We start from the raw sequence: 115,343 nt of genomic DNA, 5'->3' as shown, positions 1-115,343 counted from the left end.
CGTGAAATAGGTGTAGGGGATTTCAAAGGCCGCATCATCGGCATAGTTCGAAGATGGAAATTGTTTCAGAACAGACCGCAAGATACTGAGCTTGGTTTCGTTGTCGCCCTGTAACCCAACGAGTATGCCGCGTTGGAATAATGCATAGTCTTGATTAGGCGCTTTGCCGTCTATCAATTTGTCGTAATAGCTGTTGGCTCGACCGTAATCGCGCAGGCACAGATACGAATCGCCTAGACGTGCAATGACGTCATATCGTATATTTTCATCTACTGTATTTCCTCCGGCCTTTAGAAAACGTTCAAAATAATCGGCGGCCAGTGCAAAACGGTTATTTCTATAGGCTGCATAGGCTAGCCCATAATTCGCATAATTATAGACCTCGTTATTTTTGGCCGCAGGCAAGCTCAGGAAACGGGAAAAATTTTCCACCGCTTCTCCGAATTTGCGTACTTCGTACATCGCTTCCGCTTTCCAGTAAGTAGCCAGGGCCGCCATTTCAGAATTGATCGGAAATTTTTCAGACCGCATAAACATAGATATGCTATTTTCGAAAGCGCGCTCGTTGTAAAACTCCAATCCACGGTAATAGGTTACTTTTTGATAGATCGCATCGACTTCCCGACCTCGCTCCCTCAACGACTCCAGCATGCTTACACCGGCATGAAAATTAGTCGTTCCTCGTAGGATTTCAGCTGATAGTGATTCTGGGCTTTCCTTTTTTTTTGTTCCCGGGTCAGCAGGTTTCTCTTCCTGAGCGATATATTTCTCGAGGACCTTTTGTGCGGCTTGGGTGGAGTCCATGGCAAGAAGAACTTTAGCGTAGTTAAATAGGGCATCGGCTTTCACTCGCTGGTCGAGATCCAGTTTCGTCACTTTGACGAAAGCATTTCGCGCCGCCTGCTTATCGCCCGTTTCTAGGGCAATATGGCCCAAGGTCATGATTGCTCCCTGATAAAAGGCATCCGAAGGTTTCATCGATTCCAACATATCGCTCGCTCTTTTGTATTCACCAGCTCCGTAAGCCAAATAGCTAATTCGGTAATTGTCGATATTGCTTTGCGAAGCATCCGGATGACGTTTAATCAACTCATGATAATACGCTTGTTTGTATTTTTGTTGTGCCAAATAAGTTGTAGTGGCGATCTGACGCAACTCCGTCTCAATTGCATCGCGGTTGATAAGCTGCATATTCGGGCTCCGGCGTACCTTAACGGCATCAGCCAGCATCGGCCTATAGTCGCGCACAACCTCTATTGAATCCATAGTTTGAACTGGACCCTCATCCCGTTGACCGTGAAGTTGCTTTTTGTCTTTCTGCTGTTTTTCTACTTCCTGTGCATACCCTGTAACCAGCAAAGCCGAAAGTACCCCAGTAAACAGGTATTTTAGGTAGTTATCGCCGATTCTTTCTTTAAATATCATTGTTCGTCCGTATTTTTGAGTTTTTCCAAACCTTCCTTTGCCGAGGAGACAATAGTTTAATTCTTCACTAATTAGTATAGCCAAAACTAAAGAATTCCAACCAAATTAGGTAAATTGAAAAAAAAATCTATCTCCTTTCTCCAATCCCTTATTCCATTTCTCGCTATCGGCAATTGGATGGATACAATAATGGAGCCAAGAAAACACTTCCCTACCTCCACTTGGTTCGAATCTTATAGTTCCTTAAGAAGGAGCTGGTTCTCGATCTACCTAAAACAAAGAAAGCCGACTTTCGTCGAGCTTTTTTAGTCGGGGTGGCAGGATTGGCTCAGCCACACAACGCCGAAACACGACCGTGAGCCTCCTCCGGATCGAACCTCGCAGCTCCTTAATAGGTTGTAGGTTCTCATCCTGCCTAGAAACAAAAAAAGCCCTAACTTTCGTTAGAGCTTTTTTTAGTCGGGGTGGCAGGATTCGAACCTACGACCTCCACATCCCAAATGTGGCGCGATACCGGGCTACGCTACACCCCGAAAAGGTATCACCTTTGTTTTTGTGTGGCACAAATATCGAATCAATTTTTCAATTTGTCAAGACCTAAACTCATTTTTCGCACTAAATCACTGATTAATTGAGCAATATTTTTATTTATGGGATTTGATCAGTACCACTATCAAGCATAAAAACACATTCTAATGGTCTTACAAAGGAATATTCAAAATAACTTTAGATTATCCGTTTCATTTTCATATCTTTGCATCCGATTTGAATAACAGTCAATAGTTTTTTCAAAAAGTATTTTAGTATTCAAAAAATAAGTCGTAATATTGCATTCCGATTTTTACAGGATATAAATCGTTAATAATTACTCGAAATCATGGATTTAGTAAAATTTGTAGAAGAACAAGCGGTAGTAAAAAATGAAATTCCCGCTTTCAAAGCCGGAGATACCATCAGCGTTCATTATAAAATTCGCGAAGGAAATAAAGAGCGTGTGCAGGTGTACCAAGGTGTAGTAATCCAATTAAACAGCGAAGGTGCTAACGCTACTTTTACCGTTCGTAAAATCTCTAACGGTGTAGGTGTTGAACGTATTTTCCCTGTAAACTCACCAAACATTGAAAAAATTGTAGTAAACAGCTACGGTAAAGTTCGTCGCGCTAAATTATTCTATTTACGTGGCCTTACTGGTAAAGCTGCTCGTATTAAATCAAAAAGAATCTAATTACGACTACCACGGCATAAAAAAAGGCTTTGAATTTCGTCAAAGCCTTTTTTTATTTTCTATCTTCATTAACCACTTTCCTTCCCGAAATAATTACCTCCTGTGACCAACACTTGATAGCGGTACGGAAAACCCTGTAATAAAATTAAGACAATTGAGCCCCATCTCTCAAAAAAAAACTACTTCTTTGTCTAGCTAAAACATTTTACTTACTTTTAACACGAATAACTTTCAGTTGCATAAAGATCAGCGGAGGCTACATTCTTTATATAGCCCGCACAACAAGATACTCTAGAAATTTCTTGGCAGCTAATAGACATACAATACTTTAATGAAAACTGTTTTTTTTATACTTGCTCTTACACTACAAGCGACAACTAATTTTGCACAGCGAAATGTAGGTGATTTTCTTCAATTACAATCTAAGCCCGAGATTTACTATGTCAAAAAAGCACAAAGCCAAATCAAAATTGATGGTAAAGATGACGAAATAGCTTGGTCAAGGGCATCTTGGACAAACGCATTCAAAGATATCGAAGGTGGCAACAAGCCGGATCCAGAGTTAGAAACTCGTGTTAAAATGCTGTGGGATAACGAGAACTTTTACCTCTTTGCTAAATTGGAAGAGCCTCATATTAATGGCTATCTCAAACAGAAAGATACTATTATTTATCATGATAATGATTTTGAGTTATTTTTAAAACCCAACCTGCAATCTGCCGAATATATTGAGATTGAAGTAAATGCGTTAAATACGATTATGGATCTCTTAATGACCAAACCTTATCGTTTCGGAGGAAAGGCCAACCTAAACTGGGACACTAAAGACATTCAAAGTGCTGTTTATCATTCGGGAACCATCAACAATCCAACCGATAAAGATAATTTTTGGACCGTAGAAATGAAAATCCCAGTCAAAAGTTTGAAGTACTTTGGCGAGGGAAATCAAATCAGGGTAAATGAAGTCTGGAAGATAAATTTCTCCCGTGTTCAATGGCACTATGATATTACCGATCAAGGTTACGTTAAAAGGAAAGACACAACAGGTAAACTTCTTGCGGAGGAAAATTGGGTATGGTCTCCTATTGGCCTGATCAATATGCACTACCCAGAAAGATGGGGACACATCAAATTTGTGGAACAAGACAACCAAAAATTCCTGGATGAACAGTTTTTAGCTTTGGAAAAAGCTGCTTGGAATATCTTTTACCTACAACAGCTTTATAGGCACGCGAATAAACGTTACGCGACCTCCCTCTCGGAACTAAGCAAATTATATCCAGAAATCAATGCTTTACGCAAACATTATAGTTTTCTATTTTCAAATGCAAATAACTTCTACCGCCTTGAAATTAAGTCGAAAGCGCTACCAGATTTAAAGACTACTATAGATAATCAGGGCAACATCTATTTTTAATTTAATTATTCAGTCGATCTTCAATTATAATATTGAATAAAAAATTGCTATCTTTGTATCCCGTACATAGAGCAACTATTATTGGTCGTTTTGACCACATAAAATTGAAAATCCTTTAATTGTTATGACTAAATATATTTTTGTTACGGGCGGCGTTACTTCGTCGTTAGGGAAAGGTATTATTGCAGCCTCCCTTGCTAAACTTCTCCAGGCACGTGGCTACAAAGTGACCATTCAGAAATTCGATCCTTACATTAACATTGACCCAGGAACATTGAATCCTTATGAGCATGGCGAGTGTTATGTTACGGAAGATGGCGCGGAAACCGATCTTGATCTGGGCCACTACGAACGTTTCTTGAACGTCCCTACTTCACAAGCAAATAATGTAACAACAGGTCGTATCTACCAACACGTTATCCAACAGGAACGTGAGGGGGCATATTTAGGAAAAACAGTTCAAGTAATTCCCCATATCACCGATGAGATCAAACGCCGCATGCAGCTTTTAGGCGAGTCGAATGAATATGATATTATTATCACCGAACTTGGTGGAACTGTGGGCGATATCGAATCGCTTCCATTCGTCGAGGCTGTAAGACAGTTACGTTGGGAACTAGGAGCAAACAATTCTTTGGTTATCCACCTAACTTTAGTTCCTTATTTGGCTGCAGCCGGTGAGCTTAAAACCAAGCCAACACAACACTCTGTGAAAACATTGCTTGAATATGGTGTGCAACCAGATATACTGGTTTGCCGTACAGAGCACAAATTGTCACAAGAGATCCGTAAAAAATTAGCACAATTTTGTAATGTAAACATCAATGCTGTTGTTGAATCTATTGATGCCTCGACAATCTATGATGTCCCTTTACTTATGTTGAAAGAAAACCTGGATAAAACAGCATTAACGAAACTAAAACTTTCCAGCAAAAACGAACCGGATCTGGAAAACTGGAAAAACTTCCTCGGAAAGCTGAAAAATCCAACAAATGAGGTTAACATTGCTTTGGTTGGGAAATATGTCGAACTACCAGATGCTTATAAATCCATTACCGAAGGTTTTATCCACGCTGGCGCAACAAACGAATGCAAAGTAAAAGTGAGCTATATCGCCGCTGAAAGCGTTACAAAAGAAAATGTTGCCGAAAAACTAAAAGGAATGGATGGTGTTCTCGTTGCCCCTGGATTTGGCGAACGTGGTTTGGACGGCAAATTAAATGCAATCAAATATGTTCGCGAAAACAATATTCCATTCTTTGGTATCTGTTTGGGCATGCAATGTTCAGTCATTGAATTTGGAAGAAATGTATTAGGGTTAAAAGATGCCAATAGTTTTGAGATGGATGCAAACACCAGCAATCCGGTCATCAATCTGATGGAAGAACAAAAAAACATCACCAATATGGGTGGTACCATGCGTTTAGGGGCTTACGACTGTGAAATTAAAAAAGGAACCAAAGCCTTTGCAATTTATGGAAAAACAAAAATTTCCGAGAGACACCGCCACCGTTATGAATTTAACAATGACTATTTAAAACAATATGAAGCAGCAGGAATGATCGCTTCTGGCTTCAATCCAGAGACTGGATTAGTTGAAATTGTTGAGTTGAAAAACCATCCTTTTTTCGTTGCAGGGCAATTTCATCCAGAATTAAAATCAACTGTTGCAAATCCTCACCCACTTTTTGTTAGCTTTGTAGCCGCTGCTTTGGCCAACAAGAAATCAAAGTAGTATGAGAAGGATAGAATTAATTAAGTTTAATTATTAAAAATGGATAGAAATACCCTAATTGGTTTGGTCCTGATGTTTGCCATCATCACGGGTTCATTTTACCTGATGAAGCCATCGGAATCAGAAATCAAACAAGAACAAGCACGACAAGAGGCTAAAGCTCAGGCAGCAAAAGGACTTCCTGCAACAAACGACTCTACCGCAAATGCTAAAACAGCGCAAACAGCAGCGATTGCAGATTCAGCTGAACTGAAAAAACCTTTTGGTGCGTCAAAATTTGGAACTGAAAAAATCATTACCCTCGAAAATGATGCTATCATTGCCAAAATCAGTACAAAAGGTGGTAAAGTAAAATCAGTCGAATTAAAAGGCGAAAAGAATTTCAACGGCAAACCATTAATGCTTTTTGAAGGTGAAGACAATAAGTTTGGCTTCCAGTTCAATGCCGCAGGACAAAACGTCTCAACAAACGATTTATTCTTTACGACAGAATCTTCGGATATCCAGGTTTCCGGTGAAGGCAGACAATCGGTAAAATTCAAATTGAACTACAACGCAGATCAATACATTGAGTATGTCTATTCCATTGCTGGAAAAGGCTACAATGTAGGCCTGGATGTCAATACCAAGGGTATTCAAAACTTAATTCCTCAGAATCAAAAAACATTGACGCTGAACTGGAATACTATTTTGAGACAAAAGGAGCAGAATATTGAATCCGAAAGACAGAAATCTACACTCTACTATCAAGAAGACAATAAAGTAGATCATCTTTCGGAATCGAAAGATGATGATGAAGCATTGGAAAAGAAAGTCCAATGGATCGCATTTAAACAACATTATTTCTCCAGTATCCTACATGCTAAAGATGGATTTGTCAATGCAAAAATTGATGTAAAACATGCAACGGAAAATGATGTTGTGAAATTTTACAACACGAATGCCGAATTGGCTTTCGACAACCATAAAGACAACAATTATTCATTGAATTTCTTTTTTGGTCCAAATCAATACAATGTATTGAAAGCAGAGGGCAATGATTACCAATCCATCATCAACATGGGTTGGGGACCTATGCGTTGGATTAATCAATGGATTACAGTACCGGTATTCAATTTCTTAGATGGTTTCCATATGAGCTACGGTATCGTGATTTTATTGTTGACCCTGATGTTGAAATTGATTCTTTCACCAATGACTTACAAATCTTACGTCTCCATGGCCAAAATGCGGGTATTAAAACCCCAATTGGATGAGATCAAAGCAAAAGTAGGCGAAGACAATCAAATGTTGATGCAACAGGAGCAGATGAAGTTGTATAAACAAGTAGGTGTGAATCCACTCGGCGGCTGTCTGCCTCTTGTATTACAAATGCCATTTACAATTGCTTTCTTCTATTTCTTTCCAAATTTATTTGAATTGAGAGGACAAAGCTTCTTGTTTATGAAGGATATGTCAACTTATGATACCTTATTTACATTTGCACCTATTTTTGGATCCTTCAATCACATCTCTTTGATGTGTATTTTGATGACTCTGACAACATTACTGACTACCTGGTATAACAATGCCACATCAGGTGCAACTGGTCAAATGAAATACATGGGTTATATTATGCCTTTGATTTTCTTCTTTGTCCTAAACAGCTTCCCTGCTGGTTTGAACTATTATTACTTCTTAAGCGCGTTGTTTACATTCTTAACACAGCTGGTAATCCGTTCAATGGTAAATGATGATAAAATCTTAGCTAAATTGGAGGAAAACAAGAAGAATCCAAAGGTTGAGAAAAAATCTAGCTTCCAGGCGAAAATGGAGGAAATGATGCGTGCACAACAACAAGCGCAGCAAAATAAAAATAAATAGTACTATTTATATCATTGATAAATAAGGCTTCCAAATGGGGAGCCTTATTTTGTTAGCAGCCGTTTGTAGCACTTTGCCAAACCAAACGTTAGAAATGGTGTTTTATATAAAAATTTAAAAAATGAGATTTAGAAACATTGTGGTATTGATGATGGCCGCCTTTGCCTTAGTGAGTTGTTCAGCGCTAAAAAAGAATTCAGGTAAGCCGAATTCAGATAATTCCTCCTCTACCATTATTGGAAAAAAATGGCAATTAATTGAAATCAATGGTAAGGCTGTCAATGGACAGGTCAACGGTCGGGTTCCATTTCTCAAACTGGAAGAAAAGAATTACAGTGCCAATGGCGGTTGTAATGGTATCGGTGGCGAATTTACCTTGTCAGCAAATGGAAAAATTAAATTTGAACAGGGAATGTCTACAATGATGGCCTGTCCGGACATGTCCATTGAACAAGCTTTGTCTAAAGCATTGATCACAGCAGACAACTATACACTGAGCAATGGTATCCTTAGTTTGAATAAAGCGAAAATGGCTCCTTTGGCGAAATTCAAGCTGCTGGAGGAAAAGCAAAACTTAAGCGGAACCTGGGAACTAGATTACATCTCTGGGGCACGCATTGCTTTTGAAGGACTATACCCCAATCGTAAACCAACAATGACATTCAACATCGCAGATGGAAAGGTCAATGGAAATAGCAGCTGCAACAATTACAATGCTACTTTTAAGGTGAATGGTAATCAAATCAATTTTGGTCCTATCATGTCTACCAAAATGGCTTGTGAAGGCAATGGTGAAGCAACTTTCTTTTCCACATTGGAAAAAGTAAACAGTTATGATGTCAATGAAAATACGTTAACTCTAATTATGGGTGACATTGCGATTATGCGATTGCAGCGTAAGTAAAAATAAAAAAGCTAATGCTCCGGGATTGCCAGAGCATTAGCTTTTTTTTCGTGCACCGCACATTCCCATTTATTTAAATCGGAAAAAACTGGATTAGACAAATGCACTAAATCCTGTGATACTTCTTCCTACGATCAACGAGTTGATCTCTTTTGTCCCTTCATAAGAATAAATTGCCTCCGCATCGGCGAGAAATCTCGCAACATTATATTCCAATAGAATACCGTTTCCACCCATGACCTCCCTCGCTTTAGATACGATATCTCTTGTTCGTAAAGAACAGAAAACTTTTGCCAATGAAGCATGTTCATCCAATAGCTGTCCCGCATCCTGCAGTTCAGACAGCCGAAAGACCAAAGTTTGCATAGCTGTTAAATTGGAAAGCATTTCAACCAAATGGTTTTGAATCAGCTGAAAAGAGGCAATAGGTTTGCCAAACTGTTTTCGTTTGCGCGTATAATCCAGCGCGTTTTCATAAGCACCCCGTGCACAACCTACAGCCATCCATGCCACTCCTGCCCTAGTCATCTGAAGAACTTTGCCCGTATCTTTGAAAGAATTGGCATTTTGCAAACGGTCTGTTTCCGGAATAAGACAATTATCCAGTGTTATTAATCCATTTTGAACAATCCGCAAAGCCATTTTATCTTTGATCTTTTCGACTGAGAAACCCGGGTTATCTTTGCGTACGATAAACCCCTTTACTTCTCCCCCATCAAGATCTCTTGCCCAAACAATCGTGATATCAGAAAATGTCGAATTACCAATCCACTTTTTTTGACCGTTTAACACCCAACCCTCACCGGTCTTCTTACAGGTCGTAGTCAAGCCACCAGCGGCTCCCGAACCAACTTCGGGTTCAGTCAGACCGAAGGCACCGATCACTTCCATTCTTTGCATTCTCGGCAACCATTCTTTTTTTTGTTCTTCCGATCCGCAAATATAAATCGACCCCATAGCCAAACCACTCTGTACGCCAAAGAAAGTAGCAACGGATGCATCTACGCGAGCAATCTCCGCAGCAATGATACCTTCCATCAATGAACTTCCGCCCATACATCCATACCCTTGATAGGTATATCCGCATATATTTAAAGCAGCCAACTTGGGAATTATTTCGAAAGGAAACTCGTCTCTTAACCAATATTTATTGACAATTGGCTTAACTTCAATTTCCATAAACTCCCGTACTTTCAATTGAAGTTCGCGATCCGATCCGTTTAATTTGCTATCCATATCATAGAAATCGCCATTGATAGCAGGTAATTCCTTTTTCTGTTTTCCTGCGCTTAGCATTTTCATTAAACCATGCAGCTGCTTATCGTCCATTTTAGAAACTGCCTCCATAACAGCTCCCAAATCCACCTTTTTTGAGATTTCCTCCAATTTGCCAAAGTCAATTGATTTCGCCAAATCCATTATATTCTTAACTTTATCAAACATGATCGCAATTTCTTTTTGGTTTGCTCTTAAAATAATAAAAATAATTGAAAATTGTTTGGATAGCGGCTAACACAATATCCTCTCTCTATTCTTTTCCCCTATAATCATCAAAACAGTCTCTTTGATAAATCGTTTGGGCATATTTTTAAACAATTCCTACATTTAACATCTATAGTCCCCTTTTAAAAGCATTAAACAAAATAAAAACACCTGATTAACAATATTTTACATGTATTTAAAAAAAATATATATTTTTTGGGTTACCTTTTTGGGTTCTGTGTATTAAGTGATGAAAAAGAAAATATTTCAATTTAAATTAGAAAATTAGAAAATGAAAAACGCATTAAAATTCGGTTTCTTAGGTTTAGCTTTAACTGTAGCTTTCGCATCTTGTAACAACACTGAGAAAAAAGCTGAAGGTGCTGCTGACTCTGTAACTAACTCTTTGGATTCAGCTGCTAATACATTAGATTCAGCTGCTCAAAAAGTTGATTCTGCTGCTCAAAAAGTTGATTCAGCTGCTACTAAAGTTGATTCAGCTGCTACTAAAAAATAATTTTAGAAACTGAATAACGCATTTAAGGAGGCTTTTCGCAAGAAAGGCCTCTTTTTTTTAAAAATTATTGAGAAATAGGGTTACCTTTTCCTATTACCAGTATTAAGTCTAAAATAACAAGATTTAGAAATTACTTTTAATTTTAATAAAATGAAAAACGCATTCAAATTAGGTTTCTTAGGATTGGCTTTAACTTTAGCCTTCGCTTCATGTGGTGAAACTGGTAAAAAAACTGACGCTGCTACTGATTCAGCTAACACTGCTTTAGATTCTGCTAACACTGCCTTAGATTCTGCTAAAACTGCTGTAGATTCTGCTAAAACTGTTGTAGATTCAGCTAAAACTGCTGTAGATTCAACTAAAGCTGCTCACTAATTCTCTGAAACAGAATTTAAAAAGTATAAAAAGCCTCCCAGTACGGAGGCTTTTTTTATATCTCATCCAATTAAATTGCTAAGCTCCAAGCAATTTTTTACCTTTGCCAAAAATCATTCAATCTATGGCTTTATCATCCTTAACAGCAGTCACGCCCATCGACGGACGCTATTACAATAACACCAATGAACTTGCGGCTTTTTTTTCCGAATTTGCCCTAATAAAATATCGCGTACGTGTGGAAGTCGAATATTTTATCGCATTAAGCGAATCTGGAATCGCTCAATTGCAACATTTTGACAAGACACTAAACGAAAAATTAAGAGATATCTATCGTAATTTTTCAGAAGAAGATGCGATCTGGATCAAAAACACGGAAAAAGTTACCAATCATGATGTTAAAGCTGTTGAATATTTTTTGAAAGATCAATTTGAAAAACTGGGATTACAGGATCATCTTGAATTTATTCACTTTGGTCTGACTTCTCAGGATATCAACAATACAGCCATTCCACTTTCATGGAAAGAGGCAATCAAAGAAAGTTACTCGCCTATTATTGAAGAATTGGTACACGAGCTAAGATCTTTGGCAACCTCCTGGTCAGAAATTCCAATGCTAGCCCGTACACACGGACAACCAGCATCTCCAACACGCTTGGGTAAAGAGCTTTATGTCTTTATCGAACGTATTGAACGTCAGTTACAACTTTTACATAACGTACCTTATTCAGCTAAGTTTGGCGGAGCAACAGGCAATTTCAATGCTCATCACGTGGCTTATCCAGAGACCAATTGGGTTGCCTTCGGCAATAATTTCGTCAATAATATTCTAGGACTGGATCGTTCACAAACCACCACCCAAATTGAACATTATGATAATTTCGCTGCAAGCTGTGATGCATTAAAACGAATCAATAATATAATTATTGATCTATGCCGGGATATATGGACTTATATTTCCATGGAATACTTTAAGCAAAAAATCACTGCTGGCCAAATTGGATCCTCCGCAATGCCACATAAAGTCAATCCCATTGATTTTGAAAACGCAGAGGGAAATTTGGGAATAGCTAATGCAATATTTGAGCATTTAGCCGCTAAACTACCTATTTCACGTCTTCAAAGAGATCTTACAGATTCAACTGTACTACGTAATATTGGCGTTCCATTTGCACACACGCTAATTGCTGTAAAATCTACTTTGCGTGGTTTACGTAAGTTGATCTTAAATGAACAGGCACTTGCGAATGATCTTGAAAATAACTGGGCTGTTGTTGCCGAAGCGTTACAAACGATCTTGCGTAGAGAAGGCTATCCAAAACCTTATGAAGCATTAAAAGATCTAACACGTACCAATACGCATGTGACCAAAGAGACCATTGCGACCTTCGTGGATAATCTCAAGGTATCCGAAGAAGTAAAAGCGGAATTAAAGGCTATCACACCTGCGAACTATACGGGTGTCACTTTGTAAGCTTTGACTTATAGATGACCTTAACAACGCTGCTTTTGATATATCTTTGTTTGGAATAAAATTAAAATTAAATGGCTACTATCAACGTATATACAGAATCTACTCCCAACCCTTCAACTATGAAGTTTTTGGTCAATAAATTATTGATCAATGGTAGTGTAGATTTCCCAAATAAAGAAACGGCCCAAGATTCACCTTTCGCTACGGAATTGTTCAAATTCAATTTTGTAAATGGTGTATTTTTTGCAAGCAATTTTGTTACCATTACCAAAACAGAAGATGCGGAATGGGAAGATATTGAAGCCTTGTTGAAAGACTTTGTCAAAGGTGCTGTAGAATCTGAGCTTGCGGTGAAAGCTGTACATCAGGATACAGAGATAAACTTTGAAGGAACAGAAACAGAAGTGAAAATACAACAGGTATTGCATGATTACGTACGCCCTGCTGTGGAACAAGATGGCGGTGCTATTCATTTCAAATCTTTCGATGAAGGCGTAGTAACCGTTGAACTTAAAGGTTCCTGTAGCGGTTGCCCTTCATCGACAATCACATTAAAAGCTGGTATTGAAGGATTATTAAAACGTATGGTTCCTGAGGTGACGGAAGTTGTTGCTGAAGCGATGTAATTCCGATACAATAAAATTTTCAGAAAAGGATTCAGCATTGAGAGATTTTGCTGAATCCTTTTTTTTGGCTAAGTCTGACATCCCCATAATGGATAAGACTTTTGCGCACACCGTTCTCATTCATTAGTCACATCAAACGAATCTTTCAGTGGTAGATTGGCTGATGAATTCCCAATAAATAATTCAAATTTTCCGGCTTCCACAGTCCATTTATTATGTTGATCCAACAGCTCGAGGTGAGCCGGTAAAATCGAAAACTGAACAGACTTTTTCTCACCAGGGTTCAATTCGATTTTTTCGAAACCGCGTAGATCCATCTCATAAGTTGTTACGGAAGAAACAAGGTCCTTGACATAAAGTTGGACAACCTCTGCTCCTTTTCTTTTTCCAATATTCTGCACATCCACGGTAAGGGTCAATGAGTCCGTTGGGCGGATTCGTTTCTTATTTAGACGCAAATTTGAAAATTGGAAATCAGTATAACTTAAACCATAACCAAAAGGGTAAAGGAAGCCCACAACCCTACTATTTCCCCAGCCATTAGGGCCAACCCCTGGCTGTCCTGCCTGCGCTGCGGGTTTAGTCGGGAAGTTCATTTCAATTTGTCCGACAGATTTTGGAAAAGAAATCGGGAGCTTTCCACTCGGATTATACTCACCAAACAACATCTCTGCGACAACATGTCCAGATTGACCACCAAGAAACCAACTTTCCACAATAGCGGGTAAGTATTTATTTTCCCAATTAATAGAAAGTGGGCGTCCGTTAACGAGTACCAGAACGATTGGTTTCCCTGTCTCTTTTAACTTCATTAGATAATCACGCTGTTTACCCGGTAGGTTCAGATCTGAACGAGACCGGCTTTCTCCAACTTCGCGTTCCGACTCCCCCATGACAGCTATAATCAGATCAGACTCGCTTCCAAGACGAACTCCGGTCCCCATACTTTCTACTTCCTCTTGTGACAGTTCGGTTGGGATAATCTCACTCTCGGGCCAGTTTTTATCGACAACATCAACGCCTTTTGTATAGTCTACTTGGATTGCCTTACCTTTAGCATATTCGATGATACCATCCCTAATTGTTGTGATCGGGTTATTGGACGGGCCATAACGGCTTGTTGTATAATTCGTTGCTTCGGCCATAGGGCCTGTTACCAGAATCCGCTTATACTTACTGACATCTATTGGTAATAACTGCTGCTCATTCTTAAGCAAAACAATGGATTCTCTATTCATTTGGAGGGAAATATCCTCATCTGCCTGTGTATGAATTTCCTTGTCCGCCAATGTTGTATTATCAAGAAGCGGATGATCGAATAATCCTAACTTAAACTTGACCGTCAATACCTCCCTGACACGTTGATTCAATACATTCATATCAAGCCCACCTTCGTTGATAAGCTCCATTAATGGTGTCAGGTATGTACTCGGCGGATCGAAATTCGTCCGGACATTGAGTCCGCCCTCTAGGGCTTGCCGTATTGCATCCTTATAGTCCGCAGCAACATGATGTTTACTGTTTATAAACTCCAGGGCTTCACTATCCGAAACAATATATCCTTCAAATCCATAATCCTTCCGTAGCAAATCTTGCAGAAAATATTTACTTGACGAGACCGGTACACCGTCGTAGTCATTGTAGCTACTCATGATGCCCATTGGTTTGGCCTCTTTTATCACCCGTTTAAATGGGTATAAATGAAGTTCATGCATTTCACGAAAACCAACATGCGGATCTGTCCGTGCATTTCCATCTCGTCCCCCTTTGGGTACAGAATAAACGGCATAGTGTTTCAAGGTAGACGCAACACCATGTTGTTGAATACCCAATACAGCCTGTTTTCCCATTTCTGCAATATGAAAGGGATTTTCGCCATAAGTTTCCACAACACGCCCCCATCTTGGATCTCGGGAGACATCCAGAATCGGAGCATAGACATTCGTATACCCTAAATACTTCGCTTCTCTGCCCACAATTTCACCTGCCGTTCTCACCAATTTGGTATTCCAGGTACTTCCAATATTAATCGGAGCCGGTAGTGGCGTTGCCCGATCATGGTTGAGCCCGTGTATTCCTTCATTCGTAAAATCAACTGGAATACCTAGCCGGGTATGTTCGATAAACCATTTTTGTATATTATTCAATGCAATAGCATGGCGACTGAAGGGAAAAGAAAAAGAACTTTTTGCGGACTTATTGTAAGCCAAGCTGTTTAACATTTCATCAATATTAGCTAACCCATGTTTCCATATCTCATTGTCCCAGGCAGCTGTAGGTTGTTCATCTTTCAATACTCTTCCATAACCATAGAGGGTAACGGTTTGATTGGCCTTCTCCTGAGTCGTCATTTGGCTCATCAGGTCCTCCACTCGACTTGCTATGGATTGTTTACGATCTTCATAAATATCCTTTTTGCCATTTTTATTAAAGTCGATCCAATCTTTATGATAAACGGGGTTATCCTGGGCAAAAGAATGGAATTGTAATGCGGAAAATGCTGCAACGAGCAAAAAACGTCTAGGATGATCGAACATGGTCTTGAAAATTGTGGGTTTTATAATTAATAGCAAGGTACAAAAAAACTCAACATGAAAAGTTCTAAAATTGAAATGCTATTGATTTACGCCTTGGCAAACCATTCACCAACATATCAATCTGCAGCAGCTAATACATCATGCTAAATAAAGAAATTCACTTTTTAACAAGCATCTAGCTTAAAAATAGTTAACTTTACGACCAATTGTGAAACCAACAAAAAAAATGAGTGCAGATATTAACAAACTAGAACAAATTGCATCACAAGTAAGACGTGATATCGTACGGATGGTACACGCATGTCAATCAGGACACCCAGGTGGTTCTTTAGGTTGTACAGATTACTTTGTGGCGCTTTATTTCAATGCAATGAAACGCAATCCTTCATTTGATATGGATGGAAAAGGCGAAGATCTATTCTTCCTGTCAAACGGACACATTTCACCTGTATTTTACAGTACATTGGCACGTGCGGGTTATTTTGAAGTAAGCGAATTGGCAACATTCAGAAAAATCAATTCGAGATTACAAGGTCACCCAACGACACACGAAGGTCTTCCGGGCATCCGTATTGCGTCAGGCTCTTTGGGTCAAGGGTTGTCCGTAGCGATCGGAGCAGCACAGGCAAAAAGATTGAATAAAGACAATAATCTAGTTTATGTATTAATGGGTGATGGTGAATTGCAAGAAGGCCAGGTTTGGGAAGCTGCAATGTATGCACCACACAACAAGATTGACAACTTGATTGCAACTGTAGATTATAATAATGCACAGATCGACGGATCAACTGACCAGGTGCTATCATTAGGCGATCTTCGTGCAAAATGGGAAGCTTTTGGCTGGGATGTGATGGAAGTGATAAAAGGAAATGATATGACTTCAGTAGTTGCGGGCTTGGAAGAGGCGAAATCACGTACTGGAAAAGGTAAACCGGTGGTTATCTTATTGCACACAGAGATGGGAAAAGGTGTTGATTTCATGATGGGTTCTCATAAATGGCACGGTGTTGCTCCAAATGACGAACAATTGGCGTCGGCATTGAATCAACTTACTGAAACTTTAGGAGATTACTAGAAATGAAAAAATATACTTACACAGAGTCAAAAGATACACGTTCAGGTTTTGGAGCTGGCTTATTGGAAGCTGGAAAACAAAATGAAAATGTAGTCGCATTATGTGCCGATTTGATCGGTTCATTAAAAATGAACGATTTTATCAAAGAATTCCCAGAACGCTTTTTCCAAATCGGTATTGCTGAAGCAAACATGATGGGTATCGCAGCTGGACTTACTATTGGCGGTAAAGTTCCTTTCACAGGTACATTTGCCAACTTTTCAACAGGTCGTGTTTATGACCAAATTCGTCAATCTATCGCGTACTCAGGGAAAAATGTGAAGATTGCGGCTTCTCACGCTGGATTAACTCTAGGTGAAGATGGTGCTACTCACCAGATTTTGGAAGACATTGGATTGATGAAGATGTTACCGGGAATGACTGTAATCAACCCTTGTGACTTCAACCAAACAAAAGCGGCTACTATTGCTGCAGCGAAATTTGAAGGTCCGGTTTATTTACGTTTTGGTCGTCCGGTAGTTCCTAATTTTACACCAGCTGATCAAGAATTTGTCATTGGAAAAGCAATCTTATTAAATGAAGGTACAGATGTAACCATCATCGCCACAGGTCACTTGGTATGGGAAGCCATCCAAGCTGGTGAGAAATTGGCTGAATTAGGCATCAATGCTGAAATCATCAATATCCATACCATCAAACCACTAGATGAGGAAGCGATCTTGAAATCTGTTGCAAAAACAAAATGTGTCGTAACTGCTGAAGAGCATAACCGCCTTGGTGGATTGGGCGACAGCGTTGCACAGGTATTAGCCAAAGAATTACCTAGTCCACAAGAATACGTAGCGGTAAATGACAGTTTTGGTGAATCAGGTACTCCGGCGCAGCTCATGGAAAAATACGGTTTGAATGCAGATGCTATCGTCGCTGCTGCTCAAAAAGTAATCAAAAGAAAATAACAAAACTACACAGGTCAATATATGGATGACGCTTTAATTATAGCAAAATTCGCCGAAGAAAGTACGCGAGAAGAAGCTTTCCGTTTATTGTTGAAAAAATATCAACAAAAGATTTATTGGCATGTGCGGAGAATGGTGATCGATCACGATGATGCAGACGATGTCGTTCAGGATATTTTCGTCAAAGTATGGAAGAACCTTGGGAACTTCCGTGAAGACTCACAATTGTATACTTGGCTATATCGCATTGCAACAAACGAATGTATTACATTCTTAAATAAAAAAAAGCAAAAGCAGAACGTGTCGTTGGATGACGACACGACTGCTTACTTAGCAGAAACACTTGCTGATGGCAATTATTTTAATGGCGACAAAGCTCAAATGAAATTGCAACAGGCTTTATTAACATTACCGGAAAAACAGAAATTAGTTTTCAATATGAAATATTTTGAAGATATGAAATATGAAGAGATTTCGGATGTACTCGGTACAAGTGTTGGTGCACTAAAAGCATCTTACCATTTGGCAGTAAAAAAAATAGAGGCTTTTTTTAATAACCACGATTAAACCTTTTAGCGAAATTCGCCTCTAACAAATACTATGAAGGAAAATAGCACATATCATGATGGGCTGGAATCTAATCATCTTCCAGAATCATTGCGTGAAAATCCTTTTGGCGTGCCTGAAAATTATTTCAGTGATTTAGAATCTAAAATAATAGCGCAAGTCAAATGGATAGCATGCGAAGATTATTCTGTATTTGAGGTTCCTGAAGGATACTTTGATTCGCTCCCTGATGTTGTGTTGAGCAAAATAGCAACAGAATCTCTCAAAGCTCATGTCGCTGTAGATGGCTTCGCTATTCCTGAAGAGTATTCGGTTAAATTAACAGAAAATATCTTTCATCGAATTTCGGAAGAAAACTTAAAAGAAAAAGTCCCATCAGATGGCTTTGGCATCCCTGTAGATTACCATACGGGGCTTGAAGAAACTATTTTCGCTCGAATTGCGGAAGCAGAATTGAAGGAACATATCTCAACGGATGGTTTCGACCTCCCCGTAGATTATCATGCCAATCTTCAAGATGCTATTTTTGGTCGTGTTGCAGAAGAAAAATTAAAAGATACGATTCCTGTCACAGGTTTTGACCTGCCACCACATTATTTTGATACGCTTTCAGACAGAATTATCAGGGCTATTCAAGACATAAAAGAAGAAAGAGATTCAACTCCGATCCGTAGCTTAGGAAAGCAAAAAAAATGGTATACCCGATATGCTGTAGCAGCTTCGTTCACAGCTATGTTAGGCCTGGGCGGTTATTGGGGCTATCAATACCAACAGGACAATGCAGTCGCACAAGATAACGTGGCCGAAGAACAGCTCAGCCAACATTTATCTGAAATACCTAAACAGGAAATCATCAATTATCTTTCTGCCTCGGCCTCAGGTGACGACATTATATATATGTCCCAATATACGGATGAAACAAATCTTCCAACGAAAGGATTTGGCAGTAATATATCTAAACAAGAGATAGAAGATTATCTAAACTATACCTTATAATGATGTTTAACAAAAAATACATATGGATAACATTGTTCTTTAGTATATTTTCTATTGCCTTGGGCTTTGCGCAAGACAAAAATCGATTTCAAGCTATTGAAAATGAGAAGATAGCTTATATTACTAAGGAACTAGATTTAACTCCCAGAGAAGCACAGCAATTCTTTCCACTCTATAATGAATATAGCCAAACATTATGGGATATTCGGAAAGAGAAATTAAATGGTGCCCCTAAAAATAGTTTTAGAGGTGGATCAAGGGATGTATTGGAATATGATGCCAAAGAAGTACAGATAAAAAAGGAGTACCGCGCAAAATTTGCCAAGGTGATAGGCAACGCCCGAGCTTCTCAATTCTTTGAGGTAGAACAAGAGTTCAGGGAGCATCTCTACAAATCTTTACAAAATAGGAGGAAATAATCTCAAAAAATAAAAAAGAAGTCTTAAAGACTTCTTTTTTATTTTCGGACATTTGTAAAATCATGCTAAGCAACAGAGAATTATTTTTGATGAACACTGCTCAGACTTCTAGCTCACCTAGATTAGTTGAAGTGGTTAAGGCCGAGGGTGTTTACCTTTATGGGCCAAATGGAGAAGAATATATGGATCTTGTCTCCGGGTTTAATGTGAGTAATATTGGACATCGTCACCCCAAAGTCCTCGAGGCAATAAAGGCTCAACTCGATCAATATTTGCATGTCACCGTTTATGGTGAATTTGTACAAGCACCCCAAGTTCAGTTTGCAACAGAACTATTAGCGGAATTACCTTCGGATTTTCAATCGGTATACCTGACCAACAGTGGCGCAGAAGCTGTCGAGGGATCTATGAAAATAGCAAAAAAATTTACCGGAAGACGACAGATTATTGCAGCCAATAAAGCCTATCATGGAAGTACACAAGGTGCTTTAAGTCTTATCGGAAACGATGAGTATCGTAAAGCTTATGCTCCACTCCTTCCCGAAATAGATTTTATCAGGTTTAACAATCCGCAGGACTTAGCGAAAATTACCAATGAAACTGCTGCTGTAATTCTGGAGGCCATTCAAGGCGAGGCTGGTGTTAGAGTTCCCGATGTGGCTTATATGCAAGCTGTGCGGAAACGCTGTGATGAGACTGGTGCCCTACTAATTTTCGATGAAATCCAGACCGGATTTGGTCGTACTGGTAAATTATTTGCCTTTGAACACTTTGGTATTGTACCTGATATTCTCATGCTAGCCAAAGGCATTGGCGGTGGCATGCCTTTAGGGGCTTTCGTAGCAGCCAAAGAAGTAATGGATGTCATTAAAGACAATCCAATGCTGGGTCATATCACAACTTTTGGAGGACATCCTGTGAGTTGCGCTGCCGCGCGCGCATCGCTGGCTGTCATTAAATCAGAGAACCTGGTTGAGCAAGTAGCCTATAAAGCTAATTTATTTCGAGAAAAACTCAGCCATCCGGCAATCAGAGAAATACGAGGCCAAGGTCTTATGATGTGTTTACAATTGGATAACTTTGAACAAGTTTATAATGTCAGTAAATACTGCGCAGAACACGGTGTTATGATCGACTGGTATTTACACTGTGAAACTGCACTTCGGGTGGCCCCCCCATTGACCATTACGGAAGCTGAAATTGAAAAAGCCTGTAACATCATTATAAAAGGTTTGGAAAAGTATGCTTAAAGTATGTAACTTTAAAGCATAACAAAAACCTAATAATGAGCACAAACCGCAGATCATTTATCAAAAAAAGCATTATTGGCGCCGGTCTTCTGACTGGAGCCAATTTATTGGGCTATGAAACTTACGCCCATGAAGATAACTTAAAATCTTCAAAAATAAGTCTGAACGACGGAGACGTCATCCTTTTTCAGGGAGACTCTATTACAGATGTAGGTCGGGATAGGAATAATAGAAATGCCAACGAAACCACAGCTTTAGGTCACGGTTATGCCCTACTAGCCGCGAGCGAATTATTGAACAAATATGCCGCAAAGAATCTAAAAATTTATAATACCGGAATCAGCGGCAATCGTGTTCCTGACCTTCAAAAACGCTGGGCAGAGGATACATTAGCAATCAAACCTACTGTGCTAAGTATCTTGATCGGCGTAAATGATTTCTGGCGAACGATAGACCGTGGCGCAAAGACTACTGTTGAAGAATATAAATCGCAGTATCAACAATTGCTGCAGGAAACATTACAAAAGCTTCCTAATGTTAAGCTGATCATTGGAGAACCTTTTGCTATAAAAGGTGTAGGCCACATTACAGATGCCTGGTATCCCAAATTTTTAGCCTATCAAGAGACGGCACGCGATATTGCAAAAGAGTTTAATGCGATACTTTTGCCTTATCAGAAAATATTTGATAACGCACAAAAATCTGCTCCAGGAGCCTACTGGGCAGCAGATGGTGTACACCCAACCCTTGCCGGTGCACAGTTAATGGCAACAGCCTGGATGGAATGTGTTAAATAGTATAAAAGAGAAAACTATATAAAAAGCAAAAGTCTCCTAAGAATTGGTTACGTCGACATAACCGTTAAGGGGATACGAATAAATCGACAGAAAAATGGGAGTATCCAACCTTTTGGTACACTCCCGTTTTCTTATAATTCTATTCTAAATCTCTTTATAGGGAGTTTTCTGTAGATTAGGAAGAAAATAGGCGACAATACCGATTAAGGGTAAATACGAACACAGGTGGTAAATAAATTCAATGGATGTATGATCCGCTTGCCATCCGAGTACCGCAGACCCGATTCCCCCCATGCCAAATGCAAATCCATAAAACAAACCAGAGACCATACCCAACTTCTTAGGCAATAACTCCTGTGCATATACGATAATTGCAGGAAAAGCGGATGACAATATTAATCCGATGATCACAATCAATATTCCAGTCATTGTAAGGCCAACATAGGGCAAAGCCAATGCGAAGGGTGCTACGCCTAAAACGGAGAACCAAATCACATATTTCCGCCCAAAACGATCTCCAAATGCTCCACCTAGCAAGGTCCCCACCGCAACGGCTATCAGAAAATAAAACAGGTACACCTGTGCCTCCACCTCATTGATCCCAAACTTTTTCATCGTGTAAAACTGAAAATAATTGGTAATACTTGCGATATAGAAATATTTGGATACGATTAACATTAATAGGATAATGACAGTTGCTACAATACGTGAATTGGAAAGATCTGGAACACGAATATTCCTTTTCGTTGATCTCGAAACATTTGCAAGCCGATGCTTATACCAAGTGCCGATATAATAGGAAATAAACTGGCCAACAATTGTAAATAAGCACATCCAAGCAATAGCCTGCTGTCCTCGAGGTAAGACCAGAAAAGCAACTATAATAGGTGCTAGAGCTGTCCCTGCATTCCCACCGATCTGAAAAATGGACTGTGCCATACTCCTTCTACCGCCCGAGGCCATGTAAGCTACCCGGGAAGATTCAGGGTGAAAAATTGATGAGCCGATGCCAACAAGAAAGACAGAGAACAAGATCCATGCATAGCTATGCGCCTGGGAAAATAACAACATGCCCACCAGTGAAAATGACATGCCTATAATCTGTGAGTATGGAACAGGATGCTTGTCCGTAAATGAGCCTACAACGGGCTGAAAAATTGAAGCAGCAATCTGATACATTAATGTAATCATTCCTACCTGTGAAAAACTAAGGTGGTGTTCTTCTTTCAATAACGGGTAGGTAGCGGGAATGACAGCTTGAATAAGGTCATTCAGCAGGTGCACCATACTCACGGCAAATAAAATAGAAAAAATTGGTCTGGTTTCTTTTTCCTTGATCATGATTTCGCTTTAAATTAAAAAGGTCGATTTTATTCAAATCAACCTATATATCTGCATTTATTTATAATACACGGACCAGTAACCCTTTGAGATACTCTCCTTCTGGAAAGGAGGCCCTAACAGGATGATCTTCGGGTTGATGGAATTGTCGAATAAACTGGATTTCCTTACCAGCGTCCAATGCTGCCCAGGCAAGTACTTGTTTAAAGGTATCCATATCCATCGCTCCGGAACATGAGAATGTAGCCAATAAGCCACCGCTATTCAACAGCATTAACCCCCGACGATTTAAATCTTTATAAGCCCGTGACGCTCTTTCCAAAGCTGAACGGGAAGGTGCATACTTTGGCGGATCCAGGACGATCAAATCGAATTTTTCGCCCTCATCTATAAACTTACGCAATTGCTTATTGACGTCAGACAATATTGCTTTATGCCGGCTTGACTCAAATCCGTTTTCGACTACATTCTTTTCAAGAGTTTCAATCGCCAGCGCAGAGCTATCTACCGACACAACTTCACTTGCACCAGCTTTTAAGCTATTCAGTGTAAATCCACCAGAATAACAGAAACAATCCAATACCCTTTTATCAACAACATACTGCGCTGTCAATAACCTATTCTCGCGTTGGTCACAATAGAAACCTGACTTTTGCCCATCGATGATATTTACCTTATAATGAAGGCCATTTTCAATAACATCTACAAATTCAGGTGGTACCTCACCAGACAAAAGGCCATTGGTATCTGGTAGCCCCTCATGCTCACGAGATTTCAGATCACTACGCTCATAGATTCCCGTTGGATTCAACAGCTTATTTAATTCTCCGATGATGATATCTTTAACCTTTTCTACGCCAACAGCATGAACCTGAATTGAGATAAAATCAGCATACTTATCCACGATTAATCCAGGAAGAAAATCTGCCTCGGCAAAAATCAAACGAACGGTATTGGTAATGCCTTCCTGCAGCAAATGTCGTCTGGCTGCCACAGCCTTTTGAATACGGCTGCGCCACCAATCCGCATCAATCAGCGCTTGTGGATTCCATTCCAGTAAACGGATGGCTACCCGCGAACTATTGTGAAACAACCCAAACGCAATAAACTCTCGTTCGGCATTGTACACGCCAACAATTTCGCCATCCTCAATTTTGTCGGATAATGATTTAATTGCTCCAGAAAATACCCAAGGATGCAATTGCCAGGCAGCCTTATCCTTACCCTTATTCAAATAAACTGATTTCATTACTGCAAAATTAACTTATTATTTCGACATCCAAACGAAACATACAATATAAAAACAGAAACAATTAAATCCTTTGGCAGTTAAATGCATTCCTATCTAAATAAGCTGAATAAATGCTTATCTCAGCTCATATATTGTGTAGCTCACAAAAAGTTAGTTTATGAAAAAGGGCTCCTAACAGAGCCCTCAGCGTTTAGTTATGGTTGATTAAATATCTTTTGAATTCTTCGAAGTTTATTCCCAAAGGTTCAGCTAATTTTTCTTTTCCCTGCAACGCTTCCGCACCGGCTGGCAATACAATTTTTGCGAACACATCAGCATCTATGGCGTCGGGGAATTTACAAGGATGTGCAGTCGATAAGAATACCGAAGCATAAGTACCAGGATGCTCCCTTGCATAAGCTTGTGAACCCAACCAAGCAATGGCCGTATGCGGACAGGCAATATAATTTGCATCTTGAACAAGCCTATCCATCCCAGCTTTTGTCTCTTCATCAGTAAAGATATAAGAAGAAAGCATAGTTTTTAACTCCAATAGATTGCCTGCAAAAAGATCCTGAATCCGCACCCAGTTACTTGGGTTGCCAACATCCATGGCATTGCTCAGTGTCTGAACAGAAGGTTTGGGTTCATATTGTCCTGAAGAAAGAAATCTTGGGACAGTATCGTTAACATTTGTTGCGGCCACAAAATGTTTTACAGGAAGTCCCATTTTGTAAGCTAGCAACCCTGCTCCAATATTTCCAAAATTACCACTTGGGACGGTGAATACAACTTCATTGATCCCTTGAGATTGTAGTTGCGCGTAGGCATAAAAGTAATAAAAAGTCTGTGGAATCAAACGGGCAATATTAATTGAATTGGCCGAAGTCAATCGTAAAATTTGATTGAGTTCTTGATCATTGAAAGCTTGCTTCACGAGCGCCTGACAGTCATCGAATGTGCCATCTACCTCCAGTGCACGTATATTTTGTCCATTTGTAGTCAACTGAAGCTCCTGCACCTCGGAGACTTTTCCTTTGGGGTATAATATTGTAACGCGGGTTCCTTCTACGCCAAGGAAGCCTAAGGCTACAGCTCCCCCAGTATCACCCGAAGTTGCAACAAGTACATCCAGCAACTTATCATCGGCTTTAGAAAAATAGCCCATGACACGACTCATAAACCGAGCTCCAAAATCCTTAAAGGCATAAGAAGGTCCATGAAATAACTCCAAAACGGCAGTATTGTCGTTTAGGAATTTTACAGGCGCTTCAAAATTGATAGCTTCATCAACAATGTTCTTTAAATCTGGTTTCGGGATATCATTCCCTAATAGTGTTGATGCAACCTCTAAAGCGATCTCCTGCAAGGAATATTGTTGTATATTTTTGACAAAAAATGGATCCATTTGCGGGATTCGCTCAGGCATATACAATCCTTTATCCGCTGGTAACGAATTAAACACTGCATCTTTAAAAGAAACAGCTAAAGCTTTATTATTTGTACTGTAAAATTTCATCTTTTAATATTTACTTTATTGTATACCCATCCTGAATATGCTAAAAAGCGCTTTACGCGATCGTTATAATACAATCATTCAGGCACAAACTATTATGTTCAATTTCCATAAACATGGAATAGCATAATATTTAATTTAACACTCTTGGCCCTTCGACATTTACCTTTGACACGTAGCCAAAACTCTCAATTTCATTTTCCTTGAGGTGAGCCTGGATTCTGTCCGTAATATTCCTGGCGGTTTTCTCATCTCGCGTAATCGCAACCACTGAAGGACCTGAACCAGATATACCAAAACTCAGGGCACCATACCGAAGAGCGATTTCCTTCATTTCATAAAACTGAGGTATAAGGATCGCACGTGTGGGCTCAATCAGAATATCTTTCATACTCCGAGTGATTAGATCATAGTCTTCTTTAAATAAAGCAGCCACCAATCCAGCAATATTGCCCCATTGTGTCACAGCATCTTTTAAGAGCACTTTATCTTTGATTAATTGTCGCGCATCACGTGTAGGGACATCTACCTGAGGAAATACCACAGCTGCCACAAGTTCTTTCGGGGAGGGAATTGAAATAACATCTAAAGGCTCATTTCCTCTGATCAATGTAATTCCCCCGTAAAGCGCAGGTGCAACATTGTCGGCATGCCCCGTCCCACATGCTAATCGTTCTCCTTCGACACAAAACGGCAAAAGCTCCTCTTTTGTCAATGGATTACCGAGCATGACATTAATTGCAAAAAGTCCTGCTACAGTACTTGCTGCACTGGATCCTAAGCCAGATCCGATTGGCATATGCTTGTGTAATTCTATTTCTACTCCTACTTTGGCGGCAATATTTAGTGCTTGTAAGAGGTATTGAACACAAGCCGAAACTGTATTTTTACCTGGATCGAGTGGGAGTCGACCATCATCGCCAGTAATTTGCTTTATAGTCACACCTGGCTGCTGTTTGCGCCGCATGACCACCTCGTCTCCCGGCTGCTCTACCGCAAAGCCTAATATATCAAAACCACAGATCATATTCGCTACAGTTGCGGGGGCAAATACCCGGACTTCGGGCAACATCTTGTCTAAATCGATTACTTTACCTTTTAGATATTCTACATTTAAATTATTGGCCATTGCTTAAGTCGTTATTTCCTCTAAAATATTTTATGCACCTACGTTAACTAAATCTGCAAAAACACCTGCCGCGGTGACTTCCGCTCCAGCACCGGGTCCCTTTACTACCAAAGGACGCTCTTTATATCGTTCTGTCGTAAATGAAATAATATTATCACTACCCGACAACGCATAGAAAGGATGGTTTTCATCCACAAATTGGATTGCAATGGAAACCTTTCCATTCTCCAGTTTTCCAATATATCGGATTACTTTGTTCTCGCGGGAAGCACGCGCTTTCATATCTTCAAAATAGACATTTTCCTTTTGTAGTTCCGCATAAAAAGAATCTACAGTCTCAGCTTTCAAACAGGCATCCGGAAGAATGGCCCCAAGATTCACATCTTCTGCTTCGACGGGATAACCGGCATCTCTTGCTAAAATTAACATTTTACGCATAAAGTCTATTCCCCCCAGATCGTCCCTTGGATCCGGTTCGGTATAGCCTAGTTCTTGTGCTTGCTTTACAACATTAAAAAAAGTAGCATCGTCTTTAAAATTATTGAAGATGTAAGATATGGTCCCTGAGAGAATAGCCTCGATCTTTAAGATTCGGTCTCCACTGAGCATTAAATCTTTCAGGACCCTAACAATAGGCAAGCCAGCACCTACATTTGTTTCATAGAAAAAATCCACTCCGTGCTTATGTGCAGTATCCCGAAGCGTTTTATACTGCGCATATTTTCCCGAATTCGCGATCTTGTTACAGGTAACAATGGATATATTGGATTTAAAGATATCTTCGTAATAGGTCGCTGGCAGTTTACTGGCTGTATTATCTATAAATACACAGTTTGGCAAATTAAGGGCTTTCATCTTTTCGATAAACAAAGCTAGATCTGCCTCGGAGCCATTGCTTTCAAGTTCAGCCGACCAATTATTTAGTTCCACGCCTTCGGTGTTGAATAACATTTTACGACTATTGGAAATTCCTACAACTTTGATTTCAATATCATTTTTATCGAGCAAAAAATCATGCTGATCCTCCAACTGCTTAAATAGGGTCGCTCCGATATTACCTGTACCGATATTAAACACGTGTAAAGTCTTTTTCAGTTCAGCAAAAAATGCGTCATGAACAGCGTTAAGTGCTTTAGCCAAGTCTTCTTTACCGATGATGACTGAGATATTGTATTCGGATGAACCCTGTGCTATGGCCCGGACATTGATACCATTCCGTCCGAGTGCAGCGAATAGCCTACCGGACATTCCCGGAGTCCGTTTCATGTTTTCACCAACAATGGCCAATACGGAAAGATTATCCTCTATAGCGGGGATGACCAACTTATTTGCTTGAATTTCTAGTTCGAATTCTATTTCGATCAACTGAATCGCGCGTTTCGCATCCGATGGGTTAACCGCAAAGGTGATACTGTGCTCGGAAGAAGATTGTGTGATCAATACGACATTGATTTGCTCTCTAGCCAATAGCGTAAAAAGCCGCCCGCTGAACCCAGATTTGCCAATCATTCCTGATCCACTTAGATTGATCACAGAAATATCCGAGATAGAGGAAATCCCTTTTATCGGTAATGCTGTTTTTCCACTATCAAATTGAATTACTGTACCAGAGAAGTCGGGTTCAAAAGTATTGCGGATAACAATCGGAATTTTCTTTAAAAATGCAGGGATCATCGTTGGCGGATAGATCACCTTGGCACCAAAATAAGACAGTTCCATGGCTTCAGTATAGGAAAGCACGGGGAGTGAAAATGCCTTTTTCACGATTCGGGGATCTGCAGTCAGCATCCCATTAACATCAGTCCATATTTCGATTGCTGTTGCGCCTAATATAGACCCAAAGATAGCTGCCGTATAATCCGATCCACCTCTTCCCAAGGTTGTAATCCGGCCGTTTTCATTGCTACCGATAAAGCCCGTCACAAATAATAATTTATCACTATGAGTAATATACATCGATTTCACAAGCTGCTCTGTCAATACTTCGTTCAAATGCGCGTTACCGAAGTTGGAATCAGTCTTTACATAATGTGAAGCATCTATAAATAAAGCCTCTGGTATATACTGTTCCATAACTTTAGAAACCATATAATTGGAGCAACGCTCGCCATAGCTCAGAATAAGGTCTTTGCTTTGTTTACTCAATTCGCGCAGCGCAAAAATTCCTTGAAGAAGATCCTCGATCTCATTGAAAAATAATTTAAGCTTTGTGAAGACTGGGTTTTGGTACTTAACAGCAAGAAGTTCTTTCACAACTGCAAAATGTTTATCCTCCAAAGATTTGAGTCCATCAGAAAAGGACCTCCCTTCCGCAGCGTCTTCTGCCAATTGGGTCAATAAATTTGTAACGCCAGACATCGCGGATAACACGACAAGAGGTTTTTCATTTGCATCATACGACTTCTTAACAATACGCAAGACTGCTTTGAGACTTTCCACTGTTCCGACTGAAGTTCCTCCAAATTTTAAAACTTTCATACTGATTTATACTGTTTGTTTTAGTTGATTTATTACGACAAAAAAGAAGCGCTTTCCCTTTTGAGGAAAGCGCTTCGAAATATTGTGTCTACAATTATATACAATGAAACTACTTCCTCCTAAGTTTTATCCCGGTGGTAATAATAATCGTTGTAATAATTGAATTTGTATTCATTGTTTTTGCTTATGTTTTGTAAATATAGAACTAATATTATCACATTCCTAAAGAAAATTAATATTTTTTTTCAGTTTCACAAAAACAAGCCTTAAAGAATAGTATTCTAACATAATATCCCGGTTTTAGAGCGCTTGAGGGTGCCAGCTGCTTGTAGCAAAAGTTCGACAGATCGATTAAATTTCAATATCACTGAATTGCTTTAAGAAAGATGTTAAAATTGTTAAAATTTCGTTAAATAGCTTTAAAAAAATTTGACCTTAAACTGATATTGTATTATATTCGCAACAGTGCTGTCCAAAATAGATGACAGTGTTGAATTTTAAAAGTTAAATGTTGTACAAAAAAGCGATTTAATGAAAACAAAGAAATTTATAGCGTCAATGCTATTTATCGGCTTATGTCTAGTGTCGCAGGCACAAACCAACAGAAACTCGAAACCTGAATCAGATCCTGATAACCTCGCCAAAGAATACTTTTCGCAAATTATGGGTGTTGCAGTCTCAGCAACAACGAACACAAAACTTTATCAATTTGTTTACGAATGGCTAGGTACTCCATACCGTTTGGGCGGAGATTCAAAACGAGGCATTGATTGTTCTAAATTTTCGTACGAATTATATGACAAAGTATTTAATACGTCATTAGGTTACAATAGTCGTAACCAGTATTCGCAAGTAAAGACTGTCGAGAAGAATGAGTTGAAAGCGGGAGATTTGGTATTCTTCAAAATCAGAAGCAGAAGCATCACGCATGTAGGTGTATATATTGGTGATAATAAATTTGCTCATGCCTCCTCTAGCAAGGGTGTTATGATCAGCAATTTGAACGAGCCATACTGGAGACGCTATTATTATAACGGTGGCCGTTTACCAGAAGACAATAAATCGCTTACTGCCGAAATATTAAAAGCAGAAAAAGATAATAAACTGAACTAGGGGTTCTGTTATCAATATAAAAAAGTCCAAAGCTTTAACTGGCTTTGGACTTTTTTTATACAATTTAATATCCTATTTTTACCCTATAATCATTGAAAATACTATTATGTCTTCAAAGAAAACGCTCATCTTAAATAAAGAACAAATAAAACAGAAGTCTATCCGTATTGCCTATCAAATTTTAGAAGACAATTTTGAAGATGAAACGCTTGTTTTAGTTGGGATCGCCGATCGAGGCTATGTGTTTGCACAACGCCTGCAAGGGATATTAAAGGATATCTCGGACAAGGAAATTCTGTTGATTAAAGTTACCATGAAGAAAACAAGCCGATCGCTGAGTGCTACTACGGATTTACCTGTCGATATTGCAAAAGATAAGACTATCATCCTAGTTGACGATGTATTAAATAGTGGCCGTGCACTTGCTTACGGCTTGGGTGTATTTCTCAATGTTCCATTAAAGAAGATGAGAACTGCTGTATTAATTGATAGGAGCCATCACAAATTCCCTATTTTTAGTGACTATTACGGGACCAAATTATCTACTATTCTCAAAGAGCATGTCACGGTTACCCTAGAGGAATTTGATAACGAAGAAGATGCAGCATGGTTAGTATAACCATGCTATTTCTTTGACACTTTCAATTTCATTCCCGGTTTAATCCGAGTTCCATTCAGATCATTATCACTTTTTAACCGGTTAACAGATACCCCATTTTTATCAGCGATTTGAGATAAGGTATCGCCTTTTTTTACCACATAATACGCTGTTCGACCGGAAGTCCGTTGTTGACTCTTTTTAACTGATTTTTCCGTATTGTGTGCTAATTTTGCATTGACAAAATTATCCTCCTTCTTGATCAATAGATTTTGCCCAGGTACGATTTTATTTCCGCGCAAGTTATTCCACGACTTTATATCCTGAACAGTAACCTCAAACTTTTCAGCGACTGAAGCAAATGTTTCTCCGACTTTCACTCTATATTTTCCATCTTTTAAAAGTTCAGCAGGTTCATTAGGGCTGGAACCAGTCGTCACTGAAGTGGGCACAGGCGTATTAAGTGCAGCGTAAAGTTCTTCCGTTGCTATTTTCTTATCCGATACAGGCAAAACTAATCTCAGAGGATTTTCTTCGGTACCATTTAAAATATTCTTCTTAAAGCTAGGGTTTAGCGCCCGGAGTGTTTCTTTAGATACATCTAAAGCGTCAGCTATCTGATTTAATGAGATTCGTTTATTAATATCTAGTACCTGAGTTCTCAGCGAAAGTTCAGTATCAGCTGCATTTATATCGTTTTCTTCGGCATACTTCATCGCATAGGTCATCGCAATGAATTTGGGAATATAGTTTTGTGTTTGTTGTGTCAGATAGGGGGCAATATCCCAAAAAGATGGTTTTTCTTTTCCCGAACGTTGAATTGCCCGTCCAACAGCCCCTTTCCCACCATTATATGAGGCAATCGCCAAAAGCCAGTCACCGTATTCGTCATAAGCTTCTTTCAATATTTTCGCAATGGCGTAACTGGAAGCGATGGGATCCATACGCTGGTCGGTGTAGCTATCTACGGTCAGATTATAGGTCTTTGCCTCATAATACATGAGCTGCCATAATCCTGTAGCACCGGCACTCGAAATGTCTCGGGGATTCAAAGACGATTCAACCACACTTAGATATTTCAGTTCTCTCGGGACTCCCACTTCATCCATAATACGGTCAAATATTGGAAAATAATATTGTCCAAGCCCCATCATTCTACACATATAAGGATTGTAATTTTTGGATGTGTATTTGGCAATCAGGTTTTTTACCTGTGGTGAGTAATTTAAAGGCACCTCCCGTTCTATTGCCTTTAATTTTCGAACAAGTTGTACTTCTTCGTCGGTAATGGTAGAATCATCCTGCCGACCATTACCCGTTGATTTTATACTATCCAAGTATTGATAAATTTCCTCTTTTTCTCGATCAATCTTCCCTTGGATAAAGTGATGTGTGGCTTCTCTCATGCCTTCTACAGCGCTTTCCTGAGCCATGAGGGGTAACGCATAGCACAGCCCTCCTAGTATTGAAATTAACGTCTGTTTTCCGATCATAAATTTACTGTTAAATCCAGGTCTGATTTTTTTTCAAAAAATCAACAATAATCTAAACGTCTAGAAATGGATTTTAGTATAAAATGGTTTTGGCCTATTCAGCTATAGGTCCAAAATAAAACAAAATACGATTTTGCTCCTCACAAAATCGTATTTATGTAGTATCGGGTAAAATTACCCCTATTTGTTATCTTCTACTTCAGATTTCTTTTCAGCCGAAGAATCTTCTTTTTGACCTTCTTTGAACTCTTTTACTCCCTTACCCAATCCGCGCATCAACTCAGGAATCTTCTTACCCCCAAATAACAGTAACAATGCTATTACAATAAGGATAATCTCATTCGCTCCCAAACCCATGATTAAAAATGATGTTGACATATCTATAATTTCTTGTTTTTCAATTCTTTTAAACTAAATCTGTTCTCCCTCTCTACAAATGTAGTGATAATTATTAAATATAGTAATTATTTCTTATCTCGCCAACCATGACATCGGATTCAATGGTGTTGATCCCTGATAGACAGAGAAATCGACCATTGGCACACCTGTATCTGAATCCACATCTGCTGTACCGATTGTCTGGCCTGTGCTGACCTTTTGTCCCTTCGAGACACTTACACTACCTAAATTATTATATACAGTAAAATATTCACCGTGTTTGATCATCACAATACGCTGCCCGTACATCGTCAACACACTACTTACTTCCCCTGCGAAAACAGCCTTGACAGCAGCTCCGCTCGATGTTTGAATTTTAACTGACTCATGATCCCAGTTCACATTTCTACCAACGCTTTCACCACCAAACCCTTGCATGATCTTCGCATTGGATACGGGCCAAGGTAAGCTACCGCGATTAGACCGAAAATCATTGGAAAGTTTGATCGCCTCTGGTGTACTGCGTAAGACTTCAGAATCTGATTTTCTCGCCGTATTACTATTTTTAGTAGTTGTATTGTTTTTACCTTTCGAAGCATTTGCAGACTCATTTGCTTTCCGATTACGCTCAGCCGCCGCTTCGGCTGCACGACGGGCAGCTTCTGCGCGTCTTCTTTCCGCTTCAATCTCTCTTCTGATGATTTCTTTAATAGCAGCATTGATGCGACGTTCCTCTTTTTGTTTCTGCGTAATATCTTTTTTAACGCCACGTTCTGTAACAATAAGTTCACTCAATTGTCCAGAGTAAACTGAGCGTTGTTGAGAAATCGTTCTTTTCTCATTTTCTTGCTCTTTCATCAGCGCAACCTGCTTATTTCGGTCGGCTTGCAATTGCGCAATTTTTTGTTCGATTTGTTTCTTCGTATTTTCGATATCCGCAGCTTTTAACTTTCTGGAATCATTAAATTGCTGCAAATATTTCACACGTCTAAAACCTTGGTTAAAATCCTTGGAAGCAAAAATAAACATCAATTTATTATAGGCATTCCGATTCCGAAAAGCAAACATGACCATCTTTTCATAGTCGCGTTTCATTTTTTCCAGTTCAGCCTTCAATTTATTTACTGCAGCCGTATTTGCGTTGATATGTTTATTGATAACCGCTACCTCGGAAGTAATGGTATTTATTTTTTGTTCACGTAAATTGATCTGCTTACTCAAGGCTGTCACTTGTTGTTGTGTCAACGATTTTTCCTTGGCAATTTCTTTTACAGTATTCTGCAACTCGGCAATTTCTCGGGTGAGTTTTTCCCTTTGCTTTTCCAGCTCAGCTCTGGTCTGCGCAGCAGAAACACCAATCATCAAAATGAATGCTACTATACCAAATATCGTCTTTTTAAAGTTCATTTACAGTACAATTTATTTAGTGTTTGCTCCTTTCTAACGCCATTATATTGATCTACACTAGCAAACTAAATGCGAAAGTAATAAATCTAATGGAAATAGATAACTTCTTATCGGATTACTTTATATCGCGATGACACCGAAAAAGGCATTTCAACAGGTTCATTAAATGTCACTTTGTTAAAATTAATCTCTGTTTTTATCTCCTGACGTCCATCCGAAATAATCATTTTTAGCAACATCGGAAATTCCTGTCCGGAAGCCATTGCATATTCACCATAGTTTGCTTCCAGTAGTTGTTTTTTTGATAATTGTGATAGTCTAAACTGATAAGGCCGATTGTTGTTATTCAATTTATATAAGAAATCAAGTTCATTTAGCTTTCCATCCAACTGCACAGAATTAGGATCCTGCTTAAGGTTTACTGCATCGATATCAGACAAGAGATTAACGGAGATATTCGCCAAAAGTAAATCCTGTAAGTTGGTAAAAGTAAGGTCTGGACTAGCGAAGCGATAGAGATAGTCAAATGGCTTGACCAGATACTCACTCTGGAATTTATTTAAAATCTGTACACTATCTGGTGTAATTAAAACCCTGGCAACTTCAATTCCGAGAGTTGCTGAAATAGAAATCCAAATCTTTTTATCTTTTTCGATCCGGATATTGGAAGTAACATCAAATTTATCCTTCCCCAGGTCGAGACGCATCTTTGCCTTTCCCGAAAACGTCGAATAGGTCAAATTGGTCAAAAAAAGATTACGCAGTGTCGCTTTCTTTGCCTCACGTGTATTGTCTTTGATGATCAATTCATTCTCTGATTTGAGATCCGCACCTTTCAACAGTTTCTTCTTGGAACTACAGGAAGCAAGCAGAAACACCAGGACTCCCACCCAAACTATTTTATTCCACATAACTTTTCGTCTCAATCTTCTTTTTTAATTTCTCTTTACTTTCTTCCGAATCCAAACCTTTTTCCAGTGCTAGATTCCATTGTTTAACCGCTTCACTGGTCTTGCCAAGTTTTACCAAAATATCGCCATAATGCTCCAATAAAACTGCTGTAGGCGGATTTGTATTTTTTATCGCTTTTTGGATCCACACCAACGCATCTTCATATTTACCATCAGCAAATAAAACCCAAGCGTAAGTATCTTCAAATGTTCCGTTGTTGGGCTGCAATTTCGTTGCCATTGCTGCATATTTCGTCGCTTCATCTAGCCGCTCTTTTCTTAACGATAAATAGTACGCTAAATTGTTCATCGCGGTTACATTTGTGCTATCCAATCGAATCGCTTCCATATATGCTGCATCTGACTCCTTATACATCTTTAACGTATTATAAATATCACCTAGTCCACCATATATATTTGCCTGTAAAAACGGAGTTTCATCCTGAGCATTATTTAATGCGGCCTCCATGAATTTTCGGCTATTCTCCGTATCCTTCTTCATCAAGTAGGCCATACTCGTGAAATAGAGTATCGTAGAATTATTAGCCAGATAATGCAAGGCTTCTCCGCCATGAGCTATTGCCTGATCGAATTCTCCCTTATCCATATCCAGGCTCATCAACATCCGCCAGGCGTCGATCTGATACGGATTCATACTGACGGCAACTGCCAATGAACTTTGTGCCGCTGTCTTATCTTCGTTCAGCCATAACACCTGTCCCTTAGCCATGTGACTTTCTGCAATACGCGGATGAACCTCAACTAAAATATTGGCTAATTCCAAAAGCTGCGCGTTGGTATATGGGCTCTTAGGCGCCAACAAGGTCATGACAATCCTATTTTTATCTCCAAAATCAATCTTTTTGGATTGAAATCCTTTTTTTAAAGCATCAAATGACAACTTGCTTTTCTTATCTAACCGGTACAGATCTGCTAAATCAAAATAAAGAAAATCTTCCTGCGAATTTTGGATTCCCTTATTGATATATTCCAATGCAAGTTTTGAATTTTTAGAACGATTATACGCCTGTGCCAATTGTCCGTAGACCTGCGCCAATTTAGTACCTTTATCTGCCCAAGGTTTAAGAAGGCTAATTACAGCCTTATAGTCCCCAGCATCATTCAACAGTACACTCCCCACCATATCCAAAGTATCGGAAGGAGTTTCAATTTCTTTTGTTTTATTAAAATACTCAAGCGCTACATCTTTATATCCTCCATTAAAAAGGAGCATCATACGTTCACGATTCAATGAGGCAGTATTATTCTTATCGATATTGATCAGTTTATCTAGATATATCAATGCGCTATCTGCATCATTTTTGCTTTTAAAGGCATCAACGGCAAAGCTTAGATACTCAGGTTTCTGTTGAATTTTTAGGGCGGCTTTGATGGCATCTATTGCAGCATCCTGATTTCGCATCTGTGCAAAAAGGATAGCCTTTGTAAAATAGATATCATCCGCTTCTGGGTAATCTACTAATATGGCATCTAATGAGTCTACACCGGGGCCGATTTTCCCTTGCTTTAATATTTCCTGTACATTTTTGAGCCGCACATCATAGGGTTTACTCTTCTTTTCCACAGACTGAGCCTGTACCAGGTTGACTGTACCAAAGAGAAACGCAACAAAACCAAAAAAAACTCGTTTATCTAAAAAATTCAATCTCATCTACTTCCACTAACTAATTAAAAATTCTTCCTGCAATATACTAACTAATGTAACAATATTCATTCTAGGAAGTTGTAAAAATATTGAGATTGGCCCATCCTATTAGAAACTTAGCTCGTTTTCAATAAAATAAGTAAAATAGATTTTAAAATATAGAATAATAGATGTACCTTTGCAGACCCTTGTGATAAGGGGAAGATAAATAAAATTTTACAAATTATTTAAACAAAAGCAAGTGAATACGTTAAGTTACAAAACTGTCTCTGCCAACAAGAACACCGTTAACAAAGAGTGGATCGTTGTTGACGCTGAAGGAGAGATTTTGGGGCGTTTGGCGAGCAACATCGCGAAAGTAATTCGTGGTAAGCACAAGCCTACATTCACCCCACACGTAGACTGTGGAGATAACGTTATTGTTATCAATGCAGACAAAATTAGATTGACAGGAAACAAATTAGGCGACAAAGTTTACGTACGCTACACTGGATACCCAGGTGGTCAACGTTTCGTTTCTCCTAAAGAGTTAATGGCTAAATTCCCTGAGCGCATCATCGAGAAAGCTGTTCGTGGTATGCTTCCTAAAAACCGTTTAGGTCGTCAATTGTTTAAAAACCTTTACGTTTATGCTGGTACTGAGCACAAACATGAAGCACAAAATCCAAAACCAGTTAAATTTTAAGGAGAATCGACATGTCAACAACTAACACTTCAGGAAGAAGAAAAACTGCTGTTGCCCGCATTTACTTAACTGCTGGTAGCGGAAACATTATCATAAACGGTAAAGACTATAAAGAGTATTTCCCAACATTACCTTTGCAATACATTGCTACACAATCTTTGAATGTAGCTGGTGAATTAGCAAACTTTGATGTAAAAGTAAACGTTAACGGAGGTGGTGTTAAAGGTCAAGCTGAAGCTGTTCGCCTAGCGATCGCAAAAGCTTTGGTTGAACTTAACCCAGAAGTTAAACCTGCATTACGCGCTAAAGGTTTAGTAACACGTGATGACCGTATGGTTGAGCGTAAGAAACCAGGACGTCGTAAAGCTCGTAGAAGATTCCAATTCAGTAAACGTTAATCAAAGGAGGATCAAAAAATGGCAAGAACTACTTATCAAGATTTATTGGATGCAGGTGTGCACTTTGGTCACCTTACACGTAAATGGGATCCGAAAATGGCTAAGTACATTTTCATGGAGCGCAACGGTATCCACATCATTGACTTGAACAAAACTCTTACGAAATTAGAAGAAGCTGCTTCAGCTATCAAACAAATCGTAAAATCAGGTCGTAAAGTTTTATTCGTAGCAACGAAAAAACAAGCTAAAGAAATCATCGCACAACAAGCTAAAGAGGTTAATATGCCTTTCGTAACTGAGCGTTGGTTAGGTGGTATGCTTACAAACTTCGCTACAGTTCGTAAGTCTATCAAAAAAATGTCTAACATCGACAAAATGCAAAAAGACGGTACTTATGATGTATTGTCTAAAAAAGAAAAGTTGATGATTCAACGTGAACGTATCAAATTAGAAAACCTTTTAGGAGGTATCGCTGATTTGAACCGTTTACCAGCTGCTTTATTCATCATCGATGTGAAAAAAGAACACATCGCTGTTTCTGAAGCAATGAAATTGAACATCCCTACTTTCGCGATGGTAGACACAAACTCTGATCCTTCAAACATTGATTTCCCAATCCCTGCAAATGATGACGCTAGTAAATCTATTAGCTTAATCGCTAGCATCATTGGTCAAGCAATCCAAGAAGGTTTGGACGAGCGCAAACGCGACAAAGAAGAAGAAGCTGAAAAAGATGCTGCTGCTGCGAAAGCAAAAGTTGACAATAACGAAGCTTCAGAAGCTAAACGTCCTCGCAAAGCGAAAGACGGAGAATAATATTTTTATTCAAAACCGGATAGCGTAGCGTTAGTTTCTGGAAAAGATCACTTTTCTTGAACTAGCCTATCTGTCCGGTTTTTTTGGTTTAACAGCTCTAGACCATAAAGGAATGTTAAACTTCATATTAGCTTAACATGTTTTAAGTTAATATTGTACAAAATTTTCAGTAGTAAACAATAATAAAAAGAAATAAACATGTCAGTACAAATTTCTGCATCAGATGTAAACAAATTGCGTCAACAAACTGGCGCTGGTATGATGGATTGTAAAAAAGCTTTAGTTGAGTCTAATGGTGACTTCGAAGCTGCTGTAGATTACTTGCGTAAAAAAGGCGCTAAAGTAGCTGCTAGCCGTCAAGATCGCGACTCTAACGAAGGTGTTATCATCGCTAAAGCTACTGCTGATGGTAAATCAGGTATCGTAGTTGAAGTTAACTGTGAAACTGACTTCGTAGCGAAAAACTCAGATTTCGTGGCTTTCGCAGAAAAAATTGCAGACCTTGCATTAAACAATAAACCAGCTTCTTTGGAAGAATTAAAAGGTTTGGAACTTGATGGCAAGAAAATCGCTGATGCTTTGATCGAGCAAACTGGTGTAATCGGAGAAAAAATTGACGTTTCTAAATACGAAACTATCAACGCAGAAAAAGTAATCGCTTATATCCACGGTAACTATCGTTTAGGTGTATTGGTTGGACTTTCTGCTGACGCAGCTGGTGCTGAAGAAGCTGGTAAAGATGTTGCTATGCAAATCGCAGCGATGAACCCTATTGCAATTGATAAAGATGGTGTTGATCAAAACACAATCGACCGTGAAATCGCTATCGCGAAAGAACAAATCATTGCTGAAGGCAAACCGGCAGAGATGGCTGAAAAAATCGCTCAAGGTAAATTGAACAAATTCTTCAAAGATACAACATTGTTGAACCAAGAATTTGTAAAAGATTCTTCTAAAAATATCGCTCAATTCTTAGATTCAGTTTCTAAAGGATTGACAGTAACTGCTTTCAAACGCGTGCAATTAGGCGCATAAGCATATTTCCTTTCTAGCGATAGATTGGACAGCAGGGACTATTGACAAAATAGCCCCTGTTTTTTTTGTCCGCCTAACATTTCTGATAATAACCTCTCTGTCAACTCTGGCGCTCTTTTGAGAATGGCTTTTATTTTCATTCAAATTTATGTAACTTAATCATACATAAAAACGAAACAAGATATGGGTATGTTAAAAGAGGGTGCACTAAAAGGCAAACGCATTTTAATTACCGGTGGTGGTACCGGACTAGGAAAAGCGATGACTGATTATTTCCTCGAATTAGGTGCTTCCTGCTTGATCAGCAGCCGGAAGGACGATGTGATTCAACAGACAGCAAAGGAATTATCTGAAAAGCATCAAGGGACTTGCCTAGCAGTAGCTGGTGATGTGCGTATTTATGAAGATGTCGATCGTGTAGTTACCTATGGCTACGAGCAATTGGGCGGAATAGACATACTGATCAACAATGCAGCAGGCAATTTTATATCCCCTACCGAACGCTTGAGCCATCGCGCTTTTGAATCCGTCATCGGAATTGTACTTCAGGGCAGTATTAATTACACATTGGCGCTAGGTAAACGTTGGATTGAAAATAAGGACCAAAATAAAACAGTACTTAGTATCGTGACTACCTATGCTTGGACAGGTTCAGGCTACGTAGTTCCTTCAGCGACAGCCAAGGCTGGCGTATTGGCTATGACAAGATCGCTCGCAGTCGAATGGGGGAAAAAAGGAATACGTTTAAATGCAATTGCTCCTGGTCCGTTTCAAACCTCAGGTGCCATGGAACGTCTTCTTCCTGGTGAAATAGGTGAACTCCTATCCCCTACAAAACGGATTCCTTTAGGACGTTTGGGCCAATTAGACGAACTGGCAAATCTTGCCGCTTATCTTGTATCTGATTATTCAAGCTACATCAATGGCGATGTTATAACAATAGATGGTGGAGAATGGTTAAAAGGCGCAGGAGAATTTAACGGTCTGGATATAATTCCCGAGGAAAAATGGGATGATATCGAAAAAATGACGCGAAGTGCAAAAAGTACTTAATCCTATTCCTAGATGCAAAATCCGCCCATGTTTTCCTAAAAAAAAGATATGATTCAAAATAACGATATTTGGTCTTTGGTTCAGTTGGGTGCAAGTATTTTTCGCACAATTTAACCTGCCGACATCATCTGTACCTAACTGTCTAAAGCAATTAAGATAAGCAGCATATAACTGCTCAATATTCCACCAAAGATTATCAAGCAGGCTGATTCACCAATAATTTATAACATACAATATACCCGCATACAATGAATTTATCCTTCCGCTCCGAAAAAATCAAACATAAGCAAAAAATTGATCTCAATGAACTAGGTTTTGATTTTGCATTAGCATATATTTCGGAAGGTGTTTTGGTATCAAAAAACAATGGCGCAAAATTTCTCAAAGAAAATTTACTCTTCTTGAACACCACTTCAGAAATACTTGAAAGTAAGAAAGATTCGAATGTATTTATTTTATATTTTTCAAGCCATTACTTCAAAGACCTACATCACATACAGCAAAATTTTTGTCTGTCTTATAATCCCCAGGATATTTTCACTTCAGAAATACTCAAAAATAAGAGCCTGTCGCTCAAAAAGGAGAATCGAAAATTAATAGAGAAAGTAATCGCTTTAATTTATCAACAAGGAGAATATGAAAAATCAGAAACATCTACCTTTATTTTCCATCAGGTGATGTCACTTTTCGCACTCATCGAAAATATGCTAAAGGATCTCGACCTTCCCATTCATGAGTCCCGTGAAATGTCTCATGAAATAGAAGTCTATATTCAGCAAAATATTTATTTTCCCGACAAACTACAAATAAAAAATATAGCCGATCATTTTCAGATCTCAGCCAATTATTTTGGAGCTTTTTTCAAAAAAAAATACCAGAGAAGTTATAAGCTATATATAGATGATATCCGTACCCAACTTATCGAAGAACGGTTAGTATCTAGCCGATATACAATGAAACAAATCGTGGATGAACTAGGTTTTAACGATGAAAGCCACCTGACAAATTTTTATAAGAAAAAAAGAAATATAACGCCAAGTGCTTACAAGAAATCAAAACAAATAAACAACTAATTTTCAAGTTGAATAATACCGCTGAGGTCGTTATTTAACGAACGCTGGATCGCTTCTTCGAGAATCAATATCCTCTGCCCCTGCTGTGTATGTTCTTGTCCGCTTTTGCTATTAGCTTCTGTTGAATTGAATGATTCCAATTTCATAGGAAAATAAATTGGATTCTCATCTTCTGAACGCCCGATGGTCAATAGAATATTATATCCCTGTAGACGCAAACTCTGTAATGTCTGATAATTTAAACGCTTGAAAATCATAAGGACCGAGATTTACTGTTATTATCAGTAACAAAAATATTTTCAATTTGTTTGCTTTATTTAGTAGAATTTTACAACTGTTTGGTTCGTATTTTTATTAGGTATAATGCCCAATAAAACATATTCCGTCTCTATCATGTAATAATTTTTAAAACTTTTCACTCCATTGCCTGTTGTATATTATAGATAAATCTTAGTATTATGGCTAGCACAGAACACAAAAAAATAAAGGGAAAAATCGAAGCAGACTATCCTGACTCAGAGCAAAATCTAGCTTATAACGACGAGATGGAGAGTTATGAGTTGGACGTGGATGACAACGATCCCGATTACGATCATCCGGCAGATTATGATACACTATCCGAAGGAGCTATCGATGACGACTCCACTTATGATAACTCAAATCCTTTTGTTGGCGATGAATATGCCGATCGTGAAGATTTACAAGAAGATGAATTGGAAGATGCACATATGCGCATAGAAACTTTCAACCATAACCGCCTATCACCATTAGATAAAAAACTGGCCCAGAACGAAGAAGATCTCCGAGATGATCTTGATGAAGAAGGGTATCCAAAAAATGACAGGTAGTTTTCCGATTATAAAGTAGTTTTCAGAGGAGTCTTAGGACTCCTTTTTTATATACTACCTTTTTTAAAGAAATATGGTATTCAACAGCAAAATAATCCCATAACTCTTTATTTTTATGTAAGTTTATTCGAAGATTTAAATACATGGAAAGTCCGTTACCGCTCATTCGTATCATTGACCTAAAAAAATCATACGGAACAAAAGAAATTTTAAAAGGAATTAATCTAGATATATATCCGGGACAAGTCATTGGTTATATAGGTCCCAATGGGGCAGGAAAATCTACTACCGTCAAGATATTGACAGGACTGATCGAAGACTTCACTGGCAAAGTAGAGATCAATGGCATTGATATCCAAAAGGATTCACTTTCGATAAAATCCCAACTTGGATATGTTCCTGAAAACGCAGAGCTTTACGAAGTATTGACGCCTACGGAATATCTTGATTTTATCGGAAAATTATATGGTATGGAGGACCATGTGATCCAGGAACGTTCTCTCAAATTACTAAACGCATTCGGTTTGGCTGCAAATGCCAATAACAGAATGGACACCTTTTCCAAAGGCATGCGTCAGAAGGTACTCCTAATATCCGGTATTATCCATAACCCGCAGATCATCATCCTGGATGAGCCCCTGTCCGGACTAGATGCAAATGCTGTGATCTTCGTGAAAGAACTCATATCGTTACTCGCCAAAGAAGGTAAGACGATTTTTTATTGTTCACACATGATGGATGTTGTTGAAAAAGTATCCGATAGAATCCTCCTAATCAGTCAAGGAAGTATTATTGCGGATGGAACGATTGACCAATTGAAATCAAATCCCAACGAATCACTTGAGCATATTTTCGCAAAATTAACCAATACGGACAATGATGCACTGAACGCATCTGACATCATAACTGCTATTCAATAATATGGAAAGATATCTCTTACGATTTATTCTTCTATTTAGAGGAGTCTGGGAAAATTTGGGCGTAAACTTTCCGCAGTTTAAAATTATCTTAGAAACTAAAGTTACCTTAGATAATAGAAAACCAATCACATTTAGGAAACGTAATACAGGAAAGTCCTCTTCGTCGTCCTCCATTATACAGTTTATCATGTATATGATCATCGGCTTGATGTTCATGGTTATTCTTATTTTAATTCCAGATCCTTACTTAGCCCTCGCTATCATGCTACTGTGTTTTACAAGCATGCTGAGCATTACATTAGTTTCGGACTTTTCGCCCATATTATTGGATACAAGGGATCAATATATTATAATCCCCAAGCCAGTCAATGATCGGACGATAACATTATCGCGAATAACATTTATAACCATTAAACTTTTCAACCAGGTCATTGCACTTTCCTTGCCACTTCTGATTTACGTCCTCTTCAACTGGAATGTTTTCGCTATTTTCCTATTAGTTTTACAACTGCTCCTAAGCACACTGGTCGCATTGGTGTTCGTCAATGGTTTCTATCTGATAAGCATCAAATATCTGCCCATCCAAAAATTTAAGGACATTATTACCTATCTACAGATTGGACTTTCAATGATTATTTTTTTAGCCTATTACCTTGGCCCCAATCTGATTCAAACAATCGTTGAGTCCCAATTAACCATTGAACAGCTCAAATTTCTTTGGTTATTTCCCAGTACCTGGATTGCTTCTTTTCAATCCTTGCTTTTGGGTGACCATAGCCCACAGATCATCCTATTTTCCGTGCTGGGCTTAGTTGTGCCATTGTTTGGTATCTATGCCTGCACACATTTATTTTCCAGCGGATTTAATGCAAAAATAGCCGGCCTTGCAAATGCCGATACATCATTACCTGAAACGGCGGAGAACATTTCCTACAATAGCGCAAAGCGCCCTTTATATAAAAAATTGGGAACAAGTCTATGCTCATCACCACTTGAAGAAGCTGGGTTTAGTATTGTATGGCTTATAAGTTCAAAAACAAGAGAATTTAAACAGCAGCTCTATCCCTCTTTAGCCTATTTGCCCATCTATTTTATATTTCTATTCTTACGCACTGGCGAAGGTTTGTCATTATCAGAGAAGCTGAAAAAATTAGGCGAATCTGGGTTATATGTCATTATGTTCTATCTGTCACTGTTAACCATATTAACGGTATTTCAGTTGATCACACAGAGCAACAAGTATAAAGCAGCCTGGATATATTATGTTACGCCAATAGATCGTCCCGGACAATTTATGACCGGCGTACTTAAAGCTTGTCTTATTAAATATGTACTGCCCTTTAATATCCTATTTCTTTGCATTTGTGTCCCTCTATTTGGTATCAGCGCTCTAAATGATCTATTGCTTTCCTCGGCCATAGGTGGAATCGAAAGTATCCTGATCATGCTCTTTTTGGTAAAAAACTATCCTTTTTCCAAGGCAAGTCAGCCCAATTCCAAAGCATTGATCAACTTATTGATATTAGGCTTACTCGGGCTTCTGGGCTACCTTCATAAAGTTATCTTTCAATATGAACTGTTGATATGGGGGCTGGCGGCTCTCGGCTGGATTTTATTTTTTATCATGCTTAAATACCTCCAAAAAGAGGATTGGAATAGTCTGGCCTTTGATGACAATTAAGAATTACAATGAATACACAGGTTCCAATACAACGAACCTGTGTATTTCATGGTTACTTTTTATTGATCCGCCCCTTAAACCGGCTGATACCGTCCATAAAAGCTTCTACAATTATTCTTCCTTTAGGAAGATGAGTAAGGTCGTAGTTGAATACCGCATCCTTTATGGCTTTATATTCATGCTTTTGCCACTCTACGCCATCTACTGTTATCCGTACGGTCATATCACTCAGTTGATTGGATACTACATTTAATTGGGTTTGGTCCACCACTGATCTGGGGTAAAGTGAAAATGCATATCGGGCGTTTTTTGTATCCATATCGAAACCTGAAACAGCTTTAAAGCTAAACATTTCCCCGACACCGCAATCACTTTCAAATGCATGAATAAGATTTCCTTTGAGATCAAAAATGCGAAGATAACCATCACCGTTTTCGGGTTGTGCCCAAAACTGTAGTCCATTCCCAGCCGTATCGATTAGACGAAAGGAGTAGTTGCCTGCAGTAAGACGTATCGTATCCGTATAAAGTGTAACTGCAGTCAACTGGGCTGGTTTTTTTTGAAAAATTGTATCCTGCTTAGCATTTATCAAAAAAATACTGTTGTCCTGAGGTGCTTTATTTGTAAGGAATTTCACCACAAATTCAGCAGGAAACTTCTCTGGTGCTGTAAAAACAGTTTCCATTTCATTGTCTCCGGACCATGCGTCTTTCTTACCGTTCGGTTGGACAAGTTCTACATGAAAGATATTCTCGCCATCTTTTTCTTGAATTTCTCCTGGCAGTAATACTTCTGCGGCTTGATTAAAGGAAAGATTCCCCTCCCAATCGAATGTTCTGGAAGGAAAGCCCTTAGTTCCATATACAATATGGAGCGAATGTAAGGGTTCTGCGCCGAGATTTCTAAAAGATATCCGCGGACCTGAACTTGCTGGATTTAGTCTCGAAAAACGCTGTTCATCATTAGGTACCATAATAGATTCAACAGCAACATCTATTTTTTGATTGGGTTTCGAATAATGAAATAAATAAGCTGAGATATTTTCAACCGCTTGTATATTAGCTGTTGCAGTATAGGGCTCCATTTGCAATGCGGTTATATGACGTCCCGGCTTTGTAAAAACATCAATTACATCAGGTTGCTGTAGATCACCGGGACACCAATATGCTCGGTCAAAGATCCAAGTTCCACCTTGTGGATATAAGGGGTTGTCCCCACACTTTTTCCACATATCCCGCAGGTCGACAACCTTTCCGTCAAGCCTGAGTTCACGCCACCGCGTACAAAACTCACTGCAGCCACGGGGTTTGTCCATACCGTGCCCAGTATGCTGAATGCGTATCCGGCTTAAATCCGCATGTCCCAGCGATTGATAAACTACCGGCAATAAAGTTTCTTCTATCTTTTCGTTGGGATCACCATACTTAAAGGCTTTATTCCATAAAGGCGTTATGCCCAGTGCAGTTACAACCGGAGGCCCAGATAGTATTTCAAAATCTATGCTAAGCGCCCAGCCGACGGTTTTATCCTCAAAGCCCGAATGGACGTATACAATCTCCACACTATCCCGCAAAAAGGGAGCAAAATCAGTGACATCTACTTGCCACTTCCATTGCCAGCCCTTATTGTAAATACTGCCATAAGGGGTCAGCATTCGACCTAATTCATAGTTGAGGGTCTCTCCTTTTGCTCCGCCTTTGCGTCTCAATACGATATGATCCAAATAATCCCAATGTGCTGTGTTCAAGCTATCAGGACTTCCCAAAGTGACATGCATGGTTATTTTTCGTACAGGATACTCGGCTTTGGGAAATACTCCCCATGCTGGATAGGGATTTTCACCTTTAGCAGCATCACAAATAATAGTCGCGCGGTCGTGCGTAACAACATGGCTTATAACTTGCTTTTGTGCGACAGCATAATAGCCGATAATAAGCCACACAAGAATAAGTATAGGTCTTAAGTTCATTAAGTTAATTTAAAAGCTAGTCCAAAATCTGGTCAAAAAAAAAGGAAAGTCTGTAATTTGACTTTCCTTTTCAAAAGTAGCGGGGAGCAGGATCGAACTGCCGACCTCAGGGTTATGAATCCTGCGCTCTAACCATCTGAGCTACCCCGCCGTTTCGGTATGCAAATATACCACTTCACCTGTCAATTCAAAAGATTTTTTTATTTTTTTTAGCGTTCTATCATGATCAAAAACCTTTATACCACACAACAAACTCATTCTTAACGAAGTAAAAAGACATTTAAGCCACGAAAAAAATTGGAATAAGAGATCGGGGATTTTAAATTCAAATATTTGAGAAAAAGCCTTCAACTTTTCACAAAAAAACTTGCAATAACAAAATAAATATGTATTATTACAAATAATAAGTTTATGCAGTAAAAAGCAAAATGGGGAGAGATTTGTAGCGGGGAGCAGAATCGAACTGCCGACCTTTGGGTTATGAATCCAACGCTCTAACCATCTGAGCTACCCCGCCATTTTGGGAATGCAAATATAGCTTATTTTTGATTTAAACAAACTAAAATTTAAAAAAACATTTATATGGCAGATAAAATAAAATTCCAATTAGAATATATCATCAACTCTTCACCTAGAATTTTATTTCCGTATTTGCAAGAACCAAACGAACTGGCACAATGGTTTGCAGATGATGTAAACTACAAAGACACTGTTTATACTTTCATTTGGGACGATGAACCGCATCGTGCAAAAATCGTCGCGTCAAAGGAAAACAAATCGGTGCGTTTTAAGTGGCTCGATGATGATCCCTACTATTTTGACCTAGAGATTGATCAAGATGAACTGACAAATGATGTTGCACTTAAAATAACAGATTTTGCTAAAGAAGAGGACTTGGAAAATAGAAAATTAATCTGGAAAAATTCAATCGTCTATCTTCAAAGTGTTATAGGTGCATAAAAAAACCTATCTTTGCAATATATTTTCACCAAGGGCTCTAAAAGAGCTCTTTGGATGAAAGATGCTTTAATGTAAAGGCATCAGTTTGCTTAGCGTCACGGATGAAAAAGGTTCATTTACTTATTCTTCAAGCTTTCATTAAACCATTCATCGTCACATTTTTTATTGTGATGTTTGTATTATTGATGCTTTTCCTATTTAAATACATTGATGATTTGATCGGAAAAGGATTTGAATGGTACACCATTATGGAGCTTATTGGATATCAATGCATTGTTCAGATTCAAATGGCAATGCCTTTGTCCATGTTATTGTCTTCCATTATGACCTTTGGTAACCTAGGGGAAAGCTATGAGCTTGTAGCTATCAAGGCCGCGGGTGTATCACTACGTAAAGCCATGACTCCCCTATTTATACTTGTAGCGATCTTCGCCACAAGCTCTTTTCTATTTTCCGATTTCATCCTACCTGTCGTCAATCTAAAGATGGGCACGCTATTGACAGATGTGCGAAATAAAAAAGCCGATTTTCTAATCAAACCAGGTATTTTTAACAATACGATTCCGGGATATTCCATTCGTGCAAGAGGAAAAAATAAAGAAGGAACCATTCTTTATGATCTAATGATTTACGATCATCGTGGTGGAAACACAGCCAATAATGTTTTAATGGCCAAAGAAGGCTATATCTATAATTCACCGGACAATAGCTATATGATCCTCAAACTAAAGGATGGAATACGCTATGAAGAGTCTCGAACCAAGAACTCAAAAACATACGATCCACGCCAGCAATTTACACGCTTTAAGTTTAAGGAAACAGAACAAAAATTCGACATGGGTAGCTTTCAACAAGGCAAAACAGATGAAAGTCTTTTCAAGAGTCACCATGCAATGTTAAACCTTAGACAATTGGATATGTATATTGACTCCAACCATATTAAAATTGATAGTATGGGTAAAGCAATCACAAGGACGTTAGATACGCGTTATAATATCTATTCAAAGTATTTTAGTCCAAATCAACCCGGCCAGCCAAAAGTAAAAGAAGCAAAGATCAAACCTTATAAAGATCTGGTCGCCGATCTTGTCCCCTCTGAACAACGGACACAGATCACTATGAACGCATTGAGCCAACTAAACTATTTAAAAGAAGATCTTAATAGTCGTACCCTTGAATTTAAAGATTATAAGACCAAAGACATCCGTTATCGCATTGAATGGCATAGAAAGTTTACATTGGCTGTATCTTGTCTGCTGTTATTTGCGATCGGAGCCCCTTTAGGTGCAATTATTAGAAAGGGAGGGCTCGGGCTTCCGGTTGTTATGGCTATCATTTTCTTCCTAATCTATCATATTATCTCTACGGTAGCGGAAAAAACGGCTAAAGATGGAGCCATATCTTCGGCTATCGGAATGTGGATGGCCATTATCGTATTAACACCTTTAGCTGCATTTTTGACCTATAAATCAACTACTGATTCTGCTCTTTTTGATATTGATCAGTATAAATTAAAAACTGAAGCAGCCTGGAAATGGATCAAAGAGAAATTCGCTAAAAAGAATAAATTAAAAGAGTCACATTAGATTTGTGACAGCCTTATTATAAATAAAATTAGATTCTACACTAACTTTGTATCAATACAATATAACAATTAAATGGAATTCAAATTAAACACGATCGAAGAAGCGATCGCTGATATACAAGCAGGAAAAGTAGTTATCGTCGTAGATGACGAAGATCGTGAAAATGAAGGTGATTTTATCACTGCAGCCCGTAATGCAACTCCCGAAATTATCAATTTTATGGCAACCCATGGTCGTGGTTTAGTATGTGCTCCGATCACCAAGGAAAGAGCTGATGCTTTACATCTTGACCTAATGGTGGGACAAAATACCGCTGTTTATGAAACTAATTTCACGGTTTCTATCGATTTACAGGGATACGGTTGTACAACTGGGATCTCTGCATCTGATCGTTCAAAGACGATCAAGGCAATGATCGACCCCAATATTCACTATGAAGAATTGGGTAGACCGGGGCATATCTTTCCATTGATTGCTAAAGATGGTGGTGTACTTCGCCGTACAGGACATACCGAAGCCACTGTTGACCTTGCTCGCTTGGCAGGTTTTGAACCAGCAGGTGTATTGGTCGAAATCCTAAAAGAAGATGGCGAAATGGCAAGACTCCCAGAATTAATGGAAGTTGCCAAAAAATTTGATTTAAAGATTATCAGTATTGAAGACCTTATTGAATACCGTTTAAAACACGATTCATTGATCAATGAAGAAGTAACAGTCAATATGCCGACGCAATATGGTGATTTTCAAATGAAAGCCTTTACACAAAAAGATACTGGCGAACAACATCTCGCCCTTTATAAAGGAGAATGGAACGAGGATGAACCCATTCTTGTCCGTGTACATAGTTCTTGTGTGACCGGTGATATTTTTGGTTCTTGCCGTTGTGACTGCGGACCTCAACTTCACAAGGCGATGGAGATGATTCAAAACGAAGGAAAAGGTGTAATTGTCTATATGAACCAAGAGGGGCGCGGTATTGGATTAATCAATAAATTACATGCTTACAAATTACAGGAAAATGGCCTAGATACTGTTGATGCTAATACACAACTTGGATTCAAGGCTGATTTGAGAGACTATGGCGTAGGTGCACAAATCCTACGGAACCTAGGTGTAACAAAAATGCGCCTGATGTCCAACAACCCTACGAAACGTGCAGGATTGGTCGGTTATGGTCTGGAAATTGTAGAAAATGTTCCAATTGAAATTACAGCGAATCCCTACAACGAGGAATATCTAAAAACTAAAAGAGATCGTATGGGTCATACCATTATGAAGAATCTGTAATAGAAATTAGAAAAGAATCTATTAAAAGCGGTGTTTCTCCATGGAGAACACCGCTTTTTTATGAAAGTTGTGATGTTCCCATGGCAGTTCTTTCAAGAAATAGAGGTAACTTTATACATATGGATACGAAAGGTAAACATATCATCTTTTTTGACGGTGATTGCTTAGTTTGTAATCGTTTTGTTCAAATTCTATTGAAAATAGATCGTAATAATAGATTTCTATTTAGTTCTCTACAATCTGACTTCGCTAAAAATAGTTTACATGCCACGCCTAAAAATATTGATTCCATCGTCTACTTGTCTCCTAACAGCAGTTTCATTAAAAGTGAGGCGATATTGAATATCTGCAAAACATTAGGTTTTCCATATTCAATCGTATATTCCCTAAAAATATTACCAAAGGCATGGCTGGACACAGCTTACGATTATTTTGCAAAAAATCGTTATAAATGGTTTGGATCCAATACATCCTGCACTGTCCCCTCCGAAAGACAACGAAAAAAATTTATCTAAGTAAAGCCTTCTATAATCTTGTGTGTTTACCAAACAATGAGTAAACGGATATTGTTTCAAAAGTAGCGGTTATTCGGACAGCCCAGGAAATAAATAAAATACAGACCATAGAAAGAAACATTAATTTGAAAAAAATATAATTCCAATGAAAAATCCACTTATAATTGACAAAGCCTATATAAATGGAAAATTTATCACATCAAAAAATACATTTGATGTGATAAACCCCGCCACAGGAAAAGCAATTGCAGTATTACCGGATCTTAAAGTTGCTGACTGCATTAAAGCAATACAAGCCGCTGATAAGGCATGGAAAAGCTGGAAGAATACAACGTCAACAGAACGCTGTATTATTGTTCGCAACTGGTACAATCTTATTCAACAAAATAAAGACTTGCTTGCTGAAATTATGACACTTGAGAGTGGAAAACCTCTCCATGAATCGAAAGTAGAAGTAGATTACGGCAATTCATTTGTTGAGTGGTTTGCCGAAGAAGGTAAGCGAGCCTATGGGGAAACTATCCCAGTCCAGAAAAAAGGAACACGCATGATGACCATCCGACAGGGAGTGGGTGTCGTTGCTGCAATTACGCCCTGGAATTTCCCTTTAGCTATGATTACCCGAAAGGTTGCTCCCGCACTCGTGGCAGGCTGTACAGTAGTTCTCAAACCTGCATCACAGACACCTTTATCTGCAATTGCATTGGTCAAACTAGCTGAAGAGGCCGGTGTCCCAAAAGGCGTCTTCAATGTTATTACAGGAAAAGACAGTGCTGGTATAGGAAAAGAACTAGCTACAAATGATCTTGTACGAAAGCTTTCTTTTACAGGCTCTACCGAGGTAGGTAGAACATTGGTCGAACAATCAGCTTCAAACATCAAGAAAGTCTCCATGGAACTTGGTGGAAATGCCCCCTTTCTAGTATTTAATGATGCAGATATTGATGCCGCAGTCGAAGGTGCTATAGCCGGTAAGTTCCGAAATGCTGGACAGACATGTGTCTCTATTAACCGTTTCTTAGTCCAGGAAGACATCTACGATGAATTTGCTACAAAACTTGCGCATGCAGTTCGTCAATTAAAAGTAGGCAATGGATTGGACAAGGGAGTTCAAGTTGGGCCATTGATCAATGCCAAGGGATTAGAAAAAGTGCAACTTCATGTTCAGGATGCTTTAAAGCACGGCGCAGAATTAGCGACAGGTGGACATGTGATCAAAGATCTTTTTTTCCAACCTACTGTCCTAACGAATATCCCCAAAGAAGCACTTATATTTCATGAAGAAACTTTTGGGCCAGTTTGCGCACTGTTTAGTTTCAAAACAGAAGAAGATGGTATCACCATGGCCAATCAAACTGAATTTGGCCTTGCCTCCTATTTCTATAGTACCGATATCAATCGTTGTTTTCGCGTAGCAGAACAACTTGAAGCTGGTATGGTAGGTGTTAATACGGGATTAATATCAAATGCAGCAGCTCCATTTGGTGGAGTAAAACAATCTGGCGTAGGTCGAGAGGGATCAAAACATGGGCTCGATGAATATATGGAACTGAAGTACATCTGTTTCGCCGAATAAATACGACATAGCCAACTACTATTATGGAAAGAGGCTGCTTGTCCCATATATTATCATTGTTAAATGTATGAGACAGGTAGCCCCTTTGTTTATCGATTTTATGTCGACCACGCTTCTTGGTCAATCAAACCCCGCCACAGAAAAATAAGCTTCGGCTCAGCTGGATAATTACCGCTGTGTTTTAATAAATTCTGTCAATTTTTCCCGTGTTGAACTAAAAGACAATGCTTCGCCTACTTTATCATAGTTTTCTTTATCCACACAACCTGAATAAGCATATTTAGCAAAAGCCAATTTATTATCGTCCCTTACAAATAGTTCCATGAGATCTATAATTTCGCTACTGCGCAATCGTCTATTTTTCAGTTCCTGAGCAGCAATCTGCAAACGGTCTTGATCATTTTCTTTTTGATTGAGCAGATCGTTCAATTGATTAGCTTCATTTTTATCTGGATACTCCATATTATCGGCCGGATCTTCTTGGTTTCGTTGACCATAGTTTCGATCATCCTCAGACTCGCTATAGCGCTCGTTTTGTTGTTGATCGCGATAATAGCTGTCTGCATTATCATCATCGTCATTGTAGTTATCCCTATTACGATAATTATCATTATACCGACCAACAGGATTCATCGATTCCAATACAATTCCTCTATTTCCGCCACGGCTGCTTACGGAAAACACAACATCAAGATATTGGCCGTTTCGATTAACAAGCTGCACCGCAGTCCCGTTTAGTGTTCTACGCTGTCTATTTGCGAATACTATTCGGAGATTATACCTTGGATTTTGTAAATTCGGCACACGAATATCATTGGAGGGTCTAGTATTGTACAAAACATTATTGATATAAAGAAAGAAAGGAGCATCGATCGAATAGATATTTAATGTTCCTCCATAAGGTCTATAACGTTGGGCAAATACCCCATTTGCCATAGCTAGCAACATGATCACAGTCAAAAGTCTTTTGTACATATTCCTTTTCAATTTATAATCGTTCGACTAGTAAGAATAAAAAAGGATTAAGAAAAATAAGAATTTAACGTTTTACTTGAGTTGCTTTTTATTTCGGAACTTTTTGTAGAGTTTTACAGCCATCATCAGAGAAATCGATAATATTAAAAGTCCGAGGACACCAAATATCCAATTGAGAGCAGATTTTAAGACGACTGTAAATACGATTGCAAATAATAATACAGTTGCCAGCTCATTCCAAAGACGCAATTTGGTCGAGGACCAAGTGGAAGATTCCTCTTTTAATTGAAACATAATACGCTGGCAGGCAAAGTGATAAAGAATTAGTCCCAATACAAAAGTAAGTTTAACATGCATCCAACCCATGGTCAACAATCCCGGATTGATATACAGCATGACAAAAGCCGCCAGAATAGTAAGATACATGGCAGGTGTGGTGATAATCCACCACAATTTGCTCTCCATCAGTATAAACTGTTTATGCAAAACCCCATATTCTTCCGCAGATTTGGATTTAGCTTCCGTATGATAAATGAACAAGCGAACGATATAAAATAATCCGGCCATCCAACAAACCACAAAGATAATATGAACTGCTTTTGCGTATAAATAGACCATAGTTACAAAAATAAGAAAAGTTAAGTGCAATCGATAAAGCTAAGCTTTAATTAGATAAATCTTACATACAGTATACAAAAAGACGCAGAACTTTTCCTTGATAACTTTAGTGCCAGTAATATATGAAATAAACAAAGCTTCAAACCTGCTAGATCGCATAGCGGATTTGAAGCGTTAGTATTTCCGGCTATTTCAATCGGTCTATTTCTTTTGTGAAGAAGTATTTAATTCCTTATAGAGCAAGAACAAATGGGCTGCTGACCAGCTAAAATGTGGAGCTTTAAGCTTTTTACCGGTGCGGGCCTCATAGTTCTCATGAATCGGTCCATTGCCAGACAATCCCTCCAGCCGCTCAAATACTTGGTGAGTATATAAATCCGCTTCTTTTTGATAACCGTATTTCCTTAATCCAGAAATCGCAAAATAAACCTGATCCAACCAAATAGGGCCACGCCAATATCCACGATCCATAAATTTAGGGTCATCTAGCGCAGCAGTAGGGAAAGGCACAAAGGAGCCAAATTTAGCGGTATCCCGCATCACACGTATCACAGCTTCAGCCTGTGACCTAGTCGCTGAGCCTGTCCACAACGGCGACCAACCTTCAGGACCAAAACACGTGATAAACGTTCCATCCAATTTGCGATCGAAATAATAACCATGCTCACTATCAAAGAAATATTCCATCGTTAGGTAGGGTTCCTTTTTTCCCCGAAATGGCACACCGAGCAATTCCGCAAAATGCATCAGATATTTTCGTTCCAACTCAAGATAAGCACTGAGCTCCACAGACTCTTGATCCATGCTCCAGGCACCTTTTTCATTTAATAACATCTGAGTGCTATCATACCGTATAGCGTTGTCCATGCCGCTTTCCCACTTCGCGGCTTCCAATGTTCCATCAGTAGCACCGTACTCACAGATGCCATTTTTATTATGGTCCCGGTAACGAAACCACCATTCATGATACAAGACTAGTTTATCATACATTTCACGTACAAAAGATAAGTCATGATCTGCCTCATAGATTGCATTTACCGCCCAGGCAGCTAATGGTGGCTTGGAATCACGGTAATTATTCTCGCGATGGTCCGTGTAAATACAATCAGCAATCATCCCGACACTATCTTGAAAATCAAACATAGCGCGAATCTGATCTTTCGCCAAAACAGGATCTATCTGTGCCAGTGCAACAGCATGCTTCCAAGAGTCCCAGGCCCAAAATCCAACAAAGTAGTCAGCTACATGTGAAGGGACGACACCGTCATGTTTTAATTCCTTTTTTGCACTCCGCCAATTGCTCATCAGCGTCATCATACTTTTCACCATAATGCGATGTTCCTCCATGGAGAGTTCCGAACGTGTATTTGAGCTGATATAATTCGCCCAGCGTGCTGTATGCTGTATGCTTAAAGCCCTACTTTGCTTAACAGTGGCTTTTGCTGCTACAAGCGCTTTTTCCAAACTGATCGGGTTAGCATAATGGATCAGGACAATCTCTGTATCAGCTTTTTCTAAATGGGCTTCATATTTCCCCTGATTACAAGTTACTTTCACACCAGCTTCAAAAGATAGTAAAAGAAGTTCCCCATTTGGAAGTTTAGACCACAACGTATTATCTGCTAATGTCCATTGCCCTTGATTGAGATTGCCATAAGTCCATAGCTCTTTTGATGATTTGTTTTTAATATGAAAGATGGCAGTTGTTGATGAAACGAGTTTCATAGTTTGCTCAACTTCCATACCCTCTCCTCGCAAACGCATCCACAAGTGATCCGGATAATAACAACTGCTATCACGGCTCAGAAGATTTTTTTCTCGAACCAGAGCTGTTCCAATCTGCAACAAAGCACTACTTAACCAAGCGCGCGCATCCAGATCATAGGGTCCACAAAAACCGGTCACGGTCTTATTCTCATGGATACCAAATCCCACCCAAGCGCCGCGATCGGTATAAAATGGATTTGTTCGACGGGCTGAACCTTCCGGTTCCTGTTCGACCCTTAACAATCCACCATAACCATCCATTTTAGAAGGCTTGACCGTATTGCATCCTACTAAAATCAAACAAAAGCTAATTATAACCCATAAGGTTTCGATCTTATTTCTCATAAATAACAAAAAAAAGTAACTAGAAAGGGAACACTGAAGTCAACCAATATACCATGGATGATCGCAACGAGAACATATTGTTTGCCGGAGTATTGTGTGATAATGGGTAATGCAGTATCCATGCTTGTGGCTCCAGCGATAGAAATCGGCGCCAATGGACCAAACCATTTCCGAGCTAATGGAGCCATCAAGAGAGCTAATAGTTCACGCATCAAATTCGACATCAACGCTATAGTTCCCAATGTGACACCCTTATACTGTGTAATAAAAATACTTGATAAAGAATAGTAACCAAATCCAGATCCTACGGCCATGCTTTCAGGTGCGTTCCAGTCCCGGATAAAGAAACTAATGATAAACGTACCTAACAATGTTCCAACGATAGTTGCCAGGGGCACAAGCACGATGCTTAAATTAACTTTTCGAAGAGACACTAAGAGTTCTCTATCATACCCAATGGTGACCCCGACCAACAACATCAATGCATAGAGGACGTAAGTATTCCATTCTTCTTTCAACAATTCAGCTGGAATAATTCCCTTGAAACCGACAAAAACACCCACGATAAAAAATGCGAGAATGATCAAACTACCTTTCATGTTTGCTAAAGAATAAACGATAAACGAGCCATGAGCAAAGAACACTCCCAGCTACTCCGGCCAATGTGATCAGTATAGCTTGCAACCCCAATGTATCAAGATTATCTACTATTTTTGGATTTTGTCCGACCTCTCGTCCCAAGAGAAATAGTAAGGCAAATATGACCAATCGGACAAGAATACCTGTATGTTTAAGAATAGGATAGGATCGAAGTCCTATCCCTATTCCCACACCTAAAAGCATGACAAAAAAAACGGTAAACATGCTCCTTAATTAATTTTATCATTTGATTTGATCTCCAGCAATGGAACGGGGTAAAAGTTATGCTTAGCTGGATCAAAACTATTCCGATCGACGGCCTGCAATGCTTCTTTCGCTTTCCCCCATCTTCGCATATCGTAGAATCGGGTATTTTCCAAAGCAAACTCCACGATACGCTCATGTTCGATACGTTTTTTCACTTCGGTAACAGACAAATTCAAAGGAAGCGCCGGCATATCAGCTCGTTGGCGTACCTGGTTGATCAAAGGTATAGCATCCCCGGGACGATTACGTTCGTTTAGGGTTTCAGCCAACAACAGCAATACATCAGCATAACGCATCAAGGGAAGATTGACTGCTGTACGCGATTTGTCCAAATCAGCAGCCGTCCTTGGTAAGTACTTTCTGAAACTTGCCCGGTCAGATCCGGCGCCAAATATTTCATCGTAAGTAAAGCCATAAACACCCCCATTCTTCAAATCATTGAAGTAAGGATCATTACAAAATACCGTCTGGTACATACGCGAGTCATAACGCCCTGTTGTCGCAATCTTACCTTCCTTTTTAAATTCATTTAAGAGCATCTTGCTCGGCAAAATTTCGTCCCAACCTCCCAGTTCTCCCACGGCTATCCACTTATGCAATGCTGTGCGGTAACTCGCCCCATTAGCCGTGTTATCCGTAAATTGAAGTTCAAAAATTGATTCTGCACTATTTTTATTTGTACCGTCAAACATAGACAGGAAATCTTTTTCCAGCTTATATCCTGATACGGCTTTGAAAGCCTGCTCAGCTTTTCCGAGAAGTTCATCCTTCTTCGCCGTATTTTCATAGGCCAAAGTCAAATAACTGTACCCGAGGTAGGCGTTCGCCGCTCCCTTGGTTGCCCGACCGGCATTCGCAGCCTCCTGTTTCATCGGCAGATTGGCAACTGCAGCCTCCAGATCCCCGATAATAAAAGCCCATGCTTCATCCCGCGCAGACAATGCTTTATTAATCTTTCCCTCACTGGTGATATATTGATCGCGGACAATGATCTTCTCCCAGTTGAGTAACAGTTTAAGATGATAATAGGCACGTAGAAACTTCGCTTCAGCTATAATCTGACTTTTCTTATTTGCATCCATTTCAATTGCTGCAGTCTTCTCGATGACTTGATTTGCATATGAAATTCCACGATAGGCTTTGCTCCAATAGGCCGTAAATTGACTATTACCGTTTGTATAGGTAAAATTATAGAGTTCCACCCAAGTTTGATAGTTCAAGGCATCACTTCCTATTTCACAAACATCTTCACGATAGGCTTCGACCGGAAATTTTACCTCTGCAAATTCCCATACATCTGTCGCCGCTTCCAACTGCGAGTACGCAGCAGAAAGTCCAGACTCGGCATCCTCAGCATTACGCCAAAAATTATCTGAAGTAAGTTTGTCTGGTGATGCTAAATCCAATTTATCGCTGCAGGACAATGTCGTACTTAATGCACATGCGATACAAAGAATCCATTTATAATTTGTTTTATTCTTTTTCATCTTTTTTTTCTTTAATTATGATACAATAAATACCCAAGTCCTAAAACGTGAATTGAACTCCAAAGGAATAAGACTTGGTAAATGGAAAAATATAACGGTCCACACCTGTATTTAACACGCTGGATTTATTATTGACTCCAGATGGTGCAAACTCAGGATCAATTCCTTTGTATTTTGTCCAGGTATACATATTCTGTCCACTGATATAAAATCGTAGATTTTCTGAACGGATTGCATGTAAAAGATTTTTAGGTAAAGTATATCCGATCTGCAACTGACGTAATCTAATAAAGTTACCTGACTCCAGAAAACGTGTAGATTCACGACTGTTTCCATTTGGGTCTTGTAATACAGCACGTGGAACATCGGTATTACGGTTATTTTCTGTCCATGCATCTAATGTGCTACTCAGAAAGTTTGATCCAGAACTCATGGCTTCAAAAAAGTACCTGTTCCCGTTATAGAGTTTATGTCCCCAACCACTTCCGATCAATGCCGAAAAATCAATCCCTTTGTAAGAAGCCCCAAGATTCAATCCCACTTCCAATTTAGGAATTCCCGTACCACTGTATTTTTTATCTTCATCATCAATTACACCATTACCATCGACATCGACAAAGCGGATATCGCCTGGCTTGGCATTATCTTGTAACAACTTACCATCCTTGTTGACATGTTTGTTCACCTCTTCCATATTCTGGAAGATACCATCAGTCTGGTAAAGGAAAAATGCGCCGATCGGATAGCCTACACGAGTTTGATTAGGAAAATGTTCCGTATCGAATTTAAGCCCATTTCCCAAAAGAATCTGATCTTCATTCGCGAGGCTCACCACTTTATTTTTCAATGTTGATAGATTTAAGCCGATATCGTACTGAAAAGCATTCTTTCGATTAGCGTACTTTAGTTCAAGCTCAAAACCTGAATTTCGGATCTTCCCAACATTTAATGTCGGATCTTCCAAACCTGCCGATGGAGCGACTTTTTTAGTGATCAAAAGATCGTTGGTGGTTTTAGTAAAATAATTTACCGAACCCCTTAATAAATTATTGAATAGACCGAAATCGGCGCCTATATTTTTTGATTCTGTAGTCTCCCAGCTCAACAGTCTATTCTCAAGCCCCATTGCTATGCTTCCGGGCCAAGGATTGCCACTTCCGCGTACATATCCCATGTATAAGTTGTTGTAGGTACTGATCAGCGCCTGGTGGTCATAATATCCCAAGGCGACCTCATTTCCCAGTTTCCCCCAGCTTCCCCTTAATTTCAGATTGGATACGAAAGATTCCTTTGGAAAGAATGCCTCCTCATCGATCTTCCAGCCCAATGCTATCGAAGGGAAATTTCCATATCGGCTATCTTTTCCGAATTTGGATGAGCCGTCACGACGTAAGGTTAACTGTACCAGGTAACGATCAGCATACGAGTAATTGATACGTCCGAAGATAGACACGCGGTTATAGTCATATTTAGAACCATCGGCAGAAAATGTCCCTCCCTGTCCCGAACTGATGGTCATAAAGTTCGGGTCCAAAAATCCCTCGGCGCTCTCTTTACTCATTAGTTTACCATTCTCAACCGAGTATACGATCTTCTTTCCTTCAACACCCACATTATTCCAATTAGATTCCTGCATATTCAACGAACTGCCCAAAAGTGCATTTAAACTATGTTTTCCAAATTCGGTTTTATAGTTCAGGAGATTATCAAAGACCTGCTCCTGCCAGTAACTGCGCCCTTCCCAATAAAAAGGAAATTCATAAGGATTTTTTTCATCGGAAGCAAATGGCGGATAATGGTAATAATTTTGTGTATTGATCGCATTAAAAGCATAACTTGTTTTAAAGGTTAGGCCTTTAATAATATCCACGCTAACAAAAGCATTTCCCGCAAAATCCTGCTTTTTGGTCCAGCTTGTTTTATAATGTTCATCAGCAACCACGTTGACATTATTAGGAATACCACCCCAATTTGTCAAACCAAAACCACCTTTTTCTCCGGAGTCATACACCGGCACTAAAGGCGAAATCATATACGCTTCTTTTAGACTAAAATTAGGCCCGTGGTATTTCGAATTCGTATAGGCCATGTTCCCTTCCACCGTAAAGATATTCTTCTTGGTCCCCAGTTTCATACGGACATTTTCCTTTTTGAAATCGTTCGCAATAACTACACCCTTGTCATTACTTAAGTTAGCGGACAGAGAATAGCGGGTATTGTCTTGTCCGCCCCGGATGGCAACACTATTCGCTGTGGAAAGCCCTGAACGGAACACCTCTTCTTGCCAATCCGTATTATTCGTACCTGGTTTGTTGATATAGTCTGGGAGTTTAACTGCTGTCGTAGCGTACTTATTGTATTCGTCATACATTTGGCGATGCACTTTTACATATCCCTCAGCATCCAGCACTTTTAGTCGATTGGATGTCTCTGTTACATTCGTAAAACTATTGATATCCACAAGAATTTTACCGGATTTACCAGCTTTTGTGGTAACGATAACGACACCGTTGGCAGCGACGGAACCGTATATAGCAGCAGCGGCACCATCTTTAAGCACTTCCATACTTTCAATATCATTGGGATTGACGTTACTGATTGTACCGGGGAAACCATCTATGATATACAAGGGTTCATTACTACCAAAAGTATTGACCCCGCGGATCTTGACCTGTACCCCTGCACCGGCAATACCACTATTTTTCTGCACATTGACACCAGCAGCAACCCCCTGCAATGCCTCAGCGGGATTTGTTGTGGCTCGTTTTGACAGATCTTTTGTATTAATGCTCGCTATTGCACCCGTGACATCCGATTTCTTTAAAGTACCATATCCGATCACAACAACTTCATCAAGTTCTCTATTTCCACTAGTTAAAGTAACATTGATATCTTTTCCTGCCTGCACATTAATTTGTTGATTTTGGTACCCCACATAGCTTATCTGGAGGAAATCCTTCGCATTGATTTCCAATGAAAAAGCACCGGATAGATCAGTAGCAACAGTCTTCCCACTGCCCGTAGCATGTATACTTACCCCTGCTAGTGGCTCCCCCTTTTCATTTACTACATTTCCTTTTACTTGTCCCTTTTGCTGTTTATTTCCAACCTTACGTTTTAATAAAATCCGTTTCCCCGCAATGTCGTATGTAATCGAGCTCTCTTGTAACGCATCTTTCAACAGTGCTTCCAAGCTGCTTGCCTGAATATCATAGAAAAGTGGTGTCTTGACATCTACATCCGAATTACTGAACATAAATGAATAGCCATACTTCTTTTCAACAATTTCGATAAGTGACTTAAGATTTGAAGACTCCTTTTTGCCGGATGCCTGCTGCGCATTTACAGCAAAGAAGGTCTGGCTGAGGAGCAAAAGACTCATCAGAATAGGTTTCTTTTTCATAATTTATGGTATATTTTGTTTTAAGTAGTTTACATCATCAATTTTGGTTATCGCTTTTTTGAAACTATAGTAACAGATTTACCTTCTATTGTATAATGTATTGGTGTAATGACATTAATCAATTCCAAAATTTCGCGAAGGCTTTCAGTTTTCACTTTGAATGTATAATGCCTATCGGACTCTGCACCCTCCCAAGTAATATTGACTCCATACCAACGTTCCAATTTCTTGAGAACACTTTCCAAAGATTCGTCCTCAAAAACAAGCTCTTCGGATTTCCATGTGCTATATTGGACAGCATCCAATTGTCGGGCCTGCGTATACCGACCACTCCGTTTATCCAATTGGATCCAGTCATTAGGTTTTAATTCCCGGATCAATTGTCCTTTTTTATTTTTTATGGCTACTTTTCCACGCAACAAAGACACCTCTATTTTTCCATCATCGGCATAAGCCGAAACATCAAATGCAGTACCTTTAACCACAACATCCAAATGAGAAGTCTGCACAGTGAAGGGCATGTTTTCTTTTTTGACCACATCAAAAAATGCCTCGCCTTCGAGTGTAATCTTGCGATCATGCTGATTGAAAGCATGGGAGTAGGTCATCTTGGTTCCTGCATTTAACCAAGCTTTTGATCCATCAGGTAATATAACCTGTGATTTTTGACCTAAAGCCGTATAAACAATAGTCTGCTCCGCCGAAGATGTATTCATCAAAATATTACGCTGAATGAAATATGTTCCCAATGTCCCTGATAGAAAAATAAGAATTGCCGCAGCACTGATCCACCACAAAAAACGGTTCCTGTCAAAAACAATAGTTTTAACAACAGGTTGAATACGACCTTGAATTTTGTTCCAAATCCGTGAGCGATCGGCCCTATCAATGATCAACGGTGGAACCTTGAGATGTATCCATTCTTTTTCCAACTGCAAAAGATAATGGCGGTTTTGTTCACTTGAATCGAGCCAAGCTACAATCGCTTCATTTTCCTTTACATCACTCTCTTTTTTAAGATATCGAACTAATTGCTCCAGTGACGGCTTATAACTGCTATTCATTATTTTGGGTTTACGACAAATAGACACCTAGGCCGGAGAAAACCCCTAAAAGATTTTGTATTTTTTTTAAAAATATTTAGACGAGTGTGGAAAGACCTGCACCACACATCGTTAAAACCAATAAAATCGAATCTGGATACAGTATTTGATAGCGCTCAAGTATATGTGCCCGTATTTTTTTAGACGCAATGGACATCTGATTTTCGACTGTCTTGATGGATATTTGCAGTTCTTGAGCGGCCTGCTGATAGGTCTTCTGTTCCTCCTTACAGTATTGATAGACGATTCTACATTTTTCGGGCAGTTTACCAATAGCTTCCTGATACACAAGGAAAAACTCCTCCCTATTGATACACTCCTCTGCTTCCTGGCGAGTCATTTCCTCCTTAAACCAACGCTCCAAATGCGCAGTGCGTGCACTTTCATTGCGTAAAGCATTGAGTACACGGTTACGGGCGGCCCGATAAAGATAGGTCTTGACATGGAAAATATGGATTTGATCCCGATCTTCCCATAGTTTAACAAAGACATCCTGCAAACAGTCCTCCACCAACTGTACATCACGCGTATAATACCCTAAAAAACGACATAGCTCATCAAAATAATGATGAAACACTTCTTCCAGCACTTCTTCATTAATCAGCAGTCCATCCATCAAGGTATTTTTACTCATTTATTAGGTTTTGCGACTAAGCTATAAAATAAAACAAGATTTACAAAAAAAGTAAGTATGCTCATTTTAACATATTTTGCACGAATTTTCACTATTTCTACTTAAAATTTGCATCTAAATAGTTTAACAATCTAAAAAAAATAAATCCAGTGATCCTCAGAACGCCTTCGCATATAAAAAAAGACCTGCCAGTAATGGCAAGTCTTCTTTTTATCAATCGGATATTTATTTAAAATCTTAGTTCATGTTTTCGGTATCCATCTCCTGAAAAACTTAGTATCTAAATTCTTTTACGACCTCGATTGCGTATTTTACATTGTCAAAAGGAATATCAGGCATAATACCATGCCCTAAATTGAATATAAAACCATTTTCCCCACGCATACGTTCAAATAATTCTGCAATCTTCTTTTTAATTACGGGTTTTTCAGCGTATAATACAAAAGGATCTAAATTTCCCTGAACAGCTATTCCCTGTGGCAAAGATTGCTTTATATTTTTAAGATCTGCATTCCAGTCGATCGAAACCACATCTGGCTGCGCCTCCACCATCATCGGAGCAAAAACAGATGATCCTTTACAGAAAGATATTACCGGAATATCTTTACGGTTTAATTTTGAAATAATCTGTTTGTTATAATAATGTGAAAAATCACGGTAATCGTTCCATGACAAGGCCAATGCCCAGCTATCAAATAATTGAACTGCGTTCGCGCCAGCTGCAATCTGCATATTGAGATATTCTACTGTTACATCCGCAATCTTTTGGAGGATGGTGTGCGCCAACTCAGGTTGATTGTTCAACATCAACTTCGTCAATTTGAAATCCTTTGATGAACCACCTTCAACCAAATAACTTAAAATGGTAAAAGGTGCTCCTGCAAAACCGATCAATGGGATACGGTTATCCAGACGCTGTTGAATTACTTTTATGGCATCAGCTACATATTGCAATTTATCTAAACAGTCAACTGATAATGCTTCTGCATCTTTTACAGAACGAACTGGATTAGAAAAACGGGGCCCTACTCCCTGCTCAAAAGAAAGATCTCCACCCATTGCCTCCGCTGTAACCAAAATATCCGAAAATAAGATCGCCGCATCTATTCCCAACAAATCCACCGGCAACATCGTCACGTCTGCTGCAATCTCTGGTGTTTTGCACATTTCGAGAAAAGAATACTTGTTTTTGATATCCCAATATTCTTTCATAAAGCGTCCAGCCTGACGCATCATCCACACAGGAGGTCGCTCCGTTTGCTGCGAGAATGCAGCTCTAATCAATAAGTCGTTTTGTAAAGTAGTACTCACTATAAATGTTTTGAAATTTCGTTTTCTATTTTTGTAATAATACTGGCCTGTCTTGCCGTTAAATGCAATTTGTTGGCCACCTCTGTATAGGCCCTTGCTCGTTCATAATCTGTCTTCCGCAGTGCAATATTAGCAAGGTTGATCATTACCATACCTTTTTCATTATCTTTTTTCCAGGGCAATCGGGAAGCCAACTGAAAATGGTATTCCGCCTCGTCGATACGCTCTTCTTTTAAAGCTATGTTGCCCATCATAAATTCATAGAAATTGCGACGCCCCTTACGAAGAGTATCCGGATTTTTTATCTCAGACAATAAGTTTTTCGTCTTTTCATAGTCTTGTCTATGAAAAGCCTGTGTGGCTAAAAAAACGGATCCTTCCCGGAAATGGCTCCAGATTAAATAACCAATTCCGCCAGCAAGCAATACAGATGTTTGATAATGTCCTTGATATAAACCATAGCCCAAAAGTAATGCAGCAATAAAAATAACGGCTATTCTAGCCTTAATTGTCATCATCTCTTACTACTATGCGTTATTGTCGGTAAACTTATAACCAACACCTCGGATAGAATGGAAATAAATCGGATGCTTTTGGTCAGGCTCAAAATATTTCCGGAATGTCAAAATAAAATTATCTATGGTACGTGTCGACGGATAGACATCATAATTCCATACGGTTTCTAAAATTTGCTCACGCGAAACCGCCTCGTTACGACGTTCGATCAACAGTTTCAGCAGCATCGTTTCCTTTTTCGTCAATGAAGTGATTGTTCCATCGGCAAGATGCAATTCATAAGAATTAAAATAGATGGTTTTGTCTCCGATTTGATAAGAGTTCAATTCTTTTAAATCATCTGGTTTCATGCCACGGCGAACCAAATTCCCAACGCGAAGAATCAATTCCTCCAAATTGAAAGGCTTTACCAAATAATCATCTGCCCCTTTTTTTAGCCCAGTAATACGATCTTCACTGCTATTTTTGGCAGTCAAAAACATGATAGGAACTTCTGTATTCTGTAGTCGAATTGTTTCCGCAACTTGAAACCCGTCAATTTCAGGGATCATAACGTCCAATATAACAAGATTGAAACGTTCTTCTTTAAAAACTTTCAATGCTTTTTTTCCATCAGTAGCCGTAGTAACACGGTAACCTTCCAATTCGAGATTCAACTTGATTGCTTCTAACAAGTGCTCTTCATCTTCGACAAGTAATATTCTTTGTTTACTTTGCATTTCTTTCAAATGTTACTTCAAAAATACTCCCTTTAGGAGTGTTATCTTTAACTTTAATGGTCGCGTCGTGCTTCTGCAACACAGTTTTCACGATATATAACCCCAAACCTGTACCTTTGGTTTTCCGTGTTGCCTCACTTCCCACGCGATAAAACTTATTAAAGATAAGTTTTTTCTCTTCATCACTGATACCTATTCCATGGTCAGCAACAGAAAAAATTATTTTATTGTTCTCCGTATATAATTTCACATCCACCATCGCGCAAGCCGGTGAATATTTAATCGCATTCTCAATGAGGTTTGTCACAACATTACTTATCGCAAATTTATCACCATGGATTATAACATCCGACTCCAGGTACGGTTTCAATACCTGTGAGCTGCATGAATTTTTTTGAAGCCTATCGACAATTTGCTCCACCAATGAGGTCAAGTTAAAATCCTCCTTCGGCATGCTGTAATTGCGACTGTCCAATTTGGTAGTCATCAACACATTCTCAACCAAATCATCTAACCGCTCAATATCTTTCAGGGAATTTTTTAAAAAAGTCTGCTGTTGTTCTTTATCCAGATCTCGTCTTAAAATCGTCTGAATATAAAGTTTTACTGAAGCCAGTGGCGATTTTAACTCATGCGTGATTGCTAAAAGAAAGTTTTGTTGTTGCTGTAATAATTTCTGCTCCCGCTCCACCAAACGCTTTAAACGCCAAGCACCCCATAAAAAAATGATCAAAAAGAAAATACCCTCTCCTATAATCATATTCTTTTTGCTCGGATCAAAGCGGATAAACATCACTCCCCACCAGATCAGCTGCATTACCGCATAAAACAAAAGGAAATAAAAGAGTAAAAGCGCTTTCTTCATGAAGCAAAAATAGCTATTCAACAAGGTATTCGGAAATATCCTAAAGATTATGACACAAAGAAGAAAATTAGCCGATTCACAATAAGCTAAAATCTCTTCAGAGATGGTATCTTTGTATATGTTTAATCGTGAGAAAAAGGATATTTTCTTTGATTTGGATCATACCATCTGGGATTTTGACAAAAATGCCGAAGAAAGTCTCCACGAATTATATTTCAAATACAAGTTTGACAGTTTATTTGACAAGGAATCCCCTACCCGTTTCATTGAAACTTATACGATCAACAATCATCGCCTTTGGGGATTATACCATCATGGAAAGATCTCCAAACCCCAGTTAAGGAAAGCGAGGTTTGCAGATACATTTATCGAATTGGGTGTAGACCCCGAATTATTTCCGGAAGAATTTGAATTGGAATACCTTGCGATCTGTCCCCAAAAGACAAATTTATTTCCCCATGCACATGAAACCTTAGCCTACTTGGACGAAAAATACAATCTGCATTTGATTTCCAACGGTTTCAAAGAGGCTTGTGAGACCAAATTGGAAAAGAGCAATCTCAACAGATATTTCAAAAACATCTTTATTTCCGAAGTTGTTGGAGTGAATAAACCTGACCCTAGGATATTTCAATTTGCATTGGAGACTACAGGGGCACAAGTACAAGAATCATTGATGATTGGAGATAATCTGGATGCAGATGTACGTGGTGCAATGAATATTGGAATGGATGCAATCTTCTTTAATCCGAACAGTATGGAAAAACCTGGAGATGTTCCACATATGATCCTCGATCTGAAAGAATTACAAACTATATTATAACAAAAAAGCAGCTTTAACGCTGCTTTTTTGCTATTTTAAAACCTTTACCGTTATGTTCTTAAACCAAACATCGTTTCCATGATCTTGGAGACCAATCAATCCTGACTTACTTTCTCCACCTACATGGCTTAGCAACTCAAAAGCCAACGGCCATTTTTCTTGACTAAATTTACTTTTTTGTAATAGGTCAATCCAAGATTTATCCCATAAGCTATATTCTACGACCTTCACACCATTTTGGAAATGCTCAACTTTACCATTATTCACGCGGATCTTCACTTGGTTCCATTCGCCATAGGGTTTGGCGTTTTGTGGCTTCGCTGGAATCATATCATACAATGAGGTCGATTTACGGTTTCCATCAACCCCCATTTTAGCATCCGGATGGTTTTCATTATCAAGAACCTGACATTCAGGAGATGAGATATAAATCGGCTGGCCTTCAACTTCTTTCGCTAAGAAGAAAATTCCTGAATTTGCTCCTTTTGCAACCTTCCATTCCAATTCCAATTCAAAATTTTTGAAGTCATAGGCAAAAATCAAATCACCACCTTCGTCCTTACCCACATTCGCTTCACTATCAAATTTTATTGCACCTTCATTGATCACCCATTTTTTTGGCACTACAGTTTTATCGTATCCTCTCCAGCCTTCCATCGAAGTACCATCAAAAATGACATACGCTCCGGCTTTATTCTTTTTGAATTTCTTGATATCTACACGTGGTAGATCCAAAATTTTGTAAGCTGGAACTTCTTTTTTTGCTTGCGCTACAGCTGTATTTAGATGGGCTGAAAAGGCCATCACCGATACCGCAAGAACTGTTTTTAATAACTTCATTCTTTTTAGTTTTAGGTTTGTTTCAAAATTAAAATTAAGCATTTGGGCTTAAAAAGAGGAATATTTTTTAATATTCCTCCCCACCACCATTTATTTCGTTTGTGTGAGTTTCCCGCTTTTTAGACTTACTTAAGTCCTGACTGCCAAAACGATATGATAGCGATAACGTTATCATTCGCTTCATCCAACGGTGCTCAAAATTAGATATAAGTTGAGTTGTCTCTGTCACACCATTCATTTTTCGTGAATTAAATACATCTCTAACATTCAACATAATCGACGCCTTCCTTTTGAAGACATCTTTTTTCAACGCGACATCCAACCCTTTCATCGCATTCATCTGTCCCTGCGCCATAACGCGTGAAGAATTATATTCTCCCCGCATTTGAGCAGAGAAAGTAGGTGTAAAACGATAATTAGCAGTTAAATTAGCATTGTAAGCGAAATCCTTCCTTTCTTTTATCTCATAGTCCGGATTTGCATTATATTTAATATGAATCAAATTGAGATTAAATGTAAAGTCAAAATCTTTTGTTGCGTTGACCTTTGAAATAAATTCAAAACCCGAAAGATTACGGCTGGTCATATTTTCCCATCGACTATACGTTCTGCCGTCTTCTATTTTGTAAACAAAAGGCTGGATTACCTCACTGGCGTGATTGAAATAAGCCGAAGATATTAAATTTACTTTTCCAAAAGTTTTCGCAAAACTCATTTCAAAACTGTGTACATCTTCTGGTTTCAGATTTGGATTTCCCTGACGGTAATTCAAATCATCCGATACATTTAGAAATGGATTGACCTGCCAACCACGAGCGCGTTGTACGCGACGCGAATAACTAAACTGAATTTTATCACCATTATCATCTACATCATATGTTAAAAACAAAGTCGGGTATAATCTAAAAAAGTTCTGCTTTGCATTGGATTCTCTTTCCAAGGCGTCAGGATCTTTCGAGAGATAAGTGGACCTAAGTTCAAATTGTTCTCCCCTTAACCCGATTTGATAGCCAATTTTGTCCGTTAGTTTATTTTGATAGTTAGCATAAATCGCATGGACAACACTGGTAAAATCAAAATCATTACTAATCTTATAGTCTGGTAGGTAATTGCCTAGTGAATCACGGAGTTTGGAAAATTGCGTATCAAATGACTTTCTAATTTGGGAACGGTAGCCAGCCTCAAATTTACTTACTTCAGAGAATGGCAGCACATAATCCAACTGAAGATTGATATTCTTACCATCTTCGGAGGTCTCGTTCGTCCGTGCGGTTTCTTTCCGTCCATCGGTATAGTTTTGAGAAAAATCGTTCGTACCATCCTCCTTGTCTCTTCCGTAACTCGCATTTGCCGTCAATTCTTCTCCTTGCCGTTTAAATTGATGTCTAAAATCGGCATTGAATTCGTAACCAAGATCATCTTCGAATTGATTCGACTTACGTGCGCTTTTTCCGATTTCATCTGTTCGTTTAAAGAACCGATAATCTAAGTCTTCAACTCTTTTATTATCCCGAATACTCAAATTACCGGAAAAACTCAATGAAGTGCGGTCAGACATATTATAGTCAAACCCTGCTTTGACTGTATGGCTGTTTCCCTTTCTAGACGATTCAGATTCACTATAATTACGGGTGGTATCACTCAAAAAGGTATTGTCCGTCTTCCCACTTCCCACCATGTTACGTTTATTGAAGTTATAGGATCCAAAATAATTGAATTTCCGATCACGATAATTCAGGGTGATACCCGCCATATAATTATCATAGGAACCTAGCGAAGCATTAACCGATCCGTTCAGACCTGTTCGAATATTTTTCTTTAAGACAATATTGATAATCCCTGTCTGCCCTTCCGCATCATATTTGGATGAGGGATTCGTAATGACCTCAACTTTTTCTATGGAATTGGCAGGAAGGCTCTGAAGCAAAGACGTGACATCATTTCCTGCTAGCGCTGACTCGCGACCATCTATTAGGATTTTGACGCTACTAGATCCACGCAGGCTAACAGATCCATCTTGATCCACCTGAAGCGTGGGCACATTGGCTAACACGTCTGTTGCTGTTCCACCTGCGCTAACCAAACTCTCACCAACGTTAAATGTTTTACGGTCAATACCGATCTGCATTGCAGGAACTCTGCCCTCTACAACTACTTCATCCAGTAACTCACCCGTTGAATTTAGGCCAATTCGCCCAAGATCTTTACTACGCGCAGCAACCACCTCCACACCTTCAATGGTTTGAGTTTCGTAACCAACATAGCTAATGCGTACATGATATATACCCGGTTTGACATCCGAGAATAAAAGAAATCCTTGATCTACAGATTGCGCGCCTTTGACATAGTTATTGGCTGTATCCAAAAGTGCTGCACTAGCAGAGGAAATGGGTTTGGAAGTTTTGCTATCGATCAGGATAGCTTTGATTTGACCGGTTTGTGCGAAAACAAGTATCGGCAGAAAGAATACAAATAATAATAAAAATTTAAACGATTTAGCGTAAAATGACATGAGAGCTTCAGCTTAGTTTATAGTTCAGTGCAAATAAAACTAAAACTTATAGACAAACTTAAAGCGTAACCATATTATTACGGTAACAAAAAGGATAGTAATTTACTCCACGGAGACTGTCAATCCCTCCGCTTTCAAAATCTTACGGTAGATTTCCATCTCTGTAAAAGTGCCTTCCAAAACGGCACACTTTCCTTCGGTATGCACTTTCCATGCAATTTTTTCAGCTTGCTTTTCGGTATATTGAAGGTGATACATCAGACAATGAATTACATGGTCGAACGTATTCGTTTCGTCATTCCATAAAATCAGGCGATTAGAGTCCTTAACAGACGCTAATATCTCTTCTAACGTAAAGGTTTCTTCAGCAGTTTGGGTACCCATGCTGCAAAAATAGAATATTTTTTTCTAAATTAACGACAATATAAAAGGGAAGAATACAATCAATTAGAGGAATTTATTATGTTTCAGTCAAAAATCGCAGGAATTGGCTATTACGTTCCAAAAAACGTATATACCAACGAGGACTTAACACGTTTTATGGATACCAGTGACGAATGGATTCAGGAAAGAACAGGTATCAAAGAGCGTCGCTACGCCGACCGTATCGGCGAAACGACAACCACAATGGGTGTTGAAGCCGCGAAAATAGCAATTGAACGCGCCAATATCAGCAAGGAAGATGTCGATTTCATCATCTTCGCAACTTTGTCGCCCGATTATTATTTCCCGGGCTGTGCAGTTTTACTCCAACGAGAAATGGGAATGAACGAGGTGGGGGCATTGGATATCCGAAACCAATGTTCAGGTTTCATCTATGCCCTGTCCATAGCGGATCAATTTGTCAAAACGGGGATGTATAAAAATGTACTCGTTGTAGGATCGGAAAAGCATTCCTTTGCGCTCGATTTCTCAACAAGAGGCCGTGCCGTTTCTGTTATCTTCGGTGACGGTGCCGGGGCAGTCCTTGTACAACCAACAACCGACGCTGGTAAAGGAATTTTGAGTACGCACTTACATTCTGACGGAGCTGAAGCAGAAAAGCTCGCCATGTATTATCCAGGGGCCTCAAGCGGAATCTGGTTGGATAAAATGCCCGATTGGCCGAAACAGGAGTTGGGCGGTTTATTGATGACCAAAGAAATGCTTGAAGATGGCACTGCCTTCCCCAATATGGATGGACAGGCTGTATTCAAAAAAGCTGTTGTAAAATTCCCTGAAGTAATTCATGAGGCTTTGACCAAGAACAACTTGAAAACTTCTGATATCGACCTATTAATTCCGCATCAGGCGAATCTTCGGATTTCACAATTTGTACAGAAAACCTTGGGATTAAATGAAGATCAAGTCTTCAACAATATCCAAAAATATGGAAATACAACAGCAGCTTCTATACCTATCGCGCTATGTGAGGCATGGGAAGCTGGTAAAATCAAAGAAGGCGATCTGATCTGTTTAGCCGCCTTTGGGGCAGGATTTACTTGGGGATCCGCATTAATCAGGTGGTAATAAGAGAATAATAGCCATAAAAAAGGGGATAATCATATGATTATCCCCTTTTTTATGCTTTCCGAATAGGATTATCCGTTTGACAAAGCCGCTGCTCCAGAAACGATTTCGGTCAACTCTGTAGTAATTGCCGCCTGACGTGCCTGGTTGTAGGATAACTTGAGTGATTTCAACAAGTCACCAGCATTTTCAGTCGCTTTATCCATAGCCGTCATACGCGCCCCATGCTCAGAAGCATTGGAATCCAAAACAGCTTTGTATAATTGAATCTTTATGGCTTTAGGAATTAATTCCTCGATAATCTTCTCTTTGGAAGGTTCGATGATATAATCCACTTCAGCTTCAATTTTTGCTTTATGCGTATGTTGTGTATTTCCCTCTGCAGGTGGTAATAAAGGTAAAATCTGTTCCGCAGTCAGTTCTTGAACTGCAGCGTTTTTGAACTGGTTGTAAACCACTTCTACACGATCAAAATTACCTTCCTTAAATTGTTCCATGATAAATTCTGTCACTGCTGAAACAGACCCAAAATTTAAATCAGAAAACAAATCTGAGTGATTAGCGATCACATTGAAATTACGTTTCGAATAGAAATCGTAACCTTTTTTACCAATACCTATGATACTTAAATTACCCTTCGCATGTTGCTCAGCATATTTGTTAGCGATCAGGTTATTGGTTGTCTTGATCACGTTCGCATTGAATGCTCCAGCCAAACCTCTATTAGAAGAAACAACAACGATCAATACCTTATTTGGCTCACGATCTACTGTAAAAGGAGAATTGCCTCCCTCTACACTTGCAGAAACATCAGCCAAAATATCTCTTAGTTTATTCGCATATGGGCGCAATTGTAAGATAGCGTTAGTAGCGCGCTTCAATTTCGCAGCCGAAACCATTTTCATAGCTTTCGTAATCTGCTGTGTTGATGATACCGAGGTAATCCGATTTCTTACTTCTTTTAAATTTGCCATATCTGAGATTGGAGATAGGAGATCTGAGATGTGAGATTTAAGAAATCTATTAAAGACATCTCAAATCTCAAATCTATCATCTCACATCTATTTAATATTTTGATGCTAAATCCTTAGCTACTGTTTCTAATACTGCAGTCAACTCATCAGAGAATTTACCAGCTTTGAACGCTGATAAAACTTCTGGATGGCGTTGTTCCAATTGCGTCAAGAATTCTTCTTCGAATTCTCTTACTTTATTTACTGGAACATTACGCAATAAACCTTTTGTTCCAATATAAATGATCGCAACTTGTTTTTCTACAGAAACTGGAGAGTATTGACCTTGTTTCAAGATCTCCACGTTACGAACACCTTTATCCAATACTGCTTTAGTAGCAGCATCTAGATCAGAACCGAATTTTGCGAAGGCTTCCAATTCACGGTATTGCGCTTGATCTAACTTCAATGTACCGGATACTTTTTTCATCGGTTTGATCTGCGCGTTACCACCCACACGAGATACCGAAATACCTACGTTGATCGCCGGACGGATACCAGCATTGAATAAGTTAGACTCCAAGAAGATCTGACCATCTGTAATTGAGATTACGTTGGTAGGAATATACGCCGAAACGTCACCCGCTTGTGTTTCAATGATCGGAAGAGCCGTCAATGAACCACCACCTTTAACCAAATGCTTGATGGACTCAGGAAGGTCATTCATGTTACGCGCGATATCATCTGAAGAGTTGATTTTCGCAGCACGCTCTAATAAACGGCTGTGTAAGTAGAATACGTCACCTGGGTATGCCTCACGGCCTGGAGGACGACGTAACAACAAAGAAACCTCACGGTAAGCCACAGCTTGTTTAGACAAATCATCATAAACGATTAACGCTGGACGACCTGTATCACGGAAGAACTCCCCGATCGCAGCACCTGCCATTGGAGCGTAGAATTGAAGTGGAGCAGGATCCGCAGCAGAAGCAGCGACAACAACTGTATAAGCCATTGCACCTCTTTCCTCCAATGTACGAACGATATTCGCTACTGTAGAATTCTTTTGACCTACGGCAACGTAGATACAGAATACAGGTTGACCTGCATCATAGAATTCCTTCTGGTTTAAGATCGTATCGATACAAACTGCAGTTTTACCTGTCTGACGGTCACCGATAACCAACTCACGTTGACCACGACCTACTGGAATCATCGCATCAATTGCTTTGATACCTGTCTGTAATGGCTCAGTTACTGGTTGACGGTAGATAACACCTGGAGCTTTACGCTCGATAGGCATTTCATACAATTCACCTTGGATAGGTCCTTTACCATCAATTGGTTGACCCAATGTATTCACTACACGTCCCAACAAACCTTCTCCAACTTTGATGGATGCAATACGGTTGGTACGTTTAATCGTATCTCCTTCTTTAATTTCGTCAGAAGGGCCTAAAAGTACAACACCTACGTTGTCTTCTTCTAAGTTTAATACAATACCTTGTAATCCGTTATCAAATTCAACCAACTCACCGGACTGAACTTTAGTTAAGCCGTAAATACGAGCAATACCGTCACCTACAGCAAGTACGGTACCCACTTCCTCTAGTTCGGCTTCTGATTTAAAGCCCGACAATTGTTCTCTTAGAATTGCCGAAACTTCATCTGGTCTTACCTCTATCATTTTAATTATTATAAGGGGTTTTTTGATTTATTTTACTTCAAGTATCAGAATAACTTAGTTACCCTGATTCAAATATCTTTCTAATTTATTCAACTTACCAGCAATACTTGCATCAATCTGGCGATCGCCAATATTGACCACAAATCCACCGATCAAACTGCTATCGACTTTATTATTCAATATCACCTGAGCGTTGGTCTCTTTTGCAAGTACATCTTTCATCGCCGCCAAATTAGCATCAGAAAGTGGTGCTGCAGATGTAACTGTAGCTTTTACAATACCTTTTACCTCGTTATACTCACGAACAAATTCCTGAGCAGTGGCATAGATTACCGTACCACGACCTTTATTGATCATGATCTTAAAGAATGCCAAGATATTCGGATTGATCTTATCTTTAAATAAAGCATCCAATATGTTTTTCTTCTTGTCCAAAGGAACAATAGGATTGGCCAAAACAGCCTGCAATTCTGAACTGGATTTTAAAACAGCAATGAATGAATCCATATCTGTCTTGATGGTCTCCAGTGAGCCTTGCTCGCTAGCCAAGTCAATTAATGACTTTGCATATCTCGATGCTACTTTAAATACTGACATAATTCTATTTCGTAATTTGAGTGACCGGATTAGTTCAATTTAACATCATTCAGCAAATCTGCTACTAAAGCTTCTTGCTTACCTTGGTCCTCAAATTCTTTTGTTAACACTTTACGGGCGATATCCAAAGACAAAGAAGAAACTTGTGATTTTACCTCAGCCAAAGCTTTATTCTTTTGTTCTTCGATCTCCTCTTTCGCTTGAGCAATCATTTTAGCACCTTCGGTTTGGGCCTGTGTTTTCGCATCAGCAACGATTTTCTCTTTTAGCTCTTTCGCTTCTTTAAGGATAACATCACGTTCCGCACGAGCCTCTTTAAGCAATTGTTCGTTTTCATTTGTCAAACGAGCCATTTCTAATTTAGCTTTCTCAGCAGCTTCCAATGCATTCGCAATTCCTTGCTCACGTTCATCCAAAGCGTTGACGATAGGTTTCCAGGCAAATTTGCCCAATAAAAAGATCACAACCAATAAGATGATTAGTTGCCAAAAGAACAAACCGTACGAGAACTGATTAATTAATGCTTCCATTTATATACAATTGTAAATTATAATTTTCCTTTGTTTGTATTTTTTTGTTTAAATACAGTTTGCAACCAACCGTTGCAAACTGTATTTAGTAAACTTTTTAATCAGCTTGGATTATTTACCTAAGATTAAAGCACCGAATGCTAAACCTTCAACTAAGGCACCAATGATGATCATCGCAGTTTGAATTTTAGATGCTGCTTCTGGTTGACGAGCGATAGCTTCCATAGCTGAACCACCGATTTTACCTAAACCTAAACCTGCACCGATTACGATTAAACCTGCTCCAATTAAGTTGTACATAATAATTATTTTATAAAATTTAACAAAAAAATTCGATTAATGATGTGCGTGTTCTTCAACTGCCATTCCGATAAATAGGGACGACAACATCGTAAAGATAAAGGCTTGCAAAAACGCAACCAATAACTCTAGGAAAAACAACACTAAGGTTAACAACATAGAAACCCCGATACTACCACCTACGGTCAATTGTTGTTGAAATAAATAGACGATTGCGATCAAACCCATCACAACAGAGTGACCAGCGGTAATATTCGCAAATAAACGCAACATTAAAGAGAAGGGTTTGGTAAACATACCCAATACCTCAATTGGTGCTAAAATAAATTTAAAAGGAACTGGAACACCTGGCATCCAAAAAATGTGTTTCCAATAATCTTTATTTGCTTTGAAGTTCGTAATAACGAAGGTGAACAAAGCCAAACACAAAGTAACTGTAATATTGCCCGTTACGTTAAAACCTAGTGGAGTCATACCCAACAAGTTTAAAACAAAGATTAAGAAAAACACAGACAACAAATAAGGCATAAATTCTTTATAACGGTGACCGATATTAGGAACAGCCATTTCGTCACGTACATATAAAACCAAGGGTTCCAAAACACGACCAACGCCTTTAGGAAGATTATTAACTCCTTTTTTATACGTCTTAGCTAAACAGATAAAACCCCAGAATAATAAGAATGCTGCTAGTAGTAGTCCCACTACATTCTTTGTAATTGAAAAATCTAAAGGTTTTGCATTCGTAGGATGATGAGCTTCATCAAAGTTTAAAGTACCTGTAGCATCTGTTTTATAGATCTTTCCATGGTAAAGTGTATAATATTGACCGTTTTTCTCCACAACAGACTCCCCATGATGAAACTCGCCAGAAGAAAAAACAACCAATCCATTATCAATAAGAATTACTGGCAATGGAAAACCATAATGTTTTCCTGCTTTTTGATCGGAGAACAAAGAAAAATAATGATCATCCTGCAAGTGATGTTGACTATACTCTTTAATTTCCTCAGCCTGAGTTTTAGGCGCATCCCCATGCGCTTCCTCAGCTGCTTTTAAGGTAAAAGGATTGACAGCAAGAAAAATTACTGCAAATAATAAAAGTGCTCTCTTAAGATTCACCATTTCAGATTACTATTGAATAATAAAAAATTTTGCGCAAAAATACAATTTTATTTGGCATAAATCACCATTTGTTCAAACTTTTTCCAAAAATAGTTTAAACCTTTTTATCTGCTTGATTTAAAGCGCTAAATGCGACATATACATCCACAAATAAAGCAATGAAAAATACAACCAAAAAGTTATATTCGATAAAGTTGTTTTCGATGGTCTTTAAGCCATCTTTGATATAAATATAACCCGCAACAGCCTTCAAGAGCACAAGCCCTAGAAATATAACGCCTAATTTCTCCGGCATCGACCAGTTTGCAAAAAAAACCAAGACCGCAACCAGCAACGAAGAACAGAAGCCAAACGCATACATGCCAACGAGGCTGTAAGCAGTCTGTGACCAATATTGCCCAACATTCATACCGGATAACACTAAATAATGCGCAGCAAAACTTGCTACAAAAACGATCAGCAGTACAAGTACGCTTTTCAGATAACTATTCATTCTTATTAATTTGATTTGCCTGCTTGATGAACTGATACAGCGATACAATTACCCCCAAAAGCGTCAGTCCCTTCATCCCCCATTCACCCGCAATCGCGTATTTATCGTCCAACCAGCTCCCCACCCAATAAAATAAATATATTGTCACGCCCATTTGTATCGGCATGGAAGTAAAAACAATCCATTTGTTAATCTTCTTATTGGCTTTCTCCTCTTTCAATTAGTTTATAATTAAAGGTTGACAAATATACATCATAAATCCTTACAGACTACAATCCTAAAACTTTTTGTCCAATTTTAATATCCGGATAGTCGATATCCGCCCCTAAAAGCATTTTGAGTTCCGAAGAAGATTTATCCGGATTTGCACGAATAACATCAAGGATACGATCCAGTTTCTCTTGATCAATTAATTCCGTTGCTTCGACCTCCGTACCCACAAAATTAATCAAATGCCCATAGATTGTACCAGCGACCATCCCGCGTTTGCTCGCAATATCTGCAATTGTCATTCCCTCTTTAAACATTTCCAAAGAAATATCTTTGGTATCCAATTTCTTGGCTCCCTCCTCATCGGCACTTTGCGCTGCCAGCACCTCTTTTTCTTTTGTTTTGACCTGAGCGGCTACATCAAGCATCGCTGTTTGAAAATCCTCTTTTTTGGATAAAGTTTCTGCAATAATTAGACAATGCTGCAACTGTTCGCGTTTCCTTTTGTAATCCAGTAATATCGCTTTTAGTTCATCAACATATTTCTTTGTCCGCTTACGAATCTGGTACTCTTCAATGTGCTTTGTCAAAGCTTCAATAAGATCTTTATCCATCCTTGGCAAAAACCAGTTAACTGCGGCAGTAGAACGTTCGCAAATTAGATTGTAATCAATCGCATCTTTATCCCGAAGTAAATCATAAAGGACAGCAATAAATTTATGGGCTACTTTTTCCTGTCCCTGGAGCTGTTTCACCACTTCTTGAAAAAATTGAATTGCTTTCTCCTTGCCATCAATATTTCGCTCTTCCATTGATTTAAGCAGTTCCGTGGTCTCCGCTAGCAGTCCATCCCATCGAAAACCATTCATCAGAATTTGCCCTAGATAATTTCGCTGACACTGCTCCAACACTTCATTAATATTGGACTGGGACTGTGCCCGTTGCGCAAACTCCACTACCTGATAATCTGTGCGAATGGCATAAGACGGAATAATAGATTTAAGTACAAGGCCATCCAGGCTTGTCAGACGACTTAAGGCAACATATACCTGACCTGCAGCAAAAGAAGTACCTGCATCTATAATCGCTTTGTCAAAGGTCAGCCCCTGGCTTTTATGGATAGTGATTGCCCAAGCTAAACGTAATGGAAATTGCGAAAACGTACCAAGAACCTCTTCTTTAATTTGATCCTGTCCCTTATCATAGTTGTAACGGATATTTTCCCAGGTTTCTCTCTTGACTGTCACCTCATCAGAACCATCAGGAAAAGTGACGGTTACTGTCCCTTGTATTGTATCAATATGTTTTACCGTACCGATCTTACCATTGTAATACTTTCGCTCATCACCGGAATCATTTCGGATAAACATCACCTGCGCCCCTATTTTTAATGATAGTGTTTCTTCGGCAGGATAAGATCCTTGTGCAAAGTCATCCTTCACAACAGCTTTTAGGTTGAGCATCTTTCCAGATAATGAAGCCAGTTTTGCACTGTTGATCTCATCCGCATTCCTATTATGGGAGGTCAATGTAATATATTGCTCCTCCTCCTTTGGAACGAAATCCTTTTGGTAATAGCTATTTAAGGTTGCCAGCATCTCATTGGTACATTGATTATTCCGTATCGCGTTCAAGATCGAAATAAATCCCTCATCCTGCTGACGATAGATTTTATTAAGCTCCAGCATCACCAAAGGACTATCCCTTAAGATTTTTGCATTGAAGAAAAAAACAGAAGAATAATGATCGCGGAGAATATTCCATTCTGCATCTTTGACCACCGGCGGCAATTGGTATAAATCTCCAATAAATAATACCTGCAAACCACCAAACGGACGCATATCGCGGCGAACGGACTGCAGGATCACATTAATCGCATCCAAGGTATCGGCCCGCACCATCGAAACCTCATCAATAACCAATAGCTCCAGTTCCTGCAAGATCGCCCGCCGTTGTTTCGTTAGCTTTATTGTACTGAATAACCGGGATTTATTGTAAATATGGCTATCCTGCTCGTCCCAGCGCAACTCATAGTCTTCAACAAAAGTTCCAAAAGGAAGCCAAAACAAAGAGTGTAAAGTCGTACCGCCCGCATTCATGGCAGCTACTCCGGTTGGCGCAGTAATTGCCATTTTCTTATAGCTATGTTCACGAATATATTTCAAGAAAGTCGTCTTGCCCGTGCCTGCTTTTCCTGTAATAAATACATTCTGATTGGTTTGGTTAACAAATGCTACAGCTTGCATAAACGCTGTATTTTCGCGATCGACTTGAAAATTTGACATATCCTGAAATTAGATTGATCACAAAACTAAGGATTTCATTTTGAAAACATATCCTACCGATCGATTGTATATTTTATAAAAAAACATATTTTATTAATGATTTTAGTAAAGCTAAAACGGTTAACTAAAAATATTAATGATTTTTTTCTATATTTAGCTGCTGAATTAATGATCAATAAATTTTTAGAAATTTTATAAGATGGCTATAGATAAAACCGCATTATTTGAAAAAGTGCAAGAGATGTTGACATCCAAAGGGTTCAACATTGAAAAGTCGGATGCAGCACGCCCTTGGGGCGGCTTTTTTGTCATCGACGAATCCCAGGCACAAGAGTTCGCAAACGAGTATTTTGGCGGATTAGACGTTCAGGAATTAAGAATTTCAGGAAAATTAAGTCCAAAAATTCTAATCGTTGCTCCAGAGAAGAGACTTTCTTGGCAGTATCACCACCGCCGTGCCGAAATCTGGCGTGTTATTCAGGGCAATGTAGGCGTTATGGTTTCCGATACAGATGAGGAGTCCGTGGTATCTACTTTAAGAGAAGGTGAAACAATTAGATTACGTCAGGGACAACGTCACCGTCTTATTGGCCTGGATGGTTTTGGTATTTTAGCTGAAATTTGGCAGCATACTGATGCGAACAACCCTTCAGACGAAGACGATATTGTACGCGTTCAAGACGATTTTGGAAGATAGAAGGTTCTTCAACGATGCCCTCAAAGATTTCCAGTACTAAATTGGAAATCTTTGTTTTTTATGAAATCCACAACCTACCTCGCTTATCCTAGATTCTCCACTATTCTCTTACAAATCTTGGCATATTATACATTAACGACTTATCTCTCGTTAACTTGCCACTTGTTATTTTCAATCTCTCGCGTCCATTTGACCATTAATTAACCTCATGATGATTTCATTCTAATAAATTTAGCGATCGCAATCTTAATTTTTATTATTTTAGTGTAGTATAATAATATAGCACATAATGAGCAACAACGAAAACCAAAGAAGTTCCGGAATCTTAAACAGTCTTAAAAGATTAATTTTCGAAGATGATCAGACAAGCTCTGCTCCCCAATCTCCGGCTCCTGCTGCTCCGACACAAGAAAAATTAAGCAATCCTAAGCCAACATATAATTCGGTAGCACAACCGGTAGCAAGCGGCAAGACTCCACCTCCTATTCCCATTACAGCCAACGATGGTTCCACCGACCTCAAAGAAATGAAGCTAAAGGTATACGCCATCCTCGAAAAACTAAACGAACAAGGAGTCGATTTTTTTGAAGTCTGGAATGCTGCTGCCGCAATGGGCAAAGTAGAAGAAAACACGTTAAAGGCCGCATATACCTCGCTTAAGTTTGTCGATAGTTCTTTATCAAAGGAAAAACTTGTCGCAACTGGCACAAATTATGCTAATAAGCTTAAAGCAACAATAGCCAAAGAATCGGAACAGAAACAGGAAGAGAAGAGAAGGACAGAACAGGACCGAAGCATGGAGATCGCAAATTTGAACAGTGAAATTAAAGCATTAACTGAAAATATAAACAAATTGCAGGATGATCTACAGAAAAAGCAAACGGCTCTGGGGCAGATTAATGAAAAGTACGAGCCAAAAATTAAAGAAATCGAACAAAAAATAACAATAGGCAACGCTGCTGTTGACGAGGTCATTACCGAAATAAACAACGCTTTGCATATGATTAATCAATCAATTACATAACTATAAATCAATGGAAAGAAAAGATCAATACATCAATATTCCTGCTGAGATAAAAACACAACTCCCTATATTTCAAGTATTGGGAGATCATTTACCTGCACAATTGAAGTCTCCGGAGGCAAAAAAAACGGTTTCCACAATTTTCTTTTGGGCACTGATACTGGGTGGCGCCTTTGCTTTCTTCAAATATCTCCCCATTATGCTCGAATATGCTGGGAAGAGCATTTTATTTGTAATCTTCAGTATTATTCTGATTACCTTACTGCTTCTAGCGCCAAAAATCATCGCTTTGCTACACCGTCTAGGTACAGTACTACTTTTTAAAGGCGAAAAGTCAATTATTAGAAATAACCCGATCGAGACTTTACAATTGCTGTCCCGCGATGCCAAAGATACTTTAAAACGTGTAAAGGAGAAGATCAGTAATGTAGACGGTGTTCGCATCGATATGATTCAAAGTGGTGAAACAGCTCAAAAAACTGCGGAAGAAAAGTATACTTATGCAAAAAGGTTTACTGCCGAAGCAGCCAATCTCGATGAAAAATCCAAGGAAGAAGCCAGTAAAAATAATGCGGAGAAAGCCAATGCATACGCTAGAGATGCGAAGGAGACACGTACTAAAGCTTTCTTACTAGGTAAAGAAGGAGAATCTGAAGAGCAAAATGCACGTAGCTATGTACAATATGCCAATCAGTTTGCGAAAGTACTGGAAGTCCTTAAAGACAATGAAAGTGCAGCACGTATTTATGTAAGTACATTAGATAGCAGCATTTCTATTATTTCCAAAAAGTTAGAAGCAACGCAAAAAATGAAAAATGCAACGGATGGGCTTGCCGATGTATTTAATATCAAAGATGGATGGGCTTTTCAGGAAGCCATGAATGCCGCGACAGGTGCTATCAGTCAAAACATCGCATCGATTAGATCCAATTTGGATTTCTTGGATCAAAACAATAATATCACAGTCGGAGGCGCCCCTTCGCAGGGAGAACTGGAGGAATTTATAAGAAAAGTTGACGAACGTAACTTAAAAGTTCTCAACGTCACACAAATGTCCGACGCGAGTTACGAACTTAAACCCGAAGAAAAAATCGACAAGGGCTTTACATTATTAGATTAATTAACAAAACAATATCCTATTATTCAAAATTATGGAAGAGAAATCGACATGGGCTAGATTAAGATGGCCTATAAAAGCAATTATTATCGCTGCACCTATCCTTGCCATCGGCTACTGGGCTATGCAATCAGGCAAATTCGACGCGAACCCAACTGTCAATAAAGTAGATTCAACAAGCATCAATGTTGCCGGCCCCGCAACTTCAGGTTCGGAAAATACCCGCTCATTCAATTATCAGCCCGAAAAACCGGTTGATGGAGAATATAAGGGAGTTGTAGAAGTTGGTGCTTCAGGATTCAATTCCTTTGTTGTCAATATGGATAAAGAAAATCGATGGGAGATTATTTCCAAAGATTTCGGCAAATCCTTTGCATATGAGGGTTTGGCCAATACCGAAGATATCCGCAAGGGATTAAAGGACTATATTGGCATGATGCTCGATAAAGGTGTAAAATCCAAAAATATACACTTCGTTATCAGTTCAGGAGCACAAAAGGAACCTAAAACGACTGTAATTAGTTCAGAACTTAGAAAAATGGGCTTCGTGGTGAATTTAGTTACAGCTGAACAAGAAGGAAAACTGGCTCTTAAATCTGTTCTTCCTAAGGCTTATGATGAAAACTCCTTTGTCGTCGATATCGGCTCCGGAAACACTAAGATTTCCTGGATTGATGGCGATACCAAATCCGTTGAAGCACCCGGCGCTAAATATTATGAAAAAGATTTAAAAGACGATGCTGTTTATGCTGAAGTGAAAAAGTTAGGGGATAAAATACCAGCTGCAAAAAGAGAAGTCTGCTTTATCATTGGTGGTGTTCCTTTCGAATTAGCCTCTCAAACTCGTCAGGGAGAAGAACGGTTTACTGTATTGAACGATCCTGCTTCTTATAAAGCCGACAAAATAAAAACCAAAAGTGGTGTCAACATCTACAAAGCAATTAAAGATGCCACCAACTGCGATACCTTTGTATTTGACTGGGACGCAAACTTTACAATCGGTTTTCTGCTTTCGTTAAATAAATAAGAATACTTTACAGCCACAAAAAGAGCTGTACCTTGAAAAAGGCACAGCTCTTTTTGTATCACAATTACAAACTTTAGCCCATCAAGCTCAAAAGATATAATACGAAAAGAATCAGCAGGATCAGGAATACTATTTTCCAGACACTGTATGGCCTTTGTCCATAAACTTTGCCATTGAAAGCATTCACCATAATTTGATAACTCTTACCTTTATACTGATAAGCTGAAAGCCAGACCGGCAACAGAATATATTTCAATTTGATTGATTTAAAATCGCTATCAATGGAATTAATGTCCTGTGTATCCCCACCGATATCGTCTTCTACCTGTCGTACAATTTCACGATCCATAATAGCGCGGGCAGTTCCAGCGGCCACGACGTGATCAACACTGAAAGTTTCAGCGATAAAACCACTTAGATACTGTTCATTGAACGGCTTCAGGTAATCGAGGTTCCAAGGCCCGATTTTGTCCGAAAACTTTTCGGGTAGCGAAGCTGATCCGGAGATAACGATATCCCTAAATCGACTATAGATGCTTCCCGAAGCGGGATACCAATTCGTACGGCGCTCTTCATATTCCTCGGTTTCGCCTTCAGCATTACGCCTTGTCCGCGTCACATAATAATATTCGCCCCGGGATCCTTGATAAGCAGAATATACATCCGAATCGTATGACCAAAAGGGGATATATACACCTTTCAGACGATCGTTCCGTGTATTAAAGATTCTTTTAAAATCATTTGGAGCAAACCAGACTTTTCCTGCCCATTGGGCTAATAAGCCAAATGCCTGCTTATAATCCACCATAAAAGGCACAAGTCCATGGGGCTTAACGATACGTCTCTGCTGATGATCAATTACCAATGGCGAAGCACAGAATGCACAAACATCCGCTGTGATATTCGGGTTCAATCTCGAATTAGCCCCACAGTTATTACAATGGACCACCTCCGCTACATAGCTATAACGTTCATCTGCCACATCATCCATCGCCTTACCAAAAACTTTATAATCCGTTGCTTCAATTTCGCCGTCTTCCGGCATGTTGTCAGCAATTTCATTTTTGGTACCACAATACGAACATTCCAGGTAGGAAGTTCCGGGTTGGTATGTCAAAACAGCACCACAACCCTGGCATTTTAACCCCCGCTCTATTTCGGAGGTCTTCTCTTCAAAACTCATACGCGTGATAGCACTTAGATCTCTAAACTCCAGGAATAGGCGGCGGAGTTTGCGAAAACAAATCTTTCAGTTCAACGATTTTGTTAGCTTCCGTCCAGTTATCAAGTCCTTCCTTCCATACTAATGTTGAAGTGGTCAATGTACCATTACGTTGTAATCCACGCAATTGCTCCTGATCAAAAGGTCCTTCCTGTTTCCCCTTTATAGCTAGATAATAAGCAACTGCCTTAGGCAATGGCGGCGGTCCTGCTGACCCTGCTGCAACAGCTCCTGCACCAGCAGGATTATTTCCGTCAAAATTGTGCTGTTGAAACACATTGCCCATCTGACCAACCATCCCCGCACCCAAACCTGCACCAAAACCGGCGCCAACAATACCCCCGCTGCTAGGATTTTCCGCAGCTTTTTCCATAGCATTGGCCGCTTGAAATTGCGCATATGCCCCCAGGTTTCCAACCACGCCCATGCTACTTCTTTTATCCAGTGCTTTTTCAACTTCTTCCGGAAATGAGATATTCTCAATCAAAAATTTGGTCAGGCTCAATCCGATCTCCTCAAAATCTCCCGTGATCTTTTGCTGGATCAGTGCGGAAACCTCATCGTAGTTGGATGCTAAATCCAATGCTGGAATTTTAGACTCTGCTATGGCATCCATTCCTCTAGACACCGCAATATTGCGCAATTGCTCGGTAATATCATCTACGGTAAATACCGGAGTCGTCGCCACCAGCTGTTTCATAAATACAGGAACATCTTTCACCTGAAAGGAGAAATTTCCAAATGCACGGAGCCGTATGGGTCCAAATTCAGGATCGCGTAACATGATCGGGTTTTTAGTCCCCCAACGTTGATTGACAAACTGGCGAAGGTTGACAAAATAAACATCAGCCTTAAAAGGACTGTTAAAGCCATATTTCCACCCCCTAATGGTCGTCATAATCGGCATGTTCTGCGTTGTCAATTCATATCTTCCGGGTTGAAATACATCGGCAACCATTCCCTCATTTAAAAATACCGCCGCCTGTCCCTCCCGCACTGTAAGTTGCGCTCCCATTTTAATCTCATTCTGATACCGTGGGAACTTCCATACAATCGTATCCGTACTATTATCGACCCATTCGATAATGTCAATAAATTCATTTCTGATTTTATCAAATAACCCCATAAATTTTTCTCTTTACAATTACTTACACTAAATGTAAACATTTCCGCTCAAACCAACAATTTTCCAAATCAAACCACAATCTGTCCATATCTAAAAAATTTAGTCTTTTAACTACTTATCATAGTTTATTTTTTATATTTTTGTTAGCTAAGTTCTACATAAATTTATGAGTACATATAACGAAGACAGTATTAGGTCCCTGGATTGGAAAGAGCATATCCGCCTTCGTCCGGGAATGTACATAGGAAAGTTAGGGGACGGTTCGGCCTACGATGATGGCATCTATGTTTTATTGAAAGAGGTCGTTGACAACTCGATTGACGAATTTGTAATGGGTGCCGGTAAAACCATTGATATTACTGTAAACGAAAACAAAGTTTCGGTACGTGATTATGGTCGTGGAATCCCAATCGGCTCTGTCGTAGATGTAGTTTCCAAAATTAATACCGGTGGTAAATACGACAGCAAGGCCTTCCAAAAATCCGTGGGATTAAATGGTGTGGGTACAAAAGCAGTCAATGCGTTATCCAGTCAGTTTACAGTACAATCTTACCGCCAAAATATAACACGTATTGCACAGTTCGCTAAAGGCGAATTGATCAGTGACGAACAAAAAGATACTACCCAGCGTAATGGTACATCAGTAACATTCTATCCAGATGATTCTATTTTCAGAAATTACAAATATCGTTCGGAATTTGTAGAGAATATGATCTGGAACTATGTTTTTCTAAACTCAGGTCTTACGATCAACTTCAATGGCCAACGGTTTGTTTCTGAGAATGGCTTAAAAGATCTATTAGAGAGGAATATTGATGCCGAATCCATGCGCTATCCGATCATCCACCTGCGTGGTGATGATATCGAGATTGCAATGACCCACGGTCAACAATATGGAGAAGAATACTATTCTTTTGTCAACGGCCAACATACTACTCAGGGCGGGACACATCAGGCAGCCTTCCGTGAAGCAATTGTCAAAACAATCCGCGAGTTCTACAAAAAAGAATTTGACGCTTCTGACATTCGATCTTCAATTATCGGGGCGATAGCCATCAAGGTACAGGAACCGGTTTTCGAGTCCCAAACAAAAACAAAATTGGGTTCTCAGAGCGTCGGACCAGAAGGCCCGACCGTAAGAGGTTTCATTAATGACTTTGTCAAAAAAGCATTGGATGATTATCTGCATAAAAATCCAAGTACAGCAGATGCGCTTCAAAAACGTATTCTTCAATCTGAAAGAGAGCGTAAGGATATTGCTGGGATCAAAAAATTGGCCAATGAAAGAGCTAAAAAAGCATCTTTACACAACCGTAAATTGCGTGACTGTAAGGTCCATTTCAGTGATAAAAATGAACGCAACCAAGAGACAACACTTTTCATAACCGAGGGGGACTCCGCGTCAGGGTCAATTACCAAGTCACGTGATGTACAGACTCAGGCGGTTTTCAGTTTGAAAGGAAAACCATTGAACTCCTATGGCATGTCCAAAAAAATCGTTTATGAGAATGAAGAGTTCAATCTCTTGCAACATGCACTTAATATTGAAGATGGACTCGATGGACTACGGTACAATAATATCGTCATCGCTACCGATGCCGATGTTGATGGAATGCACATCCGTCTTCTATTATTAACGTTTTTCCTACAGTTTTTCCCCGATTTGGTCAAAGCGGGTCACGTATCTATCCTCCAGACACCATTATTCCGGGTTAGGAACAAAAAGGAGACGATTTATTGCTACTCCGATGAAGAAAGGCAGAAAGCAATTGCAAAGCTGGGAGCCAAACCTGAGATCACTCGATTTAAAGGTTTAGGTGAAATATCACCTTCCGAGTTTGGCCTATTTATCGGAAAAGATATTCGTCTTGATCCTGTCATTTTATCAAAAGACAATAAGATTCAACAATTATTAGAATACTACATGGGCAAAAATACACCAGATCGACAAAAACATATTGTTGAAAATCTACGTGTAGAAGTAGACCTTGAAGAAGAACTAACAAAAAAAGCGGGTTAATTTAACCCGCTTTTTTGCAGCCTACAACCAATATTTCATGCACAACCAAACCTTAATTCTGATCCAATGTCAAGATGCCGTTGGATTGGTAGCCAATATCTCCAACACCCTGGCCAAATATCAGCTTAATATCGTTACCATGCGAGAGTATGTAGACGAAGAAGCAAATAAATTTTTTGTTCGCGTTGTCTGTAATGGTTTATTTCCTGACCAGGCACAGCTAAGCGATTCGCTGGCTGAAGTACTCCCGCCTTCTGCCCAGATTCAGGTCAACCCCAGTAATCGAAAAAAAATTATTGTCCTTGTCACCAAAGAACATCATTGTCTAGCAGATATTCTAGTTCGACAGCATTTTGAAACCTGGGGGGCTGAAGTACAGGCAGTCATTGGCAATTATGATACATTGAGATCGTTCACGGACAAATTTGATATCCCTTTTCATTGTATTTCACACGAAGGCCTATCTAAAGAAGACTTCGAATCACGACTGATTACGCAAATTAAACAATACGATTTTGACTATATCGTCCTAGCAAAATTTATGCGCATCCTATCACCTATTTTTGTGGCAACATTCGCAAATAGGTTGATCAATATTCATCATTCTTTTCTACCCGCATTTATTGGAGCGAATCCTTACAAGCAGGCGCATTCCCGAGGGGTAAAAATTATTGGGGCTACAGCACATTTTGTCACTGATCAGCTTGATGAAGGACCTATCATCGTCCAGGATATTCGTCACGTCAACCATACCTATACCGTTAAAGATATGGTAACTGCAGGAAAAGAAATTGAAAAAGCAGTTTTAAGCAGAGCGATACGCCTATTAAGCGAAGACCGTGTGATGCTCAACGAGTATAAGACCATCGTATTTGAATAGTGATCACAATCACCACTTTAAACGTATAGTCATTATTTTTTAATCGCGTTATTCTTGATTATTTCGTAAAAGAACTATTAAGAATGACGCACACTTTCCATATCCCTGTATTGGGGTTAGCTTTTTCAATAGACTCAGCCATTAAAGTCGCACAATACGGAATTTCATCCGTGATGTCCATTGTTGATGATGAACTCATCGAGCGTATGCGCTGCTATTACTGCGGGCAATATCAAATCCCCTATCATCCCATCCGTACAACTGACGCTGATTACCGTGCAAATAGAATCACGGCTTATCTTGATCTCGTCCAACAGGTAGTTAATAGACAGATAGATTCCCTAAGATATCAATCCTTTACTGAAAGTTCGGAACTCACCAAATATTTCCAGCTTTTACCGGATTCGCATCCCTCAAAACCGATCTTTCATGCGATGGAAATTGAGACAAACCGTGCGATTAAAACTGCACTACAGGATCTATTGATCAATTACCTAAAACCTGGAGACATTGATGTGAATATTATGTCCAAAGTGGATAAAATAAATTACAGAAATGGTATTGCTTTAGCACAACAGCATTCGGATGCCTTATCTGCCTTACGCGGATTCGCCAACTCCACCTTACACTCCGCAGTCGTTCTATCTGCAGGCATGAACCCACATCTATATGCTTACCTTGCCGAATTACCAGCATTCTTCCCCAAGGATGACGGTAGTTTCGATAAGAAAGTTATATTAAAAGTCAGCGACTTTAGATCATCACTTATCCAGGCAAAATATCTTGCAAAAAGAGGCGTTTGGGTTTCTGAATTCCGCGTAGAATCCGGTTTGAATTGCGGCGGGCATGCTTTCGCGACAGACGGCTTTCTATTGGGGCCCATCCTCGAAGAATTCAAAGAAAAAAAAGAAAGTTTACAAGCCGAACTCTTTGCAATTTATCAGCACTATTGGCTTACACATGGGGTATCGTTGACGGATTCCCCCCAGATCAGATATACTGTTCAAGGAGGCGTGGGTACTGCCATGGAACATCAGTTTTTATTGGATTATTACGAATTCGACGCAGTAGGTTGGGGATCCCCATTTTTAATGGTTCCGGAAGCTACAACTGTAGACAGTGCAACATTAAAAGCACTCGAGCAGGCTGAACAGACAGACTTCTATTGCAGTGGAGCCTCGCCTTTAGGTGTTCCGTTTAATAATTTCAGACCTAGTAGTGCTGAAAAACTACGATTGGAACGTATCCAAAAAGGAAGACCCGGAAGTCCTTGTAAAAAAGAATATCTTGTTTCTAATCGGGAATTTGGAGACAAGCCCCTTTGTACCGCTTCACGTGCCTATCAGTATCAAAAGATTCAAGATCTGCAACAACAACAACAACTTAGCGCAGAAGAATATAGCAAAGCATTCGATAGCATCACCGAAAAAACCTGTCTCTGTGAGGGACTAGCAGCTCCCGCTTACCTCAAATATGGCATCCAACAAAAAAAAGAGCAAACAGCGGTCTCCATTTGTCCTGGGCCAAATCTGTACTGGTTTAAAAAACAATATTCTTTAAAGCAGATGATTGATCACATCTATGGTCGGGTATCACTATTGGAGCATTCTGATCGGCCATTTGTGCTGATCAACGAATTAAACCTGTATATCGATCATATCCAAAAATATGTGAGTGACAATAAAGACAAACTCAACGACAAGAAAGTAAAATATGTCGCTAAATTCAAGGCACAATTACAGGCAGGGATAGAATACTATCATACATTACAGGATCAGTTCTCTTATTTTCCTAAAAACACAATAAAAGCTATACCCTTACAGCTGGAACTTGCTAGCATCCGTTTAAAAAATATCGATATTTAGGTAGGCCAAATTGAGGGGATCCTAAAAAAACGCGGCAGGTTAAACCTGCCGCGTTTATGTTATTATGTACCTGCCTTTATCAAATAGTAAGGTCTACTTTGCAATTTTGCGAAATTTCCCAAAAACACCCAATGGTAGTTTTGGTCCTGCGGTAGCTTGTAAAAAAAGCTCACCAATTTCCAAATTCTCTACTTTCGGAAAGGCTGTTTTTATCAGATTCTCCACAATAACCGAAGAAAAACCCAATGAATAGGTATTTAAGATCAAGAAATGCTCTTTAGGATCCAATAACTGAACAACCTCAGTCATCATCTCCATAATATGATCTTCAAGCTTCCATTTCTCCCCTTTTGGTCCATGCCCGTATGCCGGTGGATCCAAAATAATACCATTGTATGTATTTCCGCGTTTAAGCTCACGCTTGACGAACTTCAACGCATCCTCAACTACCCAACGAATATTATCCAGATTGGAGATCTCCATATTTTCATTGGCCCAGGTCACTACCTGCTTGATAGAATCCACATGTGTTGTGTCTGCTCCTGCGGCCTTCGCTATTAAAGAAGCGCCACCTGTATATGCAAAAAGATTTAAAACTTTAGGTTTTTCAGTCTTGAAGGAACGGACAGACTCCGAAATATAATCCCAATTAACAGCCTGTTCAGGAAATATTCCGACATGTTTAAATGAGGTAAGCCCCAATCTAAATTTGATTGCTACATCATCGTTTTTATATTGGATATGCCAACGGTCCTGAATTTTCGGATTTTTTTTCAGCCATTCTCCCGAAGTAGCCGAACGTCCTTTGAATTTGATATGATAATGTTTGTTCCATTCTGCATCGCTCAAAGCCTTGGGCCATACTGCCTGCGGTTCAGGTCTGATTAATATCAGGTCGCCAAAACGTTCTAATTTTTCAAAATCACCACAGTCAATGAGTTCATAATCTTCCCAATGTCGTGGGGTCAATAGTTGTATATTTGTAGTTGCCAAGATCAAAATTTTCCGACAAAACTAAGCTAAATTTCTTGCATATTGAAATTTACCACCCTACATCCTCCTTAAAGACATACATCACACTAAGAAACCGCATAAAAAACTCATATGAAACAACATGGGGATCTTATAGAAAAACAACGGCAGCCAATCTCTTAGTGTCGGCACACATCATTTCTACCCTATTGCCCCATAGAGGCCTTGGCGCTTTTCATCAATGGGCTTGCAAACACGAAATTATTTAATTCTTCGACATCTGACCGCATCATATCCTTATTGGACCCCTCCCAAAATTTTTGGCCTTTGTATAAGAACAGAATATATTCCCCAATCCCCATAACAGAATTCATATCGTGGGTTACAACGACGGTAGTGCAGTTCAATTCCTGCGTAATTTTAAGAACCAATTCATCAATAACAATAGAGGTTTCCGGATCTAAGCCTGAATTGGGTTCATCACAAAAAAGGTATTTGGGATTCATGCTGATTGCGCGTGCGATACCTACACGTTTTTTCATCCCACCGGATAATTCCGCTGGAAATAACTTGTTTCGTCCCTCCAAATTCACTTGCTCCAAACAATGATTTGCACGGTCTAACTTCTCCGATTTAGACATATCCGTAAACATGTCCAGGGAAAACATAATATTCTGTTCAACCGTCATTGAATCAAACAACGCTGAATTTTGGAACAGCATGCCGATTTCTTTCCGGATCGGGACGCGTTCCTCAAAATTCATCCGTGTGAAATCCGTTTGATCAAACAGTACCTTTCCCTTTTCCGGATGATGTAACCCGACGATGCACTTAAGCAAAGTACTTTTTCCAGAACCAGATCCGCCAATAATTAGACTCACTTTTCCCGGTTCGAAACTCGCACTGATCCCTTTTAGAACATGATTGTCACCAAAGGATTTATTAATATTTTCGATTTGAATCATAGAATCTCTTTAAAGCATTAATGCTGTAATGACATAATCGGCAGCTAGAATGGTAATACATCCCACCACAACAGCTTCTGTACTTGCCTGGCCCACTTCAAGCGCGCCCCCCTTCACTTTATACCCTTTATATGCCGATACCGAAGTAATGATAAAACCAAACACGACCGCTTTTACAAGCGCTACAGTGACCGTAAAACCATTAAAATTATCCTGAATACCCAAAATATAATCTGCAGGCGTTACTGCTCCGGAAAGGGAACCGCCCAATAGCCCTCCTACTAATGCGCAGACAATAGCGATAATAACTAACATCGGTATCATCGTCACGCCAGCCAATATTTTGGGTAATATCAGATATCCAGGTGCATTAATACCCATAATCTCTAAGGCATCAATCTGTTCTGTTACCCGCATGGAGCCAATTTGAGAGGAAATGGATGAACCGATTTTCCCCATCAATACCAACCCCGAAATGGTAGGCCCTAACTCTAGAATATTTGAATCTCTATTAATAGAACCAATAATCGAATTGGGAATAAGGTCGGAAACCATCTGAAAAGCAATCTGCATCGTCATTACCGCTCCAATAAAAGTCGAAATAATCACAATAAGTCCCAGCGAACCTATCCCGATATCTGTCATGGCCAATAAGGTTTCTTTCCAATAAATCTGTCCTTTCTCAGGTTTTTTAAAGACTGACTTCAGGAGTATAAGATATGCACCAATGTGATGAAAAATCATATTATCAATTTAAATTCCACGTATTATACATTCCAAACGTCATGTTTTGCCCATGTATCCACTAAAGGTAATTAATTCCAACAAATATATAAACAAGCAGAATCCCAAAAAGTGGGAGAAAAACGAAATTACTTACCGACCAATTAGTCACATTTACCGAATTTTTATGTATAATAGCCTAATCTTTCATACAGTGTCCAATAAAGCGTTTTACTTTTGGGGTATATAACAAACGGAATTAGTCATGAATACACAACGTATAACAACTGGAATTACAATTCTTTTTATAGGGATTATCCTTTTACTATCCCAACTCAATAGCATCTCCTTTAACTGGGTTGGAATTTTCAGGTATTGGCCCTTATTTATTGTCCTTGCCGGGATCCGCATGTTGGTACCTAAAGACCAACAAATAGGACAATTTATTGCCATAGGCGCTACCGTGGTCATCTTGGGCTTTCTTACTTATATCGGTTTATCCACTCCAAAAGAACCTTTATTAACGCAATTGCTCAAAAATAAAGGCTTGCACATTCATAGCGAAGACGACCCGAACGATAAGACCAACTATACAACACAGAAACTACAGGTACCCTTGGACAATAAAATCCAAAGCGCGACTTTGCATGTCGATCTGGGGGCCACTTCTTTAAAAAATGATAGCACCACAACCTCGTCCATCTTTACCGCGTATAATACCTCCAATGATTACCTCTTGGGGATGACGACCCATGGCGAATCTCCAGATAAAATAAACATCAACTTAAAAGGTAAATCCAAAGACAAAGATTTTAACAGCAAAAACAACAATACCTACATTGCCCTCAACCCAGCTATCGTGTGGAAGTTGAACTTTGATATCGGTGCCATCGATGCCAAACTTGATCTTTCACCCTATAAAGTTGAAGTATTGGATATTGATGCTGGTGCGACAAGTTTAAAATTAAAACTCGGACAACCTTTGGCGAATACAAAAATATCCATGGATGCCGGAGCATCATCCATTGAAATTTCCATTCCAAAAAATGCAGCTTGCCGTATCACGAGTGATAATGCCTTATCATCAACATCTTATGAAGGCGATTTCCTTAAGACAGATGGGATGGTGAAATCAACAAATTATGATGCAGCAACCGAAAAGTTTGATTTTGACATCAACGGCGGAATTGCATCAATAAAAATCAGAAGATATTAATTGACAGCGAATTTTTAGTCAAGAAAAGCTAACTTTGTGTTATATATGAACACAAGTAATATGTTGACTTTACCGGGAATCTATTGCAATTCCAAGGTAGAATATTCGAGATGGAAAACCAGGGAAATTCAGATTGGTGATATCCCTATGGGTGGAGATAACCCCATCCGTATCCAAAGTATGACTACGGTGGACACGATGGATACGATGGGCTCTGTGGAACAGACCATCCGAATGGTAGAAGCTGGTTGTGAATATGTTCGTATCACTGCACCTAGCATAAAAGAAGCCCAGAACCTAGCAAATATAAAAAGTGAACTTCGCAAAAGAGGCTACCATGTACCCTTAGTTGCCGATATACACTTTACACCAAATGCCGCTGAGGTAGCAGCGCGTATTGTCGAGAAAGTTAGGGTCAATCCCGGCAACTATGCCGATAAGAAGAAATTTGACCTATTATCCTATACAGAAGCGGAATATAAATTAGAACTTGAACGTATCTATGCGAAGTTTACGCCACTGGTCAACATTTGCAAGGAGTACGGTACTGCGATGCGTATCGGTACAAACCATGGTTCGCTTTCCGATCGGATCATGAGCCATTATGGGGATACACCGGAAGGAATGGTAGAATCCGCCATGGAATTCATCCGGATGTGTGAGGATCTCAATTTCTATAACCTCTGTATTTCAATGAAATCCTCCAATCCTCAGGTTATGGTCAAAGCCTACCGCTTGCTGGTTGAAAAGATGGTTTCTGAAAACATGAACTATCCCTTACATCTTGGTGTAACGGAGGCCGGTGATGGAGAAGACGGGCGTGTGAAGTCTGCCGTAGGGATAGGCACCTTGCTGGAAGATGGACTTGGAGATACAATTAGAGTTTCCCTAACCGAAGAGCCAGAACGTGAAGCACCAGTAGCAATAGCTTTAGCCAATAGATATAGCAAGCGAAATGCAACCTTGGCCAACCAACCAACAGAACAAATCGTACAGCTTTCTTCAGATCGCTCAACTATTCCCTATCAGAGCCAAGAGGTCAATACCTTCATTGGCGGTTCGCTGGTACCGCGGATTGTGACGGATATCTCAAATGAAAATTTAAAAGACGCACAAATTCTGACCAAAGTGGGTTACCGCTATGACCTGCTTTTGGATAAATATCATATGGGTGAGCAATCCGTAGATTTTGTTTATCTAGGAGATCATCTCCCTTCATTTAATATGCCTGCAAATTTAAAACAGGTATATAATTTCGGCACCTGGTCCAACCTTAAAGACAAAACAAATATCCATCCACTCTATACATTGGAAGAATTTGTTCATGCAGCTAATAAGGATAATGTATTGAATATGGTCAGAATTCGTAACACGGATTTAACGAGCCCGCTATTTGAATCCTTGCCGCTAGACAAGACCGTTGTATTTATATTAGAAACCGATCATACACACGGGATGGCCGATCAACGGCAATTTTTTCGAAATCTGCAAGAAATCGGTATCGATAATCCCGTTATTATCAAAAGGTCCTATCGTAAAGCGGATTTTTCAGGTCCTATGGGCGAATTTATGAATCCAGAGGAACCGATCTCCAAGCTACAGTTATATGCTTCCACAGATATGGGAGCATTATTAATCGATGGTTTAGGGTCGGGCATATGGATTGATTCTCCAGCTACGCCATTGGAAAACATCGCATCTCTTTCCTTCGGAATATTGCAGGCAACCCGTTCGAGAATATCAAAAACAGAATACATCTCCTGCCCGAGCTGTGGTAGAACGTTATTTGATCTTCAGGAGACAACCCAAATGATCCGTAGTCGTACCAATCACCTCAAAGGCCTTAAAATAGGCATTATGGGCTGTATCGTGAATGGTCCCGGCGAGATGGCAGACGCGGATTATGGTTATGTTGGTGCTGGCCCTGATAAAGTAACCTTATATAGAGGCCAAGAGGTTGTCAAAAAGAATGTGAGTTCAGCAAAAGCATTGGACGAATTGATTAAGATCATCCAGGAGGATGGGCTATGGGTTGATGAAGTTCAAGAATAAACTATAAAAAAGAAGGGAATCAAATGATTCCCTTCTTTTTTATTATAATGATTTTGATTTGTCAAATCTTATCTTGTTATCAAAAAATTAGCGAACAGAAAATCTTTTTACCACAGTCTCTGATCCCGCAACGACCCGCACGAAATAAAAACCAGTTGTTAATTTACCTCCATGTTCAAAAGAAAGATTCTGTACACCTGCCTCAAGATTTCCGTTCATTAGTTGTAAAATTTCGTTGCCTAAAGCATCCATGACTTTAATAGATACGGCAGACGACTTTGCTAATTTAAAGGAAAGGTTAACCTGTTCGGCGATAGGGTTATAGAAAACTTTAACATTATTGATTAATTTCTCTGTATCCTTGATATTATTATCCCCAAATTCCGCATTTTCATTCCAAGTAGTTTGCAAAGAAGTATGGTCATCAGGAGAATGCGCATACACTTGTCCTACCCCGCTGCACAAAGTCAGTGCGGTAATAAGTGTGAAATAAGTTGCTTTAAGTAGATTTCTCCTCATAGTGTTAAATTAGACTTCAAATATTGGTTACGGTTTAATCAAATATAACGCTAACTATTTGAATTATCAACAACAAAGTTAGTATTTTGTTTAAAAGTTTTTTAGCGAAAGTGAGGATCGGCAGATTCTTTTAACAAATTTTAACAGCTATTGCGCATGTCAAATGAAATGCTAAAATTTGGCGCAGCAAATGTACCTACTTAAAGTACAGACAAAAAGTATATTTTTGCATTATATTTTGAAATAAAATAATCATTAAATGACAGATAACAGTCATCACAACAGCATCAATAAGGTAAGCTTCGCTGGATTATTGATCAGTTTAGGAATCGTGTTCGGAGATATCGGTACCTCGCCGCTATATGTCTTCAAAGCAATCATGGGACAAGGCGCTATTCAAAAAGACCTTGTTTTGGGAGGTCTCTCCTGCGTCTTTTGGACACTGACACTGCAAACAACCATCAAATACGTCTGGATCACGCTGCGTGCAGATAACAAAGGCGAGGGTGGGATTCTTTCACTTTACTCCTTGGTTCGCAAACGGGCGCCATGGTTGATTTTCCCCGCTATGATCGGTGCAGCAACGCTACTAGCTGATGGGATGATTACTCCAGCCATCACGATATCCTCCGCGATAGAAGGTTTGGACATTAAATTTCCTGGACTACCAACTGTACCTATTGTCGTTACAATTATTTCCCTACTTTTTATTATTCAACGGTTTGGTACATCTGTTGTCGGAAAAGTATTTGGTCCATTAATGACCATATGGTTCACCATTATTGGTGTCCTTGGTTTATCCCATATCCATTTGGCACCGGAGGTCATGAAGGCGATTAATCCATATTACGCCTTTCATATCCTAATAACTTACCCCCACTCGTTACTCTTGATCGGAGCGGTATTCCTTTGTACAACAGGGGCTGAAGCCTTATATTCAGATATGGGACACTGTGGTAAGGCCAATATTCGCATCAGCTGGATCTATGTTAAGATCACGCTGGTATTAAATTATTTTGGTCAAGGCGCCTGGTTATTAACACAGGAAGGTCGTGTCCTGGGAGGAGCAAATCCATTTTACTCCATTATGCCGGATTGGTTTATCGGTTATGGTATTGCTATCGCAACTATTGCTGCCGTGATCGCCAGTCAGGCCATGATCTCGGGCTCCTACACCTTAATTTCTGAAGCAGTACGTTTAAATATCTGGCCCAAAGTCGCCATCCGTTACCCCAGCGAACATAAAGGGCAATTATATGTACCTTCGATCAATCTCATTCTCTGGATCGGCTGTATGATTGTTATCTGGGTTTTCGAAGAATCAAGCAAAATGGATGCAGCCTATGGTCTTGCCATTAACCTAACGGTACTAATGACAACTGTTTTAATGGGTTATTTCCTAGCCATGAAAAAAGTCAACCGCGTACTCATTGGCATTTTCTTAATTGCCTATTTTGTGATCGAATTAACCTTCTTGGTCGGTAATGGTGTAAAAATTGCCCATGGTGGCTGGCTGACACTTTTGTTGGCAATCGCCCTGTTTGGTACAATGTATTGTTGGTATACCGCACGTAAGATTAAAAATCGTTTTGTCAATTTTATCAATATCAACAAATATTATCCGATTATATCGGAATTGAGCGAAGACAAATCTGTACCGCCTTTTGCTTCACATTTGGTATACTTGACCAGCGCAAATTTCAAATCCGAAATTGAAGCAAAAATTATCTACTCCATCATTAATAAAAAACCTAAGCGCGCTGATGTGTACTGGTTAGTCCACGTAGATGTGATGGATCATCCCCACACGCGGGAATACTCCATTGATCAACTGATTCCTGGAAAACTTATACGGATTGACTTTAAATTAGGTTTTAGAGAAGAACAGCGGATTAGTCTACTTTTCAGGAAAGTCGTTGAAGACATGGTTAAAAAAGGCGAAATCGACATTACAAGCCAATACGATACATTGCGTAAACATAATATTCCAGGAGATTTTAAATTTGTTGTACTGGAAAAAGTATTGTCCAAAACCAACCAGATGTCCTGGATCGAAAAAGTGATTATGGATATTTACGGATACTTGAAAAAAATGAGCTTGTCGGAAGAAAAAGGATTCGGTCTGGACTCCAGTTTCGTTACGATTGAGCGGGTTCCGTTAAATTTTCCGCAGACATCGGAGGTCCATCTCACACGGAAAGATTAAGTCTTTAAAGGTGGTGCAAAAAGCATCACCTTTTTTATTCAAGAGAATTCCATTACTTTTGTTGCAAATATTATAACATGGCAGACGCTAATCCAACAAAGAAATTACACCCTCGAAATAGACATCTCGATAATTACAATTTTGACGAGCTTAGCAAAATCGAACCCTCATTAAAAGATTTTGTTACTCTCAATGCCTATAAAATCAAAACGATTGATTTTAACAATCCTGAAGCTGTTAAGGTATTAAATCAGGCACTTCTAAAGAAATATTATCACATCCAAAATTGGGATATTCCAAAAGAAAATCTCTGCCCACCGATTCCAGGCAGAGCAGATTATATCCATTATGTTGCTGATGTTCTTGCCAGAGATAATAATGGCGAAATCCCAAAAGGCGGGAAAGTACGGGTCCTTGATATTGGCGTGGGAGCGAGCTGTATCTATCCCATTATCGGCCACCAAGAATATGGTTGGAGTTTTGTTGGCTCAGAAATTATAAAAAGAGCTTATAAAAACGCGATTGAAATTACGCGCACCAACATGAGCTTAAAAAAGAATATCCAGATAAGATTACAAAACAATCCAAAAGCGATTTTCAAAGACATCATTCTTCCAGATGAAAAATTTGATATGATCATCTGTAACCCGCCTTTCTTTAGTTCCCAGACGGAAGCATTACAACAATCTGTACGTAAAACCACGGGTATAAAAAATGCTAAATTAGACGAGAATACTGTTGTCCAGACTTTTTCAGGACAGGGGAGTGAGCTTTGGTGCGATGGCGGCGAGAAAGCCTTCTTGACACGCATGATATTTGAAAGTCAGTTCTATAAAGACCAGGTTAAATGGTTCTCCTCATTGGTGGCTCACCGTGAAGATGTTCGTTTTCTACAGCATAAGCTAAAAAAAATCAACGTAAAAGAATCTGAAGTCATCCGCATGGAACAAGGCAACAAAGTAAGCCGAATCCTGTTGTGGCGATTTTAAATGAAATAAGAAAGGAGCTTTGAAAGCTCCTTTCTTATTTAACGAAATAGATTCCAGACCTAAATAGATACCGATTTATTTAACTTGGAATGTTTATAGCCATACATAAAATAAACGCCCAGTCCAATCACCAGCCAAATTACAAAAATAATCCAGTTACTGGCGCCGAGCTCCGTCATCAGATACAAATTGATCAAAATTCCGATAACAGGCAAGAGGGAAAAATTCATCTTAAAGCTATAAATGCTCAACCCCAGCCAGGTAAGCCAAAAAATAATCACCAACATTTTATGCTCTAGGATTTCAACCAGTGATAGAGACTTCCACTCCTGTATGGTCTCCTTCGCATATATAGAAATCATTACTATTGCGACAAGAAGTCCTACTCCTACGATATATTTACCATTGATGTAAGGAACTTTAAATTTGGATTTGGCCGATAAACCTGAGTAATCCATATACAGTACACCAGCACAAACTAAAATAAAAGCGAAGAAGGTACCGACGCTTGTCAAATCGACGAAAAAGTCCATCTTGAAAAATAAAGAAGGAATTGCGACGACTAGCCCCGTTACAATTGTCGCGAAAGAAGGTGTTTTATATTTCGGATGAATTGTCGCAAACTTCTTCCACAATAAACCGTCCCGGCTCATTGTCATCCAAATCCTTGGTTGAGCCAATTGATAGACCAAGAGTGCGCTCGTAATTGCAATAACCGATGTGACCGATATAATGCCAGCCATATGGTCAAATCCAACATATTTAAACACAAAAGCCAAAGGATCTTTGACATTAAGCTCGGTGTAGTTTACCATGCCTGTCAGAACCAAAGTAATAGCAACATACAATACCGTACAGATCAGCAAACAATAAATCATGGCTTTAGGCAGATCCCGTTGCGGATTTTTACATTCCTCAGCAGTTGTGGAAATCGAATCAAACCCGATAAAAGCAAAGAATACAGCAGCCACGCTTCCAAGCACCCCCTGTAAGCCATTTGGAGCAAAAGGAGTCCAGTTTTCGGGTTTCACATAAAATATACCACCAAAAATAACCGCCAGGATGATCCCTACTTTGATCATCACCATAATCATACTCGCTTTTTGGGATTCCTTGATGCCTATATAAACGAGCCAAGTAACCAAAAAAGTAATTACGCCTGCTGGCAAATCAAATATAATGGGCATTCCTGCGATCCGAGGGGCGCTGTTAAAAGCTGCTAGACCATGCTGATCAATGGCCGTAAGACTTGCTACACCATGTTGGTTCATTTTATCAACAGCATCATAAGCATATCCGGGCGCCATCGAAAGCCAGGCGGGGATATGTAACCCAAAGCCTTCCAGCATTGAAACAAAATATTGCGACCAGGAAATAGCAATAACGGTATTGGAAACCGCATATTCTAACACGAGTGCCCAACCTATAATCCAGGCAAACAGTTCTCCAAAAGCCACATAGGCATACGTATAAGCTGATCCCGAGACAGGTACAGTACTTGCAAACTGCGCATATGCCAGTGCTGTAAACACGCAGGCAAAGGCCGTAAAAATAAAAAGTAGAGAAACAGCGGGCCCACCTTCATAACTCGCTAATCCAATGGTGCTAAAGATTCCAGCGCCCACAATAGCGGCTATACCCAATGAAACCAGATCGGTTACCCCCAAAACCTTCGCGAGGCCAGTTCCCCCCTCCTTTTGGGTATCCGCTAGGATCTGATCAACACTTTTCTTCCGAAAAAGTCTATGTGACATGTAAAATTAGTTTTATACGTAAAATTATGCGAAAATAAATATTTTCAAGGTCTTATACTATTGGTATTTTCGGGTAGACTATTTAAAGTCGACCAACTCATAATGAATATAGTGGTAAATCTCCTGATAATCCCCCATATGATGCTGTAAATAAGAAACCAACTGAGCCGTCAATAATTCGCGCTGCTGCTCCTGAACCTCAAATTGCCATACACGTTTACAGATATTGAAAAGCGCACCGGCAATTTTTTCAATATGCGCATAATCATAGATGTATTTCCAGTCAATGAATTGATGGTAAAATTTCTCAAATTTAGGGATATCATCTAATTGGTTTATTTTGAGAAACTTTCGAACAGCCTCGTCATTCACCTGAGACATCGCCGCATAGAACTTATCTATCGAAACCGCTTTTTGCTGTGTCAGGATATGATCCAATAATAGCTCCAACGCAATATGGGCCATAAAGGAAGGCCGGATGGGCAGTCCCTGTAAACTGGACTGTATCTGTAACTTTAATTGATGTGTATGATGAAAAAAATATGTCGAATTATGAAAAAGGCGATCAACTTCAATATGACGGTTCCAACCGATATAAAGTTGTTCCAACAGCGGGTTATCCAGCAGTTGATCTTCGTATTGCCTGGGCTTCAGCACAAAAGTTTTATCGGCATTTTTTAATAAGTCGGGAAGCAACCCACCGACAATTCGTTCGGGATTGGTCGCAAACCGCTCAAAATAAAAATGTGATAAAAAATTCATATTAGCTTATTAGCGTGTGCTTTTATCTGGAATTATTCGCTCAATATACGCTTAATCTCCTATCTTTGCATCTTGTAAATTAAAAAATTAAATCCATTTAACAATGAGCTTTGTAGAAGAATTACGTTGGAGAGGCATGCTGCAAGATATTATGCCAGGAACTGAAGACTTACTGAATAAAGAAAAAGTCGCTGGTTATATTGGCTTTGATCCCACAGGCGACTCTCTACACGTAGGACACTTAACTCAAATCATGACCTTGATCCATTTCCAAAATGCGGGACATAAACCCGTGGCATTGGTTGGTGGTGCAACAGGAATGATTGGAGACCCTTCTTTCAAATCTGCAGAGCGTAACTTACTTGACGAGGCAACTTTACAACATAATGTGGCCTGTCTAAAAAAACAGTTAGGCAAATTTCTTGAATTTGGAGAAGGCGAAAATGATGCCCAAATGGTTAATAATTACGACTGGTTCAAAGATTTCAAATTTTTGGATTTTATTCGTGATATCGGTAAAATGATTACCGTAAACTATATGATGGCAAAGGATTCCGTAAAAAAACGTTTAGAAGGAGACAATGGTCTATCATTTACGGAGTTTACCTATCAATTGATTCAAGGTTACGATTTTTATTACCTGTGGAAACACCACAATTGTAAAATACAAATGGGTGGATCTGATCAATGGGGTAATATTGTCACCGGAAGTGAAATGATCCGTCGCCAGGATCAAGGCACAGCTTATGCAATCACTACACAATTGATTAAAAAAGCGGATGGCCAAAAATTCGGGAAAACAGAATCTGGCGCAGTGTGGCTTGACCCAAAGAAGACTTCACCCTATAAATATTACCAATTCTGGTTAAACACGTCCGATGACGATGCTAAAAACTGGATTAAGATCTTTACGCTTAAACCACAGGCTGAAATTGAGGCTATCATTGCTGAACATGATGCGGCACCACATTTACGCATTGTCCAAAAAGCATTGGCCAAAGATATCACCATTCGTACGCACTCTGAAGAAGCTTATGAAACTGCGATTAAAACATCAGAGTTTCTTTTTGGCAATGGTACCTTGGAATTTTTAGACAACCTAGATCACGAGGCTGTAATGGAAGTATTTGAAGGTATTCCGCAATTCGAAGTAACAAGGGAAGATCTAAAAGCAGGAATCAATATTCTCGATCTTTTAGCTGTAAATACGCAGGTTTTCCCTTCAAAAGGCGAAGCACGTAAAATGCTGCAAGGAGGTGGTGTTTCAATCAACCGCGAAAAAGTAACAGATATTGAACAAATTATCACCGAAAGCAATTTGGTAAACAATAAATACATCATTGCACAGCGAGGCAAGAAAAACTATTATTTGATTATTGCATAAGCGTAGCTTAATTCATAAAAAATCCCTTTTAACACGGTTAAAAGGGATTTTTTATTCCTGATAAATAGCCTTGCCGCTAGGTCACAAAACCTAACCCATTTTAAACTCATTTCGGCCCTTTAACCATTTATTTCAATAGCTTTTCAAAAGCACGACGGGAAGCACCCCGAAAATACACCTCGCCGCAATATTGATAGCCCAACTTGTCAAATACATGTAACATACCGGCATTATCAAAATTCGTATCCACTTTGATACTATATACATCATTCTGGACAGCGATTTCTTCCACTGCTTGCATAATAGCTGTACCAACACCTTTTACATGAGGATCCTGAGCCGAAGCCAAACGATGAATGCCCACATATTTACCATCGCTAAGCCATTTGCCGTCAATATCGTTATATGCGGGTTCAACATCAAAAATAATAGCCACATATCCGATGATTTTACCCTCAAGCTCGACCACATGTCCATATTCTTTATCGATATCAGACTGCACCACATCCTCATTTGGATAACCGTCTTGCCACTGCCGGCTCCCCTGCTCCTTGCGAAGTGCTATTGCCTGCTGTATAATCTCCCAAATCCTACCTTTATCTCTCTGTTGCGCTTTCCGTATCTGAAACTTATTCATAATGCCTTAATTTGATCAGTAAAGCTACATAATTTACTTTAAGTCTAAAAGACAGGCAAACAACCATATTCTTTCCTGCTTATCGCTATCTTATAGCAAATCTCTTCTCAGGGCATAGTATTTGCTAGTTATAATTGCTATTATTCATTTGGTAGCCTATCTGAAATTATTCGTTTATGAAAAAAATACAAACTTAAAATAATAGTCTACATGATCTTCAAAATACTATCAAAATAACTAAGTTTGTAAGCAGTATAATTGTGAGCTTTTCAATGTCAAATAAAGGAAATACATTTAGGCAGGCAGGAAATTCAGTTTCTGGCAAGCGTGCCCCATCAAAAGAATCGACAACATTTAAAAAAGAAAAAAGTCAAAAGCCCAGCATCCCTAGAGATTATTCAGATGCCCAGCAGAAGACTGTCAAAATTTTAGGGATTTTGTTGATCTTACTTTCATTGGCCTTTGCCACCGCTTTTGTTTCCTATCTTTTTACCTGGGAAGATGACCAAAGTTATATCGCCAAAACAAATGGCGGTTGGAGTACCCTTTTTAGTTCGTCCGAGGAAATTCATGATGAGACTGTCGAACTCCCGGTTGTTGACAATAAATTAGGAAAATTTGGTGCCTTACTTGCCAACCAATTTATGTATGAATGGTTTGGAGTTGCCTCTTTTCTTTTTATTCCGGTATTGTTCATTTTGGGCTATCGCTTATTATTCAAAAAATCATTGCTTCCATTATACCGCACTGTCGTTTACTCATTTGTGGCGATTGTTTTTATTTCAGTCACATTGGGATTTTTACACGGTTTTATGGCGGATACACCACATATGCTGGAAGGTAAATTTGGTTTTTGGACCAATAAGCTCTTGGAAGCACAAGTAGGAGTTGTGGGTGTGGGCTGTATTTTAGCATTCGCGTACCTGACAACATTGATACTCTTGTACAATTTAGATTTTAAATTCGTCTTGTTTAGTAATCGAAAATCCAGATCATTATCCGAGGATTTCGAGGATGAAGAGGAAGAAGATTCCTATTCCGCAAATAGTTTAAGGACGAAAGTTCACGTAGAAGATGATTCGATACAATCTGTTAGAGAATCCTTCCAACGGCCAACTTCAATAAATGAACGGTTTCAATCCAATCGGGAGAAAAATTTACAGGAAGAGCTTGAACGCCCCGCATTTACGCATCATCCAATACCAGAGGTACAAATAGATCCAAAGGATAAGGTTGTCCTCACCTTTGATGATAGCCCTTTAGAACGCACAGAACATACACCTTCAATTAGCTTCACTATCGATCAACCGGAGAATGATAATGAAGATGAAGAGGATAACATGCACATTCAGGAGAATTCCAGTCCGAGCATAACAATTGCACCACAAGCCGAGCCAGAGCCTCCTCTTGAGGTTGCTGTAATCCCGGGTCTAGTTGTCGAAGACATCAAAGAGGAAAAGGAAATAACAGCAAGTGATCTTGTTGCCCAATTTGGTCAATATGATCCAAAATTAGACCTATCAGGCTATCAACATCCGACACTCGACTTGCTCAGAGATTATGGAACAGGCAAAATAACGATCAATCAACATGAACTTGAAGCCAACAAAAACAAGATTGTTGATACGCTTAGAAACTATAGCATTGAGATTGAAAGTATAAAAGCGACAATCGGACCTACGGTTACCTTATATGAGATTATCCCGAAACCAGGTGTACGTATTTCAAAAATCAAAAACCTGGAAGACGATATTGCCTTAAGCCTTGCTGCACTCGGTATCCGGATTATCGCGCCAATGCCGGGTAAAGGAACCATCGGGATTGAAGTCCCGAATTCGAGTCCGGAGATGGTTTCCATGCGCTCGGTTTTAGCGACGGAGAAATTTCAAAAAACGGATATGGATTTACCAATTGCATTGGGAAAAACCATATCCAATGAAGTTTACATTGCTGATTTGGCGAAGATGCCCCACCTTCTGGTTGCGGGAGCTACGGGTCAGGGTAAATCAGTCGGTATCAATGCGATTTTGACATCTCTATTGTACAAAAAGCATCCTGCTGAGCTTAAATTTGTGCTTGTCGACCCTAAAAAAGTGGAACTTTCTCTATTCAAAAAAGTCGAACGTCATTTCTTGGCTAAACTACCGGATGAGGAGGAAGCGATCATTACAGATACAAAAAAGGTAATCAATACCTTAAACTCACTTTGTATTGAAATGGACCAGCGATATGACCTATTGAAAAACGCACAGGTTCGGAATTTAAAGGAATATAATGCAAAATTTATCAATCGCAGATTAAACCCTGAGGAGGGTCATCGATTCTTACCATATATCGTTCTTATTGTTGATGAGTTTGCCGATTTGATGATGACTGCCGGAAAAGAAGTAGAAACCCCTATTGCGCGATTGGCCCAATTGGCGCGTGCCGTAGGAATTCACCTGGTCATTGCGACCCAACGTCCTTCAGTCAATATCATTACAGGTACAATCAAAGCCAACTTCCCGGCACGTCTTGCTTTCCGTGTATTATCGAAAGTAGATTCGCGAACTATCTTAGATACGGGCGGAGCAGACCAGTTAATTGGTCGCGGGGATATGCTACTGGCTACTGGAAGTGATTTGATACGTATCCAGTGTGCATTTGTCGATACACCAGAGGTTGAACAGATTTCCGATTACATCGGAGCACAACGTGGTTATCCATCGGCATTTATGCTTCCGGAATATGTAGATGAAAACGGAGAGGGTTCAGGTAGTGTAGATTTTGATCCAAAAGATCGCGATCAATTGTTTGAAGAAGCTGCCCGTTTGATTGTTATGCATCAACAAGGCTCTACATCCTTAATCCAACGTAAATTGAAATTGGGTTATAATAGAGCTGGACGAATCATCGATCAACTGGAAGCCGCCGGAATTGTCGGACCATTTGAAGGAAGTAAAGCACGTGAAGTACTTTATCCCGATGAATATTCATTAGAACAGTATTTGGAGACGCTAAGAAACAATTAACATGAAAAAACAACTCGGATTAGTGCTGAGCTTTTTGCTACTTATAGTGAGTCAATACGGCTATGCACAAAATGACGCAAAAGCATTACTGAATAAAATAAGTCAAAAATACAATGGTTATAAAACCATACAGGCTGGTTTCACATTGGAAATCAGACAAGCAAATGGCGGTACGCACAGCGATGCAGGTACACTGTATCTCGACAAGGCAAATAACAAATACCATGTCAACACCAAAAATCAAATTCTGATTTCAGATTCCAAAACACAATGGAATATCATGAAAGCAGAGAAAGAAGTCGAAATATCGGAAGCAAGCAACTCGACAAATGAGATCAATCCTACAAATATTTTCTCGTTTTATACCTCTGGGTTTAAGTACGCTTTAGCACCTGCCGAGAAAGCGAAGGGAATAAGTTTAAGTGTTGTGGAATTGACACCGGTTGATAGCAAAAAGAACTATTCCAAAATTAAGTTGCGGATCAATAAAGCGAATAATTTGATTTATGATACGACTATTTTTGATAAGAGTGGGAATCGTTATACGTACAGATTGAATTCCCAGGAGGGAAACAAGAACATTGCATCCAGCTTTTTTACTTTTAATAAAAGTAACTACACGGGTTTTGATATTGTCGACCTAAGATAAGATCCGCTGCCAGCGCATTGGATCAAACCGCTGGCCAAATAACAAATAACGTAACAAAAAAGGATTTCCCAATGGGAAATCCTTTTTTGTTACTGTGTATTCACTAGAGCTACAGCATATTGGGTTCTTTGTCCAACGTCTCTGTCTCTTTATCCGCATAACGGGAATAACCATGTTTCTGCGGATGTTCGATAATTTCCTTCATGGAAACCAATTTATACACATAAGATCCGGTCTCATTGTTCAATTTCAAGGCAAAGTAATCATCCTTTTTCTGCCTTCTTATCGAACCTTTTAAACTACCGTCGCCCACGTTGTAAGCAGCTGCCACCAAGGTCCAGTTACCGAATTGAGCGTAGAGGTATTTTAAATAACGGGCGGCCGCATGGGTAGATTTTATGAGATCCTTTCGATCATCCACCGCGCCATTGACCCGAAGGCCATACAAGCGTGCCGTTGCTGGCATAAATTGCCAATAACCTCCAGCCCCTTTAGAAGAAACGACCGCCTTGCTCAGACCGCTTTCCACCAACGGGATGTACTTAAAATCTTCTGGAATACCATGTGATTTCAGGATCTTGGCAATCGTAGGCAAGTAGGTTTCCGCCTTTTTATGCATATCATACGATCCTGTTTTTTTAAATGAAAACCTACTGAAGAACTTCCGCAATTTGCTTTCCACCAAGGGGCGATCCATCGGTAATGAATCTTCAGCAAACGTCAGTGAACTCAGGTAAGATTCAAAAGAATTCTTTTTTTCTTTTTTCTCTTCGTCGCCTCCATGAGCTGGAGTTTCGACCAACTTCGCCGCAACGATCTTATCGTCGCCAGAAGTGTTGTTGTGTGGGGTTGAGTATAATTTTGACAGCAATAACGCAAACAAAATCAAACTACTACATAATACTTTCTTTCTTATCATTCACTCCCTTAATGCTATCCTATCCACGAGTAAATTCGATCAAAAAATAGCTTGGTTCAAATTCAAGGGTACAAAGATAAATAGTATTTATTTAAAAAACAAATAGTTACGTTGCAGCTATCCTAAAGGGCTTTTTTTAGCGCTCAAACCGCCAAAATGCGAGAAAAGACAAAAAGATAAGGATTTTTTCGCAAAACCCAAAATTATACTTAACTTTGCAGTTCACATTTTAGTAAAACACAATGCCATTCAGCAATAAAAGGAACAGTCGTGATGACAACTCCAGAAAGTCACGGGGCAACTCAGATAACTTCAAATCTAGAGGCGACAAGAACAATAGTTTCGGTAAAAAATCATCCTTTGGTTCAAAGGACCAATCTGAAAGAGGTTCTTTCAGAAAAGATGACAACCGTGAAAACAGATCATTTGGATCTAATAAATACGCAGACAAACCTTCATTTAGAGGGGAAAGCAACTCCTTCCGTTCAAAAGATAACGCAGACAGACCTTTCAATAGAGGCGGTCGTTCATTTGACAGAAATGAATCATCAAGATCTTTTGACAAGAGAGATTCCTTCAACAAATTTGATAAATCTGAACGTCCTTTCGATAAAAAAGATAATTTCAAACGTTCTGATAGAAATGATTCTTCAAGATCTTTCGATAGAAGAGAAGGTTCATTTGAGAAAAGAGATAGCTTCAAGCGTTCTGACAGAAGTGATTCGTCACGGTCTTTTGATAAAAGAGATGGTTCATTTGAGAAAAGAGATTCGTTCAAACGTTTTGATAAGGATGAGCGCTCCTCAAACGGGCGCAACAAAAGTTTCGACAGACCTTATAAACCATCCAATAGAAAATTTGATGGCGATAGAAACAGAAACTTTGATGAAAACAAAAATTTTGACGAGAAGCAATATATTAAGCGTCCTAAAAAGAAAGCTGAAGCTTCAACAGAAGATGATGGCCTAATTCGCTTAAACCGTTATATCGCCAATGCAGGTATCTGTTCCAGACGTAAAGCGGACGAATTGATCGCTGCAGGAGTAATTTGGGTAAATGGGGAACCGGTTTCTGAATTAGGGACTAAAGTTGATCCTGCGACAGACGAAATCCGTTACAACAACGAACGTCTAAAGCGCGAGAAAATGGTCTATGTTTTACTCAATAAACCAAAAGACTATATTACGACTACGGATGATCCTCAGGAGCGTCATACGGTAATGGAACTAGTTTCCAAAGCAACCAAAGAACGGATTTATCCTGTTGGCCGTCTTGACAGAAATACGACAGGATTACTTTTGATGACAAACGATGGCAACCTTGCGGAAAAACTTTCCCACCCTCGCAACAGCATCAGTAAAATTTACAATGTAGAACTTAACAAGAGCCTTACGCAAGGAGATTTTAATAAAATTAGTTTTGGTATTGAATTGGAAGACGGAGTCATTAAACCAGATGATTTAAGCTATGTACAAGGAGGTTCCAAAAGAGAAATAGGTATTCAGATCCACTCCGGTAAAAACCGTATTGTACGCCGTATATTTGAATCGTTGGGCTATGAGGTCGTGAAGTTAGATCGTGTTGTTTATGCAAACCTGACGAAAAAGGATTTACCACGCGGACGCTGGAGATATTTAGAAGAGAGAGAAATCGTGCAATTGAAACATTTGATTTAATCAAATTGCATTTGATCCATAAAATAAAGGACGGTCATTCAGTTAACCGTCCTTTATTTTTTATATTTGCTGCTGATAAGAAGAGTACAAAAAATTAAAGAATATGACTGATCCAAAAACACTTTCATCCGTCGCGGAATTCCATAAAACATTTCAACATCCGATCCTGGATACACCGACAATTCCTTCTGAACAAAGATGTGCCCTACGGGTTTCCTTGATCGCTGAAGAGCTAAAAGAGCTAGAAGAAGCAATTCAGGACAAAGATCTTGTGGAAATTGCAGACGCCTTATGTGATATCCAATACGTTCTGGCTGGAGCTGTTCTTGAATTTGGTTTAAAAGACAAGTTTTCCGCCCTTTTCGATGAAGTACAGCGCTCTAATATGAGTAAAGCTTGTAAAGACGAGGCCGAGGCTATTGCCACCCAAGAACATTATAAACTAAAAGGAGTAGAATCTTATTATAAAGAAGTGGATGGAAAATTTTTAGTCTTTAGAACAGCTGATAATAAAACACTCAAATCCATTAATTATTCTCCAGCGGACCTCAAGAGCATTGTCGAAGGATAATTTGCCTTAGACGATATCATAAATAAAAATGGCCTCCATAGGAGGCCATTTTTATTTATGATAATCAATTTCCGATTTTTATGGAATGATAATCTACTCCGCATGGAAAGCTATTAATTGCATTGAAAGAGACTGCCTTGCACTACTTTCCGGGCCTCCAACCCTTTGTCGATATAGGTCTGAATACCTGACTTCGGCAATCCCCAGTTAGGCGCGATTAATAGTTCCTTATCAGCAATTCCAAAAATACGCTGAATAATCAGGTCAGGACGCAAACGGGGTATAAATTTCGACAAGAAATCCGTATAGCCTTCCATAGAAAATAATTCAAAAGGCTCACGCTTGTATTTTACGCCCATAATAGAACCTTCCACAATATGCAAATGGTGCAGTTTGACGAACTTAATTTGCGGGAAGCGATTGATCTCATCCGCATATTTTAACATCATTTCCTCGGTCTCCCATGGAAATCCGAAAATCGTATGAACACAGAGTTCCAAAGTTGTATCCTTTAGCATGTCCATCGTCTTAATGAATTCGTCGTGGGAGCATCCTCTGTTGATTTTATCCAAAGTATCATTATAAATAGACTCCATACCCATTTCCAGATCGACATCATAACGATCTGTATAGGATTCCAGCAAGGCTATTTTTTCAACATCCAAACAATCGGGACGTGTGCCCACGGAAAGACCTAATGTATTTTCGGGATCAATACTTAACGCTTCATCATACATCATTTTCAACAGATGTGTGGGTGCATAAGTATTTGTATTGGGCTGGAAATAGATAATAAACTTTTCAGCACCGTAACTATTACGCGCTCTCTCAATCCCCGATTCGACCTGCTCCCGTATCGAAGGAATCTTACGGGCAGTATCCGGCGTAAAAGAATCAACATTACAGTAAGTACAACCACCATACCCCTTACTACCGTCACGATTGGGGCAAGTAAAATTGCCATCCACAATCACTTTAAACACTTTCTGTCCGTTATACTTTTGCTTTAAATAAGCCCCGTAATGATTATACGGTTTAATTCCGTTGTCCAATAATGTACCCATTGCGCTGCAAAGTTACTTAATAAAAATCACAAATAGATTACTGCCCAGGAACAAAGCTTTATAACGTCTTCCATTATTGTGTCATTTTCAAAGGATACTTCTGCCAAGACAAACAATATTCTGAAGACTTATATGGTCACTGCGTACTGTATGGAATCCTATCAGTCCAAAGATTACTTGCTATAGGTTCTGCTCCACAACTCATATAGATGACTGTACTGGATATCTAGCTCTGTAAAAGAGTTTGAAATGCAGACGATTGTCCAGTAATGATGTTGCAGGAATAAAGTGACTGTGGGGAACTTCCCATCCAGCCCGGTTGGCCGGCGGTAGAAGAGCGAGAGAAAAGTCTCCAAACGAAAGAAGCCCTTGACTGTTTCCAGCAAGGGCTTCCGTGTAAAAAAAGGCACCGACCTACTCTCCCACCTGTTACGGCAATAC

Annotated in this window: 101 protein-coding genes and 3 tRNA genes (1 of these 104 running past the window's edge); 49 read left to right on the top strand and 55 right to left on the bottom strand. The window is 39.3% G+C overall.

Annotated elements, in window-relative coordinates:
* Together ABDW32_RS16645 and ABDW32_RS16640 are read right to left on the bottom strand one after the other, a co-directional pair.
* A protein-coding gene (locus ABDW32_RS16645; RefSeq protein ID WP_343564380.1) for a tetratricopeptide repeat protein crosses the window boundary here: on the bottom strand, positions 1-1,425 show its 5' portion. It extends 1,116 nt beyond the left edge of the window; the window shows 1,425 of its 2,541 coding nt (coding positions 1-1,425); its start codon is at positions 1,423-1,425; the stop codon falls past the left edge of the window.
* 459 nt (positions 1,426-1,884) lie between these two features.
* Positions 1,885-1,958, bottom strand: a tRNA-Pro gene (locus ABDW32_RS16640).
* A 344-nt stretch (positions 1,959-2,302) separates the two neighbouring features.
* Here ABDW32_RS16640 and rplS point away from each other — a divergent pair.
* The 5 genes from rplS to ABDW32_RS16615 all read left to right on the top strand — a co-directional run bounded on the left by rplS (position 2,303) and on the right by ABDW32_RS16615 (position 8,569).
* The gene (gene rplS / locus ABDW32_RS16635) at positions 2,303-2,650 is read left to right on the top strand and encodes a 50S ribosomal protein L19 (protein ID WP_209581561.1); all 348 of its coding nucleotides are present in this window, start codon (positions 2,303-2,305) and stop codon (positions 2,648-2,650) included.
* Between the two features lie 331 nt (positions 2,651-2,981).
* Entirely contained in the window at positions 2,982-4,067 is a 1,086-nt protein-coding gene (locus ABDW32_RS16630; protein WP_343564377.1) for a carbohydrate-binding family 9-like protein, read from the top strand.
* A gap of 124 nt (positions 4,068-4,191) precedes the next feature.
* Entirely contained in the window at positions 4,192-5,802 is a 1,611-nt protein-coding gene (locus tag ABDW32_RS16625) for a CTP synthase (protein WP_343564375.1), read from the top strand.
* Positions 5,803-5,841: 39 nt separating this feature from the next.
* Positions 5,842-7,665, top strand: a complete 1,824-nt coding sequence (gene yidC, locus ABDW32_RS16620; protein WP_343564373.1) for a membrane protein insertase YidC — start codon at positions 5,842-5,844, stop codon at positions 7,663-7,665.
* Between the two features lie 121 nt (positions 7,666-7,786).
* Positions 7,787-8,569, top strand: a complete 783-nt coding sequence (locus ABDW32_RS16615; protein ID WP_343564371.1) for an META domain-containing protein — start codon at positions 7,787-7,789, stop codon at positions 8,567-8,569.
* A 93-nt stretch (positions 8,570-8,662) separates the two neighbouring features.
* Here ABDW32_RS16615 and ABDW32_RS16610 read toward each other — a convergent pair whose 3' ends face one another.
* Positions 8,663-10,012: an acyl-CoA dehydrogenase family protein gene (locus ABDW32_RS16610; protein WP_343564369.1), complete on the bottom strand. Its 1,350-nt coding sequence runs from the start codon at positions 10,010-10,012 to the stop codon at positions 8,663-8,665.
* A gap of 331 nt (positions 10,013-10,343) precedes the next feature.
* On the opposite strand from ABDW32_RS16610, the gene ABDW32_RS16605 reads away from it, so the two are divergent.
* The 4 genes from ABDW32_RS16605 to ABDW32_RS16590 all read left to right on the top strand — a co-directional run bounded on the left by ABDW32_RS16605 (position 10,344) and on the right by ABDW32_RS16590 (position 13,043).
* A complete protein-coding gene (locus tag ABDW32_RS16605; RefSeq protein WP_343564366.1) occupies positions 10,344-10,568 on the top strand; it encodes a hypothetical protein in 225 nt (74 codons plus the stop codon).
* A gap of 150 nt (positions 10,569-10,718) precedes the next feature.
* Complete coding sequence (locus ABDW32_RS16600) at positions 10,719-10,943, top strand: hypothetical protein (RefSeq protein WP_343564363.1); 225 nt, start codon at positions 10,719-10,721, stop codon at positions 10,941-10,943.
* A 124-nt stretch (positions 10,944-11,067) separates the two neighbouring features.
* The gene (gene purB, locus ABDW32_RS16595; protein ID WP_343564361.1) at positions 11,068-12,417 is read left to right on the top strand and encodes an adenylosuccinate lyase; all 1,350 of its coding nucleotides are present in this window, start codon (positions 11,068-11,070) and stop codon (positions 12,415-12,417) included.
* 71 nt (positions 12,418-12,488) lie between these two features.
* A complete protein-coding gene (locus ABDW32_RS16590) occupies positions 12,489-13,043 on the top strand; it encodes a NifU family protein (RefSeq protein ID WP_343564360.1) in 555 nt (184 codons plus the stop codon).
* Positions 13,044-13,159: 116 nt separating this feature from the next.
* On the opposite strand, the gene ABDW32_RS16585 is transcribed toward ABDW32_RS16590, so the two are convergent.
* Complete coding sequence (locus ABDW32_RS16585; protein WP_343564357.1) at positions 13,160-15,580, bottom strand: glycoside hydrolase family 3 N-terminal domain-containing protein; 2,421 nt, start codon at positions 15,578-15,580, stop codon at positions 13,160-13,162.
* A gap of 226 nt (positions 15,581-15,806) precedes the next feature.
* Here ABDW32_RS16585 and ABDW32_RS16580 point away from each other — a divergent pair, with 226 nt between their 5' ends.
* From ABDW32_RS16580 to ABDW32_RS16550, 7 genes are all read left to right on the top strand, one after another.
* Positions 15,807-16,655, top strand: coding sequence for a transketolase (locus ABDW32_RS16580; protein WP_343564354.1), 849 nt, complete (start codon positions 15,807-15,809; stop codon positions 16,653-16,655).
* Positions 16,656-16,657: 2 nt separating this feature from the next.
* On the top strand, positions 16,658-17,611 hold the full coding sequence (locus ABDW32_RS16575) for a transketolase C-terminal domain-containing protein (protein WP_077437638.1): 954 nt from the start codon (positions 16,658-16,660) through the stop codon (positions 17,609-17,611).
* Between the two features lie 21 nt (positions 17,612-17,632).
* Positions 17,633-18,178: an RNA polymerase sigma factor gene (locus ABDW32_RS16570; RefSeq protein ID WP_077437639.1), complete on the top strand. Its 546-nt coding sequence runs from the start codon at positions 17,633-17,635 to the stop codon at positions 18,176-18,178.
* A 33-nt stretch (positions 18,179-18,211) separates the two neighbouring features.
* Positions 18,212-19,174, top strand: a complete 963-nt coding sequence (locus ABDW32_RS16565; RefSeq protein WP_343564346.1) for a hypothetical protein — start codon at positions 18,212-18,214, stop codon at positions 19,172-19,174.
* Positions 19,174-19,593, top strand: coding sequence for a hypothetical protein (locus tag ABDW32_RS16560; RefSeq protein WP_343564344.1), 420 nt, complete (start codon positions 19,174-19,176; stop codon positions 19,591-19,593). The genes ABDW32_RS16565 and ABDW32_RS16560 overlap by 1 nt, the downstream gene beginning before the upstream one ends.
* A gap of 62 nt (positions 19,594-19,655) precedes the next feature.
* On the top strand, positions 19,656-20,843 hold the full coding sequence (locus ABDW32_RS16555; RefSeq protein ID WP_343564342.1) for an aspartate aminotransferase family protein: 1,188 nt from the start codon (positions 19,656-19,658) through the stop codon (positions 20,841-20,843).
* 35 nt (positions 20,844-20,878) lie between these two features.
* Positions 20,879-21,640, top strand: coding sequence for an SGNH/GDSL hydrolase family protein (locus tag ABDW32_RS16550; protein WP_343564340.1), 762 nt, complete (start codon positions 20,879-20,881; stop codon positions 21,638-21,640).
* 144 nt (positions 21,641-21,784) lie between these two features.
* Here the strand turns inward: ABDW32_RS16550 and ABDW32_RS16545 are convergent, their stop codons facing one another.
* The 5 genes from ABDW32_RS16545 to thrA all read right to left on the bottom strand — a co-directional run bounded on the left by ABDW32_RS16545 (position 21,785) and on the right by thrA (position 29,335).
* Positions 21,785-22,981 (bottom strand): MFS transporter, encoded by a 1,197-nt coding sequence (locus ABDW32_RS16545; protein ID WP_343564337.1) that lies wholly within the window; start codon positions 22,979-22,981, stop codon positions 21,785-21,787.
* Positions 22,982-23,042: 61 nt separating this feature from the next.
* The gene (locus tag ABDW32_RS16540) at positions 23,043-24,230 is read right to left on the bottom strand and encodes a class I SAM-dependent rRNA methyltransferase (protein WP_343564335.1); all 1,188 of its coding nucleotides are present in this window, start codon (positions 24,228-24,230) and stop codon (positions 23,043-23,045) included.
* Between the two features lie 193 nt (positions 24,231-24,423).
* Positions 24,424-25,731, bottom strand: a complete 1,308-nt coding sequence (thrC, locus tag ABDW32_RS16535) for a threonine synthase (RefSeq protein WP_343564334.1) — start codon at positions 25,729-25,731, stop codon at positions 24,424-24,426.
* 130 nt (positions 25,732-25,861) lie between these two features.
* A complete protein-coding gene (locus ABDW32_RS16530) occupies positions 25,862-26,800 on the bottom strand; it encodes a homoserine kinase (RefSeq protein ID WP_343564710.1) in 939 nt (312 codons plus the stop codon).
* 87 nt (positions 26,801-26,887) lie between these two features.
* Positions 26,888-29,335 carry a bifunctional aspartate kinase/homoserine dehydrogenase I gene (thrA, locus tag ABDW32_RS16525; protein WP_343564331.1) on the bottom strand — a complete coding sequence of 816 codons (2,448 nt, stop codon included), beginning with the start codon at positions 29,333-29,335 and terminating at the stop codon, positions 26,888-26,890.
* 531 nt (positions 29,336-29,866) lie between these two features.
* Here thrA and ABDW32_RS16520 point away from each other — a divergent pair.
* Positions 29,867-30,448, top strand: coding sequence for an NlpC/P60 family protein (locus ABDW32_RS16520; RefSeq protein WP_121127201.1), 582 nt, complete (start codon positions 29,867-29,869; stop codon positions 30,446-30,448).
* A gap of 106 nt (positions 30,449-30,554) precedes the next feature.
* Entirely contained in the window at positions 30,555-31,067 is a 513-nt protein-coding gene (locus ABDW32_RS16515; RefSeq protein WP_343564326.1) for a phosphoribosyltransferase family protein, read from the top strand.
* Positions 31,068-31,072: 5 nt separating this feature from the next.
* Here the strand turns inward: ABDW32_RS16515 and ABDW32_RS16510 are convergent, their stop codons facing one another.
* From ABDW32_RS16510 to ABDW32_RS16490, 5 genes are all read right to left on the bottom strand, one after another.
* Positions 31,073-32,539, bottom strand: coding sequence for a LysM peptidoglycan-binding domain-containing protein (locus ABDW32_RS16510; RefSeq protein ID WP_343564324.1), 1,467 nt, complete (start codon positions 32,537-32,539; stop codon positions 31,073-31,075).
* Positions 32,540-32,719: 180 nt separating this feature from the next.
* The gene (gene tatA, locus ABDW32_RS16505; protein ID WP_208642640.1) at positions 32,720-32,917 is read right to left on the bottom strand and encodes a twin-arginine translocase TatA/TatE family subunit; all 198 of its coding nucleotides are present in this window, start codon (positions 32,915-32,917) and stop codon (positions 32,720-32,722) included.
* A 93-nt stretch (positions 32,918-33,010) separates the two neighbouring features.
* Positions 33,011-34,324, bottom strand: a complete 1,314-nt coding sequence (locus tag ABDW32_RS16500) for a peptidoglycan DD-metalloendopeptidase family protein (protein WP_343564320.1) — start codon at positions 34,322-34,324, stop codon at positions 33,011-33,013.
* A 107-nt stretch (positions 34,325-34,431) separates the two neighbouring features.
* Positions 34,432-35,235 carry a DUF4292 domain-containing protein gene (locus tag ABDW32_RS16495; RefSeq protein WP_343564318.1) on the bottom strand — a complete coding sequence of 268 codons (804 nt, stop codon included), beginning with the start codon at positions 35,233-35,235 and terminating at the stop codon, positions 34,432-34,434.
* A complete protein-coding gene (locus tag ABDW32_RS16490; RefSeq protein ID WP_343564316.1) occupies positions 35,225-36,946 on the bottom strand; it encodes a hypothetical protein in 1,722 nt (573 codons plus the stop codon). The genes ABDW32_RS16495 and ABDW32_RS16490 overlap by 11 nt, the downstream gene beginning before the upstream one ends.
* A gap of 235 nt (positions 36,947-37,181) precedes the next feature.
* On the opposite strand from ABDW32_RS16490, the gene rplM reads away from it, so the two are divergent.
* From rplM to ABDW32_RS16460, 6 genes are all read left to right on the top strand, one after another.
* Positions 37,182-37,625, top strand: a complete 444-nt coding sequence (gene rplM / locus ABDW32_RS16485; protein WP_077437655.1) for a 50S ribosomal protein L13 — start codon at positions 37,182-37,184, stop codon at positions 37,623-37,625.
* Between the two features lie 11 nt (positions 37,626-37,636).
* Complete coding sequence (rpsI, locus tag ABDW32_RS16480) at positions 37,637-38,023, top strand: 30S ribosomal protein S9 (protein ID WP_070563091.1); 387 nt, start codon at positions 37,637-37,639, stop codon at positions 38,021-38,023.
* Between the two features lie 18 nt (positions 38,024-38,041).
* Complete coding sequence (gene rpsB, locus ABDW32_RS16475) at positions 38,042-38,839, top strand: 30S ribosomal protein S2 (RefSeq protein ID WP_077437657.1); 798 nt, start codon at positions 38,042-38,044, stop codon at positions 38,837-38,839.
* Between the two features lie 198 nt (positions 38,840-39,037).
* Positions 39,038-39,874 (top strand): translation elongation factor Ts, encoded by an 837-nt coding sequence (tsf, locus tag ABDW32_RS16470; RefSeq protein WP_343564310.1) that lies wholly within the window; start codon positions 39,038-39,040, stop codon positions 39,872-39,874.
* A gap of 189 nt (positions 39,875-40,063) precedes the next feature.
* On the top strand, positions 40,064-40,927 hold the full coding sequence (locus ABDW32_RS16465; RefSeq protein WP_343564708.1) for an SDR family oxidoreductase: 864 nt from the start codon (positions 40,064-40,066) through the stop codon (positions 40,925-40,927).
* Positions 40,928-41,175: 248 nt separating this feature from the next.
* Complete coding sequence (locus ABDW32_RS16460) at positions 41,176-42,000, top strand: AraC family transcriptional regulator (RefSeq protein WP_343564308.1); 825 nt, start codon at positions 41,176-41,178, stop codon at positions 41,998-42,000.
* On the opposite strand, the gene ABDW32_RS16455 is transcribed toward ABDW32_RS16460, so the two are convergent.
* Entirely contained in the window at positions 41,997-42,257 is a 261-nt protein-coding gene (locus ABDW32_RS16455; protein ID WP_343564307.1) for a hypothetical protein, read from the bottom strand. The genes ABDW32_RS16460 and ABDW32_RS16455 overlap by 4 nt on opposite strands.
* Before the next feature lie 201 nt (positions 42,258-42,458).
* Here ABDW32_RS16455 and ABDW32_RS16450 point away from each other — a divergent pair, with 201 nt between their 5' ends.
* The 3 genes from ABDW32_RS16450 to ABDW32_RS16440 all read left to right on the top strand — a co-directional run bounded on the left by ABDW32_RS16450 (position 42,459) and on the right by ABDW32_RS16440 (position 45,449).
* Positions 42,459-42,848, top strand: a complete 390-nt coding sequence (locus ABDW32_RS16450) for a hypothetical protein (protein WP_343564306.1) — start codon at positions 42,459-42,461, stop codon at positions 42,846-42,848.
* A gap of 143 nt (positions 42,849-42,991) precedes the next feature.
* The gene (locus ABDW32_RS16445) at positions 42,992-43,768 is read left to right on the top strand and encodes an ABC transporter ATP-binding protein (protein ID WP_343564305.1); all 777 of its coding nucleotides are present in this window, start codon (positions 42,992-42,994) and stop codon (positions 43,766-43,768) included.
* A 1-nt stretch (position 43,769) separates the two neighbouring features.
* The gene (locus tag ABDW32_RS16440; RefSeq protein WP_343564304.1) at positions 43,770-45,449 is read left to right on the top strand and encodes a hypothetical protein; all 1,680 of its coding nucleotides are present in this window, start codon (positions 43,770-43,772) and stop codon (positions 45,447-45,449) included.
* Between the two features lie 52 nt (positions 45,450-45,501).
* Here ABDW32_RS16440 and ABDW32_RS16435 read toward each other — a convergent pair whose 3' ends face one another.
* The 3 genes from ABDW32_RS16435 to ABDW32_RS16425 all read right to left on the bottom strand — a co-directional run bounded on the left by ABDW32_RS16435 (position 45,502) and on the right by ABDW32_RS16425 (position 47,935).
* Positions 45,502-47,418 carry a peptide-N-glycosidase F-related protein gene (locus tag ABDW32_RS16435; protein ID WP_343564302.1) on the bottom strand — a complete coding sequence of 639 codons (1,917 nt, stop codon included), beginning with the start codon at positions 47,416-47,418 and terminating at the stop codon, positions 45,502-45,504.
* Between the two features lie 77 nt (positions 47,419-47,495).
* A tRNA-Met gene (locus ABDW32_RS16430) sits at positions 47,496-47,569 on the bottom strand.
* A gap of 292 nt (positions 47,570-47,861) precedes the next feature.
* A tRNA-Met gene (locus tag ABDW32_RS16425) sits at positions 47,862-47,935 on the bottom strand.
* Between the two features lie 65 nt (positions 47,936-48,000).
* On the opposite strand from ABDW32_RS16425, the gene ABDW32_RS16420 reads away from it, so the two are divergent.
* The 4 genes from ABDW32_RS16420 (at position 48,001) to ABDW32_RS16405 (ending at position 53,342) form a co-directional block, all read left to right on the top strand.
* The gene (locus tag ABDW32_RS16420; protein WP_028070596.1) at positions 48,001-48,378 is read left to right on the top strand and encodes an START-like domain-containing protein; all 378 of its coding nucleotides are present in this window, start codon (positions 48,001-48,003) and stop codon (positions 48,376-48,378) included.
* A gap of 101 nt (positions 48,379-48,479) precedes the next feature.
* On the top strand, positions 48,480-49,964 hold the full coding sequence (locus ABDW32_RS16415) for an LptF/LptG family permease (protein ID WP_343564300.1): 1,485 nt from the start codon (positions 48,480-48,482) through the stop codon (positions 49,962-49,964).
* A 72-nt stretch (positions 49,965-50,036) separates the two neighbouring features.
* On the top strand, positions 50,037-51,251 hold the full coding sequence (locus ABDW32_RS16410) for a bifunctional 3,4-dihydroxy-2-butanone-4-phosphate synthase/GTP cyclohydrolase II (RefSeq protein ID WP_077437666.1): 1,215 nt from the start codon (positions 50,037-50,039) through the stop codon (positions 51,249-51,251).
* 660 nt (positions 51,252-51,911) lie between these two features.
* Positions 51,912-53,342, top strand: coding sequence for an NAD-dependent succinate-semialdehyde dehydrogenase (locus ABDW32_RS16405; RefSeq protein WP_343564296.1), 1,431 nt, complete (start codon positions 51,912-51,914; stop codon positions 53,340-53,342).
* Positions 53,343-53,510: 168 nt separating this feature from the next.
* Here ABDW32_RS16405 and ABDW32_RS16400 read toward each other — a convergent pair whose 3' ends face one another.
* The 13 genes from ABDW32_RS16400 to ABDW32_RS16340 all read right to left on the bottom strand — a co-directional run bounded on the left by ABDW32_RS16400 (position 53,511) and on the right by ABDW32_RS16340 (position 67,991).
* Positions 53,511-54,317: a DUF4476 domain-containing protein gene (locus ABDW32_RS16400; protein WP_343564294.1), complete on the bottom strand. Its 807-nt coding sequence runs from the start codon at positions 54,315-54,317 to the stop codon at positions 53,511-53,513.
* 72 nt (positions 54,318-54,389) lie between these two features.
* A complete protein-coding gene (locus ABDW32_RS16395) occupies positions 54,390-54,935 on the bottom strand; it encodes a CopD family protein (RefSeq protein WP_343564292.1) in 546 nt (181 codons plus the stop codon).
* Positions 54,936-55,136: 201 nt separating this feature from the next.
* Entirely contained in the window at positions 55,137-57,002 is a 1,866-nt protein-coding gene (locus ABDW32_RS16390) for a glycoside hydrolase (RefSeq protein ID WP_343564290.1), read from the bottom strand.
* A gap of 41 nt (positions 57,003-57,043) precedes the next feature.
* Positions 57,044-57,646: a lysine exporter LysO family protein gene (locus ABDW32_RS16385; RefSeq protein WP_343564288.1), complete on the bottom strand. Its 603-nt coding sequence runs from the start codon at positions 57,644-57,646 to the stop codon at positions 57,044-57,046.
* On the bottom strand, positions 57,636-57,911 hold the full coding sequence (locus ABDW32_RS16380; protein ID WP_343564286.1) for a LysO family transporter: 276 nt from the start codon (positions 57,909-57,911) through the stop codon (positions 57,636-57,638). The genes ABDW32_RS16385 and ABDW32_RS16380 overlap by 11 nt, the downstream gene beginning before the upstream one ends.
* Before the next feature lie 5 nt (positions 57,912-57,916).
* Positions 57,917-59,440, bottom strand: coding sequence for a RagB/SusD family nutrient uptake outer membrane protein (locus ABDW32_RS16375; RefSeq protein ID WP_343564284.1), 1,524 nt, complete (start codon positions 59,438-59,440; stop codon positions 57,917-57,919).
* A gap of 40 nt (positions 59,441-59,480) precedes the next feature.
* Positions 59,481-62,843, bottom strand: coding sequence for a TonB-dependent receptor (locus ABDW32_RS16370; protein ID WP_343564282.1), 3,363 nt, complete (start codon positions 62,841-62,843; stop codon positions 59,481-59,483).
* 47 nt (positions 62,844-62,890) lie between these two features.
* Positions 62,891-63,907 carry a FecR domain-containing protein gene (locus ABDW32_RS16365; protein WP_343564280.1) on the bottom strand — a complete coding sequence of 339 codons (1,017 nt, stop codon included), beginning with the start codon at positions 63,905-63,907 and terminating at the stop codon, positions 62,891-62,893.
* 76 nt (positions 63,908-63,983) lie between these two features.
* Entirely contained in the window at positions 63,984-64,580 is a 597-nt protein-coding gene (locus ABDW32_RS16360) for an RNA polymerase sigma-70 factor (protein WP_343564278.1), read from the bottom strand.
* A gap of 273 nt (positions 64,581-64,853) precedes the next feature.
* Positions 64,854-65,891 (bottom strand): uroporphyrinogen decarboxylase, encoded by a 1,038-nt coding sequence (hemE, locus tag ABDW32_RS16355; RefSeq protein WP_343564276.1) that lies wholly within the window; start codon positions 65,889-65,891, stop codon positions 64,854-64,856.
* A complete protein-coding gene (locus ABDW32_RS16350) occupies positions 65,891-66,409 on the bottom strand; it encodes a hypothetical protein (RefSeq protein ID WP_343564274.1) in 519 nt (172 codons plus the stop codon). The genes hemE and ABDW32_RS16350 overlap by 1 nt, the downstream gene beginning before the upstream one ends.
* 9 nt (positions 66,410-66,418) lie before the next feature.
* On the bottom strand, positions 66,419-67,126 hold the full coding sequence (locus ABDW32_RS16345) for a response regulator transcription factor (RefSeq protein WP_343564272.1): 708 nt from the start codon (positions 67,124-67,126) through the stop codon (positions 66,419-66,421).
* The gene (locus ABDW32_RS16340) at positions 67,116-67,991 is read right to left on the bottom strand and encodes a HAMP domain-containing sensor histidine kinase (RefSeq protein ID WP_343564270.1); all 876 of its coding nucleotides are present in this window, start codon (positions 67,989-67,991) and stop codon (positions 67,116-67,118) included. The genes ABDW32_RS16345 and ABDW32_RS16340 overlap by 11 nt, the downstream gene beginning before the upstream one ends.
* A gap of 103 nt (positions 67,992-68,094) precedes the next feature.
* On the opposite strand from ABDW32_RS16340, the gene ABDW32_RS16335 reads away from it, so the two are divergent.
* A complete protein-coding gene (locus ABDW32_RS16335; RefSeq protein WP_343564268.1) occupies positions 68,095-68,814 on the top strand; it encodes a YjjG family noncanonical pyrimidine nucleotidase in 720 nt (239 codons plus the stop codon).
* Between the two features lie 30 nt (positions 68,815-68,844).
* Here ABDW32_RS16335 and ABDW32_RS16330 read toward each other — a convergent pair whose 3' ends face one another.
* The 3 genes from ABDW32_RS16330 to ABDW32_RS16320 form a co-directional block, all read right to left on the bottom strand.
* Positions 68,845-69,654 (bottom strand): DUF1080 domain-containing protein, encoded by an 810-nt coding sequence (locus tag ABDW32_RS16330; protein ID WP_343564266.1) that lies wholly within the window; start codon positions 69,652-69,654, stop codon positions 68,845-68,847.
* A gap of 67 nt (positions 69,655-69,721) precedes the next feature.
* Positions 69,722-72,166 (bottom strand): TonB-dependent receptor, encoded by a 2,445-nt coding sequence (locus tag ABDW32_RS16325; protein ID WP_343564264.1) that lies wholly within the window; start codon positions 72,164-72,166, stop codon positions 69,722-69,724.
* A gap of 102 nt (positions 72,167-72,268) precedes the next feature.
* Positions 72,269-72,550: an ATP-dependent Clp protease adaptor ClpS gene (locus ABDW32_RS16320; RefSeq protein ID WP_077437687.1), complete on the bottom strand. Its 282-nt coding sequence runs from the start codon at positions 72,548-72,550 to the stop codon at positions 72,269-72,271.
* A 78-nt stretch (positions 72,551-72,628) separates the two neighbouring features.
* Here ABDW32_RS16320 and ABDW32_RS16315 point away from each other — a divergent pair, with 78 nt between their 5' ends.
* The gene (locus tag ABDW32_RS16315; protein ID WP_343564261.1) at positions 72,629-73,675 is read left to right on the top strand and encodes a beta-ketoacyl-ACP synthase III; all 1,047 of its coding nucleotides are present in this window, start codon (positions 72,629-72,631) and stop codon (positions 73,673-73,675) included.
* Positions 73,676-73,746: 71 nt separating this feature from the next.
* Here the strand turns inward: ABDW32_RS16315 and atpG are convergent, their stop codons facing one another.
* The 9 genes from atpG to ABDW32_RS16270 all read right to left on the bottom strand — a co-directional run bounded on the left by atpG (position 73,747) and on the right by ABDW32_RS16270 (position 81,855).
* A complete protein-coding gene (atpG, locus tag ABDW32_RS16310) occupies positions 73,747-74,649 on the bottom strand; it encodes an ATP synthase F1 subunit gamma (RefSeq protein ID WP_343564259.1) in 903 nt (300 codons plus the stop codon).
* A gap of 91 nt (positions 74,650-74,740) precedes the next feature.
* Positions 74,741-76,315, bottom strand: coding sequence for a F0F1 ATP synthase subunit alpha (atpA, locus tag ABDW32_RS16305; protein ID WP_104385731.1), 1,575 nt, complete (start codon positions 76,313-76,315; stop codon positions 74,741-74,743).
* A gap of 54 nt (positions 76,316-76,369) precedes the next feature.
* Entirely contained in the window at positions 76,370-76,912 is a 543-nt protein-coding gene (locus ABDW32_RS16300) for a F0F1 ATP synthase subunit delta (protein WP_343564254.1), read from the bottom strand.
* A gap of 29 nt (positions 76,913-76,941) precedes the next feature.
* Entirely contained in the window at positions 76,942-77,442 is a 501-nt protein-coding gene (locus ABDW32_RS16295) for a F0F1 ATP synthase subunit B (RefSeq protein WP_077437696.1), read from the bottom strand.
* Positions 77,443-77,553: 111 nt separating this feature from the next.
* Positions 77,554-77,742: an ATP synthase F0 subunit C gene (atpE, locus tag ABDW32_RS16290; protein ID WP_028070619.1), complete on the bottom strand. Its 189-nt coding sequence runs from the start codon at positions 77,740-77,742 to the stop codon at positions 77,554-77,556.
* A 36-nt stretch (positions 77,743-77,778) separates the two neighbouring features.
* Positions 77,779-78,867 carry a F0F1 ATP synthase subunit A gene (gene atpB / locus ABDW32_RS16285; protein ID WP_343564252.1) on the bottom strand — a complete coding sequence of 363 codons (1,089 nt, stop codon included), beginning with the start codon at positions 78,865-78,867 and terminating at the stop codon, positions 77,779-77,781.
* 94 nt (positions 78,868-78,961) lie between these two features.
* Positions 78,962-79,360, bottom strand: a complete 399-nt coding sequence (locus tag ABDW32_RS16280) for a hypothetical protein (protein ID WP_343564250.1) — start codon at positions 79,358-79,360, stop codon at positions 78,962-78,964.
* A complete protein-coding gene (locus tag ABDW32_RS16275; RefSeq protein WP_343564248.1) occupies positions 79,353-79,580 on the bottom strand; it encodes an AtpZ/AtpI family protein in 228 nt (75 codons plus the stop codon). Before ABDW32_RS16275 ends, ABDW32_RS16280 begins: the two co-directional genes overlap by 8 nt.
* 49 nt (positions 79,581-79,629) lie before the next feature.
* Positions 79,630-81,855, bottom strand: a complete 2,226-nt coding sequence (locus tag ABDW32_RS16270) for a helix-turn-helix domain-containing protein (RefSeq protein WP_343564246.1) — start codon at positions 81,853-81,855, stop codon at positions 79,630-79,632.
* Between the two features lie 199 nt (positions 81,856-82,054).
* On the opposite strand from ABDW32_RS16270, the gene ABDW32_RS16265 reads away from it, so the two are divergent.
* From ABDW32_RS16265 to ABDW32_RS16250, 4 genes are all read left to right on the top strand, one after another.
* The gene (locus ABDW32_RS16265) at positions 82,055-82,552 is read left to right on the top strand and encodes a phosphoheptose isomerase (RefSeq protein ID WP_343564244.1); all 498 of its coding nucleotides are present in this window, start codon (positions 82,055-82,057) and stop codon (positions 82,550-82,552) included.
* Between the two features lie 289 nt (positions 82,553-82,841).
* Positions 82,842-83,576 (top strand): hypothetical protein, encoded by a 735-nt coding sequence (locus ABDW32_RS16260; protein WP_343564242.1) that lies wholly within the window; start codon positions 82,842-82,844, stop codon positions 83,574-83,576.
* Between the two features lie 10 nt (positions 83,577-83,586).
* The gene (locus ABDW32_RS16255) at positions 83,587-84,696 is read left to right on the top strand and encodes a hypothetical protein (RefSeq protein WP_343564240.1); all 1,110 of its coding nucleotides are present in this window, start codon (positions 83,587-83,589) and stop codon (positions 84,694-84,696) included.
* 31 nt (positions 84,697-84,727) lie between these two features.
* On the top strand, positions 84,728-85,720 hold the full coding sequence (locus ABDW32_RS16250) for a hypothetical protein (protein ID WP_343564238.1): 993 nt from the start codon (positions 84,728-84,730) through the stop codon (positions 85,718-85,720).
* A gap of 73 nt (positions 85,721-85,793) precedes the next feature.
* Here the strand turns inward: ABDW32_RS16250 and ABDW32_RS16245 are convergent, their stop codons facing one another.
* Both ABDW32_RS16245 and ABDW32_RS16240 read right to left on the bottom strand, forming a co-directional pair.
* Complete coding sequence (locus ABDW32_RS16245) at positions 85,794-86,903, bottom strand: hypothetical protein (RefSeq protein WP_343564235.1); 1,110 nt, start codon at positions 86,901-86,903, stop codon at positions 85,794-85,796.
* Between the two features lie 22 nt (positions 86,904-86,925).
* The gene (locus ABDW32_RS16240; protein WP_343564234.1) at positions 86,926-88,068 is read right to left on the bottom strand and encodes an SPFH domain-containing protein; all 1,143 of its coding nucleotides are present in this window, start codon (positions 88,066-88,068) and stop codon (positions 86,926-86,928) included.
* A 166-nt stretch (positions 88,069-88,234) separates the two neighbouring features.
* Here ABDW32_RS16240 and ABDW32_RS16235 point away from each other — a divergent pair, with 166 nt between their 5' ends.
* The 3 genes from ABDW32_RS16235 (at position 88,235) to ABDW32_RS16225 (ending at position 92,833) form a co-directional block, all read left to right on the top strand.
* On the top strand, positions 88,235-90,088 hold the full coding sequence (locus tag ABDW32_RS16235; protein ID WP_343564232.1) for a DNA topoisomerase IV subunit B: 1,854 nt from the start codon (positions 88,235-88,237) through the stop codon (positions 90,086-90,088).
* A 37-nt stretch (positions 90,089-90,125) separates the two neighbouring features.
* A complete protein-coding gene (gene purU / locus ABDW32_RS16230) occupies positions 90,126-90,968 on the top strand; it encodes a formyltetrahydrofolate deformylase (RefSeq protein ID WP_343564230.1) in 843 nt (280 codons plus the stop codon).
* 83 nt (positions 90,969-91,051) lie between these two features.
* A complete protein-coding gene (locus ABDW32_RS16225) occupies positions 91,052-92,833 on the top strand; it encodes a hypothetical protein (protein ID WP_343564228.1) in 1,782 nt (593 codons plus the stop codon).
* Positions 92,834-92,926: 93 nt separating this feature from the next.
* Here the strand turns inward: ABDW32_RS16225 and ABDW32_RS16220 are convergent, their stop codons facing one another.
* The 3 genes from ABDW32_RS16220 to ABDW32_RS16210 form a co-directional block, all read right to left on the bottom strand.
* The gene (locus ABDW32_RS16220; RefSeq protein ID WP_343564226.1) at positions 92,927-93,832 is read right to left on the bottom strand and encodes a class I SAM-dependent methyltransferase; all 906 of its coding nucleotides are present in this window, start codon (positions 93,830-93,832) and stop codon (positions 92,927-92,929) included.
* 179 nt (positions 93,833-94,011) lie between these two features.
* Complete coding sequence (locus ABDW32_RS16215; protein ID WP_343564224.1) at positions 94,012-94,770, bottom strand: ATP-binding cassette domain-containing protein; 759 nt, start codon at positions 94,768-94,770, stop codon at positions 94,012-94,014.
* A 9-nt stretch (positions 94,771-94,779) separates the two neighbouring features.
* The gene (locus ABDW32_RS16210) at positions 94,780-95,514 is read right to left on the bottom strand and encodes an ABC transporter permease (protein WP_343564222.1); all 735 of its coding nucleotides are present in this window, start codon (positions 95,512-95,514) and stop codon (positions 94,780-94,782) included.
* A 244-nt stretch (positions 95,515-95,758) separates the two neighbouring features.
* On the opposite strand from ABDW32_RS16210, the gene ABDW32_RS16205 reads away from it, so the two are divergent.
* Both ABDW32_RS16205 and ispG read left to right on the top strand, forming a co-directional pair.
* The gene (locus tag ABDW32_RS16205; protein ID WP_343564220.1) at positions 95,759-96,709 is read left to right on the top strand and encodes a DUF5668 domain-containing protein; all 951 of its coding nucleotides are present in this window, start codon (positions 95,759-95,761) and stop codon (positions 96,707-96,709) included.
* A 45-nt stretch (positions 96,710-96,754) separates the two neighbouring features.
* Positions 96,755-98,761, top strand: coding sequence for a (E)-4-hydroxy-3-methylbut-2-enyl-diphosphate synthase (gene ispG, locus ABDW32_RS16200; protein ID WP_343564217.1), 2,007 nt, complete (start codon positions 96,755-96,757; stop codon positions 98,759-98,761).
* A gap of 87 nt (positions 98,762-98,848) precedes the next feature.
* Here the strand turns inward: ispG and ABDW32_RS16195 are convergent, their stop codons facing one another.
* Complete coding sequence (locus ABDW32_RS16195) at positions 98,849-99,280, bottom strand: T9SS type A sorting domain-containing protein (protein WP_343564215.1); 432 nt, start codon at positions 99,278-99,280, stop codon at positions 98,849-98,851.
* 259 nt (positions 99,281-99,539) lie between these two features.
* Between ABDW32_RS16195 and ABDW32_RS16190 the strand changes: the two genes are divergently transcribed.
* Together ABDW32_RS16190 and rlmF are read left to right on the top strand one after the other, a co-directional pair.
* Positions 99,540-101,486 carry a KUP/HAK/KT family potassium transporter gene (locus ABDW32_RS16190; RefSeq protein WP_343564213.1) on the top strand — a complete coding sequence of 649 codons (1,947 nt, stop codon included), beginning with the start codon at positions 99,540-99,542 and terminating at the stop codon, positions 101,484-101,486.
* Positions 101,487-101,563: 77 nt separating this feature from the next.
* Entirely contained in the window at positions 101,564-102,475 is a 912-nt protein-coding gene (gene rlmF, locus ABDW32_RS16185; protein ID WP_343564211.1) for a 23S rRNA (adenine(1618)-N(6))-methyltransferase RlmF, read from the top strand.
* 59 nt (positions 102,476-102,534) lie between these two features.
* Here rlmF and ABDW32_RS16180 read toward each other — a convergent pair whose 3' ends face one another.
* Together ABDW32_RS16180 and ABDW32_RS16175 are read right to left on the bottom strand one after the other, a co-directional pair.
* Positions 102,535-104,229: an amino acid permease gene (locus tag ABDW32_RS16180; RefSeq protein WP_343564209.1), complete on the bottom strand. Its 1,695-nt coding sequence runs from the start codon at positions 104,227-104,229 to the stop codon at positions 102,535-102,537.
* Between the two features lie 78 nt (positions 104,230-104,307).
* Positions 104,308-104,991 (bottom strand): hypothetical protein, encoded by a 684-nt coding sequence (locus tag ABDW32_RS16175; protein ID WP_343564207.1) that lies wholly within the window; start codon positions 104,989-104,991, stop codon positions 104,308-104,310.
* 103 nt (positions 104,992-105,094) lie between these two features.
* On the opposite strand from ABDW32_RS16175, the gene tyrS reads away from it, so the two are divergent.
* Complete coding sequence (gene tyrS, locus ABDW32_RS16170) at positions 105,095-106,375, top strand: tyrosine--tRNA ligase (protein ID WP_343564205.1); 1,281 nt, start codon at positions 105,095-105,097, stop codon at positions 106,373-106,375.
* Positions 106,376-106,502: 127 nt separating this feature from the next.
* Here the strand turns inward: tyrS and ABDW32_RS16165 are convergent, their stop codons facing one another.
* Positions 106,503-107,012: a GNAT family N-acetyltransferase gene (locus tag ABDW32_RS16165; protein WP_343564202.1), complete on the bottom strand. Its 510-nt coding sequence runs from the start codon at positions 107,010-107,012 to the stop codon at positions 106,503-106,505.
* Between the two features lie 272 nt (positions 107,013-107,284).
* Here ABDW32_RS16165 and ABDW32_RS16160 point away from each other — a divergent pair, with 272 nt between their 5' ends.
* A complete protein-coding gene (locus ABDW32_RS16160; RefSeq protein ID WP_343564200.1) occupies positions 107,285-110,023 on the top strand; it encodes a DNA translocase FtsK in 2,739 nt (912 codons plus the stop codon).
* A 1-nt stretch (position 110,024) separates the two neighbouring features.
* Entirely contained in the window at positions 110,025-110,672 is a 648-nt protein-coding gene (locus ABDW32_RS16155; RefSeq protein WP_343564198.1) for an outer membrane lipoprotein carrier protein LolA, read from the top strand.
* Positions 110,673-110,781: 109 nt separating this feature from the next.
* Here ABDW32_RS16155 and ABDW32_RS16150 read toward each other — a convergent pair whose 3' ends face one another.
* The gene (locus tag ABDW32_RS16150; RefSeq protein WP_343564196.1) at positions 110,782-111,591 is read right to left on the bottom strand and encodes a lytic transglycosylase domain-containing protein; all 810 of its coding nucleotides are present in this window, start codon (positions 111,589-111,591) and stop codon (positions 110,782-110,784) included.
* 242 nt (positions 111,592-111,833) lie between these two features.
* Here ABDW32_RS16150 and ABDW32_RS16145 point away from each other — a divergent pair, with 242 nt between their 5' ends.
* A complete protein-coding gene (locus ABDW32_RS16145; protein ID WP_343564194.1) occupies positions 111,834-113,267 on the top strand; it encodes a pseudouridine synthase in 1,434 nt (477 codons plus the stop codon).
* A gap of 103 nt (positions 113,268-113,370) precedes the next feature.
* Complete coding sequence (locus tag ABDW32_RS16140) at positions 113,371-113,838, top strand: nucleoside triphosphate pyrophosphohydrolase family protein (RefSeq protein WP_121127292.1); 468 nt, start codon at positions 113,371-113,373, stop codon at positions 113,836-113,838.
* A 113-nt stretch (positions 113,839-113,951) separates the two neighbouring features.
* Here ABDW32_RS16140 and ABDW32_RS16135 read toward each other — a convergent pair whose 3' ends face one another.
* The gene (locus ABDW32_RS16135; protein ID WP_343564191.1) at positions 113,952-114,902 is read right to left on the bottom strand and encodes a TIGR01212 family radical SAM protein; all 951 of its coding nucleotides are present in this window, start codon (positions 114,900-114,902) and stop codon (positions 113,952-113,954) included.
* Between the two features lie 173 nt (positions 114,903-115,075).
* On the bottom strand, positions 115,076-115,343 hold a 268-nt coding region (locus ABDW32_RS16130; protein ID WP_343564188.1), incomplete at its 5' end, for a hypothetical protein.

Source organism: Sphingobacterium sp. (assembly GCF_039596235.1).
GTDB lineage: Bacteria > Bacteroidota > Bacteroidia > Sphingobacteriales > Sphingobacteriaceae > Sphingobacterium.
Note: the sequence above shows the minus strand (reverse complement) of the source record. Positions and strands in the feature narration are given on the sequence as shown.

Bases quoted from the DNA above. Each gene is read 5' to 3' on its own strand.
- rplS (WP_209581561.1), top strand. From the start codon at position 2,303: ATGGATTTAGTAAAATTTGTAGAAGAACAAGCGGTAGTAAAAAATGAA.
- ABDW32_RS16630 (WP_343564377.1), top strand. From the start codon at position 2,982: ATGAAAACTGTTTTTTTTATACTTGCTCTTACACTACAAGCGACAACT.
- ABDW32_RS16625 (WP_343564375.1), top strand. From the start codon at position 4,192: ATGACTAAATATATTTTTGTTACGGGCGGCGTTACTTCGTCGTTAGGG.
- yidC (WP_343564373.1), top strand. From the start codon at position 5,842: ATGGATAGAAATACCCTAATTGGTTTGGTCCTGATGTTTGCCATCATC.
- ABDW32_RS16615 (WP_343564371.1), top strand. From the start codon at position 7,787: ATGAGATTTAGAAACATTGTGGTATTGATGATGGCCGCCTTTGCCTTA.
- ABDW32_RS16610 (WP_343564369.1), bottom strand. From the start codon at position 10,012: ATGTTTGATAAAGTTAAGAATATAATGGATTTGGCGAAATCAATTGAC.
- ABDW32_RS16605 (WP_343564366.1), top strand. From the start codon at position 10,344: ATGAAAAACGCATTAAAATTCGGTTTCTTAGGTTTAGCTTTAACTGTA.
- ABDW32_RS16600 (WP_343564363.1), top strand. From the start codon at position 10,719: ATGAAAAACGCATTCAAATTAGGTTTCTTAGGATTGGCTTTAACTTTA.
- purB (WP_343564361.1), top strand. From the start codon at position 11,068: ATGGCTTTATCATCCTTAACAGCAGTCACGCCCATCGACGGACGCTAT.
- ABDW32_RS16590 (WP_343564360.1), top strand. From the start codon at position 12,489: ATGGCTACTATCAACGTATATACAGAATCTACTCCCAACCCTTCAACT.
- ABDW32_RS16585 (WP_343564357.1), bottom strand. From the start codon at position 15,580: ATGTTCGATCATCCTAGACGTTTTTTGCTCGTTGCAGCATTTTCCGCA.
- ABDW32_RS16580 (WP_343564354.1), top strand. From the start codon at position 15,807: ATGAGTGCAGATATTAACAAACTAGAACAAATTGCATCACAAGTAAGA.
- ABDW32_RS16575 (WP_077437638.1), top strand. From the start codon at position 16,658: ATGAAAAAATATACTTACACAGAGTCAAAAGATACACGTTCAGGTTTT.
- ABDW32_RS16570 (WP_077437639.1), top strand. From the start codon at position 17,633: ATGGATGACGCTTTAATTATAGCAAAATTCGCCGAAGAAAGTACGCGA.
- ABDW32_RS16565 (WP_343564346.1), top strand. From the start codon at position 18,212: ATGAAGGAAAATAGCACATATCATGATGGGCTGGAATCTAATCATCTT.
- ABDW32_RS16560 (WP_343564344.1), top strand. From the start codon at position 19,174: ATGATGTTTAACAAAAAATACATATGGATAACATTGTTCTTTAGTATA.
- ABDW32_RS16555 (WP_343564342.1), top strand. From the start codon at position 19,656: ATGCTAAGCAACAGAGAATTATTTTTGATGAACACTGCTCAGACTTCT.
- ABDW32_RS16550 (WP_343564340.1), top strand. From the start codon at position 20,879: ATGAGCACAAACCGCAGATCATTTATCAAAAAAAGCATTATTGGCGCC.
- ABDW32_RS16545 (WP_343564337.1), bottom strand. From the start codon at position 22,981: ATGATCAAGGAAAAAGAAACCAGACCAATTTTTTCTATTTTATTTGCC.
- ABDW32_RS16540 (WP_343564335.1), bottom strand. From the start codon at position 24,230: ATGAAATCAGTTTATTTGAATAAGGGTAAGGATAAGGCTGCCTGGCAA.
- thrC (WP_343564334.1), bottom strand. From the start codon at position 25,731: ATGAAATTTTACAGTACAAATAATAAAGCTTTAGCTGTTTCTTTTAAA.
- ABDW32_RS16530 (WP_343564710.1), bottom strand. From the start codon at position 26,800: ATGTTGCCCGAAGTCCGGGTATTTGCCCCCGCAACTGTAGCGAATATG.
- thrA (WP_343564331.1), bottom strand. From the start codon at position 29,335: ATGAAAGTTTTAAAATTTGGAGGAACTTCAGTCGGAACAGTGGAAAGT.
- ABDW32_RS16520 (WP_121127201.1), top strand. From the start codon at position 29,867: ATGAAAACAAAGAAATTTATAGCGTCAATGCTATTTATCGGCTTATGT.
- ABDW32_RS16515 (WP_343564326.1), top strand. From the start codon at position 30,555: ATGTCTTCAAAGAAAACGCTCATCTTAAATAAAGAACAAATAAAACAG.
- ABDW32_RS16510 (WP_343564324.1), bottom strand. From the start codon at position 32,539: ATGATCGGAAAACAGACGTTAATTTCAATACTAGGAGGGCTGTGCTAT.
- tatA (WP_208642640.1), bottom strand. From the start codon at position 32,917: ATGTCAACATCATTTTTAATCATGGGTTTGGGAGCGAATGAGATTATC.
- ABDW32_RS16500 (WP_343564320.1), bottom strand. From the start codon at position 34,324: ATGAACTTTAAAAAGACGATATTTGGTATAGTAGCATTCATTTTGATG.
- ABDW32_RS16495 (WP_343564318.1), bottom strand. From the start codon at position 35,235: ATGTGGAATAAAATAGTTTGGGTGGGAGTCCTGGTGTTTCTGCTTGCT.
- ABDW32_RS16490 (WP_343564316.1), bottom strand. From the start codon at position 36,946: ATGAGATTGAATTTTTTAGATAAACGAGTTTTTTTTGGTTTTGTTGCG.
- rpsI (WP_070563091.1), top strand. From the start codon at position 37,637: ATGTCAACAACTAACACTTCAGGAAGAAGAAAAACTGCTGTTGCCCGC.
- rpsB (WP_077437657.1), top strand. From the start codon at position 38,042: ATGGCAAGAACTACTTATCAAGATTTATTGGATGCAGGTGTGCACTTT.
- tsf (WP_343564310.1), top strand. From the start codon at position 39,038: ATGTCAGTACAAATTTCTGCATCAGATGTAAACAAATTGCGTCAACAA.
- ABDW32_RS16465 (WP_343564708.1), top strand. From the start codon at position 40,064: ATGTTAAAAGAGGGTGCACTAAAAGGCAAACGCATTTTAATTACCGGT.
- ABDW32_RS16460 (WP_343564308.1), top strand. From the start codon at position 41,176: ATGAATTTATCCTTCCGCTCCGAAAAAATCAAACATAAGCAAAAAATT.
- ABDW32_RS16455 (WP_343564307.1), bottom strand. From the start codon at position 42,257: ATGATTTTCAAGCGTTTAAATTATCAGACATTACAGAGTTTGCGTCTA.
- ABDW32_RS16450 (WP_343564306.1), top strand. From the start codon at position 42,459: ATGGCTAGCACAGAACACAAAAAAATAAAGGGAAAAATCGAAGCAGAC.
- ABDW32_RS16445 (WP_343564305.1), top strand. From the start codon at position 42,992: ATGGAAAGTCCGTTACCGCTCATTCGTATCATTGACCTAAAAAAATCA.
- ABDW32_RS16440 (WP_343564304.1), top strand. From the start codon at position 43,770: ATGGAAAGATATCTCTTACGATTTATTCTTCTATTTAGAGGAGTCTGG.
- ABDW32_RS16435 (WP_343564302.1), bottom strand. From the start codon at position 47,418: ATGAACTTAAGACCTATACTTATTCTTGTGTGGCTTATTATCGGCTAT.
- ABDW32_RS16420 (WP_028070596.1), top strand. From the start codon at position 48,001: ATGGCAGATAAAATAAAATTCCAATTAGAATATATCATCAACTCTTCA.
- ABDW32_RS16415 (WP_343564300.1), top strand. From the start codon at position 48,480: ATGAAAAAGGTTCATTTACTTATTCTTCAAGCTTTCATTAAACCATTC.
- ABDW32_RS16410 (WP_077437666.1), top strand. From the start codon at position 50,037: ATGGAATTCAAATTAAACACGATCGAAGAAGCGATCGCTGATATACAA.
- ABDW32_RS16405 (WP_343564296.1), top strand. From the start codon at position 51,912: ATGAAAAATCCACTTATAATTGACAAAGCCTATATAAATGGAAAATTT.
- ABDW32_RS16400 (WP_343564294.1), bottom strand. From the start codon at position 54,317: ATGTACAAAAGACTTTTGACTGTGATCATGTTGCTAGCTATGGCAAAT.
- ABDW32_RS16395 (WP_343564292.1), bottom strand. From the start codon at position 54,935: ATGGTCTATTTATACGCAAAAGCAGTTCATATTATCTTTGTGGTTTGT.
- ABDW32_RS16385 (WP_343564288.1), bottom strand. From the start codon at position 57,646: ATGAAAGGTAGTTTGATCATTCTCGCATTTTTTATCGTGGGTGTTTTT.
- ABDW32_RS16380 (WP_343564286.1), bottom strand. From the start codon at position 57,911: ATGTTTACCGTTTTTTTTGTCATGCTTTTAGGTGTGGGAATAGGGATA.
- ABDW32_RS16375 (WP_343564284.1), bottom strand. From the start codon at position 59,440: ATGAAAAAGAATAAAACAAATTATAAATGGATTCTTTGTATCGCATGT.
- ABDW32_RS16370 (WP_343564282.1), bottom strand. From the start codon at position 62,843: ATGAAAAAGAAACCTATTCTGATGAGTCTTTTGCTCCTCAGCCAGACC.
- ABDW32_RS16365 (WP_343564280.1), bottom strand. From the start codon at position 63,907: ATGAATAGCAGTTATAAGCCGTCACTGGAGCAATTAGTTCGATATCTT.
- ABDW32_RS16360 (WP_343564278.1), bottom strand. From the start codon at position 64,580: ATGAGTAAAAATACCTTGATGGATGGACTGCTGATTAATGAAGAAGTG.
- ABDW32_RS16350 (WP_343564274.1), bottom strand. From the start codon at position 66,409: ATGATGACAATTAAGGCTAGAATAGCCGTTATTTTTATTGCTGCATTA.
- ABDW32_RS16345 (WP_343564272.1), bottom strand. From the start codon at position 67,126: ATGCAAAGTAAACAAAGAATATTACTTGTCGAAGATGAAGAGCACTTG.
- ABDW32_RS16340 (WP_343564270.1), bottom strand. From the start codon at position 67,991: ATGAAGAAAGCGCTTTTACTCTTTTATTTCCTTTTGTTTTATGCGGTA.
- ABDW32_RS16335 (WP_343564268.1), top strand. From the start codon at position 68,095: ATGGTATCTTTGTATATGTTTAATCGTGAGAAAAAGGATATTTTCTTT.
- ABDW32_RS16330 (WP_343564266.1), bottom strand. From the start codon at position 69,654: ATGAAGTTATTAAAAACAGTTCTTGCGGTATCGGTGATGGCCTTTTCA.
- ABDW32_RS16325 (WP_343564264.1), bottom strand. From the start codon at position 72,166: ATGTCATTTTACGCTAAATCGTTTAAATTTTTATTATTATTTGTATTC.
- ABDW32_RS16320 (WP_077437687.1), bottom strand. From the start codon at position 72,550: ATGGGTACCCAAACTGCTGAAGAAACCTTTACGTTAGAAGAGATATTA.
- ABDW32_RS16315 (WP_343564261.1), top strand. From the start codon at position 72,629: ATGTTTCAGTCAAAAATCGCAGGAATTGGCTATTACGTTCCAAAAAAC.
- atpG (WP_343564259.1), bottom strand. From the start codon at position 74,649: ATGGCAAATTTAAAAGAAGTAAGAAATCGGATTACCTCGGTATCATCA.
- atpA (WP_104385731.1), bottom strand. From the start codon at position 76,315: ATGATAGAGGTAAGACCAGATGAAGTTTCGGCAATTCTAAGAGAACAA.
- ABDW32_RS16300 (WP_343564254.1), bottom strand. From the start codon at position 76,912: ATGTCAGTATTTAAAGTAGCATCGAGATATGCAAAGTCATTAATTGAC.
- ABDW32_RS16295 (WP_077437696.1), bottom strand. From the start codon at position 77,442: ATGGAAGCATTAATTAATCAGTTCTCGTACGGTTTGTTCTTTTGGCAA.
- atpE (WP_028070619.1), bottom strand. From the start codon at position 77,742: ATGTACAACTTAATTGGAGCAGGTTTAATCGTAATCGGTGCAGGTTTA.
- atpB (WP_343564252.1), bottom strand. From the start codon at position 78,867: ATGGTGAATCTTAAGAGAGCACTTTTATTATTTGCAGTAATTTTTCTT.
- ABDW32_RS16280 (WP_343564250.1), bottom strand. From the start codon at position 79,360: ATGAATAGTTATCTGAAAAGCGTACTTGTACTGCTGATCGTTTTTGTA.
- ABDW32_RS16270 (WP_343564246.1), bottom strand. From the start codon at position 81,855: ATGTCAAATTTTCAAGTCGATCGCGAAAATACAGCGTTTATGCAAGCT.
- ABDW32_RS16265 (WP_343564244.1), top strand. From the start codon at position 82,055: ATGGCTATAGATAAAACCGCATTATTTGAAAAAGTGCAAGAGATGTTG.
- ABDW32_RS16260 (WP_343564242.1), top strand. From the start codon at position 82,842: ATGAGCAACAACGAAAACCAAAGAAGTTCCGGAATCTTAAACAGTCTT.
- ABDW32_RS16255 (WP_343564240.1), top strand. From the start codon at position 83,587: ATGGAAAGAAAAGATCAATACATCAATATTCCTGCTGAGATAAAAACA.
- ABDW32_RS16250 (WP_343564238.1), top strand. From the start codon at position 84,728: ATGGAAGAGAAATCGACATGGGCTAGATTAAGATGGCCTATAAAAGCA.
- ABDW32_RS16245 (WP_343564235.1), bottom strand. From the start codon at position 86,903: ATGAGTTTTGAAGAGAAGACCTCCGAAATAGAGCGGGGGTTAAAATGC.
- ABDW32_RS16240 (WP_343564234.1), bottom strand. From the start codon at position 88,068: ATGGGGTTATTTGATAAAATCAGAAATGAATTTATTGACATTATCGAA.
- ABDW32_RS16235 (WP_343564232.1), top strand. From the start codon at position 88,235: ATGAGTACATATAACGAAGACAGTATTAGGTCCCTGGATTGGAAAGAG.
- purU (WP_343564230.1), top strand. From the start codon at position 90,126: ATGCACAACCAAACCTTAATTCTGATCCAATGTCAAGATGCCGTTGGA.
- ABDW32_RS16225 (WP_343564228.1), top strand. From the start codon at position 91,052: ATGACGCACACTTTCCATATCCCTGTATTGGGGTTAGCTTTTTCAATA.
- ABDW32_RS16215 (WP_343564224.1), bottom strand. From the start codon at position 94,770: ATGATTCAAATCGAAAATATTAATAAATCCTTTGGTGACAATCATGTT.
- ABDW32_RS16210 (WP_343564222.1), bottom strand. From the start codon at position 95,514: ATGATTTTTCATCACATTGGTGCATATCTTATACTCCTGAAGTCAGTC.
- ABDW32_RS16205 (WP_343564220.1), top strand. From the start codon at position 95,759: ATGAATACACAACGTATAACAACTGGAATTACAATTCTTTTTATAGGG.
- ispG (WP_343564217.1), top strand. From the start codon at position 96,755: ATGAACACAAGTAATATGTTGACTTTACCGGGAATCTATTGCAATTCC.
- ABDW32_RS16195 (WP_343564215.1), bottom strand. From the start codon at position 99,280: ATGAGGAGAAATCTACTTAAAGCAACTTATTTCACACTTATTACCGCA.
- ABDW32_RS16190 (WP_343564213.1), top strand. From the start codon at position 99,540: ATGACAGATAACAGTCATCACAACAGCATCAATAAGGTAAGCTTCGCT.
- rlmF (WP_343564211.1), top strand. From the start codon at position 101,564: ATGGCAGACGCTAATCCAACAAAGAAATTACACCCTCGAAATAGACAT.
- ABDW32_RS16180 (WP_343564209.1), bottom strand. From the start codon at position 104,229: ATGTCACATAGACTTTTTCGGAAGAAAAGTGTTGATCAGATCCTAGCG.
- ABDW32_RS16175 (WP_343564207.1), bottom strand. From the start codon at position 104,991: ATGAATTTTTTATCACATTTTTATTTTGAGCGGTTTGCGACCAATCCC.
- tyrS (WP_343564205.1), top strand. From the start codon at position 105,095: ATGAGCTTTGTAGAAGAATTACGTTGGAGAGGCATGCTGCAAGATATT.
- ABDW32_RS16165 (WP_343564202.1), bottom strand. From the start codon at position 107,012: ATGAATAAGTTTCAGATACGGAAAGCGCAACAGAGAGATAAAGGTAGG.
- ABDW32_RS16160 (WP_343564200.1), top strand. From the start codon at position 107,285: ATGTCAAATAAAGGAAATACATTTAGGCAGGCAGGAAATTCAGTTTCT.
- ABDW32_RS16155 (WP_343564198.1), top strand. From the start codon at position 110,025: ATGAAAAAACAACTCGGATTAGTGCTGAGCTTTTTGCTACTTATAGTG.
- ABDW32_RS16150 (WP_343564196.1), bottom strand. From the start codon at position 111,591: ATGATAAGAAAGAAAGTATTATGTAGTAGTTTGATTTTGTTTGCGTTA.
- ABDW32_RS16145 (WP_343564194.1), top strand. From the start codon at position 111,834: ATGCCATTCAGCAATAAAAGGAACAGTCGTGATGACAACTCCAGAAAG.
- ABDW32_RS16140 (WP_121127292.1), top strand. From the start codon at position 113,371: ATGACTGATCCAAAAACACTTTCATCCGTCGCGGAATTCCATAAAACA.
- ABDW32_RS16135 (WP_343564191.1), bottom strand. From the start codon at position 114,902: ATGGGTACATTATTGGACAACGGAATTAAACCGTATAATCATTACGGG.